Origin of the sequence: Pseudomonas sp. MF4836 (genome assembly GCF_002018875.1) — a bacterium.
In the GTDB taxonomy this organism is placed as follows: Bacteria; Pseudomonadota; Gammaproteobacteria; order Pseudomonadales; family Pseudomonadaceae; genus Aquipseudomonas.
Genome location: NZ_MVOL01000016.1, coordinates 56,024 through 151,702, shown reverse-complemented (window position 1 = coordinate 151,702; position 95,679 = coordinate 56,024). Strand labels below are relative to the sequence as shown.

General features: G+C 61.4%; 94 protein-coding genes and 6 pseudogenes. 34 read left to right on the top strand and 66 right to left on the bottom strand.

Features of this window, described 5'->3' with window-relative positions:
• Both MF4836_RS29805 and MF4836_RS29800 read right to left on the bottom strand, forming a co-directional pair.
• Positions 1 to 238: contractile injection system protein, VgrG/Pvc8 family (locus MF4836_RS29805; protein ID WP_274522651.1), on the bottom strand; the 238-nt coding region annotated here is incomplete at its 3' end.
• A 262-nt stretch (positions 239 to 500) separates the two neighbouring features.
• Positions 501 to 1,322 (bottom strand): 5'-nucleotidase, lipoprotein e(P4) family, encoded by an 822-nt coding sequence (locus MF4836_RS29800; protein WP_078473370.1) that lies wholly within the window; start codon positions 1,320 to 1,322, stop codon positions 501 to 503.
• 251 nt (positions 1,323 to 1,573) lie between these two features.
• Between MF4836_RS29800 and MF4836_RS29795 the strand changes: the two genes are divergently transcribed.
• A complete protein-coding gene (locus tag MF4836_RS29795) occupies positions 1,574 to 4,030 on the top strand; it encodes a hybrid sensor histidine kinase/response regulator (protein WP_078473369.1) in 2,457 nt (818 codons plus the stop codon).
• A 24-nt stretch (positions 4,031 to 4,054) separates the two neighbouring features.
• Here MF4836_RS29795 and MF4836_RS29790 read toward each other — a convergent pair whose 3' ends face one another.
• Together MF4836_RS29790 and MF4836_RS29785 are read right to left on the bottom strand one after the other, a co-directional pair.
• Positions 4,055 to 4,675: a LysE family translocator gene (locus MF4836_RS29790; protein WP_078473368.1), complete on the bottom strand. Its 621-nt coding sequence runs from the start codon at positions 4,673 to 4,675 to the stop codon at positions 4,055 to 4,057.
• Positions 4,672 to 5,070 (bottom strand): hypothetical protein, encoded by a 399-nt coding sequence (locus MF4836_RS29785; protein WP_078473367.1) that lies wholly within the window; start codon positions 5,068 to 5,070, stop codon positions 4,672 to 4,674. Before MF4836_RS29785 ends, MF4836_RS29790 begins: the two co-directional genes overlap by 4 nt.
• Positions 5,071 to 5,249: 179 nt before the next feature.
• On the opposite strand from MF4836_RS29785, the gene MF4836_RS29780 reads away from it, so the two are divergent.
• From MF4836_RS29780 to MF4836_RS29770, 3 genes are read left to right on the top strand one after another with little or no spacing between them, the layout of a single operon-like run.
• On the top strand, positions 5,250 to 6,806 hold the full coding sequence (locus MF4836_RS29780) for a hypothetical protein (protein WP_078473366.1): 1,557 nt from the start codon (positions 5,250 to 5,252) through the stop codon (positions 6,804 to 6,806).
• The gene (locus tag MF4836_RS29775) at positions 6,803 to 7,174 is read left to right on the top strand and encodes a DUF1801 domain-containing protein (RefSeq protein WP_078473365.1); all 372 of its coding nucleotides are present in this window, start codon (positions 6,803 to 6,805) and stop codon (positions 7,172 to 7,174) included. Before MF4836_RS29780 ends, MF4836_RS29775 begins: the two co-directional genes overlap by 4 nt.
• A 9-nt stretch (positions 7,175 to 7,183) precedes the next feature.
• Positions 7,184 to 7,924, top strand: coding sequence for a hypothetical protein (locus tag MF4836_RS29770; RefSeq protein ID WP_238596231.1), 741 nt, complete (start codon positions 7,184 to 7,186; stop codon positions 7,922 to 7,924).
• A gap of 10 nt (positions 7,925 to 7,934) precedes the next feature.
• On the opposite strand, the gene MF4836_RS29765 is transcribed toward MF4836_RS29770, so the two are convergent.
• The 23 genes from MF4836_RS29765 to MF4836_RS29650 all read right to left on the bottom strand — a co-directional run bounded on the left by MF4836_RS29765 (position 7,935) and on the right by MF4836_RS29650 (position 31,503).
• Complete coding sequence (locus MF4836_RS29765) at positions 7,935 to 8,327, bottom strand: VOC family protein (RefSeq protein ID WP_078473363.1); 393 nt, start codon at positions 8,325 to 8,327, stop codon at positions 7,935 to 7,937.
• A gap of 265 nt (positions 8,328 to 8,592) precedes the next feature.
• Positions 8,593 to 10,971, bottom strand: a complete 2,379-nt coding sequence (locus tag MF4836_RS29760) for a TonB-dependent siderophore receptor (RefSeq protein ID WP_443217480.1) — start codon at positions 10,969 to 10,971, stop codon at positions 8,593 to 8,595.
• Between the two features lie 276 nt (positions 10,972 to 11,247).
• A complete protein-coding gene (locus tag MF4836_RS29755; protein WP_078473361.1) occupies positions 11,248 to 12,201 on the bottom strand; it encodes a FecR domain-containing protein in 954 nt (317 codons plus the stop codon).
• Positions 12,202 to 12,204: 3 nt separating this feature from the next.
• A complete protein-coding gene (locus MF4836_RS29750; RefSeq protein ID WP_020296863.1) occupies positions 12,205 to 12,714 on the bottom strand; it encodes a sigma-70 family RNA polymerase sigma factor in 510 nt (169 codons plus the stop codon).
• 123 nt (positions 12,715 to 12,837) lie between these two features.
• Positions 12,838 to 13,557 carry a phosphatidylcholine synthase gene (gene pcsA / locus MF4836_RS29745; RefSeq protein ID WP_078473360.1) on the bottom strand — a complete coding sequence of 240 codons (720 nt, stop codon included), beginning with the start codon at positions 13,555 to 13,557 and terminating at the stop codon, positions 12,838 to 12,840.
• 341 nt (positions 13,558 to 13,898) lie between these two features.
• Positions 13,899 to 15,071 carry a class C beta-lactamase gene (gene ampC, locus MF4836_RS29740; protein WP_078473359.1) on the bottom strand — a complete coding sequence of 391 codons (1,173 nt, stop codon included), beginning with the start codon at positions 15,069 to 15,071 and terminating at the stop codon, positions 13,899 to 13,901.
• Positions 15,072 to 15,201: 130 nt separating this feature from the next.
• Positions 15,202 to 16,200, bottom strand: a complete 999-nt coding sequence (locus tag MF4836_RS29735) for an EamA family transporter (protein WP_078473358.1) — start codon at positions 16,198 to 16,200, stop codon at positions 15,202 to 15,204.
• A 297-nt stretch (positions 16,201 to 16,497) separates the two neighbouring features.
• Positions 16,498 to 16,980, bottom strand: coding sequence for a periplasmic heavy metal sensor (locus tag MF4836_RS29730; protein WP_078473357.1), 483 nt, complete (start codon positions 16,978 to 16,980; stop codon positions 16,498 to 16,500).
• Positions 16,977 to 17,411 carry a hypothetical protein gene (locus tag MF4836_RS29725; protein WP_078473356.1) on the bottom strand — a complete coding sequence of 145 codons (435 nt, stop codon included), beginning with the start codon at positions 17,409 to 17,411 and terminating at the stop codon, positions 16,977 to 16,979. Before MF4836_RS29725 ends, MF4836_RS29730 begins: the two co-directional genes overlap by 4 nt.
• On the bottom strand, positions 17,408 to 17,989 hold the full coding sequence (locus MF4836_RS29720; RefSeq protein WP_078473355.1) for an RNA polymerase sigma factor: 582 nt from the start codon (positions 17,987 to 17,989) through the stop codon (positions 17,408 to 17,410). Before MF4836_RS29720 ends, MF4836_RS29725 begins: the two co-directional genes overlap by 4 nt.
• 75 nt (positions 17,990 to 18,064) lie before the next feature.
• On the bottom strand, positions 18,065 to 18,382 hold the full coding sequence (locus MF4836_RS29715; RefSeq protein ID WP_078473354.1) for a YXWGXW repeat-containing protein: 318 nt from the start codon (positions 18,380 to 18,382) through the stop codon (positions 18,065 to 18,067).
• Between the two features lie 470 nt (positions 18,383 to 18,852).
• On the bottom strand, positions 18,853 to 20,433 hold the full coding sequence (locus MF4836_RS29710) for an aldehyde dehydrogenase (NADP(+)) (protein WP_078473353.1): 1,581 nt from the start codon (positions 20,431 to 20,433) through the stop codon (positions 18,853 to 18,855).
• A gap of 30 nt (positions 20,434 to 20,463) precedes the next feature.
• Positions 20,464 to 21,867: a fosfomycin efflux MFS transporter AbaF gene (gene abaF / locus MF4836_RS29705; protein WP_078473352.1), complete on the bottom strand. Its 1,404-nt coding sequence runs from the start codon at positions 21,865 to 21,867 to the stop codon at positions 20,464 to 20,466.
• Positions 21,868 to 21,939: 72 nt separating this feature from the next.
• Positions 21,940 to 22,857, bottom strand: coding sequence for a dihydrodipicolinate synthase family protein (locus MF4836_RS29700; RefSeq protein WP_020296191.1), 918 nt, complete (start codon positions 22,855 to 22,857; stop codon positions 21,940 to 21,942).
• A 123-nt stretch (positions 22,858 to 22,980) separates the two neighbouring features.
• The gene (locus MF4836_RS29695; protein ID WP_078473351.1) at positions 22,981 to 24,009 is read right to left on the bottom strand and encodes a trans-3-hydroxy-L-proline dehydratase; all 1,029 of its coding nucleotides are present in this window, start codon (positions 24,007 to 24,009) and stop codon (positions 22,981 to 22,983) included.
• Positions 24,010 to 24,018: 9 nt separating this feature from the next.
• Positions 24,019 to 24,741, bottom strand: coding sequence for an amino acid ABC transporter ATP-binding protein (locus MF4836_RS29690; RefSeq protein ID WP_078473350.1), 723 nt, complete (start codon positions 24,739 to 24,741; stop codon positions 24,019 to 24,021).
• On the bottom strand, positions 24,734 to 25,384 hold the full coding sequence (locus MF4836_RS29685) for an amino acid ABC transporter permease (protein WP_020296188.1): 651 nt from the start codon (positions 25,382 to 25,384) through the stop codon (positions 24,734 to 24,736). The genes MF4836_RS29690 and MF4836_RS29685 overlap by 8 nt, the downstream gene beginning before the upstream one ends.
• Positions 25,385 to 25,394: 10 nt before the next feature.
• Complete coding sequence (locus MF4836_RS29680; protein ID WP_020296187.1) at positions 25,395 to 26,060, bottom strand: amino acid ABC transporter permease; 666 nt, start codon at positions 26,058 to 26,060, stop codon at positions 25,395 to 25,397.
• Positions 26,053 to 27,831: a cis-3-hydroxy-L-proline dehydratase gene (gene lhpI, locus MF4836_RS29675; protein ID WP_078473349.1), complete on the bottom strand. Its 1,779-nt coding sequence runs from the start codon at positions 27,829 to 27,831 to the stop codon at positions 26,053 to 26,055. Before lhpI ends, MF4836_RS29680 begins: the two co-directional genes overlap by 8 nt.
• A gap of 10 nt (positions 27,832 to 27,841) precedes the next feature.
• Positions 27,842 to 28,660 (bottom strand): ABC transporter substrate-binding protein, encoded by an 819-nt coding sequence (locus MF4836_RS29670; protein ID WP_078473348.1) that lies wholly within the window; start codon positions 28,658 to 28,660, stop codon positions 27,842 to 27,844.
• Between the two features lie 591 nt (positions 28,661 to 29,251).
• Positions 29,252 to 29,923 (bottom strand): GntR family transcriptional regulator, encoded by a 672-nt coding sequence (locus MF4836_RS29660; RefSeq protein WP_043228938.1) that lies wholly within the window; start codon positions 29,921 to 29,923, stop codon positions 29,252 to 29,254.
• 135 nt (positions 29,924 to 30,058) lie between these two features.
• Entirely contained in the window at positions 30,059 to 30,841 is a 783-nt protein-coding gene (locus tag MF4836_RS29655) for an ATP-grasp domain-containing protein (protein ID WP_078473346.1), read from the bottom strand.
• 32 nt (positions 30,842 to 30,873) lie between these two features.
• Positions 30,874 to 31,503, bottom strand: a complete 630-nt coding sequence (locus MF4836_RS29650) for a TetR/AcrR family transcriptional regulator (protein ID WP_078473345.1) — start codon at positions 31,501 to 31,503, stop codon at positions 30,874 to 30,876.
• Between the two features lie 115 nt (positions 31,504 to 31,618).
• On the opposite strand from MF4836_RS29650, the gene MF4836_RS29645 reads away from it, so the two are divergent.
• The 3 genes from MF4836_RS29645 (at position 31,619) to MF4836_RS29635 (ending at position 33,986) form a co-directional block, all read left to right on the top strand.
• Positions 31,619 to 32,230, top strand: a complete 612-nt coding sequence (locus MF4836_RS29645) for an NAD(P)H-dependent oxidoreductase (protein ID WP_078473344.1) — start codon at positions 31,619 to 31,621, stop codon at positions 32,228 to 32,230.
• 91 nt (positions 32,231 to 32,321) lie between these two features.
• On the top strand, positions 32,322 to 33,173 hold the full coding sequence (locus MF4836_RS29640) for a CAP domain-containing protein (protein ID WP_078473343.1): 852 nt from the start codon (positions 32,322 to 32,324) through the stop codon (positions 33,171 to 33,173).
• 192 nt (positions 33,174 to 33,365) lie between these two features.
• Entirely contained in the window at positions 33,366 to 33,986 is a 621-nt protein-coding gene (locus MF4836_RS29635; RefSeq protein ID WP_078473342.1) for a cell wall hydrolase, read from the top strand.
• A gap of 12 nt (positions 33,987 to 33,998) precedes the next feature.
• On the opposite strand, the gene MF4836_RS29630 is transcribed toward MF4836_RS29635, so the two are convergent.
• From MF4836_RS29630 to MF4836_RS29605, 8 genes and pseudogenes are all read right to left on the bottom strand, one after another.
• Positions 33,999 to 34,940, bottom strand: coding sequence for a class I SAM-dependent methyltransferase (locus tag MF4836_RS29630; RefSeq protein ID WP_078473341.1), 942 nt, complete (start codon positions 34,938 to 34,940; stop codon positions 33,999 to 34,001).
• A 58-nt stretch (positions 34,941 to 34,998) separates the two neighbouring features.
• Entirely contained in the window at positions 34,999 to 35,151 is a 153-nt protein-coding gene (locus MF4836_RS35665; protein WP_178102997.1) for a hypothetical protein, read from the bottom strand.
• A 35-nt stretch (positions 35,152 to 35,186) separates the two neighbouring features.
• Positions 35,187 to 36,755 carry a hypothetical protein gene (locus MF4836_RS29625; RefSeq protein ID WP_078473340.1) on the bottom strand — a complete coding sequence of 523 codons (1,569 nt, stop codon included), beginning with the start codon at positions 36,753 to 36,755 and terminating at the stop codon, positions 35,187 to 35,189.
• 39 nt (positions 36,756 to 36,794) lie between these two features.
• The gene (locus MF4836_RS35660; RefSeq protein ID WP_178102996.1) at positions 36,795 to 36,944 is read right to left on the bottom strand and encodes a hypothetical protein; all 150 of its coding nucleotides are present in this window, start codon (positions 36,942 to 36,944) and stop codon (positions 36,795 to 36,797) included.
• 169 nt (positions 36,945 to 37,113) lie between these two features.
• Positions 37,114 to 37,992 (bottom strand): annotated as a pseudogene (locus tag MF4836_RS29620) (alpha/beta hydrolase); the annotation flags it as partial.
• A gap of 20 nt (positions 37,993 to 38,012) precedes the next feature.
• Positions 38,013 to 40,259, bottom strand: a complete 2,247-nt coding sequence (locus MF4836_RS29615) for a TonB-dependent siderophore receptor (RefSeq protein WP_078473338.1) — start codon at positions 40,257 to 40,259, stop codon at positions 38,013 to 38,015.
• Positions 40,260 to 40,333: 74 nt separating this feature from the next.
• Positions 40,334 to 41,695, bottom strand: coding sequence for a HAMP domain-containing sensor histidine kinase (locus MF4836_RS29610; RefSeq protein WP_078473337.1), 1,362 nt, complete (start codon positions 41,693 to 41,695; stop codon positions 40,334 to 40,336).
• Positions 41,695 to 42,396 carry a response regulator transcription factor gene (locus MF4836_RS29605; protein WP_078473336.1) on the bottom strand — a complete coding sequence of 234 codons (702 nt, stop codon included), beginning with the start codon at positions 42,394 to 42,396 and terminating at the stop codon, positions 41,695 to 41,697. Before MF4836_RS29605 ends, MF4836_RS29610 begins: the two co-directional genes overlap by 1 nt.
• A 317-nt stretch (positions 42,397 to 42,713) precedes the next feature.
• Here MF4836_RS29605 and MF4836_RS29600 point away from each other — a divergent pair, with 317 nt between their 5' ends.
• From MF4836_RS29600 to MF4836_RS29590, 3 genes and pseudogenes are all read left to right on the top strand, one after another.
• Positions 42,714 to 43,046: a type II toxin-antitoxin system HigB family toxin gene (locus MF4836_RS29600; RefSeq protein ID WP_078473335.1), complete on the top strand. Its 333-nt coding sequence runs from the start codon at positions 42,714 to 42,716 to the stop codon at positions 43,044 to 43,046.
• Positions 43,043 to 43,681: a helix-turn-helix domain-containing protein gene (locus MF4836_RS29595; protein ID WP_078473334.1), complete on the top strand. Its 639-nt coding sequence runs from the start codon at positions 43,043 to 43,045 to the stop codon at positions 43,679 to 43,681. The genes MF4836_RS29600 and MF4836_RS29595 overlap by 4 nt, the downstream gene beginning before the upstream one ends.
• Positions 43,682 to 43,736: 55 nt before the next feature.
• A pseudogene (locus MF4836_RS29590) lies at positions 43,737 to 43,949 on the top strand (nucleotidyltransferase family protein); the annotation flags it as partial.
• A gap of 15 nt (positions 43,950 to 43,964) precedes the next feature.
• Here the strand turns inward: MF4836_RS29590 and MF4836_RS29585 are convergent.
• A complete protein-coding gene (locus tag MF4836_RS29585) occupies positions 43,965 to 44,621 on the bottom strand; it encodes a TetR/AcrR family transcriptional regulator (RefSeq protein ID WP_078473333.1) in 657 nt (218 codons plus the stop codon).
• 97 nt (positions 44,622 to 44,718) lie between these two features.
• Here MF4836_RS29585 and MF4836_RS29580 point away from each other — a divergent pair, with 97 nt between their 5' ends.
• The 4 genes from MF4836_RS29580 (at position 44,719) to MF4836_RS29565 (ending at position 48,190) form a co-directional block, all read left to right on the top strand.
• Complete coding sequence (locus MF4836_RS29580; protein WP_020296166.1) at positions 44,719 to 45,414, top strand: DAPG hydrolase family protein; 696 nt, start codon at positions 44,719 to 44,721, stop codon at positions 45,412 to 45,414.
• Positions 45,415 to 45,669: 255 nt separating this feature from the next.
• Positions 45,670 to 46,056 carry a hypothetical protein gene (locus tag MF4836_RS29575; protein WP_078473332.1) on the top strand — a complete coding sequence of 129 codons (387 nt, stop codon included), beginning with the start codon at positions 45,670 to 45,672 and terminating at the stop codon, positions 46,054 to 46,056.
• Positions 46,057 to 46,299: 243 nt separating this feature from the next.
• Positions 46,300 to 47,274, top strand: a complete 975-nt coding sequence (locus MF4836_RS29570; protein ID WP_078473331.1) for a hypothetical protein — start codon at positions 46,300 to 46,302, stop codon at positions 47,272 to 47,274.
• Between the two features lie 427 nt (positions 47,275 to 47,701).
• The gene (locus MF4836_RS29565; RefSeq protein ID WP_201131720.1) at positions 47,702 to 48,190 is read left to right on the top strand and encodes a hypothetical protein; all 489 of its coding nucleotides are present in this window, start codon (positions 47,702 to 47,704) and stop codon (positions 48,188 to 48,190) included.
• A 231-nt stretch (positions 48,191 to 48,421) separates the two neighbouring features.
• On the opposite strand, the gene MF4836_RS29560 is transcribed toward MF4836_RS29565, so the two are convergent.
• Positions 48,422 to 49,132 (bottom strand): hypothetical protein, encoded by a 711-nt coding sequence (locus MF4836_RS29560; protein ID WP_078473330.1) that lies wholly within the window; start codon positions 49,130 to 49,132, stop codon positions 48,422 to 48,424.
• Between the two features lie 161 nt (positions 49,133 to 49,293).
• Here MF4836_RS29560 and MF4836_RS29555 point away from each other — a divergent pair, with 161 nt between their 5' ends.
• The 6 genes from MF4836_RS29555 (at position 49,294) to MF4836_RS29530 (ending at position 53,618) form a co-directional block, all read left to right on the top strand.
• Entirely contained in the window at positions 49,294 to 49,641 is a 348-nt protein-coding gene (locus tag MF4836_RS29555) for a hypothetical protein (RefSeq protein ID WP_078473329.1), read from the top strand.
• A gap of 174 nt (positions 49,642 to 49,815) precedes the next feature.
• On the top strand, positions 49,816 to 50,463 hold the full coding sequence (locus MF4836_RS29550) for a hypothetical protein (protein ID WP_078473328.1): 648 nt from the start codon (positions 49,816 to 49,818) through the stop codon (positions 50,461 to 50,463).
• The gene (locus MF4836_RS29545) at positions 50,460 to 50,948 is read left to right on the top strand and encodes a surface-adhesin E family protein (RefSeq protein ID WP_078473327.1); all 489 of its coding nucleotides are present in this window, start codon (positions 50,460 to 50,462) and stop codon (positions 50,946 to 50,948) included. Before MF4836_RS29550 ends, MF4836_RS29545 begins: the two co-directional genes overlap by 4 nt.
• A gap of 108 nt (positions 50,949 to 51,056) precedes the next feature.
• Positions 51,057 to 51,668 carry a hypothetical protein gene (locus MF4836_RS29540; RefSeq protein ID WP_078473326.1) on the top strand — a complete coding sequence of 204 codons (612 nt, stop codon included), beginning with the start codon at positions 51,057 to 51,059 and terminating at the stop codon, positions 51,666 to 51,668.
• Positions 51,669 to 51,684: 16 nt separating this feature from the next.
• Complete coding sequence (locus MF4836_RS29535; RefSeq protein WP_078473325.1) at positions 51,685 to 52,272, top strand: hypothetical protein; 588 nt, start codon at positions 51,685 to 51,687, stop codon at positions 52,270 to 52,272.
• A 176-nt stretch (positions 52,273 to 52,448) separates the two neighbouring features.
• On the top strand, positions 52,449 to 53,618 hold the full coding sequence (locus MF4836_RS29530; RefSeq protein WP_078473324.1) for an alpha/beta hydrolase: 1,170 nt from the start codon (positions 52,449 to 52,451) through the stop codon (positions 53,616 to 53,618).
• Between the two features lie 36 nt (positions 53,619 to 53,654).
• On the opposite strand, the gene MF4836_RS29525 is transcribed toward MF4836_RS29530, so the two are convergent.
• The 6 genes and pseudogenes from MF4836_RS29525 to MF4836_RS29500 form a co-directional block, all read right to left on the bottom strand.
• Complete coding sequence (locus tag MF4836_RS29525; protein WP_078473323.1) at positions 53,655 to 53,870, bottom strand: hypothetical protein; 216 nt, start codon at positions 53,868 to 53,870, stop codon at positions 53,655 to 53,657.
• A gap of 260 nt (positions 53,871 to 54,130) precedes the next feature.
• The gene (gene arsH, locus MF4836_RS29520; RefSeq protein WP_078473322.1) at positions 54,131 to 54,865 is read right to left on the bottom strand and encodes an arsenical resistance protein ArsH; all 735 of its coding nucleotides are present in this window, start codon (positions 54,863 to 54,865) and stop codon (positions 54,131 to 54,133) included.
• Complete coding sequence (locus MF4836_RS29515) at positions 54,865 to 55,335, bottom strand: arsenate reductase ArsC (protein ID WP_078473321.1); 471 nt, start codon at positions 55,333 to 55,335, stop codon at positions 54,865 to 54,867. The genes arsH and MF4836_RS29515 overlap by 1 nt, the downstream gene beginning before the upstream one ends.
• A 9-nt stretch (positions 55,336 to 55,344) precedes the next feature.
• Positions 55,345 to 55,905 (bottom strand): annotated as a pseudogene (locus MF4836_RS29510) (ArsB/NhaD family transporter); the annotation flags it as partial.
• 4 nt (positions 55,906 to 55,909) lie between these two features.
• A complete protein-coding gene (locus MF4836_RS29505) occupies positions 55,910 to 56,260 on the bottom strand; it encodes a metalloregulator ArsR/SmtB family transcription factor (protein ID WP_078473320.1) in 351 nt (116 codons plus the stop codon).
• Between the two features lie 135 nt (positions 56,261 to 56,395).
• Entirely contained in the window at positions 56,396 to 57,931 is a 1,536-nt protein-coding gene (locus MF4836_RS29500; RefSeq protein WP_078473319.1) for an FAD-dependent oxidoreductase, read from the bottom strand.
• A gap of 134 nt (positions 57,932 to 58,065) precedes the next feature.
• On the opposite strand from MF4836_RS29500, the gene MF4836_RS29495 reads away from it, so the two are divergent.
• The 3 genes from MF4836_RS29495 (at position 58,066) to MF4836_RS29485 (ending at position 59,816) form a co-directional block, all read left to right on the top strand.
• Entirely contained in the window at positions 58,066 to 58,461 is a 396-nt protein-coding gene (locus MF4836_RS29495; RefSeq protein WP_201131712.1) for a MarR family winged helix-turn-helix transcriptional regulator, read from the top strand.
• 115 nt (positions 58,462 to 58,576) lie between these two features.
• Positions 58,577 to 58,990 carry a hypothetical protein gene (locus tag MF4836_RS29490; protein WP_078473318.1) on the top strand — a complete coding sequence of 138 codons (414 nt, stop codon included), beginning with the start codon at positions 58,577 to 58,579 and terminating at the stop codon, positions 58,988 to 58,990.
• A 199-nt stretch (positions 58,991 to 59,189) separates the two neighbouring features.
• Positions 59,190 to 59,816, top strand: a complete 627-nt coding sequence (locus tag MF4836_RS29485; protein ID WP_078473317.1) for a LysE family translocator — start codon at positions 59,190 to 59,192, stop codon at positions 59,814 to 59,816.
• A 63-nt stretch (positions 59,817 to 59,879) separates the two neighbouring features.
• Here MF4836_RS29485 and MF4836_RS29480 read toward each other — a convergent pair whose 3' ends face one another.
• Both MF4836_RS29480 and MF4836_RS29475 read right to left on the bottom strand, forming a co-directional pair.
• Positions 59,880 to 60,245 carry a hypothetical protein gene (locus MF4836_RS29480; RefSeq protein ID WP_078473316.1) on the bottom strand — a complete coding sequence of 122 codons (366 nt, stop codon included), beginning with the start codon at positions 60,243 to 60,245 and terminating at the stop codon, positions 59,880 to 59,882.
• A gap of 98 nt (positions 60,246 to 60,343) precedes the next feature.
• The gene (locus MF4836_RS29475; RefSeq protein ID WP_078473315.1) at positions 60,344 to 60,799 is read right to left on the bottom strand and encodes an SMI1/KNR4 family protein; all 456 of its coding nucleotides are present in this window, start codon (positions 60,797 to 60,799) and stop codon (positions 60,344 to 60,346) included.
• A 256-nt stretch (positions 60,800 to 61,055) separates the two neighbouring features.
• On the opposite strand from MF4836_RS29475, the gene MF4836_RS29470 reads away from it, so the two are divergent.
• Complete coding sequence (locus MF4836_RS29470; RefSeq protein ID WP_078473314.1) at positions 61,056 to 61,766, top strand: phytanoyl-CoA dioxygenase family protein; 711 nt, start codon at positions 61,056 to 61,058, stop codon at positions 61,764 to 61,766.
• Between the two features lie 56 nt (positions 61,767 to 61,822).
• Entirely contained in the window at positions 61,823 to 61,993 is a 171-nt protein-coding gene (locus MF4836_RS29465) for a DUF2986 domain-containing protein (protein WP_078473313.1), read from the top strand.
• A gap of 52 nt (positions 61,994 to 62,045) precedes the next feature.
• On the opposite strand, the gene MF4836_RS29460 is transcribed toward MF4836_RS29465, so the two are convergent.
• The 3 genes and pseudogenes from MF4836_RS29460 to MF4836_RS29450 all read right to left on the bottom strand — a co-directional run bounded on the left by MF4836_RS29460 (position 62,046) and on the right by MF4836_RS29450 (position 63,968).
• Positions 62,046 to 62,741 carry a tRNA (adenine(22)-N(1))-methyltransferase gene (locus MF4836_RS29460; RefSeq protein ID WP_338013634.1) on the bottom strand — a complete coding sequence of 232 codons (696 nt, stop codon included), beginning with the start codon at positions 62,739 to 62,741 and terminating at the stop codon, positions 62,046 to 62,048.
• A gap of 155 nt (positions 62,742 to 62,896) precedes the next feature.
• Positions 62,897 to 63,061: pseudogene (locus MF4836_RS29455) on the bottom strand (oxidoreductase); the annotation flags it as partial.
• Positions 63,062 to 63,185: 124 nt separating this feature from the next.
• Positions 63,186 to 63,968, bottom strand: coding sequence for a nucleotidyltransferase domain-containing protein (locus MF4836_RS29450; RefSeq protein WP_078473311.1), 783 nt, complete (start codon positions 63,966 to 63,968; stop codon positions 63,186 to 63,188).
• Positions 63,969 to 64,196: 228 nt separating this feature from the next.
• Between MF4836_RS29450 and MF4836_RS29445 the strand changes: the two genes are divergently transcribed.
• Entirely contained in the window at positions 64,197 to 65,837 is a 1,641-nt protein-coding gene (locus MF4836_RS29445) for an alpha/beta hydrolase (RefSeq protein WP_078473310.1), read from the top strand.
• A gap of 73 nt (positions 65,838 to 65,910) precedes the next feature.
• Here MF4836_RS29445 and MF4836_RS29440 read toward each other — a convergent pair whose 3' ends face one another.
• The 9 genes from MF4836_RS29440 to MF4836_RS29400 all read right to left on the bottom strand — a co-directional run bounded on the left by MF4836_RS29440 (position 65,911) and on the right by MF4836_RS29400 (position 73,435).
• Complete coding sequence (locus MF4836_RS29440; RefSeq protein WP_020296141.1) at positions 65,911 to 67,239, bottom strand: MFS transporter; 1,329 nt, start codon at positions 67,237 to 67,239, stop codon at positions 65,911 to 65,913.
• A gap of 164 nt (positions 67,240 to 67,403) precedes the next feature.
• Positions 67,404 to 68,597, bottom strand: coding sequence for an L-2-hydroxyglutarate oxidase (gene lhgO, locus MF4836_RS29435; protein ID WP_078473309.1), 1,194 nt, complete (start codon positions 68,595 to 68,597; stop codon positions 67,404 to 67,406).
• Positions 68,598 to 68,707: 110 nt separating this feature from the next.
• Entirely contained in the window at positions 68,708 to 69,418 is a 711-nt protein-coding gene (locus tag MF4836_RS29430; RefSeq protein ID WP_020296139.1) for a FadR/GntR family transcriptional regulator, read from the bottom strand.
• A gap of 86 nt (positions 69,419 to 69,504) precedes the next feature.
• Entirely contained in the window at positions 69,505 to 70,395 is an 891-nt protein-coding gene (locus tag MF4836_RS29425) for a serine hydrolase domain-containing protein (protein ID WP_078473308.1), read from the bottom strand.
• A 108-nt stretch (positions 70,396 to 70,503) separates the two neighbouring features.
• Complete coding sequence (locus tag MF4836_RS29420) at positions 70,504 to 71,145, bottom strand: LysE family translocator (protein WP_078473307.1); 642 nt, start codon at positions 71,143 to 71,145, stop codon at positions 70,504 to 70,506.
• Between the two features lie 246 nt (positions 71,146 to 71,391).
• A complete protein-coding gene (locus MF4836_RS29415) occupies positions 71,392 to 71,946 on the bottom strand; it encodes a UPF0149 family protein (RefSeq protein ID WP_078473306.1) in 555 nt (184 codons plus the stop codon).
• A gap of 138 nt (positions 71,947 to 72,084) precedes the next feature.
• A complete protein-coding gene (locus MF4836_RS29410; protein WP_078473305.1) occupies positions 72,085 to 72,570 on the bottom strand; it encodes a hypothetical protein in 486 nt (161 codons plus the stop codon).
• Between the two features lie 39 nt (positions 72,571 to 72,609).
• Positions 72,610 to 73,053, bottom strand: a complete 444-nt coding sequence (locus MF4836_RS29405) for a hypothetical protein (RefSeq protein ID WP_078473304.1) — start codon at positions 73,051 to 73,053, stop codon at positions 72,610 to 72,612.
• Positions 73,054 to 73,138: 85 nt separating this feature from the next.
• Positions 73,139 to 73,435 (bottom strand): hypothetical protein, encoded by a 297-nt coding sequence (locus MF4836_RS29400; protein WP_078473303.1) that lies wholly within the window; start codon positions 73,433 to 73,435, stop codon positions 73,139 to 73,141.
• A 386-nt stretch (positions 73,436 to 73,821) separates the two neighbouring features.
• On the opposite strand from MF4836_RS29400, the gene MF4836_RS29395 reads away from it, so the two are divergent.
• The 4 genes and pseudogenes from MF4836_RS29395 to MF4836_RS29380 all read left to right on the top strand — a co-directional run bounded on the left by MF4836_RS29395 (position 73,822) and on the right by MF4836_RS29380 (position 77,029).
• On the top strand, positions 73,822 to 74,322 hold the full coding sequence (locus MF4836_RS29395) for a sigma-70 family RNA polymerase sigma factor (RefSeq protein ID WP_078473302.1): 501 nt from the start codon (positions 73,822 to 73,824) through the stop codon (positions 74,320 to 74,322).
• Between the two features lie 40 nt (positions 74,323 to 74,362).
• A complete protein-coding gene (locus tag MF4836_RS29390) occupies positions 74,363 to 75,346 on the top strand; it encodes a FecR family protein (RefSeq protein WP_078473301.1) in 984 nt (327 codons plus the stop codon).
• A 97-nt stretch (positions 75,347 to 75,443) separates the two neighbouring features.
• A pseudogene (locus tag MF4836_RS29385) lies at positions 75,444 to 76,139 on the top strand (secretin and TonB N-terminal domain-containing protein); the annotation flags it as partial.
• A 698-nt stretch (positions 76,140 to 76,837) separates the two neighbouring features.
• Positions 76,838 to 77,029: a hypothetical protein gene (locus tag MF4836_RS29380; RefSeq protein WP_078473300.1), complete on the top strand. Its 192-nt coding sequence runs from the start codon at positions 76,838 to 76,840 to the stop codon at positions 77,027 to 77,029.
• A 204-nt stretch (positions 77,030 to 77,233) separates the two neighbouring features.
• Here the strand turns inward: MF4836_RS29380 and MF4836_RS35235 are convergent, their stop codons facing one another.
• Together MF4836_RS35235 and MF4836_RS29375 are read right to left on the bottom strand one after the other, a co-directional pair.
• A complete protein-coding gene (locus tag MF4836_RS35235) occupies positions 77,234 to 77,620 on the bottom strand; it encodes a hypothetical protein (RefSeq protein WP_153050284.1) in 387 nt (128 codons plus the stop codon).
• Between the two features lie 914 nt (positions 77,621 to 78,534).
• Positions 78,535 to 79,449: a replication initiation protein gene (locus tag MF4836_RS29375; protein WP_078473299.1), complete on the bottom strand. Its 915-nt coding sequence runs from the start codon at positions 79,447 to 79,449 to the stop codon at positions 78,535 to 78,537.
• Positions 79,450 to 80,174: 725 nt separating this feature from the next.
• On the opposite strand from MF4836_RS29375, the gene MF4836_RS29370 reads away from it, so the two are divergent.
• Positions 80,175 to 81,818, top strand: coding sequence for a methyl-accepting chemotaxis protein (locus MF4836_RS29370; protein ID WP_443217479.1), 1,644 nt, complete (start codon positions 80,175 to 80,177; stop codon positions 81,816 to 81,818).
• A gap of 48 nt (positions 81,819 to 81,866) precedes the next feature.
• On the opposite strand, the gene MF4836_RS29365 is transcribed toward MF4836_RS29370, so the two are convergent.
• From MF4836_RS29365 to MF4836_RS29355, 3 genes are all read right to left on the bottom strand, one after another.
• On the bottom strand, positions 81,867 to 82,373 hold the full coding sequence (locus MF4836_RS29365) for a DNA-binding protein (RefSeq protein ID WP_078473297.1): 507 nt from the start codon (positions 82,371 to 82,373) through the stop codon (positions 81,867 to 81,869).
• Positions 82,374 to 82,736: 363 nt separating this feature from the next.
• A complete protein-coding gene (locus MF4836_RS29360) occupies positions 82,737 to 84,575 on the bottom strand; it encodes a hypothetical protein (RefSeq protein ID WP_078473296.1) in 1,839 nt (612 codons plus the stop codon).
• A 522-nt stretch (positions 84,576 to 85,097) separates the two neighbouring features.
• Positions 85,098 to 86,771 carry a recombinase family protein gene (locus tag MF4836_RS29355; protein ID WP_161955773.1) on the bottom strand — a complete coding sequence of 558 codons (1,674 nt, stop codon included), beginning with the start codon at positions 86,769 to 86,771 and terminating at the stop codon, positions 85,098 to 85,100.
• Between the two features lie 49 nt (positions 86,772 to 86,820).
• On the opposite strand from MF4836_RS29355, the pseudogene MF4836_RS29350 reads away from it, so the two are divergent.
• A pseudogene (locus MF4836_RS29350) lies at positions 86,821 to 88,590 on the top strand (TonB-dependent receptor family protein); the annotation flags it as partial.
• A 40-nt stretch (positions 88,591 to 88,630) separates the two neighbouring features.
• Here the strand turns inward: MF4836_RS29350 and MF4836_RS29345 are convergent.
• The 4 genes from MF4836_RS29345 to MF4836_RS29330 all read right to left on the bottom strand — a co-directional run bounded on the left by MF4836_RS29345 (position 88,631) and on the right by MF4836_RS29330 (position 93,968).
• Positions 88,631 to 89,833, bottom strand: a complete 1,203-nt coding sequence (locus MF4836_RS29345) for a benzoate/H(+) symporter BenE family transporter (RefSeq protein ID WP_078473295.1) — start codon at positions 89,831 to 89,833, stop codon at positions 88,631 to 88,633.
• Positions 89,834 to 89,982: 149 nt separating this feature from the next.
• Positions 89,983 to 91,479 carry a MocR-like pyridoxine biosynthesis transcription factor PdxR gene (pdxR, locus tag MF4836_RS29340; RefSeq protein WP_078473294.1) on the bottom strand — a complete coding sequence of 499 codons (1,497 nt, stop codon included), beginning with the start codon at positions 91,477 to 91,479 and terminating at the stop codon, positions 89,983 to 89,985.
• A 37-nt stretch (positions 91,480 to 91,516) separates the two neighbouring features.
• Positions 91,517 to 92,668: an MFS transporter gene (locus MF4836_RS29335; RefSeq protein ID WP_078473293.1), complete on the bottom strand. Its 1,152-nt coding sequence runs from the start codon at positions 92,666 to 92,668 to the stop codon at positions 91,517 to 91,519.
• 310 nt (positions 92,669 to 92,978) lie between these two features.
• Positions 92,979 to 93,968: a LysR family transcriptional regulator gene (locus tag MF4836_RS29330; protein WP_078473292.1), complete on the bottom strand. Its 990-nt coding sequence runs from the start codon at positions 93,966 to 93,968 to the stop codon at positions 92,979 to 92,981.
• Positions 93,969 to 94,120: 152 nt separating this feature from the next.
• On the opposite strand from MF4836_RS29330, the gene MF4836_RS29325 reads away from it, so the two are divergent.
• Both MF4836_RS29325 and MF4836_RS29320 read left to right on the top strand, forming a co-directional pair.
• Positions 94,121 to 94,540 (top strand): RidA family protein, encoded by a 420-nt coding sequence (locus tag MF4836_RS29325; RefSeq protein ID WP_078473291.1) that lies wholly within the window; start codon positions 94,121 to 94,123, stop codon positions 94,538 to 94,540.
• Between the two features lie 126 nt (positions 94,541 to 94,666).
• Entirely contained in the window at positions 94,667 to 95,662 is a 996-nt protein-coding gene (locus MF4836_RS29320) for a diaminopimelate epimerase (RefSeq protein WP_078473290.1), read from the top strand.
• The last annotated feature ends 17 nt before the right edge of the window (positions 95,663 to 95,679 follow it).

Below are 95,679 nucleotides of genomic sequence, written 5' to 3'. Positions count from 1 at the left end.
GCTGCACGAAGGAGGACACGGCGCCATGCACATAGCGCACTGGCGTCTCGCCGTGCCAGAGGGTCAGCAGCGCGGACCGATCCAGCACCTGCCCAAAGTCGATGGCCGGATTGGCACTGGTCAGTTCAACCGCGAGGTGGAAGGTCTCGGACAAGCCTTCGTGCAAGGTGAACTCAACAACGTCAAAGGACTCGTTGCCAACGCTGAAGGTAAAACGCAGATCGGATTGGCTTGGCATGGTGTGCTCCCGGCAACTTGTCACCCACATCAAGCGAAAGAACAATCGGTGCTTGACTGCACGTCACTCAAAGTGGACGTGCTTGGGTTTAGCGGGCAGGAGCGTGCAGGTTTTACGGGGCTCGTGGATATCAGAAGTCACTGAAAAACACAGAGAAATGTCGCTTAAATCGCGCGATATTTAGTCTGACTCTCTGCTGTTCAGCCCTTCGTCATCCTGAGCCACGCACGGGCGCATTGGCCAAGAGCCGCTGCTTAACCCCTCACGGCTTCCACGCCGTAGACGCCGCCGCGACCTTGAACTTGGCGCGGTTTTCGGCGCTGGCCGGGGGCTCGGAGTCGCCGAAGATCGCTTTCAGCCAATGGCCGTCGGTGGGGTTGGGGAACAGGATGAATTGCTGTCCGAACTGGGCCTTGTCGGCGGTCATCAGGGCGCGGCGTTGTTCGACGTCGGCCACGTAGTATTTTCGTTTGAAGTCGTTGAGGTTGTCGCCGAGCATCACCACCACTTGATGGTCCTTGGCGATTTCCTGCTGGCGCGGCTCTTTGTTCGAGCTGTCGCGGTACACCGTCAGGTGCTGCTCGTCGGCGAACGGCAGGCCGTTCTTGCGCAGGTTGGCCAGGGCGTATTCGTAGGTTTTTTCGCCCTGATCGCGGCTGGTGACGTAAAACACTTCGACGCCCTTGGACTTGGCGTAATCGAGAAACTCCACGGCGCCCGGGGTGGCCACCGGGCCGTTTTCGGCGACCCATTTATCCCAGGCCGCATCGTCGAAAAACTCCTGGTCGGCGTTGATCATGTAGCCCCAGTAGCTGTTGCTGCTGAGCACGGTGTCGTCCATGTCGCTGATGATGGCCAGGGGTTTGTCGCCGGCCTTGTGCGCTTGCAACGCCTGGTCCAGGCGCAGGCGGGCGATGTTGAAACCCTGGTAATACAGGGCCTGGAACTCGGCGGCGGTCTGCTTCCAGGCCACGGCGGCGGTCAGCAGGTTCGAGGCCGGTGCCTCGGCGGCGAATGCGGCGCCGCCTTGAAGCAGCAGGAGTGAGAGGGCCAGGGGCAGGATCTTCTTGTTATTGAGTGTCATGGGCGAACCTTCAGGGCAAATGAGCGCAGGCGCGGCGCGGGCCGCCAATGGGTTCTATAGCAAGCGGGCGGGCCACTCAATGCCCGGGTCGCCTTTGCATAACATCGCGACGCAATCTGCTGCGGGCGCTATGGCGAAGCCAATGGCCATCAGACGGCGGCATTAACTATCGTCGGCCCTACGGCTCGGGTATTCTGCGCTGCACCAGCGGTCCACAGCGTCCATACCTCCTTCTTTGCAGTGTTCCGTCCATGAATGAGTCTTCTCCCGCCATCCCCAGCAACCCAGTCCCTCGCGGCGGCAAGGCGGGCGCTGCGATCCGTGCCCATGACTGGTCGACCTCGCCCCTGGGGCCTATCGAGCAGTGGCCGAGCCTGTTGCGCAGCACCTTGAGTTTGATGCTGGAGTCGCCCGAGAGCATGTACCTGCTCTGGGGGCCGGAAAAAATGTTCCTGTTCAATGACGCCTATGAACCGGTGCTCGGCCCGCGCCTGGACACCGCGCTGGGGCAAACCATCGAGACCCTGTGGGCCGATGCCTGGCCTCAGGTCCAGCCATTGGTGGAGCAGGTTTATCGAGGCCAGTCCTGTCGCTTGCAAGACATGCCGATCCGCATGCAGCGCTTTCCCGGAGAAGATCAGACCTGGTGGTCGTTCTCCATGAGCCCGGTCTACGACGAACAGCAACACACGGTGGTCGGCCTGTTGTGCTGCACCGTGGAAACCAGCGATCAGGTGCTGCTGGCCGAGCATGCCCGGCTGACCGAGTCCTCGCTGCGCGAGACCCGTGAACTCAATACCCGCGTCCTGGCCAGCAGCAATGACTGCATCAAGGTCCTGGACCTGGACGGCAAGCTGTCCTTTATGAGCGAAGGCGGGATGCGGGTCATGGAGGTCAGTGACTTCAATGCGATCCGGGGCTGCCCGTGGCCCGATTTCTGGCAGAACCAGGGCAACACCGATGCGCGGTCAGCGATTGCGGCGGCCCAGGAAGGCCGCGCGGCGCGCTTCCAGGGCGTGGCCGAAACCCTGTTGGGCACTCGCAAGTGGTGGGACGTGCAAGTCACGCCGATGCTCGATGCCGAGGGCCGGCCGGAGAAGATCCTGTGCATCTCCCGCGACATCAGCGCCACGCGCCAGGCCGAGGAGCAGTTGCGGCAACTCAACGATTCCCTGGAGCAACGGGTGCAGCAGCGCACCCAGGAGCGCGACCGGATCTGGCGCCTGTCTGCCGACCTGATGATCGTTGCCGATTTCAACGGCACGATTGTCGCCGCCAACCCGGCCTGGACCCAGTTGTTGGGCTGGAGCGAGGCCGAGTTGCTGGGGCAAAGCGCCTACGAACTGCTGCACCCGGAGGACCGGGTGGCTGCGGCCCAGGTGGTGGCTGAGCTGGCGCGCGGGGTGAGTTTTTCCAGCTATGAGGGGCGTTACCGGCACAAGGACGGCTCCTACCGCAGCGTGTCCTGGTCGGCCGTGCCGGACCGCACCCATATTCATGCCGTGGGCCGTGACGTCCAGGGCGAGCGCGAAGCCGCCGAAGCCTTGCGCAAGACCGAAGACGTGCTGCGCCAGGCGCAGAAGATGGAAGCCATGGGGCAGCTCACCGGTGGTGTGGCCCATGACTTCAACAACCTGCTGACGGTGATCAAGTCCTCCACCGACCTGCTGCGGCGCAACCTCAGCGAGCAGCGGCGGCTGAGCTACATCGAGGCGATCTCCGACACCGTCGAGCGGGCCAGCAAGCTCACCGGGCAGTTACTGGCTTATGCCCGACAGCAGAACCTGCGACCTCACACATTTGACGTCGGCCACAGCGTGCAAGCCGTGGCCGATATGCTCAACCCGTTGCTGGGGGCCTGCATCGAGCTGCGGATCGAGCTGCCCGCCGAGCCGTGCTTCATTCATGCCGATGCCGGGCAGTTCGATACCGCGCTGATCAATATGGCGGTCAACGCCCGCGACGCGATGCAGGGCGAGGGCCTGCTGGTAATCACTGTCGAGCGGGCGCACTGCACCCCGGCCAAGGGGTTGTATGCCGGGGTGGTGGGGGAGTTTGTCGCGGTGTCCCTGGCCGACACCGGTTCGGGCATCGACCCGGCGCAGATCGAGCGTATTTTCGAGCCGTTTTTTACCACCAAGGAAGTGGGCAAGGGCACGGGGTTGGGCTTGTCCCAGGTGTTCGGTTTCGCCAAGCAGTCCGGTGGCGAGTTGCTGGTCGACAGCCAGCCGGGGCAGGGTACGCGTTTTACCCTGTACCTGCCGCGTTCGCTGCAGGCGCCGGAAGCCGCGCAACCGAGGGCAGCCAGCCCGGAGCGGATCGACGGCCAGGGCGCGACCCTGCTGATGGTCGAGGACAATACCGAGGTCGGCGGCTTGCTGGCCCAGGCGTTGGTTGAACTGGGCTATCGCGCGCAATGGGCCACCAGCGCCGCCGAGGCCCTGAAGCTGCTGGCCCAGGGCACCACGCCGTTCCAAGCGGTGTTTTCCGATGTATTGATGCCCGGCATGAGCGGCATCGAGCTGGCCGAGGAAATTCGCCGGTTGTACCCCGGGCTGCCGGTGATCCTCACCAGTGGCTACAGCCCGGCCCTGGCCCAGGGCGGGTCGCGGGAGTTCGTGTTTTTGCAGAAACCCTACTCAGTGGACGCCCTGGCCCAGGCGCTGAGCGTGGCGATCCAGTCCGGCGGGGCGCGCCAGGACGCCTGAGGCGCAGGGGCCCGTCAGGCGTTTTCAGCTCCTGCGGTAGACCGCCAGGAACGCCGCCAGCGAAAGCATGGTCGCGCCGCAGCAGCGGTTGAGCCGGCGCATGCCGGTTTGCGTGAGGATCTTCGCCGCCTGCACCCCGCCTGCGGCGTAGAGCCCCATCACCAGGATATCCACCACTGCCGAGACCAGCGCCAGCAGCGCGTACTGCACCAGGGTCGGTTGGCTGGGGTCGATGAACTGCGGCAGGAAGGCGGTGAAAAACAGCAGCACCTTGGGGTTGGTCAGGGCCACTGAAAAACTGCGCCAGAACACCTCGCCGCCGCGGCTGCCGCCGGCCATGGCCGCGGGGTCGAGGGCCCGGGGCTGGCTGCGCCACAACTGAATGCCGAGCCAGGCCAGGTACGCCACGCCAAACCATTTCAGGGCCAGGAACAGGTTCTGCGAAGCCATCAACATCGCCCCCAGGCCCAGGCCGACCGCGGCGATGATCAAGATATCCGAGAGCGCCGCACCGGCCATGCCCACCGCCACCAGCCGGCCATTGCGCGAGGTGCCGTTGGCCATGGCCAGCAAGGAAGTGGGGCCGGGAATCAGTGCGCCGATCAGGCAACTGGTGGTGTAGAGCAGCAGCGTGGCGGTGTTCATTCAGGTGTCTCGGGCACGGGGTTGGCCAACACGGCCAGGTACTGGCCGCTGTCGGGGGTGAAGGAGGCGAACTGCTGGCTGCCCGGTCGCTGGACCCACAGGCGGCCACAGTTCTGGCACTCATACAGGCTGGTCATCGAGGCGACCTGGATGCTGGTGAATTGATCCTGGAACAGCTCATCGGGTCGGGGCCTCCAGGGCGTGTTGCCGTACTGCTCGACGACCAGTTGGTCGAGTCCATTGTTGCCGACCGCCTTCAGCAAGCGCTTGACGCTGTCCTGGGTACGCTCCTGGAATATGGATTCTTCCTGGTCCCGCAGCAGGCTGGCCTTGTACGGCAGGTCGTCGGTCTGGTCGACGATCACATGTCCACAGCAGCAGGCGAGTTTGCTCATAAGGGATCAATCCAGGTGTGTGCGGCGAAAGGGCCAATACTCGCCGCTGCACCCTCGGCCCGTCTATAGCGTTGCGCTGTCGACAGTCCCGGGTTGCCTCTTGCCCCCGACTTCAGGAGAATCCCTCGGCGCGCGGATGACGGTCGTTATCGGTGCCCCCCCTCAGACAGGATGTTCAAGTGAAAGGAATCGCACCCTACCGGGCCTCGGCCAGAGCCGCCCTGCCGATGTTGCTGGGCCTGTTGAGCTGTTGTTTGCCGGCGGCGCTCCAGGCCAGTGAACAGTCGCCCCCCGCGCCGCGCCCGACCCCGGTGTCCATGCAGGCACAGACAGCCGGCCAAGGCTGGAGCGAGCAGGTCGGCCACGGCGACTATTCGCGTCAGTTCCAGTACCAGTCGCCGCTCGGTGGCGATGGCAAGGTCATGGTGGTCTGGTTCGAGTTCCCTGAAAGCGGTGCGCGTTTTCTGCTCAAGACCGCGCGCTATGAGGCCGGCAGCCGCCGCTTGAGCGATGAGCAGACCATCCTGGCCCAGGGCAACGAACGCTTCCATGTGTTCGCGCCTTCGCTGGTGGCCGACGGGCAAGGCAACCTGACCGTGGTCTGGAGCCCCGAGAGCGAGATCGGCAATACCGTGCTCAGCGTGCGCTACCAGGCCGACAGCGGGCGTTGGGGCGCGCCGTTGCGCCTGGATCGAAACTACCCGGGGGACACGACCAACAAGTCCATCGGCCCGGTGACCGGCATCGACGCCCAGGGCAATGTGTTCGTGGCCTGGGACCAGCAGCCCCGAGGCTCAGCGACCCCGGGTTCGCCCATCCCCCATGAGCTGCGCAGTACCCGCTATGACGCCCGGCAGCAGACCTGGAGCGAACCGCAAAAGGTCAATCGCGATATCGGCAGTCGCTCCTACGGCGTCGATGCGCAGCGGCTGGTGGTGGATGATTCCGGTTTCGCCACGCTCGCCTGGCGTCAGCAAAGTGTGAAGTCGTTTCTGTTTTCCCGCTCGTTCGAGGCATCGTTGCTGGTGGCGCGCTACGACCCGCAAGCCAAGCAATGGAGCCGCCCGCGATCGCTCGCGACGTCCGACTACATGGTGGGCCGACCGGTAGTGGCGGGCGCCCGGCGTGGCGATGTGGCGGTGCTGTGGTATCAGACCGACGGCCTGTTTTCTGCCCACTACACCCCGCGTACGGACAAATGGCAGCAGACCCAGCTCGATGACCCACAGCGCGAGCGCAGCAACCTCGACGGTTTTCCACCCCTGGCCATGGACCCGGCGGGCAATGCGGTGACGCTCTGGAACAGCCCGGAAGCGGGCATCCAGGTCACCCGCTATGAGGCGGCGCGCCAGGCCTGGAGCGCGCCCCTGACCCTGGCGTCTCTGCAGCGCTGGCAGACCCCGTTTTTCACCACGCCCGAGGTCGATGCAGCGGGCAATATCATGCTGGTCTGGAACCTGATCGGGTATTGGAACGCCTCGGGCTCACGGCCTGGCAGCGCACCGATGGATGAGGTGCAAGTCACCCGCTTCAGCGCCGACAAGCAGAGCTGGAGCCCGCCGCTGACGGTGGTCCGGCAGTTCGACGGCGAGCCGCTGATTGCCGAAAGAATCGCCACGCGCATGGACGCCCGGGGTGCCATGGAGCTCAGTTGGTGGCACCAGGTCGGGGAATCTTCCACGCGCTCGTTCAAGCGCTACGGCGCGCCGCTTTTTGTGGAGCCGGGGGCTCGATGAACAAGGACACAGACTTGCCCCAGGATCCGCTGCAGGCCCTGCTGCATGACTTGCGCCTGGCCCAGCCCGAGCTGCAGGCCCTGGTGGAATGCCTGCGGGAACAGGTGCTGAAGGTGTGCCCGATGGCCAGTGAAACGGTGAAGTACGGCGGCATCCTGTTCAGCCAGGCGCAGCCGTTCTGCGGCATTTATGCCTACCGCGAGCATGTGACGCTGGAGTTCAGCCAGGGCTATCTGTTGCAAGACCCGGAACAGTTGCTGGAGGGCGGCGGCAAGTTTCGCCGGCATCGCAAGGTGCGCACCCTGGATGACGCCCGGGACCCACGGCTGGCCGACTTACTGGCCCAGGCCTGGCAACTGGCGGGCTAGGGCGGGCCCATGACTGCATCCGATAACGAGGCCGACAGAGCGATGGACAGCACCCAACTCCAGGCATTGCAGCAACTGCGCCAGGCGGTGCCGGTGGGCGTGCGCCATGCACGGACCCTGCTGCAACATTGTGCCGGCGATGTGGCCTTGGCCGCCGAGCGCTTCCGGGCCGAGACCGTGCAACATCTGGTGGCTCAGTCAGGCTTGCCTGCCGCACAAGCCGAGGCGTACCTGCGTGCGGCTGGCTACGAGTTGCCGCGGGCCCTGGTGGCCCTGGAGGAAGCGCGTTTCAGCCTGACCCAGCGCATGCTGCGGACCCATCACCGCGACCCGGATCGGGCCCTGGGCCTGATCGCCGGCGCCGTCGAAACGGTGCATGGCCTCAAGCGCGAGTACTGGTTGTGCCTGGATCAGTTGCAGGCGTTGCCAGCGCCCTTGCGCAGCTTTATGACCCTGCATGAATGGCTCAGTTACGAAGAGTGGGAAGGCTTCGACTGTGCCCTGTACTTCCATCTGCCCCTGGTGCTGGCCGAGCTGCGTCGGTTGCAACTCGATGAGCTGGCGGCGGCCATGGAACAGGCCGACCTGCGCCAGCGCCAGCGACGGGAGCAGCAGTCTGATCCCGTATCAAACATCAGCCAGGACCCGCTGTTCGCCGCCTGCGAGCAGACCTACCAGCGCCTGCGGTCAAGCCTGGACGCGGCGCTGCTGGCCCTGGTCGAAGGCCATATCGAGTTGTTCCCACAGTAGCCGCCAACCCTCAGCGGTCGTGGTGGCACACCAGGCACAGCTTGTTGCCCTCGGGGTCGCGCAAATAGCTGCCGTAGTACTCGGCGTGGTAGTGCGGGCGCAGGCCCGGCGGGCCTTCGCAGTGGGCGCCGAGACTCAGGGCCAGGGCATGTGCGCGGTCGACGGTGGCGCGGTCGGCGGCCAGCAGGGCAAACATCTGGCCGTTGCCGGGAGCAGCCGGTTCACCGTCGAACGGCCGGCCGATAACGAACAGTGGCCGCTCGTGCTCGGGGTGTTTCCAGCCGGCCCAGGGGTGTTGGTGATCGAGAAACTTCACTTCCAGGCCCAGCGCCGCCATCAGTGGCTGATAAAACGCCAGGGCGCTTTCGAACTGGTTCACGCCGATAAATACATGGGACAGCATGGGGCTTCTCCTGAAATGACAGCGGCAAGGGGGCTAATGCCGATCAGTTAAGCGCTAGAGCGAACGAAACATGACCTGTGGTGAGGGAGCTTGCTCCCGTGGGGCCGGCCGGGGCTCCGGGGCGTAGCAGTCCCATTTTTGGGGCCGCTACACGGCCCAGCGGGAGCAAGCTCCCTCGCCACAATGACAGTGCTTGCCCTTAACTGACTGGCATGAGGCAAGGGGGCCATGCTGACACCCTTGCCGCGTCGTTGAAACCCGGGGTTTACCAGTCGTAGGTCATTTCCAGGGAGGCCACGCGTTCCTGGCCGTAGTAGCAGCCAAACGAGTAGTTGCAGTCCGAGATGTATTCGCGGTCGAACAGGTTCTGCACGTTAAGGCTGGTCTGCAAGCCGCGCAGGCTTGGCGTCAGCTTGCCCATGTCGTAGCTGATGGTGCTGTCGTAGACCACGAAGGACGGGGTGGTGAAGCTGTTGGCCGAGTCGGCGGGTTTCTTCCCGGTGTAGCGCGCGCCCAGGCCCACGGTCAGGCCGTTGAGCAACGCCCGGGTGAAGTGGTAGTTGCCCCACAAGGTGGCCGAGACCGGGGCCTGGGCCTCGCTGCGGTTGCCCTTGTCGGAGGGGTAATTGGTCTTGGTGTAGAACGCGTCGATGTAGGTCGCGGCGGCCAGGATGTCGATGTTGTCGATGCTGGACTTGAGCTCCAGCTCCACCCCGCGCGAGCGCACTTCGCCGTCCTGGATCTCGTACTCGGGGTAGTCCAGGTCGCCGGTCTTGACGTTTTTCTGGGTGATCTGGAACACCGAGGCGGTCATCAGGGTCTTGTCGTTCGGCTGGTATTTCACCCCGACTTCATACTGTTCGCCCTCGGTCGGTTTGAAGGGCTGGCCGCCGCGGTCCGGGGCGCTGGTGCCGATGGTCGGCAGGAACGACTGCGAGTAGCTGACGTAGGGCGCCAGGCCAAAGTCGGTGAGGTAGGTCAGGCCGACGCGGCCGGTGAGCTTTTGGTCCTTCTGCTCGACGATGGAGTGGGCCAGCAGGTCCTTGTTTTCCACTTCGGCCCAGTCCTTGCGCCCACCCACGGTGAGGATCCACTGATCGAGCTTGATCTGGTCCTGGGCGTAGAGGCCGGTCTGGCGGATGGTGTTGTCCCACTGGGTGGTCAGGCTCGGGGTCACACTGTCGGTGTTGTAGTTGTTGTTCTGTCCGTAGAGGTTGATCGGCAGCACGCCGTAGGCGTTGTAGCCGGTGTACTTGCGGTTGAAGTTGCGGTAGTCCAGGCCCACCAGCGTGGTGTGTTCCAGGGGGCCGGTATTGAAGTGGTACTCCAGGTTGTTATCGAGGGTGTAGGCACTGTTGTGCTGTTGCCAGTCGAGTTTGGTGCGGGTGGCCTGGGTGTAGTCGGTGACGCCGCCGTTGACCACGAAACGGCTGAGGTAGAAGCCCCGGTAAGCGTCGCGAGTGTCGATATAGCGCGCGGTCTGGCGGTATTTCAGGTCGTCGCTGAACGCGTGGCTGAAGTCATAGCCGAGCACGTACTGGTCGCGCTTGTAGTTGTTGTAATGGGAGTCGCCGAGAAACAGGTCACGGTCGATTTTCTTGCCGTTGGGCCCGCGCGTCAGCGAGCCAATGGCCGGTAGCGCCTGGTAGTCGGCCAGGCCGTCATCGCGCTGGGCCTGGGCATACAGCGTAAGGCTGGTGGCGTCGTTGGGGTTCCAGGTCAGGCTCGGCGCCAGCAGGCTGCGTTGGCTGTTGGTGTGGTCCAGTTGGTCGTTGCCTTTCTTGCTCAGACCGACCAGGCGATAGGAAAACTGTTTCTGTTCATCCAGCGGGCCGCTGAGGTCGAACGCACCATTGACCCGGTGGTAGCTGCCGACGCCCAGCTTGACCTGGTTGCGCTGCTCGCTGGTGGGGCGCTTGGACACCATGTTGATCAGGCCGCCGGGCTGGTTCTGCCCATAGAGCACCGATGACGGGCCCTTGAGCACTTCGATCCGTTCCAGGGTATAGGGGTCGATCTGCGGCGCACCGCCGAGGCTGCCGGCGTAGGGCAGGTAGGCGCCGTCGAGGTACAGCGGGGTCGGGGCGAAACCGCGGCTGGTGATCTCGTCGGCAATGTTGTTGCGGTCGGTAAACCCGTTCACCGCCAGGCCCGGGGTATAGCGCAGGGCCTGGCTCAGGTTGCGCGCGCCCTGGGTCTGGACCTGGTCGGCGGTGACCACGTTGATGGCCTGGGGGATTTCCAGCAGCGGGGTGTCGGTCTTGGTCCCGGTGGCGCTGCGGGTAGCAACATAACCGTCCACCGGGCCCCAGGCCGATTCGGCGGCCTTGCCGGAAATACTCGTGACGTCCAGTTGCAGAGGGCTGCCGTCCTGGCTCACCGGCAGCAAGGAGTAGCTGCCATTGGCCTGGCGCACCGCCTGCAACCGGCTGCCGGCCAGCAGCTGTTGCAGGGCCGCGTCCGAGGCGAAGCGCCCGTGCAGGCCAGCCGTCTGCCGACCCTGGGCCGAGGCCGGTTCGAAGGACACCGTCACCCCCGCCGTGGCGGCGAACTTGGCCAGGGCCACATCCAGGGCGCCGGCGGGAATATCGAACTCCAACTCGCCCGTGGTTTGCGCCCAGGCACTGGTGGTCAGCGCCAGCATCGCCAGCGGGGTGCTCAGGGCCAGGCCCAGCAGGCTGCGGCGCAGGGCGCGCGCCGGAAGATCAAGGGCAGAGCGCTGGCTGTGGGGGTGGGGGTGACACGAGGGAGTCGGCTTGCTAGGGGACATGCGGTTTCCTTTCGCCCATTGGCAGTGGATGGCGGCGTCTGTGCGCCTCTACCTAGCAAGTCGCATGAGAATAAAAATCAACAACCCCTGGGCCGAAAAAACTTTCGGCTTTTTTGTCCGGGGGTAGAGGGGCGCGGTAGACGGGCCGCTTCAGGCCGGTTCGACCTGGGTCCAGTAGCGGCTGAAGCGGCTGATGCGCACCGGCAGGGTGGTGGTCAGGTTATCGAGCACGGTGTCGAGATCGCGCAACTGGAAGGTCCCGGAAATCCGCAGTGTCGCCACGGCCGGGTCGCAGCCCAGGTGGCCCGGGCGGTAGCGTTGCAGTTCGGCAATGAATTCGCCGAGGCTGCGGTCGCTGACCAGCAGCATGTCGCGGGTCCAGGCATCGGCATAGGGCGCCGCCGGTTGCAGCGTGCCCAGGCGGTCATCGGCAAAGCTCAACTGCTGCCCGGCCTCGACCCGCAGCACGGCGCCCGGAAGGTCGGCGGGGCGTACCTCCACTGCGTGCTGCTGCACGCTCACCGAGCTGGTCCCGGCCTCGCTGCGCACGATAAAACGCGTGCCCAGGGCGCGCACGCTGCCCTGGGCGGTGTGCACCACAAACGGCCGCGCCAGTGCGTCGCGGGCGGTCTCGATGAGGATTTCCCCGCTGAGCAACTGCAGTTCCCGCAGGTTGGCGCTGTAGCGGATATTCAGTGCGGTGGCGGTGTTCAGTTGCAGTTGGCTGCCATCGTCCAGGCGTACCCGTCGGCGCTCGCCGGTGGCGGTGCGCTGGTCGGCCACCAGGGTCGGCAGGGGCGTGGTGCGCCAGGCCAGAGTGCCCACGCAACCGCTGGCCAGCAGCAGCGACAGCAGCTTGAGCACTTCGCGGCGTTTGGCCCGGGCACCGTTCAAGGCCGGGCGCGCCAGGCCCGCGGGTGCCTGGTCGAAGGTGGCCTGCAAACGGCCCATGCGCTCCCAGGCCAGTACGTGGCGCGGGTCATGTTCCAGCCAGCGCCGGTGGGCTTCGTGCAGGGCCTCGCTGCGGGCTTCGCAGCGCAGGTCGACGTACCAGCGGGCGGCGGCTTCCAGGGTGGCGTAGTCGAGTGCTTGCGGCTGCGCCATGGCTCAGTCCTCCAGTGCCAGCAGGCAGTGGGTCAGGGCGCGGACCGCGTGTTTTTTCACGGTGTTGACCGAAACCTGCAGGCGGCGGCCGATCTCCACATAGCTCAGACCGTCGAGCTGGGCCAGCAGGAAGATCTCCCGGGTGCGCCCGCCCAGGCCGTCGAGCAGGGTGTCGATGCGCACCAGGGTCTCGATGATCAAGGCCCGGGTTTCCGGCGAGATATCCACCGGCTCGGGCAGCGCCATCAACGCTTCGAGGTAAGCCTGCTCCAGGCCTCGGCGGCGGAACATGTCGATCATGAGGCTGCGTGCGACGGTGCTCAGGTAGGCCCGCGGCTCGCGCAACTCCGGCGCCTTGCGCTGGGTCATGACGCGCACGAACGTGTCCTGGGCCAGGTCGGCGGCGTTCTCCACGCAGCCAAGCTTCTTGCGCAGCCAGCCGCACAGCCATGAATGGTGCTCCTGGTAAAGCGTGTGCACGGCGTGTTGCTGCGAGAGATCGGGGGGCGACATGGGCGGGACCATTGCGGAGGCATTTGATAATGCATCTCATTTTCTTGCAGGTGCAATGGTTTGGCAAGATTCAACCGCGCCCGCTGCACGATTGCAGCGAGCGCCAGGGGGAGGCGGGAAGGTTTAGCTGCGGGAGCGGTCCAGCCATTCCACCGAGCTGCGCCACAGGCAAATACCCAGGAAGTACGCCGACATCGCCAGCCACACCACCATCACCGCCGGGCTTTCATCCGGGTGGCGCAGTACCAGCAGCAGGCTGCACAACAGCCAGATAAAGGTCACGGCGATATTGATCGGCATAAAGCGCCGCACGCGGAACGGGTGCAGGAACTTCATTCGCGACAACGTCAGCAGGGCCAGGCCGATGATGCTCAGCAGGGTCAGCCAGGCCGGTGGGGCGATGATGTAAAGGCACAGCGCGACCACGTTCCAGGCGGCTGGGAAGCCCTGGAAGTAGTTGTCCTTGCTTTTCATGTTGACGTTGCAGAAGCAGAACAGTGACGACACCAGGATCAGCGAGGTGGCCAGCAGCGGCGTGTAGTCGGGCAGGGCGATGTAGCGGTAGATAAACAGCGCGGGGATAAACACGTAGGTCAGGTAGTCGATCACCAGGTCCAGTACTGAACCGTCGATATTGGGCAGCACCGACTGGGTGTTGACCTTGCGCGCCAGCGAGCCGTCGACCCCGTCCACCAGCAGCGCCACGCCCAGCCAGATCAGGCAGGCTTTGGGCTGGTTGTCGAACAGCGCGAGGGTGGCGAGAAAGGCCGTTACCACGCCGGTCGCGGTGAACCCATGGGCGCCCCATGCTTTGAGCCTGGCGATGTGTAGAGTCGATATCACGGGAGGTTCTCCAGGAAGTAGTGCAGGCCAACGATCCTCGTCGACAAGGTCGCCACGGCCCAGGCCAGGGTGCAACTATCGACCGGACATTGGACGATAAGGTTCAGCGCAGTTTAGTGAGAAATCGCCGTGCGCGGTGAACGACTTTTGATAGGCCAAAGCCGCGCATCCCGTTCCCTCGTGGCGAGGGCCTGCCCGAATCTCCGTAGCCGCTGCCGAAGGCTAGGGCCGCGTTCGGACGCTGGCCCTCACCGACGCCCGGTACATCCGATAAAACACGGCGCCCATGCCGGCCAGCGCAGCCTTGTGCCTCGGCAGCGGCTACCGGACGTTGTGGTGGCCTAGGGCTTGGCCTGCAACGCTTGAAGAATGGTGCGCGCAGCCTTGACCCGTTCGGCGTTGGGGTAGTTTTTATTGGCCAGCATCACGATGCCAATGTGCTGCCCGGGAACGAAGGCCGCGTAGGCCCCGAAACCGTTGGTGGAACCGGTCTTGTTGAGCAGCATCTGTGCCTGGGGTGCTTGCACCGGGTTCAACCATTTGACGGCGTGGGGTTGCAGGGCCATCGCTGATGAATTGCCTTCCACCAGCTTCTGCTCGCTGATCGGGTAGGCGTACATCTCCCAGCCCAGGCCCTGGGTCATGTCAGCGACCCGGTAGTAGCCGCTGTGGGTGAGGGCGATCGCCTGCTGCAACGCCGGTTCCAGGGGTTCGGGTTGCAGGTTGCTCTGGACGAAGCTCAGCAGATCGCTGGAGCTGGTCTTCATGCCGTAGGCTTCGGCGTCCAGCGGGCCGGCGCCGACCCGGATCGGCTGGTTGGCCTGGGTGTAGCCCTGGGCGTACAGGTGCTGCTGGTCCTGCGGAACCTGGAGGTAGCTGTGCTTGAGCCCGAGCTTGGGCAGCAGGGTATTGCTCATCAGGGTCTCGAACGGCTGGCCCAGGCTGCGTGCCGCCAGGTAGCCGAACAGGCCGATGCTCGGGTTGGAATACAGGCGCTGGCTGCCGGGGGGATAGGTCGGTTTCCAGGTGTTGTAGTAGTCCAGGGTCTGCTCGGCGCTTTTGACGTCGTCCGGGAACTGCAACGGCAGGCCGCCGGCACTGTAGGTCGCCAGTTGCAACAGGCTGATGTGCTCCAGCGCGCTGCCGCGCAACGCCGGCAGGTACTGGCTGGCGGCGTCGCTCAGGGTCAGTTTGCCAGTGGCCTGGGCGTAGGCGCCGAGTGTTGCGGTGAAGGTCTTGCTCAGGGAGCCGATCTCGAACAGGGTGCTGTTGCTCACCGCCTGCCGGTTCTCCCTGGAGGCCACGCCGTAATTGAAGTAGTGGGCCTGGCCGTCGATGCTGATGGCGACTGCCATGCCAGGGATGTCCTGGGCCTGCATCACCGGTTTGATCGTGGCATCGACCAAGGCCTTGAGCTGATGCGCGTCGGGGGCGGCGGCCAGGCAGTGGCCAGTGCCCAGCAGGGCGACGCAGGTGCCGAGGGCGGCCAGGGTGATTCGGGTTTTTTCGCCCATGATTGCTGTTTTTCCGTGATGTTCGAGGGGTTGGCCGCAAAGCGCGCCAGGCCCCTGTGGCGGGTCGGGCGACGAGCATAACCTGCACCGTCCCTGGGCAACACCCTGCAGCCGCCATGCTCCGTGGCCGTCAGTCGCCCTGCGCCACCTCGTTGCGCACCGCACCGGCGCGTGGCTGAGGGGCAACGGCGGGGGCCGGCTGGGCCTTGCGCCAGGTCAGCAGCACAATGCCGCCGACCACGATGGCGCCGCCCAGGATCTGCCCGGCATTGAGCATCTGGTCCAGCACCAGCCAGCCCATCAGCAAGGTGGCCAGGGGTTCGATGTTCATCACCGGGGCATTGCGCGGCATGTCCAGGCGCGGCACCGACATGAACAGCACGATAAAACCGGTGCCATACAGCACCACCAGGGTCGCCAGGGCCAGCCAGCCGGTGCTGCTTTGCGGCAGGTCGAGGCCGCCGGGCAGGGCGCCGCTGAGGCCGGCCAGGTTGACGCTGCTGAACACCACCAGGATCGTCAGCAGGCTGCGCACCGAGCCGCGCACCTGGGACAGCCGGTGATCGGTGATCCACAGCGCGCAGGCAAAGACGCTGGCGGCGCAGAACGCCAGGCCCACCCCCAGCAGCCATTGCGGGCCGACCTCGGTGCTGGCCGCCAGGCGCCCCGGCACGTCGAGCACCAGCACCAGCCCCACCAGGATCATCGCCATCAGCGCCGCCGTGCGCGCGGTAGGGCGCGGGCCGCCGAGGGCCCAGGTGAGCAGCGCCAGCAGGATCGGGAAGACGTTGGCCACCAGCAACGCCAGGGCCACCGGCACCCGTGCCACCGCCGAATACAGGCACAGGCTCTGGGCCGCGATCAGCAGCCCCAGCAGCAATTGCCAGCGCCAGGCGCCTGGGGCCAGGCGAATGCTCTGGCGCTGCCACAGCACCAGGCCGGCCAGCACCAGCAAGGTCCCGCCCGAGCGCAGCAGAATCGCCAGCAGCACCCCGGCCCCATCGTCGAAGGCGACCCGCGCCGCCACATGGTTGCCGGCGAAGGCACAGCCCATGCACAGCAGGATCAGCACCGCGAGTGGACGGGAAAAGGCGACGGGAGCAGCAGGCGAGGCAGTGGGCAGGGACATGGCAGTGAGTCTCGAACGCGGGGAGCCGGGTCAGGGCTGAAGCCGGACGGAGTGGGTTTTTTATTATGTTGTCGTACAACTTGGCTTGGGCTTTGTACCGCAATCGTCCAGGGGAGACAACCCTGTAGTCGCCATGGAATTGCAATGCGGGGGGAGTAAGGAGATGTTCGGGAGGAAGTCTCGGGCGAGCGCTGTCGTGCAAATCAGTCATGAGGTCGTATGACTGACTCTCGACCACGGCGACCCCATAAACGGTCGGGCCTGGTTCAAACGCCGGCGCCGGGTAGCACCGGCGCCTTAGTGCTTGTTGCCTGGACGAGCCTTGCCCTGGCCGCGCATGTACAGCGAGTCGGCGAGCTTCTGCCGGTCTTCCAGGCTGAGGCTGCCGGCAAAGTCGGCGAGGGCGGTTTCGACCCGGGCCCGCAGCGCGCTGTCGGCTTCCCGAGCGCGCCCCAGGTCGGCGTCCAGGGCATTGCGGTCGAGGGTCGGTTGCTGCAGGCGCTCGACCACATCCAGCCGCGCCTGGCGCCCGGCCAGGAGCAACGGTTGGCTGTCGATGCGGGTCTGGCGCAGCAATTGGCGCAGTTGCTGGCGGCTGACATCCGGCAGTTGCACCAGGGCCTTGCGCAGGCCGTGCTGGGGCTCCGCCACGGCCAGGGGTTGCGCCCGGTTGTGCCCCAGCCATTGGTAGAGGCCACCGGCCAGGCCGCCCACCAGGAATACGTTGAGCAGCAGCGACACCACCAGCAGGGTTTTCAGGGGCTTGTTGGGCTGGGTCACTGTTCGATCTCCTCGGCTGGGGTACTCAGAATGATCTCGGCATCGCTCTGTTCGAAGATGCTCGGCAGGGCTTCGGGCGAGCTGTGCAATGGCAGGCTCAGGGACACCACCAGCATCCCGGCGCCGATCCCCGCCAGGCCGACCCCGACAAATCCCGCCGGCGACAGCCAGCCTGCATAGCGCTGCCAGAACGAGCGCGGTCGAGGCCGGGGCGCACTGGCCGCGATCTGGTGGGCCAGGCCCGCAGGGGAGGGCGCCAGTTGATGGCTGTCGAGCCACTGGTCGAGCTCGCGGGCCTGGCGCAAGGCGTCCTGCACCGGGCCCGCGCCGCTGGCAAGCAGGGCCTGGGCTGCGGCTTGTTCGGCGACGGGCCAGCGTCGCAAGTCGGCACCGTAGGCGTCGGCTAAGTGACCAAAGCGTTCGGGCGTCATGGTTTTCCCCTTCCTAGGTCGGCAGTACCGGATGGTTCGGCAAGGTAGCTGCGCAGGTTGCGCCGGGCCCGCGAGAGCAGGCTTTCCAGGGCATCGACGCTGATGTTCATCAGCGCCGCGGCCTCGATGTTCGAAAGCTCCTGGTAGTACTGCAGCACGATGGCTTCGCGCTGGCGCTCGGGCAGCGCAGCCAGGGCTGCTTCCATTTGCGCGCTGCGGGCACTGGCCTCCAGTTGCTCCTCGGGGCGCGGCGCCGGGTCGATCACTTCGGGCAGTTCGTCGGCGTCGGCCCAGGGCCGCTCCTTGCGCCGCCGCAGGTGGTCGTAGCACAGGTTCAAGGCCACCCGGTGCAGCCAGGTGTCGAAACGTGCCTGGCCGGCGCGCCAGCTGGCGGCGTGTTTCCAGATCCGTAGAAAGCTTTCCTGGGCCACGTCCCGGGCTTCATCGGCGTCACCCAGCAGGCGCCCGGCCAGGGCCAGCAGGCGCGGTAGCTTGCGCGACACCATTTCATCGACAGCCTGGGGTTCGTTGTTGCCGATGCGGGTCAACAACTCGATGTCCGGATCAGGTTCGTTCAAATCGGCGGTTCTCGGTGCGTTGGCCGGGTAGCAGGGGCTGGCGCCGGGCACGGGGGCCAGGCGCCGGTCACAGGCTCAGCGCACCCAATGGCCTTCTTTCCAGTACCAGTTCGGCCCGCGCGCCTGCCAGTGGCCGGGTATCCAGCGCGCGCCGCGCATCGGCTGCCAATAGCCGGGAGCCCAGACATAACCGCGACCGCTCCAGCGCCAATGCCCACGATCCCAGGCGTAGCCGGGGCGTGGCCCGGGCGTGCGCTCGTACTGCATGGGCGGCGGCGCCTGGCGAATGATGACCTCGGTCTGGGCATAGGACGGGGCACTCGCCAGGGCCATGAGTGCCAGCGGAATCAGCAAGGCATGGCGTAACGCAAGCAGGGGGCGGGCAAGCTTCATGGCAACTCCTTCAGGCCTGCGTTCGCCAATGAACGCAGCTGATGGGTTGAACGATAGATAGGGAAAAGATCCGTCGCGAGCCACGCTGTTTTTTTTCACCGGGCCGCCCATTGCATGGCGGGCCCTCGGCGGCATGAAAAATCTCGGCAGCGGCCGACGGATTCCGGGCACTGCCCCCGTTCAAGGGTTACCAGGGCAGAGAACGTTGTTGCCGTTCCTGGCTTGCTGCAGGGCTACCGCCATTGAACCCATGAGGAATTTTCCATGTCCCGCTGTCTTAAATTACTCGCTTGTGTCGCGGTGCTGTTGACCCTCAACGGCTGCGTCTTCTACGGCCACCCTCATCCATGCTGCTGGCGTTATGGGTATGGCTACCACCGTTGAGAGAAGGAACAGCACCTGTAGCCGAGCCTGGCGGCAGCGGCTACAGGCGGAAGCCGAACGCTGTAGCCGCTGCCGCCAGGCTGCGGTTACACGGCGCTGCGGCTGTTTTGGCCGTCGATCAGGCGGTTGAGGTGCAAGGGGTTGGCGTTTTGCAGGGCTTCGGGGAGCAGGGCGTCGGGGCAGTTCTGGTAGCACACCGGGCGCAGGAAGCGCTCGATGGCCAGGCTGCCGACCGAGGTTCCGCGGGCATCCGAGGTGGCCGGGTAAGGGCCGCCATGGACCATCGCATCGCAGACTTCGACCCCGGTCGGGTAGCCGTTGAACAGCACCCGGCCGACCTTCTGTTCCAGCAGCGCCAGCAGCTCGCCATGGCCCTGCAACTCATCGGCCTCGCCAATCAGGGTCGCCGTCAGTTGCCCGTGCAGGGCCTGCAAGGCCTGTTGCAGTTGCGCCATGTCCGCCACTTCCACCAGCACCGTGGCCGGGCCGAACACCTCTTCCTGCAACAACGGGTCACCCTCCAGCAACAGGCTGACATCGGCCTTGAACAACTGCGGCTGCGCCTGTGGCCCCTGTTGCTCACGCCCGGACAAGTGCTGGATGCGCGGATGCTCATGCAGCGCTGCCACGCCTTTGGCGTAACTGGCCAGGGTTCCGGCGTTGAGCATGGTCTGCGCCGGCTGTTCCCCCAGCAGCGCCGCGAGGCGTTCGCTGAATGCGCTGAATTGCGCGCTGCGCAGGCCCAGCACCAACCCCGGGTTGGTACAGAACTGACCACAGCCCTGGACCACTGAAGCCGTCAGTTCGGCGGCGATTTTCTCACCGCGCACCCGCAGCGCTTCCGGCAGTACCAGTACTGGGTTGATGCTGCTCATCTCGGCAAACACCGGGATCGGCTGCGGCCGGGCGGCGGCCATGTCGCACAGGGCCCTTCCACCCTTGAGCGAACCGGTAAAGCCCACGGCCTGGATCGCCGGGTGCTTGACCAGGGCCTCGCCGACCCCGGCGCCATAGATCATGTTGAACACCCCCGGCGGCATGCCGGTCTGTTCGGCGGCGCGCAGGATCGCATCGGCCACCCACTCGGCCGTGGCCATATGGCCGCTGTGGGCCTTGAACACCACCGGGCAGCCCGCGGCGAGCGCGGCAGCGGTATCGCCGCCGGCGGTGGAGAAAGCGAGGGGGAAGTTGCTGGCGCCAAACACCGCCACCGGGCCGACGCCCATGCGGCATTGGCGCAGGTCGACCCGGGGCAGCGGCTGGCGTTCGGGCAGGGCGCGGTCGATCCGCGCGGCGTAAAAATCACCCCGGCGCAGCACTTCGGCAAACAGCCGCATCTGGCCGCTGGTGCGCCCGCGCTCGCCCTGGATCCGCCCGGCCGGCAGCGCGGTTTCGCGACCCACCAGGGCCACGAAATCATCGCCAAGGGCATCCAGTTGCTCGGCGATGGCGTCCAGAAATTGCGCTCTGCGGCTGGCCGCCAGGCTGCGAAATGCCGGGTAGGCCGCCGCTGCGGCGCGAGCGGCGGCATCGACTTCGGCCTCGGTGGCCTGGGTAAAGCGGTAGGGCAGGGCTTCGCCACTGCTGGCGTCATGGCTGTGCAGGGTGCGGTTGCCGGCGGCGCTGCGGGCGCCGCCGATGTAGTTGTGGCCGATGATCTGGGTCATGCAAGGCTCCTTGAGTGGTGGGTTCATGGCTCAGGCCAGCGAATTACCCCGGCCCGGGGCGGTTTGCGCAGCATCGTGGGCGGCAACCCGCACGGCCGCTTCGGCATCCACTTGATGCAGCGACTTGCCCCGGGTCTCGCGGGTCAGGCCGACGGCGACGATGGAGATCAGCGCGGCGCCCACCAGGTACCAGGCGATGGGTGTGGAGCTGTGGTACTTGTTCAGCAGGGTGATGGCGATCAGCGGCGCCAGGGAGCCGGCGAAGATCGGCGCCACCTGGTAGCACAGCGACAACGCGGTGTAGCGCACGTGGGTCTGGAACAGCTCGGCCATCAGCGCCGAGTAGGGCGCATAGGTCATGGACTCGATGGCCAGGCCCAGGGTGATGGCGGCCATGATCAGCCAGTTGTTGCCGGTGTCCATCATCGGAAAGCCGACAAAGCCCCAGAACGCGGTGAGCACGGCACCGGTCAGGTACACCGGTTTGCGCCCCACCAGATCCGACAGGTAGCCCATCAGCGGGATCATGAAAAAGTGCAGCAGGTGCGCGCCGAACATCAGCAGCAGGATCTCGGTGGTGTCCTTGTGCACCACCAGCTTGAGGTAGGTGATGGAGAAGGTGACCACGGTGTAATACAGGATGTTTTCCGCAAAGCGCGCGCCAATCCCCACCAGCACCGACCGCCAGTGGTGGCGCAGGACTTCGACCACCCCCAGCTGCTGGACCTTGTTTTTGGCCTGGCGGGCCTGGGTTTCCTTGAAGATTGGCGCGTCATCCACACTGGTGCGGATCCAGTAGCCGATCAGCACCACCACCGCCGAGAACCAGAACGCCACGCGCCAGCCCCAGGACAGGAACTGTTCTTCGGACAGGTTCGACGACAGCAGCAACAGCGCCACGGTGGCCACCAGGTTGCCGGCCGGAACCCCGGCCTGGGGCCAACTGGCCCAGAAGCCGCGACGGTTGTCCGGACAGTGTTCGGAGACCAGCAGAATCGCGCCGCCCCATTCACCGCCAAAGGCGAAGCCCTGGATCAGCCGCAGCAGCACCAGTAACACTGGCGCGGCGTAGCCGATACTGTCGAAACCGGGCAGGCAGCCCATGAGGAAGGTGGTGATGCCGACCACCACCAAACTCAGTTGCAGCAGGCGCTTGCGTCCGAATTTGTCACCGTAGTGACCGAACACCAGGCCGCCCAGGGGGCGTGCAAGAAAGCCCACGGCGTAGAGGGCGAAGGCGGCGATGATGCCGTCGATGGGGCTGTCGGTCTGGCGGAAGAACAACTGGCCGAAGACCAGGGCCGAGGCGGTGCCATACAGGAAGAATTCATACCATTCGGCGACTGTACCGGCCATGGCGGCGGCCACGACCCGTTTCAGGCCCGATGGAGTGGTGTGGTTCGAGGAAGCGGGGGAGGCTGGAAGAGTGGACATGCTGGCGTTTCCTGTGGGGGGCGCAGTAACGGGCAAGCCGGGCCGGGCCGTATAGGCCGGCCCGGCACCCACTCAGAGACCGACGTCCGGCAGATGCGGACGGTTGGCCAGGGCCTTGGCCATGATGCGCTCGACGAACTCGCGATCGGCTTGCGGCAAGGCCAGGCGTGGCGGACGGGTCAGGGCGCTGCCGCGACCGGCGATGGCTTCACACAGTTTGATGCACTGCACCAGGTCCGGGCGGGCATCGAGGTGCAGGATCGGCATCAGCCATTCGTAGATCGGCATGGCTTCTTCGTAACGGCCGGCCTTGGCCAGGCGGAAGATGGTTTCGCCTTCCTTGGGGAACACGTTGGACATGCCCGAGACCCAGCCCTCGGCACCCACCGCCAGGCTTTCCAGGACCACGTCGTCGAGGCCGGCGAACAGCACGAAGCGGTCGCCGACTTCATTGCGCACGTCGATAAAACGCCGGGTGTCGCCGGAAGAATCCTTGAAGCAGACCACGTTGTCGCAGTCGGCCAGGGAAATCAGGATGTCCGGGGTCACGTCGTTTTTGTAGATCGGCGGGTTGTTGTAGACCATCAGTGGCACGTCGGCATTCTTGGCCACGTAGCGGTAGTGCTCGGCGGTCTCGAATGGCTTGGAGCCGTAGACCAGGGCCGGCATCAGCATCACCCCGTCCACCCCGACCTTGCGCACGGCGTTGGCCACCTTGGCCGCCTGCACGCTGGTGAATTCGGCCACGCCGCAGATCACCGGGACCCGGCCGCGGGAGGCATCCACCGCGACTTCGGTCACGGCGATTTTTTCTTCGGCGGTCAGCGAGGTGTTTTCGCCCACCGAACCACACACCACCAGGCCCGAGACGCCGTCGCGGATCACGTTGGAAATCACCTGGTGGGTTTTCTCCAGGTTGATGGAGAAGTCGTCATTGAATTGAGTGGTCACCGCGGGGAAAACGCCACTCCAGTTGATGCGCTTGCTCATAGTAGTCTCCGGTTGTTAATTGTATTTCGTATACGATATTTGAAAGACCTAAGGTCGGCCAGCAGTATTTTGCAAATGGCCCGTGGTTTCGGGCTTTCTCGCTTTAAATCAAAGGGTTGGAAATCAGGCGCCGGGCCAGGTGTCCGACAACCGGTAGCCTTCAGGCCACGGATCGCTGGGGTCGAGCAGCAATTGATGGGTGCCGGTGATCCAGGCGCGCCCGGAAATGCACGGGTAAATGGCCGGGTGCCCGGCCACTTCGGTCAGGGAATCGATGCGGCAATGGAACTCGGAACCGAGGATCGAGCGCCCGATAAAGCGCTCGCCCACCTGCATCAAGCCCTTGGCCTGGAGCACCGCCATGCGCGCCGAACACCCGGTGCCGGTGGGGGAGCGGTCGATCTTGCCGGGTTGGATCACCACCGCGTTGGCGCCGGTGGCCACGCCGTTCTCATTGACGATGGGCGCGGCGATCTGGCAGAACGAAATATGCGACCACTCAGGGTTCAGAGGGTGCACAAAACCCAGTTGTTCGTTGGCCGCGCGGGTGATTTTCAGGCCGATCTCCACCAGCTCCCGGGCCTCGTCTGGGCGGATGGCAAAGCCCAGGCGCTGGGCATCGGCGATCACAAAGCTGTCGCCGCCATAGGCCGTGTCGACCTGCAGCGAACCCAGGCCCTCGACCTCGATCCAGGCGTCCAGACGGTCGGCGAATGACGGCACGTTCTTCACCTCCACCCGCTGCACCTTGCCATCGCGGCACTCGGCCACGACTTCGATCAAGCCGCCGGGAGCTTCGAGCACCAGGTGCGTCTGCGGTTCGGTCATCGGCAGGATGCCGCTGTCGAGCAGCACCGTGGCCACGCACAGCGAGTTGGAGCCGGACATCGGCGGAGTGTCGGCCGGCTCCATGATGATCCAGCCCATCTGCGCCCGTGGGTCCTTGGCCGGCACCAGCAGGTTGACGTGGCGGAACACCCCGCCGCGCGGTTCGTTGAGCACGAAGTTGCGCAGGGTCTGGTCCTGGGCGATCCAGCGCGATTGCTCCCACACCGTGGCCCCCGGGGGCGGTGCGACGCCGCCGACGATCACATCGCCGACTTCGCCTTCGGCGTGGCAGCTGACCACATGAATGACTTTCGATGAACGCATTGCCTGCTCCTACTTGACCGATTTGAGGAAGGCCGCCGTTTCCGGCTGCTGGGGGTTGCCGATGACCTGGTCGGGGGAACCGATTTCATGCACCAGGCCATTGCGGAAGAACGCCACGCGGTCGGACACATCGCGGGCGAAGCGGATTTCGTGGGTCACCAGGACCATGGTCATGCCGTCTTCGGCGAGCATGCGCATGGTGTCCAGCACCTCGCCCACCAGTTGCGGGTCGAGGGCCGAGGTGGCTTCGTCGAACAGCATGTAGTCCGGCGACATGGCCAGGGCCCGGGCGATCGCCATGCGTTGCTGCTGGCCGCCGGACAGCTTGCCGGGGAAGGTCTTGAGCTTGTCTCCCAGGCCGACATGGGTCAGTTGCTGGACCGCCAGCGCCTCGGCTTCCTGACGGCTTTTGCCGAGCACCTTGCGCGGGGCGAGCATGACGTTCTCCAGCACCGTCAGGTGGGGGAAGGCGTTCCATTGCTGGAACACTATGCCGATGCGCTGACGCAGGCGATTGAGGTCGGTGGCACGGTTGTGCACCTCAACCCCGTCGACGCGGATGCTGCCTTTCTGGATCGGCTCCAGGCCGTTGATGCACATCAACAGGGTCGACTTGCCGGAGCCGGAGCCACCGATGATCGACACCACTTCGCCTTTTTGCACGGTCAGGCTCACGCCCTTGACCACTTCGAGGTCGCCGAAGGATTTGTATACGTTGTCGATCTCAATCATTTTCTTGCCACCTTCTTTCCAGACGAGCGCCCAGGCGAGCGACCACCAGGCTCATGACGTAGTAGATAAGGCCCGCGATGCACAGCACCAGCAGCGGTTCCTGAATGCGGGTGACGATGGTTTGCGAGGCGCGCAGCAGCTCGACGATGCCGATCCACATCACCAGCGCGGTGTCTTTCATCACGCTCAGGACCAGGTTCAGCCAGCCGGGGAAGGCCACGCGCGAGGCCATCGGCAGCACTATCCAGCGCAGGTCCTGCAAGTAACTCAGGCCGAGGGAGCGACTGGCGCGGCGCACCGTCAACGGCACCGCGAGCACGCCGCTGCGCACGATCTCGGTGAAGTACGCGGCGGCGTAGATCCCGAGCACGATGCAGCCGACGCTGAAGGCGCTGATGTTGAGGCCGACAATGCTTTTGAACGAGTTGAACAGGACGAACTGGATCAACAGCGGCACGCTGCGAAACACGTCCAGGACCCAGGCCAGGGGCAGGCTGGCGCGCGGCAGCAGGGCCCGCAGCAAACCGAAAAACAGCCCGGCGACCGAGCCGAGGATGATGGCCCAGAAGGTCAGTTGTACCGTGACCCAGGCCCCGCTGAGCAGGAACAGCACATCGTTGCTGGTAAGACTGGTGGAAAACATGGATGCGCCCTCAGTAACGGAACAGGCGCCAGGCCAACAGCCGGGCTACCGCGACGATCAGCTTGGAAATCAGGTAATAGAGCACCGCCGCGATGGCGAAGTACTCGAAGGTGCGGAACGTCTTGACGTTGTAGTCCTGGGTCACGCCGGTGAGGTCGTTGTTGAGCCCGACGATCACCCCCAGCGAGGTCATCAGTACCGCCCACACCATCTGGTTGGTCAGGGGGTAGAACACCACCCTCAGCAACTGCGGGACGATGATCATGCGGTAGGTCTGGAACGCGCTCATGCCCAGGGAGCGTGCCGCGCGGACCTGGGTCGTGGGCACGGCCTTGAGCCCGCCGCGAAAGTTCTCGGCCAGGTAGCCGGCATTGTTGAACGTGATCCCGGCCAGCAGGGCGAACCAGGAACTGACGTGCAGCCCGAGGGAGCCGAGGCCGAAATACAGGATGTAGATCTGGAACAGCGACGGCGTGTTGCGGGCGATCGACACCCAGGCGTTGCCGATGCCGCGCAGCACCGGCTGCCGGGCTTCACGCATCACCGTCAGGGCCAGGGCGATCAGCACGCCGAAGATCATCGACAGCGCGGCGGTCTCGAAGGTCACCAGGGCACCGGCCAGCATGTCGGGCAAGGCCCGTAGCGCCGAGCGCCATTGGAAGGTGTAGTCAAACATGCGCGGGGCTCTCCAGGGGGGCGACGGGTTCGAGCCAGGCCGGCAGGCGGCCGCTGGCGTTACCGGTGCAGGCGCTGTCGACACAGTCGGCCAGGCTCGCGAAATGCACCGGGCGGCCTACCAGCCCGGGGGCGTAGTGGGCGTATTTGCCGGAGTTGGTCATCAGGGTGCGGGCGCCGGGCGGGATCACCGGTTCGCCGAGCATGCACCAGCAGGTGTCGGTGATCAGGGTCGCGCCAAATGCCTCCAGCGCTGCGATGTCCCCGGCGGCGCGGGCCTGTTCCAGCACAGCCCGGCCGCAGGTGATCGCCAGCACCACCCCGGGGTGTTTATGCCGGCCTTGGCACAGCCGAGCCAGGGTGGCGAACTCGCTGGCGGAAAAGTGCGGGTTGCCCAGGGACACCACGTCCACCTGGGGATTCCTGGCGCTGTTGAGCTCGGCCCAACTGGCGCGCAGGTCGGCGAGCTGGATGCGCTCCACCGGCAGCGCCACGCCCGGTTCCAGCACCTGGGCCGGGTCCAGCGCCTCGGGGGTGACCCCGGCGATATGGAACAGCGGCGCCGCCGACGTGGTGGCAAAGGCGGCGCCGAAAGCCTTGAGGTCGTCGAGACTGGGCTGCGCCCGTTCCAGCCCCAGCACCAGGGGGATGCGGCTGCCGGCCAGGTTGCCGATGTGATAACCCAGCAGCGGGTAGAAGGCGTCGTCGAGGGCGGCCAATGGCGGCAGCTCGATCTGCAGGCGGGCCTTGCGCTGAGCGTCCAGGTGGCAGCCGACCAGGGGCGCGCGGCCGCTGAGGGCAATGCAGATGTCCAGGTAATCCGGGTATTTCAGGGTGCGTGCGCCGAGCACGCTGTTGGCGTACACCACGGCGTTGGATTCGGCCCAGACAATCTGTTCGCCGGCCTTGGGGGCGCTGTCCAGCAGGTAGGGCGCGCAGGTGAAACTCAGTTGCGCGCCCATGGCCATATAGGCATCGCCCAGGGCACTGGCGGGTTCGCCGAGGGCGGCGTCGATGCCCAGTTCGCGCCAGCGGCGCTGGTCCACGGAAATCGAATTGAGGGTGGTCGGGACCCGCACCTGTGCACCCCATTGCACCAGTTGTTCGGCGAACCGCAGGCTGGCCGGCCCGGTATAGATGCAACCGTCGATATGGGCCTGGGTCACATCCACCAGGCTGCGTGCACCTTGCAGCTCGGCCATGCGCAGCACGATCTGCATCGCCACCTGGGCGGCCTTGCCGTGGGTGCCGGCGAGCAGCGCCTGGTCATGGGCGGTGAGTGTGATCGAGGTTGGCCGGGTGTCGGGTTGCGGGCTGTCGCGGTACGGGGCCAGGGCCGGCGGTGCTTGCGCGAACAGGCTCAGCGCATCGCCTTCAACCCGGGCGAACGCGCTGCCGCGCAAGGTGGCGAAGGCCTCCCGGCCGATGCACAGCACCGGCAGGGAACGCTGGAAAATGGTCTGTGCCACCAGCACGCCCAGGGTCAGGATCTCATCGGCCTCGGCCAGCACCAGAGCGGCCGGTGCATGGCCATTGCTGATCAGCTCCATCAGCACGCTGCTGCCGGTGCACGAGCCGCGGCCGCTGGGGATGGCCAGCACCCGGCCGGCCAGGCACTCGCCGCTCAAGGGGTGATGCCGATCGATGACTTCGCCGCTGACCGGGTCGACCCCGCCCCAGAAGCTCAGCCCGACTTCGGCGAACAGCAGGGGGCCTTGGGCGGCCCCCGCTACCAGACTGCGACCGCTCAGGGCAGTGGGCGTGCTGGGCATGCCGGTCACCTTAGTAGTAGACCTTTGGCACGGTCAGGTCGGTGGGCGGGATCTCGCTGCCGACCCATTTCACGAACAGCTCCTTGTAGCGCCCGGTGCGCACCTGCTGGTTGACGAACAGGTTGAGGTAGTTGATCAGCCCGTACTCGTTGCGCTTGGCACCCAGGGACACGTAATCCACCACATAGGGTGCGTTACCGGCGATTTTCAGGTTCTTGTACTTGCCGGATTTGAGGGTGGCGGCGGCCACGGTGTTGGTGACCACGGTGGCGTCGATATGGCCTTGGGCGACGGCGAGGATGGTGTCGTTCTGCGACTGATAGGCGCGGAAACTACCGCTGCCCCATTGCTTGACGTCTTTCTCCAGGGCAATGGCTTCATAGGTGCCGCTGGTGTTGCCCAGGGCCTTGCCCTTGATGTCGTCGAAGCTGTTGATACCGGTGTTGTCCCGGGTCAGCACCACCATCTGGAAGGCGAAGTAGGGCACGGTCAGGCCGACGGTCTTGGCGCGCTCCAGCGTGTCGGAAGTCGAGGCGACAATCACATCGGCGCGGCCCGAGACCAGGGCCGGGATCCGGTCGGGGAAGGGTGTTTCCACCACCTCGGCATCCACCCCGAGGACTTTTGCCAAGTCATTGCAGTAATCGACGTCAAAGCCGGCGGGCTTGTTGCTTTCATCGCGAAAACCCATGGGCGGGAAGTCCAGGGTCACCGCGCAGCGCAGCTTGCCGGAGCCGATGATGTCATCGAGCTTGTCGGCCTGGGCGGTGGCGATAAAGGAACTGCTGAGAACGGCGGTGAGGGCTACGGCAAAAGCGGGGTTTTTCATAGGTGCCTCGTTAGCGCAAAGGTGGGGGGCAATCGTATTGTGAATTTCGTATACGATATTTTATTAGCAATGGGCGTGCCTGTTTTTCCCCGTTACCTGGAATTAATTCACCGATCCTTGCCGGAGAGCCGTTGCACCCCGCTAGACCCGCTTCAGTGGCGCCACCGGTCTAAAGTCGGTGCAGCCGTGGTGTTACATAAGGGAGCAACCACTCCCCGCGACGCCCATTAAAGGAACACCGCCCGTAGCTGCTGCCGAGCGCGCGAGGCCGGCTTGGGCGCCGTGGAGTGTCAGGGGATTTATGCGGTGGTATCGCGGGCGAGTGCAGCCTGGCGGCAGCGGCTACAGGGTGTCAGGGGCATGCGGGGGGCATCGAGCTGGAGTCGCTGCCGAGCCCGCGAGGCGGCGCTGGTCGGGGTGGACGCCGCAGAGTGTCAGGGGATTTATGCGGCGGTGTTGCGGGCCAGCGCCGTCTGGCAGCAGCGGCTACAGGGTGTCAGGGACATCGGGCTGTAGCCGCTGCCGAGCGCGCGAGGCCGGCATGGGCGCCGTGGATCTCAGGTCTTTACGCAGTGCCGCAACGGCTGGCCGTCAATGCGCACAAGGCAGGTGTTCGAACAGGGTCTTGCAGACGCCGGCGATGTGTTCGTCCAGCAGGGCCACGGCCTGTTCGACGTTGCCGTCGCGGCAGGCCTGGAGGATTTCCCGGTGTTCGTGGTCGGCGCGGTCCTTGCCGGCCGAGAGGCTCATCTGCATGCGCAGGTAGCGTTCCAGCTTGTCGTTGACCGAGCGGATCAGGCTCACCAGAAACGGCCGTTGCGCCGGTTCATACAGGCAGGCGTGCAGCTCCCAGTTGAGTTCGGCCCAGCGCCCGACGTCGTTTTCGCCGATGAACTCCTGGCAGATCCGCTCGGCCCGGGCGAAGGTCTCTTCGGTCATGTTGGGGATCGCCAAGCGCAGTGCCTTGTCTTCAAGCAGCATGCGCACCTCGAACATTTGCGCCAGTTCCGCTTCCGAGATCCGCGTGACCATGGCCCCGCGGTTGCGCTGGAACATCACCAGACCCTCGGCTTCCAGGCGCTTGAGGGCCTCGCGCACCGGGATCTTGCTGACGTTGAACTGACGGGCGATATCGTCCTGGCGAATCGGCTCGTCCTCGTCGAAATGCCCGGCGACGATGGCGTCGCGCAGATGCCGGGTGATGATCTCTGAGGTGGAGGGCGTGTTGCCCAGGTCCGGGGCGTTGAGTCGAGGTAGGTTCACAATGGCGGTCGTTCGAAAGGAGATGGGGGATATGGTATACGAATTTGCTCCAGGCGTTGTTCGCACGGGTCGCCAACGGTAGCGACCAGGTCGGTTTCGGTCTGGTCCTACCCCTTGGCGTCGCTGACCCGAGCCTCAGCCGAGCGTCTTGAGCACCTGGGCGAAACCCTCGGCGGTCCATTCCTTGCGATCCGACACCTGGCCATCGCCCAACTCGACGAGGCGCAGTACACCGTCAGCGCGCTGCACCACATCCACCGAGAAAAAGGGGCTGTCGATCAACCGCGCGCAACGTTGCACCAGCGCCGGCACCTCGCCATCGGCGCCGTAGGCCCGGCCTCTGGCGACAAAGTAGCGCCGCTCGGTGTGCTCAAGGTAATCCTCGCGCTTTCTGACGCACACGCCGCCTTCTATCTGCCCGCGGTACTGGCGCATCTGCTCCACCAGTCGGGCGATCTGCGCCACGTTCGCCACCAGCGCCCCACCAGCGGTGTTGAGGGATTTCACATAGTCCTTGATGAAATACCCCGGCCAGTCCAGCCCATGCAGGGCCTGGGTGAAGTCGGCGTCGGCGGGCAGCACCCGGGTCTCGCTGGTGTGCTCGGTCAGCAACGGGTACCACTCCGGCAGGTGGTGACAACGCCGGTATTGAGCGGGATCGGTCAACGCCGTGGCACCCAGGACGCGCAGGGCTTCGACCAAGCTGATGTACACCGGCGGCGTCAGCATCCAGCCGCGATACAGCACCGTGCTGCCCTCGGGAATGGCCGGGTGTGCCTTGAGCCGGCCGGCCTCGAAGTCTTCGAAACAGAACAGCGAAGCCTCCAGGCCCAGGGCCCGGGCGGCGGCATATTCGTCCTGATAGGTCTCGTCGACCTGCTTCGGATCAAACGGGTCGCTTGGATACAGTAAATGCATGGCGTGCTCCGCCGCTGGAAAAAGGGCGCGGGTCACTGGCTGCCAGCGGCGCTTCGCTGGACCAGGGCGCGGATGATTTCAAACAATTCGTCTTCGGCTTGCAGGGCGCTGATCTCACCGTTCGCGGCCGCGTGGGACAGGGCTTCGGCGGCGCCGAGCATGGCCCGCAGCGGGGCGTCGCCGATACCGTTGCCAGCGGCGAACGGAGCCAGGGCGCGGCGGCATTTTTCGATGAAGATCGCCTCGTATTCACCCTTGATCTGCTCCAGCTCCGGCGAACTGGCCAGGGCCGCGATCACCCCGGGGATCTCCCGCCCCTGCAGCGACACACAGGCCACATAGGACGCGGCGATCACCCGGGCGCGGCTGTCGAGGGTGGCTTCGCTGCGCTCCAGGGCGGCGTCCATCACGGCGGTCTGGCGTTGATCGAAGTCCTGGTACAGCGCCGCCAACAGCCCCGGCCGGGTGCTGAAGTGGTCATACACCACCGGCTTGGTCACCCCGGCCTGCTCGGCCAGCCGGCCCAGGGTCAGGGCTTCGGTGCCTTCCTCGCGGACCAGTTGCCAGGCGACGTCGAGCAGCTGGCGCAGGCGATCTTCCCGCGTCAGGCGGCGACGAGGCGGGGCGGTTTCGGACGGTGGCGGGTTGAGATCGCTTGACATGACTTATATACCAAAAGTAACTTATGGTGATTAACTTACTAATCGTAGCTTGCGCAGTGTATAGGGCCGACCCCGTGCCCTCAATCTGCCTTTCAACCTCTGTGGAGCCTGAACCATGCATGCCCTGATCGTTGTCGCCCATCACGACCCGATGTCCCTGACCCACAGCCTGGCGGCGCAGGTTGCCGCTGGTCTGGCCGAAGCAGGACATACCTGGGAAATCGCCGACCTGTCGGCCCAGGGTTTCGACCCCAGGTTCAACCCCGGTGACCACGCGGTGCACCGCCAGCAGGTCGCGCCGCCGGCCGATGTTGCCGCCGAGCAGGTCCGAATCGACGGCGCCGACGCGCTGGTGCTGGTCTACCCGGTGTACTGGTGGTCGATGCCGGGGCTGCTCAAGGGCTGGATCGACCGTGTGTTCGCCAACGGCTGGGCCTTTGATTACAGCCCCGAGGCCAAGCTGCTGAAAAAACTGCGCCACCTGAACGTGCACCTGCTGGCCCTGGGCGGCGCCGACGCCGGCACCTTCGAGCGCCATGGTTATGCCAAGGCGATGCAGACCCAGATCGACCACGGCATCTTTGATTACTGCGGCGCCCGCGTCGCCAGCTCGCACTTGCTGCTCGACTCGGAAAGCCGCGACCCCCGCCCGCACCTGGATCTTGCCCGCAACCTGGGGCTGGAGCTGTTCGTCCAGGCGCCAGCGTCCGCCGCCCACGCGCACTGACCCCGCGCACTGGCGCCATGGGCTGAAAAGCCCTTGCACCGCCCGGGGGGAGATCGCGCATCATGGGCGCACTCAGCCCACGGAGGTTTTCATGCACGTCATCTCATCCCTCGGGCGCCTGGCCCTGGTGTCCATCGGCCTGTTGCTGGCCGCCCCGGCCATGGCCGCCGACGAGGCGCAGTTGGTGCAGTCGATCAACAGCTACCGCGGCCAGCTCCAGCGCTGCGCTGGCCAGGTGTCCCACGAGCTGCCGCCGCTGACCAGCGACCCGCGCCTGGTACTGTCTGCCGGCAGTGTCGGTGATTTGCAGCAGGCCCTGACCCGGGCCGCGTACCCCATGGTCAATGTGCAGGCCATCAGCTTGTCCGGGCCACGGGATGCCGCCGCGGCGATGCAGGCGGTGCAGGAAAGCTTCTGCCAGGTGGTGCTCGACCCGCAGTTTGTCGACATCGGCGTCAGCCGCGAAGGCCGTGAATGGCGCATCGTCCTTGCCCGGCCATTGCTGGCGGCGCGCCTCGGAGACTGGCAGGCAGAAGGGCAACAGCTGTTGCAGTTGCTCAACGCGGCCCGCGCCCAGCCTCGCCAATGCGGGGCCCAGGCCTTTGCCGCCAGCGCGCCGCTGGCCTGGAACGCGCAACTGGGGGCTGCTGCCGAAGGTCATAGCCGGGCCATGGCCAACCAGAACTTTTTTGATCATAAGGACCGCGACGGCCGCACCCCGGGGGATCGGGCCGAGCTGGCGGGGTATGCCGGCGGGCAGATCGGCGAGAACATCGCCGCCGGCCAGGATTCGGCGCGCAAGGTGCTCGACGGCTGGCTGACCAGCCCCGGGCACTGCGCCAACCTGATGAACCCGGCCTTTCGCGAATTGGGCGCGGCCTACGCCGTGGACCCGAAAAGCGACGCGGGGATCTACTGGACCGCGCTGTTCGGCGCGCCCTGAGCCCCCGGCTCCCGGGCGTTTGCGGCACCGGATGGCCAAGGTTTTTTCGGGCAGGGTGGAATGATCGTGCGCCGCCAGTGTCGATTCTATGAGCCCGGTCGAGCACTGGGCGATTGCCCGCCCACCCACGGCCACCAGCCTGCAGACTGCGCCGCCCCGGCGGCCCTTGTGTAGCAGCCGGAAGGTTCGATCATGCAGCCCTTATTAGTCGCCACCTGCCTGGCCCTCACGCTTTGCGCGAGCCAGGTCTTTGCCGCCGATCAGGCACCCGCCGCCCAGGTCGCGGTCGACAAAGCCGAAGTCCTGGAACAGAAAGCCGCCGCCAAGGGCAGCGAACCGCCACCGGCCAAGGTCGAGGCCATCAGTCAGAGTGAGGCCCAGGCGGTGGACCCGGCCGGTGCGGCGCCGCTGGACGACGCCCTGACCTGCCTCGCCCGCAGCATCTATTGGGAAGCCAAGGGCGGCACCTCGGACGACATGGAAGCGGTGGCCAATGTGGTGGTCAATCGCCTGGGGCACAAGGGTTTTCCGGACACCGTGTGCGAGGTGGTCAAGCAGGGTTCGGAGCAGCATGCCTGCCAGTTTTCCTGGTGGTGCGACGGGCGTTCGGACCAGGTCGAAGAGGACGCGCCGTACGCCGTCGCCAAGGAAATCGCGCGCAAGGCCCTGAACCAGCAACTGCCGGATCGCACCCACGGCGCCATGTATTTCCATGACAGCAGCGCTTCGCCGGCCTGGGCCAGGGAATACGTGAAGACGGCCAAGATCGGCAAATTCAGCTTCTATAAACCCCGTGACGGCGATGCCCGCTGAAGCCGGTCGGGTTTAATCCCCGAGGGTAAAGAGCAGCGCCTTGAGGCCGGCTTCGGCCTCGATATCCGGGAACTCCGGCGGGTTGTCCAGGCGCCGTTGAAAATGCAGGCCCGGCGCCTCGCGGGTCACGCCGTCGATCAAGAACTCAGGGCCGAAGGCCGGGTCGTTCATGCACGCGAGCAGGGTGCCCTGGCTTGTCAGCAGCTCCGGCAGCCGTCGCAGCACCCTTGGGTAATCCTTGCTCAACAGAAAGCTGCCTTTTTGAAACGACGGCGGGTCGATGATCACCAGGTCATAGGGTCCGCCGTTCTTGACCTTGGCCCAGGACTTGAACAAGTCATGCCCCAGAAAGCTCACCCGGCTCAGGTCGTGGCCATTGAGCCGATGGTTGTCGCGGCCACGGCTCAGGGCCGGGCGCGACATGTCGAGGTTGACCACGTGGCTGGCACCGCCCTCGATGGCGGCCACGGAGAAACCGCAGGTGTAGGCGAACAGGTTGAGCACGCGCTTGCCCTGGGTGTTTTCCCGGACCCAGTTGCGCCCGTAGCGCATGTCCAGGAACAATCCGTTGTTCTGCTTGCGCCCCAGGTCCACCCGATAGCGCAGGCCTTCTTCTTCCAGTGTCAGCTCATCCAGCGCCTCGCCCAGCAGCCATTGCGCGCTGCTGTCCGGCAGGTAGCGATGTTGCAGCAGCAAATGGCTGGCGCCCGAGGCCTGCCACGTCGGCGAGGTGCTGATACCCAGCAGCAGCTGAATCAGCGCGTCCAGTTGCCCGGGCTCGGGCTCCTTGAACAGCGACACCAGCACCAGCCCTTGCATCCAGTCCACCGTCACCTGCTCCAGCCCTGGCCAGCAGCGCCCGCGGCCATGGAACAGGCGGCGGGTCTCGGTCGGCGGGGTGGCCAGGGCGTCGAGCAGATGGGCGTGCAGGGTAGCGAGGGCGTCTGGGGTCATCGGGTGGGGTCGGCAAAGGGCAGGGGGCGGCATTTTAAACACAAATGCCGCTCGGACCTTAGTCGTCGTCATATTCATCCTGATCCTGCTGTGCCTGGCAACTGGAGCACAGCTCGCCGTTGACGATGGAGGTATAGGCCGCGCCGGCGGGCAGGGCGTCGCCATACAGGGTGGTGTAGCACTGGGCGCATTGGTAGAGGTAATAAGCCATGGGCAAACTCCGGTTTGGTCGATACAGCGGATGGGTTACAGCTGGGCGTAGCGGGCGATCTTGTGCATGTAGCGCACGAACTCCAGCTTTTCGGGGGTCGGTTCATCGTCCCGCAGCCATCTGACCTGGAGCCCCAGGTACTGGGCCCATTCGATGCCCTGCCTGAACTTGACGGCGGCGTCCTGTTTGGCCGCGACCTCGATGTATTGATTGACCAGCGGGTACTGGTTTTTGCCGGCGCGGTACTTGGCCAGGTCGAACGCTGTCTGGTAATAGCCCAGGGCGGCGGCGTAGTCCTCTCGCCGGTAGTGGTAGGCGGCCCGCAGCCAGGGCTCCATCCAGCACAGGTGCTGGCTCAGGCCGTGGCGCTGCAGTTCGCTGGCGTAGGCGTCGATGTCGGCCCAGCAGGTGTCCGGCGCGCGCTTGAGGTCGAACCCCGCATACAGCAGGTGCGCGAAGTGTTCCGGTGCCGAGTAGTGCCGCAGGTGTTCGAGGCGATCGAGAACCATGCCGACGTTGAATTTTCCGTAATCCCGGGCCAGGGCCTGCAACTCGGCATCGGCCAGCGCACCGTGGCCGCCTTGTTCCTGGCGCTGGCCGATGGCGTGCTGGGCACCCTTGAGCCTCTGGTAGGCGTCGTGCCAATAGTTGACGCAGGCGTTGTCCCATAACTGGCGCCGGTCATAAGGCGCCGGCGCCTGCTCCAGCATGGCGTTCGCCTGGTCCTTGAAACCCTGGAGGTCTTCGGCCAGCCGCGTGATGTGGCACTGGTATTGATGACAGCTCTGCTGCACATACTCCGTGCCGTACTGCTCGACCAGGGCCTTGATCAAGAAGCTGCCGCTACGGGCGAAGACCAGGGCCGTGCGGATGCTGTCTTGTACCGCCTCGCTGATGAGGTGGCCATGGCGTGCCAGGTTGTCGAACGAGTCGCTGAAGTTCGTGTGCAGTTCCGACAGCGACGGTACGTTCTTGCCCCGTACCCAGCGGACGGCGCTTTTCAGGCGCCGCTCGGCTTTTTCATCCTCCTGCAACTGGGGCGGGTTATGAAAGCGCGTCTGGGACAGCCGACACAGGCGATAGGCCCAGCGCATGACCTTTTCCAGGGGCAGGCAGATCTGGCCCTTGGCATTCCATGACGGCAAATACCACCACTCGTCGTCCGGGGTGCACAGCCTCAGGTCACCGAGGCGGTACGTCATGCCGTGCTTGGTCAGGGACAAGGCCAGGGCCGGAATCGCCTCGACCGTGATGAAGTAGCGCAGGGTCTGGGCCTGATCGAGAAAGGTGCCCTCGTTTTTGATCAGCTCGTTATAGGTCTCATACAAGTCGCTCAAGACTTCGCCAGTACAGCCCACCACCCGGGTATCGGTGGGCAGGTAGGTGTACAGCTTGCGGCTGAACAGGTCGATGGCGCTGGCCAGGTTCGAGGTCAATGCGCCTTCTTCCCGATTCAAGCGTTGCAGCTGTTTTTGCACAGACTTTTTCCAGGTCTCATCCAGGCCCTCGCTGCGCTGCGCTGCTCTACGGGGCAGGATGCCAAAGGCGGCAAACATCAGGCTGATCAGTTCACCTTGTGCGGCAAAACGGATAGTCGTGGTCATGACAGTCCCTTGTCGTGGGAGGCTGATACGCAGTTCGCGTCAGGCCTGGTTGGGGTTCAGTTGCTTGCCGCGATTGCCGTGGGCCTTGGCGTTTTCCGGGTTGTTGCCGGAAGTCCCGCGATTGGGGTTCAGGGTATTGGCGCGGTCATTGTGCTGCTGGCGGGTTTTCGCCGGAGTGGGTTTGGACATGCTGACTTCCTCGGGGTGGGGTGTGAGAAAAGTCTAATCCTGCAGGAGGGAGGCGGTCTGCACGCAAATTGGCGACGGTTTTTTTTCGGCCTTGACGGGGGGGGCTGCGGCGCCGGCTGGCGAAAGCGAGGTCGCTGCCGGCGCGCAGTCTGAACGACCAGCGCAAGTACAACTGCTCCATCACATAGGCCAGCGACGCGCCCAGGGTTTCGCCGTGGCTCAGGCCGTCGAAGCTGTGGTAGTCCAGGCTCAGGCCCGGGATCTGGCGCAGCTCCCCGGCCAACTGCCGGGCCCGTGCATCCGCCGGTTCGGTCGACGGGCCGCGGGGGGTGGCGGGCTCGGCACTGCCGCGCATCAGCAGCAACTGCGTGGGATGGCCGTCCAGGCGTTGGGCCAGGCCCGGGAGTTGCCCGAGGATCGCGCCATCACCCCACCACAACGACGGGCTGGCGGCCGCGTAATGGGCGAATTCACCGGGGCGGGTGAACAGCGCGTGCAGCACCAGCAGCCCGCCGTAGGAGTGGCCCCACAGGGTTTGCCGATGGGTGTCGATGGGCGCCTGGGCCGCCACCGCCGGGCGCAGGCGTTGGCGCAGCAGTTCAAGAAAAGCCTCGGCGCCACCGCTGGGCTGGCCGGTCAATGGGTCTTTCTGCTCGGCTCCGGGCAACTGGGGCGTGTAGTCCCGGGTGCGTGCGGTGCGTTCGATGCGCAGCGGGGTCTGGTAACCCACGGCCACCAGCAGCGGCGCCTGGCCGGCGGCGAGCTTTTGCAGCTGCCCGGCGTCCAGCGCGCCGAGGGCGGCGTTGCCATCGAGCATCCACAGCACCGGGTAGCCATCCTTGGGCGCGGCCTGGTGCGGGCGGCCGATCCAGACCTGGTAGTGGCGCTGGCCGTCGGCGGAATCCAGCAGCAGGCTGTTGAAGCTGTAGGCCAGGCCTGGCTGCTGCAAGAGCCGGGTGTCCATCGGCTGTTCCGGCGCCGGTTGCGCCTGGGCGGTGGGGCCCGCCAGGGCCAAAGCCAGCGCGAGGCAAAGGGCAAAGTGTTTCATCAGGCGATCTCGCAAGCGGGTCAGAACGACGCGGTGAGGCTGGTGTAGAGCGTGCGCCCCGGTTCGTTGTACGTCGCGGCGCCGGCCCCGGCGATATTGGTCACGCCCTGGGCGTTGCCTTCGCGGTACAGGCGTTTGTCCAGCAGGTTGTCGACTCCGGCGGTCAGGCTCAGGTTGCGGGTCAGGGCGTAGGTGCCGCTCAGGCCGGCGATGGCATAGGGCGAGAGCTGATTGCTCGAGGTGCCGGTCACGGGGTTGCCGTGGTAGTCGTATTTTTTCGGGGTTTGCTTGCCATACCAAGCCACGCTCAATTGCAGCGACAGGTCCTGGGTCGCCTGCCAGTCGAGCATCGAATTCAGGGTGTAGCGCGGGGTCACCGAGAGGTAGTCGCCGGTCTGCTTGTTTTTCGATTGCAGCATGTAGGTGAAGTTGTTGTTCCAGGTCAGTTGCTCGGCCAGGGGCAGGGTCAGGGTGCCTTCCAGGCCTTCGACCAGGGCCTTGGGCACGTTTTCCCACTGGTAGACCGCGGCGTTGGCATAGGCCCCGGTGCCACCGCTGGCGCTGCCCACGGAACCCAGGCCCGACTCCACCTTGTTCTTGTAGTCATTGCGGAAGTAGGTCAGGCCCGCCACCACGCCGTCGGCCTTGTACTCCAGGCCCAGCTCTTTATTGACGCTGGTTTCGGCCTTGAGGTTGGTGTTGCCTTGCAGGTAGCAACTGGTGGTCTGCCCGTAGCAGCCCTGGCCGCGGCTGTAGAGCAGGTAGTCGGGGTTCAACTGGTAGAGGTTGGGCGCCTTGTAGGCGCGGGCAATGCCGGCCTTGAGGGTCACGCTGTCGCTCAGGGCGTGGGACAGGTTCAGCGACGGGCTCCAGTTGTCGCCGACCACGCTGTGGTGATCGAAGCGCAGCCCCGGGGTGAGCATGGTGCCGGGCAGCAGCTCGATATTGTCCTCGGCGAACAGCGAGAAAATCTGCGCCGAGGAGTCGGTGCTGCGGCCGCTGCTGGTCAGGCCGCTGACGCTGCCGCCTTCGCTGGTGCTCTGGGTGTTGGCGCTGGGGTCGTCGAGCTTTTGCTGGACCCACTCGCTGCCCAGGGTCAGGGTCTGGTCGACACCCGCGTGCAGCGGCAGGTTGACCTCGCCGTGGGCGGTCAGGTCACGCAGCACCGCGGTGTAGAAACCGCTGTTGCTGAAGATGCCTTCGGTGCCGCCGGCCAGGCCTTCGTTGATCCGGCTGTTGCGGGTCTTTTCGTATTGCAGGTAGGCCATGGAGCTGCCGAAATCCCACTCGCCGCGATGGGTCAGCGAGTAGTTTTCGCGGTAGCTGCGGTTGGTCTCGTGGCCCAGCAGGCTCTTCACCGTGGCGTTGCTGTTGGTGTTCTGGGTGTCGCCGGTGTAGAGGTTGCCCTGGCGGCTGAAGCCGGCTTCGAAGTCCAGGGTCTGCTCCGGAGTCAGGTGCCAGCTGAGCAGGCCGTTGAGGTCCTTGTTGCGCACCCCTTCGCGGCCGGCGGGCAGGGTGCCGGCCTGGTTGCCGGTGCGCGCCGACTCATGGCCGGCGTTGATGTCGGCGTCGTCCTCATCGGTCTTCGCCACATTGCCGTAGACCCGGTAGCTCAGGGTGTCGGTCAGCGAGCCATTGAGGCCAAAGCTCATGCGCTTGGTCGCGCCTTCGCTGCCGTGCTGGGGAAAGGAGGTGTAGACCGTGGCATTGCCGTGGGTCTGGGTACCGGCCTGCTTGGTCACGATATTGATCACCCCGCCTGCCGCGCCGTTGCCATAACGCGCCGCCGCCGGGCCACGAATCACCTCGATGCGCTCCACCTGGTCGGCCGGCACCCAGTTGGTGTCGCCCCGGCTGTCACGCTCGCCGCGCCAGCCGTAGCGCACCGAATTGCGGCTGCCCACCGGCTTGCCGTCGACCAGGATCAGGGTGTTTTCCGGGCCCATACCGCGAATGTCGATCTGTCGGTTATTGCCGCGTTGGCCGCTGGTGGAGTTACCGGTCAGATTGACCCCGGGCATGGTGCGGATGATCTGCGACAAGTCGTTGGCCGGCGGGCGCTTCTTGATGTCTTCGGCGGTAATCACCGACACCCCGGGTGCCTGCTTGGTCTCTTCCTTGGCGGTGGCGACGATGCTCTGAACCGGCAGTTCCAGCCCCAGTTGCGGGACGTTCTCGGCCTCCACCGCGGCGTGCACGGCCAAGGGCAGCAGGCAGCAACTGGACAGCAGGAAAGGGGCGATAGGACGCAGCGAAGGGAACGACATCGGTGATCTCCGGAAGTCAGCCTGAAACAGGAAGGTCACGAATGATAATGACTGCTATTTGAGAGTAAAGCGCATTAACTTTCTAAACACTTCGGCTCCGGCGCCGCCGGCAACAGCAGGTGCATGCACAATCCCGGCGTGCCATTGCTGGCCCACAAGCGCCCCTGTTGCAGCTCGATGGCGCGGCGGGCGATGGCCAGTCCCAGGCCGAAACCGTCTCCGCTGGCCGACTCCAGGCGCTGATAGGGCAGGAACATACGCTGCAGGTCGGCTTCGGCGACCCCCGGGCCCTGGTCTTCCAGGCACAGGTGCCAATACGCGCCTTCACGCCAGCCCCGCAGGGTGACCTGGCCGCCCTCGGGGGAATAGCGAATGGCGTTGCGCAGCAGGTTTTCCAGGGCCTGGGCCACGCTGTCCAGGTGCACCTGCACGCAGCAGTCGGTGCCCAGCAGGCAGCGCAGACGCTGCGGCGCCCAGCCGCTTTCAAAGCAGGCATCCTCGCGCAGGGCCTCCCACACCGAGAGCATCAGCACCGGTTCGCTGGGGCGTTGCGGGCGTTCGGTGTCGAGCCAGGCCAGGTCCAGGGTGTCTTCCAGCAGGCGCTGCATGTCGTTGATTTCCCGGTCTAGGCGCTGACGCAGGTGCTCCGGCGGCAGCGGGCTGTCATGGGCAATCCGCAGCCGCGCCAGGGGCGTGCGCAGTTCATGGGACAGGGTACGCAGCAGCAGGCGCTGCTGACCCAGGCTCTGGCGCAGGCGCTCGGCCATATGCTCCAGGGCCTGGGCCAATTCGCCCAGCTCGTCATGGCGATTGACCAGTGGCGTGCCCAAGCCCTCGCTCTCCAGGTCATCGGCGCGCAGCGCGTCGGCCCGGTCCCGCAGGCGATTCAGCGGCAGCACCAACTGCCGGTACAGCAACAGGCCGAGCAGGGCCGCGAGCAGGGTCGGCATCACCCCGTGGCTCAGCACGTGGGTCCAGGGCGTAAGGCCACGGGGCAGCAGGCGCTCCGGCAATTGCAGCACCAGTTGGCCCTGCGCCGGCTGCTCGGGGAAGGCGATGCTGACGTAGGGCAATTCATCCTGCAGGCGCCGGCTCATCGGCCAATCGAGCTTGCGCATAAAGGTCAGGTGGCGGTAATCCTCGGTGTTCAGCGGCGTGGTGCCGAGGCTTTCCAGGCGTGGGCCGAGCACCGCGACCCAGGTGTCCTCGCGGTCCGCCAACTGCTGGCGAAACGCCTCGACGCCGGCGCTGCCCTGGGCGCGCCAGATTGCCTCGGCCTGCTGCGCATACTGCGCCAGGTACAGGCGGTCTGCGGGCTCCAGGAAGTAAGTGCGACGCTCCGCCGACAGGCCCCAGATCCAGATAATCCAGGTCAGCAGCAGGCAAAAGCTGATTTGCAGCAGCGCCAGTTTCCATAACAGCGGATGACGCCGCATCAACTGCGCTCCGTGTCCACCAGGATATAACCCTGGCCGCGCACGGCCTGGATCTGCAAATGCTGGGCGCCAATCGCCGCCAACTTGCGCCGCAGGTTGCACACGTGCACGTCCAGCCCCCGGTCGAGCCGGGTATAGATGCGGTGCAGCACGCTCTGGTACAGAAAGGCCTTGCTCAGCGCCTCGCCGGGGTGCTCGTGCAAGGTAACCAGCAAGCGGTATTCGGAGTCGGTCAGCCCGGCGTATTGGCCCTGCTGGCTCACATCGCGCGCCAGTTCGTCAAAATCCAGGCTGCCCAGCGCCTGAGGCAGCGCCCGCGCCGCCTGGGGCTGGGACCGCGCGGCGCGGCGCAACAAGGCATCGGCCCGCGCATCCAGCTCGGCCAGGCTGAAGGGCTTGGGCAGGTAATCGTCGGCGCCCCGGGTAAACCCGCTGATCCGATCCTGCTCGGCCCCCAGGGCCGACATCAGCATCACCGGCAAGTCCTGGTCGCTGCGCAGGGTTTCAAGCAAGGCCAGGCCGTCCATGCCGGGCAGCATGATATCCAGCAACACCAGATCAAAATGCCCGGCACGCGCCGCCGCCAGGCCCTGGGTGCCGCTGTCGCAGGCGGTCACGGAAAAACCGCGCTGGCAAAAGTGCAGGTGCAGGTCGTTGCGCAGGCGGGCGTCGTCTTCGACCAGCAGCAGATGAGGAGTCATGGTGGGCAGATACTTAAATGAGAATGTTTAACATTTGTGAATGATGCATGAAAGGGCCCGGGGTGTGCAATTGGCTGTGGGGATGTGCCGCAGGGGGAGGGGGGAAGATAAGGAAACAAGCTGCGACGGTTTGCCGGTTGTCCGCTCCAGCCACGGCACTTACGCTGCCGCCACCGCAGCTGTTGACGCTTGTCAAAGCTGGCTACAGCCCGAGTGGCCCTCGCGCAGGGCAAGCCCTTTACGCTTCAGGCAGTCGACGAACAGCAGTTGTTAAAAAACACAACCAGTGTAGCCTGGGTTTATAGACAGGGAAGCCTATGGACGTTCTCATACCATCACGTTTCGACGATGCAGCGATTTTGTATCCGAACGACAAAGCCGGGCTTGATCGTTGCCTTCGCCTTTTACGAATGGCACGCCCGAAAGAATTCGCGGACCTGCAAGCGCTTTTCGGTCCGCAAGGGGTCGACCTGTTCAAGCCAAGAGCGGCCAAGAATTGGGTCGTGATCGACGTAGGCGGCAATAACCTCAGGGTGCTGGGCGGGGTCAACTACACCCGGCAGAAGTTCTACGTCAAACACATCTACACGCATGCCGACTACGACGTTGCCAGCGCCTGGTATGCCAGAAACAAAGGGGTAAAACGATGAGCGCAGCCCGCAATGACCTTCAAACCGTGATCGCAACCCTGGGCGAGCTGCACGCGGTGCTGGAACGCCTGCGCAGTGAGTTTGTGCACGGCATCAAGACCCCCGCTGACTATGAGCGGGCGACTCACCTGCTCGATGAACTCACCGACGGGCGTGAACTGAGCAAAGTCGAGGAAAAAATCCTGGTCGAGCTTGAGGACGAAATCCTGGCCTACCAGCGCGACGCCGAGCAGTTTCGCGAATCGAACGCCGCGTTTGCGGCGACTTGCACCCCGGTGCAGTTGATCAAGGACCTGATGGAAAGCCTCGGGCTCACCGGCTCGGACCTCCCTGAAATTGGCGATAAAACAGCGGTGTCCAAGGTGCTCGCTGGGGCGCGGCCCATCAGTCACAAGATGGCGTACGCGCTGGCAGAGCGGTTTTCGATGGAACCCGGGGCTTTCCTGTCGGCCGCCTCGGGAAAGGCCGCTCATCCCGAAAGCATTCGGCCCAAGCCCAAAAAAACGTCAGTGCATAACCGCTTTCGCGACAAGCCTGTGACCTTGCGCCCAGAGAAAACCGCCGACAGCGGCGAGTACCAACAGGTGGCTTCCAAAAGCCATAGACAGCCAAGTAAAGCCCAGCCCCGGGGCTAGGCAGGCATCTGCTCGGTATGGCCTCACTCGCCAGTAACGCTCGGCGCCTATCACCTTCTACTTCGATGACGACCTGTCATGGGAGGCCGAAAACGAAGTCACCCACTCGGCTCAACAGCTCCGCAATGATCTGGATGCCACTCTCGAGGTCAGGAATCAGGCTCGGATCCATCTGTGATTCAGCCAGCGTTTTGGCCGGCCGTATTCGCAATTGCAGTCGGCCAGTGACGGTATCGATCGTTACCTGATTGCTGGAACCTGCATCGGCCGTGGCTGAACAGCGCTAGCGGCACGCCGCTTTCAGGCTGAACGCCTGCCCCGACAGCAACTGCATGCAGCCCTCGATCTGGCTGGCCACGGTAGCCCTGTCATCCGCCAGCTCGAGGCCCAAGGCCCTTCTGCGCAAGGGTTCGGCGATCACCAGCGATAAAATCATGCGCGCCAGCACCTGGGGTTGGGCGATGGTCACCAGGCCCCTGACCGCCTGCCTGCTCAGCCAGTTGGCGAGGAGCAGGGTCGCATGCTCGATGCCATTGGCCTGGTAGGCCTCGAGGGCCAAGCTACGCTCCGCAAAGTCCTGGGTCAGCAGCTTGAACAGCCCGACCGCATCGTCGCTGAGCGCCCTGTCCGCCACCGCGCCCAGCAGTCGGCCCAACACGGCAAGCAAATCGTCCGCCGCGAGCGGGTCTTCGTCGAACAGATCGGCAAACCCCTGGGTCCAGGACCCAATCACCAAGCCCACCAGCTCACTTCGGTTGGCCGCGAAGCGGTACAGGGTTTTTTTCGCCAGGCCGCAGTGCGCCGCGACGGCTTCCATGGTGGTCGCGCTGTAACCCTGGCTCAGCAGCAGGCGCGTTGCCCCGCTCACGATTAGCTCGACTGTCTGTTCCTGTGAGCGGGCCGGCCGCCCGCGTTTTGCCGGCTGGATGTCATTGCTCATAAAGGCTCCTGAAGTGGCGGGCGGACTTTATCATCGGGTAATTGCGAAACGCTAAGCGTTTCTATAATAATGCGACCTGACCTAAAAGGAGCACGGCATGAAATCTTCCACCTTGGCGACACCCTGGAGCGACCATTCGGCCATGCTGTCGCCGACACCCCTGCACCTTGAAATGGGCATTACCCGGCTGCCCGACGGCTGCCTGATGGTCTGCGTGCACAATGAGTTGCGCGGCTGCAAAGGCAAAATGCTCGATTGGTGGTTTACCTTTTTTGAAACCACCGAGCACATCAAATGGTGGCACCCCTACGACCATATCGAGCACAAGGGCTGGGACGAGCAGTGGGTCCGAGGGGTCAATTACATCGGGGCGACCATTCGCGCCGTGGAGTCCCTGGGGGATATCCCGCCCGTGGAGGCCACCCTCAAGTTCCATGATCCCCGTGATGTCTTTGCCGACCCGGCGCTGCGCGAGGCCTTCCGGCGCGAGCATGTGTCCGCCATCATCTGCGCCAGAATCGGTTTTGGCGCGGATGTGGAGCTTGACCCGAACGGCGACCCGACCGATGGCGAGATGATCCACCTCGTCCGCGATACCGATACCGGATGTGTGCTGCGCAGCCGCTTCATCCTTGGCCGCTCCTGCCGCGATCCGCGAGCCGAAGTACCGGATGAACTGGGCCTGGGGCTGCTTCAACATTGCTACTCGGAGTTCAGCTACCTTGCGGCGTTTCTGCCAGCACTGTTCCTGGCCGAGACACGCAAGGACGCAAGCCCATCGTTGCGCTGGTAAGCCGGGTTGCGTACCCAGCCCCATCGCTCAGGCAGTGGGCGATGAGGGGGGATAAGGAAACAAGCTGCGACGGTTGGTCGGTTGTTGGGTTTGGGGCTCGACACAACCCTGGCGCCATCGCTGAACACTTGGCGCTCGGGCCGGAGACACTGAAGAGATACGGGAACACGCAGTTCCCGCTGTGCAGGCTCCTACGCTGGAGAGCCTGAGGGCTACAGGCGAATGGGCCGGTGAGAAGATCCATGAGGCGGGCAAATGAGTTTGAACGTTGTCGACAAGCTACTCCTGTCCGTTGCCCTCATTGATCTGGCAGGGATTTTTCTTTGGATTGGGGGCTGTTTGTACCTGGCTTATACGAAGATGGATTTGATGTTGGAACACCTGAAAAATTGCTCAGCCATCATGACGCGTGCTCCGCTTCGACATGCTGGGCCTTGGGGAAAGCTTCTGCTCGTAGGTGGCATTGCGGGAATAGTGACCTTCCCTGCGTTTTATTTGAAAAGGGGCGAGCTAAGTTCCGAAGATTTAGCCCACTTTCCAGCGTCCCTTAAACGCAAGCTGGCAGTGTTGCACTGGAGCGTGATTGGGCTGCTATTGGTAATGGTCAGCTTTGGTGTGGCGGTTAAATCAGGTTCTGTTTAGTGCTGCTGAACACTGAAGTGCCCTTGTTTCATAAGCGCATCTAACTGGCTTCATTCGGCCACTGGCTGACGTTCACCCTACGACAGCTGCGGCCAGGAGTGGTCCGTGGCAGCCTGGTCCGAACATGCTGACGATCACTAGGCTGAGAATTTCTTCCAGCCAAGCGATTTCCGCGCGTGGTCGCGTGTCACCGGTTGGCACGGAGTGTCACAATTGCGCCCCCTTCAATTCCGAGCGCTCTCCATGTTTCGTCCAGCCCTGCAGATCGTCGCCGTGCTTGTGTCCTGGATGACCGCCACCACGGCGCTGGCCGACCCTCAGTACTTCCACAAGACCCTCGCCGGCCGCATCGGCGATCGCCATGGGTTTACGATGAATCTCAAGAATGTCGACGGCAGGCTGACGGGAAGCTATCGCCCTGCCGGCAAGCGCAATGATCTCTACCTGAGCGGCGAGATCGACCCATCAGGGACCTTGACGATGAACGCGTTCGGGAGTGCGGGCCAACGCACCGGCATCTTCACCGGCAAGCTGGTCAGTGACACGCTCGACGGCAACTGGGCCTCGGCCGATGGCGACCGGCCCTTGCCCGTTTACGCGCATCAGACCTCGGAAATCATCATGGGCTCGAAGCGCGAGATGCTCACGCAGGCGATCGGCACTTATGTGCTCGACAGCGTCAGCGGCGCGGGCTGCCCCAGCGGCGTGTGGCAGTCGTGGCGAGACAAGGGCCGATGGAAATCGAACTTCTCGGTGGTTGAGGATGGGCACGTCGAGGTCTCAGACGTGAGCCTGACACGCGAGGACCTGCACCGGCTCAACAGCATGACGGTCAATTTGGACACCTCGCTCGCCACGCGCCTGAGCGTCGAGGGCAAGGTGCTGCTGTCGATCCCGTACCGCGACGCGGGCATGCAGTACGAGATCAGCCAGCCCCACAACGCTGGCATTGAGTACCAAATCAGCCAGCCCCCCAACAGCGTAATGGAGGATCACCTGAAGACGCTGTCGCCCGCCACAACCGTCTATAACGAGCATCTCTACCTGCTCGCCCGCGACGCGATCGATTTCGCGCCGGCGATGTCGGGCAATTATCTGTCCAATGAAGTGGGCGTCGTGACGGTCAGCTACGCCGTCGTCGGCAAGACCTTCGATGTCTACCTGCGGGACGACAACGGCTGCAGCGGTAGCGTGTTCTCCTTCCGGCGCAAGGGCTGATGAAGGCGATGCTTCACTAGGGGTTTCAGGGCCTCAATGCCGTATCGCAACAGATAAAACGGTGACTCATACTTCATGTTTTTGATTTTGTTTATGCTGATTCGATAATGCCACTGTAAACAGTGGCGCAAGTAAGTTTTTGAGTTATACAAGTCTCCATTATATGCCGCGCCATACTAGGTAGTTCGATATTGGCCGCCTATAGCACATCTGTGCTATAGCATCGATTCATCCCGCCCACATAAGCTGTATAAGCCCAACACAGTAGCCAGTACGCACGCGGAATCTACTCCAATGTCAGATTTGAAGTGCGCCTGCGTGTCTGTCTGCAGTGAAAACCATTAAGTCGATTGATTGCACTCTGCTGGTGAGCTTCCGTGAACTCGGTCGGACTTGAACAATTCTGAACACACCTCAAGGTGAGTCTATGCGCTTAAAATATATGAATAAACTCAGAGTCGGATTCGCACTCTGTTTGCTGACTGGGGTATTGGGAGGCTGTGCAAATACCGGCGACTTGATGAGTTCCTTGAACCCGGGGGCACAAAAGTACGACGCCGTTTACCTGAAGAAAACCATTGTTTCGGGTAAAACTACCAAGACTCAGGTGCAGCAATTGTTCGGGGCTCCGGCAGAAGAGCAACTTGATTCGGCGAGTCGCAGCAACGGCTCCAATTGGACCTACAATAAAAGCGAAGAAGGTCTGGATAAATATATGGCCTTGGCCAACAAATATGTCTCGAACGATGCAAGGGCGAAGTTGTACGACGCTTCGGCGCAAGTGTCTAAAGCCCAGGGTGTCGCCAATGATGTCGGCAGTGTGGCCAGCGCTCAAAACGGTCAAGGCCAGGCCAAGGGATCTAGGTTGATTATTTACTTCGTGAATGACGTGGTGGATAACTACAAACTTTATTGATGCATCCCACTTCAGATAAGACACGCGGTGTAGGTTGACGCCTGAACACGCCAACGCACACCAAGCGGTTCGCTTGTCGATATCAAGGGGGACGGCATCCAGTGATGCGTCCCCTTGCCGACATTTCCGAAACAACCAGGCACTGTAACGGTGGCAAACACAGCGTCAGTGCGTCCGTTATCCAGAAGAACTGAATTGTCCTTGTTCTCCGTGCTTCAGGACGAGAGATGTTTAGTTGGCGCGAGTCTCATAGCTCATCTTGATCACTTCAACGACCCGCTCTTGCCCATCGGTGCCAGAGCGACTGGCTGACTTGATTGACTGCCCGCGATACGGCCCCTCGGCAGCAAACCAGTTTTGGACGATGACCTTCTGTATCGGTTGATCGCCGGACATTGGTCCTGTAGAAACTTCATTGGTGAAGCGACAGGTCTCGAAGGTCCCGAGCGGCGTCTTGATCGTTTCACGCCCGTTGTATGTCAGCTTTTCTGTCACGTCGAAATCAATCGTTGCGGCGCTGCTGACGACCTGGTTCTTGTAATTGATAGTGACTGTCTGCCCAGGTTGAAAATCTACCGGGGTGGCGGCGGGAGGGTTGTAACGTGTCGTGGTCAATGAATCGCCGACGCCGTGCCGATCACCATAACGAATCAACTTGCCGTCCTTGATTTGCGAAAAAGTAGTGGTGAGAAACACCGGTGCACTGTTCATGATCGTGGTGTGTGATACCGCCACCGGATTGGTTCCTGCAAAGTCTTTTCGACCCAAGGTTTCAGACTTGTTGCGACTGGTCACCGGCGACACGTTATCGCGACTTTCATATTCCACTACGGTGCCTGTTTGGAAATCCGCTTCGTTGGTGCACGGGGCCGAGGAACCTGTCGCGCCAACCGCTGCGGCGGTCCATGTAGAGCCCGCAACAATCAACGAGCTTAAAACCATTTTTCTAGTGGTTGAACTTTTCAAAAAACAGATCCTTTTCAAGTTCCATCAAGGGGTTTAAATAACGTAGAAGCTGGGCGTCGAGGACGGGGTGACAGCTGAGCAGATGTGATCCCAATGTAAAGCACCAGGCAATAGGGCAGATGTACTAATGCGTTATCTTGAGGAACTACGCGGCGCAGGTGTTTGTACATCGCGCTGAGCGCGAAGTCCGGATTCATTTGTGCGGATACTCTGTCTGCGGCCTGCTTATTGCCGAAATCAAATCGCTTCAAATTACGACGACGCTGTTTTTGGCCAGAGAACTGAAAGCACCGATAGTTAAAACCGGTCAAGTTGAATTGCATGGATACGTTGCTACTGACCTGGCCCGCGAACTTACTGATTCACAGCCAAAGATCGAGCAGGTATTGCTGTTGCTCATGGGAAATACAGCATTGTGGCCAGGTGATCTGCTGCCGGCTTTGGTGATGCAGACCCTATGGGCGACACGCCACCGAAGCGGGTAACGCGAAAACCGCAGGGCCGAGCTGGTCAAGCAGCCCCTCGCTCGGACATCCATCGCTTGCCGTTATCAGCCTCGTAGTACAGCAAACAGCCCCCACCCCCAGACAAATTTGTCCCGCCGCCATCACCGGTTTAAAGTCGCCTATTTTTCCGCCCCATCAGGAAGCCTCCACCCAATGGATCTGCCGCGCCTTTTTCCCCGTGCCACCGCCAAGCCATTGCTGGCGCTGCTGCTCGGCCTCTGTGCCAACAGCTCAATGGCCGCCAACCTCACTGAAAGCCTGACCCAGTGCCAGCCTGCATTCTTCAAAACGCTGTACAGCCAGCGCGGCGAACTGGCGCGGATAGTGATGGTGGCCCAGGACGACAAGCGCGGCCTGGCCTGGGTGCCGGTGGCTGACCGGCGTGAGACGCAAACTGCGCTTCAGCCGTTCTCCAAGCCCTTCGACGATCAGGGCCTGCGCCTGACCGGCTATTACGACCGGGTGTTTGATCTGGGGGAGATGGGCACCTACTACTTCTGGGGTTTTGAGGTCGATGCCAGCCGTGAGGCGATCATGGCCGCGTTGCCCCAAGCGGGTTGGCAGGAGGCGGGGGAGTACTTTATTTCTCGGCCGCAGATCAAGCTCAGTGCCGATGCACCATGGCAGGACAACCCGGCAGCGGCTTCGGGCATTGCCCCGGCACCGGGTTCGTCGGAGAAGATCCTGATGCTCAGCGTTGAAGAGGGCAAGACCCGGTTGCTCTGCTCGTTGCAAGGCAATGTGGATGCACGATTGCTGCAGCAGGAGCGACCGGATATGGCGAAGGGGGCTGGCCAATGAACCGGCTTTGGTGCTTGAGCGCGGTGCTGCTGTTGGGCGGTTGCAGCCATGGCGGTGTGCAGCAGGCGCCGGTACCGCAAGCGCCGCCGGCTGCGCCTTTGGGCATGTTCAAGGTGGTGGAGAGCCCGGAGCTGGCCACTTACTTTGCGGCCAATTCCTTGGGCCTGTATCAGAACAACCCGCAGTTGCGGCAGTTCTATCTGGTCAATAATTACGCCAAGCCGGCGCAACTCAGTGGTAAACCGCCGATCAACAGTTCCCGCGCGATCCGGGTGATCAACTGTGAGCGCGACGAAACGGCGCAGTTTGGCCGGGTGTATTTTTCCGAGCCCTTTGCCCAGGGCGTCGAGGTCATGCGCAAGGAGGAGGTCCCGCAATGGGCCGGCTTCCCCCGTCAATCGCTGCTGGGCGAATTGCGCAATATGGCCTGCGGCATCGACGCGGCGCGCCTGGGTGCTCCGCCGTTCGAGGCCCCAACCCATTAACGATGCGGCCGCAGCCCGGCCGCGCCACGTTCTCCCGAGTTTTTTCCTAAAGTTCGCGGCCCCCGGGTCGAGACGTTGATGTTGTTTGCCCATTAATAAGGAAGTTTTGTGTTGAAAACCTTGCTCAAGGCCGCGGCCCTTATCGCCACGTTGTCGATGACCGGCTGTGTTTCCTACAACGTCACCGGGCCGGTTGGCGCACCGCCGCACCAGGCCCCGGTCACCAGCCCGCGCACCGCGCAACTGGCCGATGTGGTGGTGTCCGCCCCCGGTATCGATGAAGCCACCCGCACCGCCATCAGCCGCTCGCTCACCAGCCAGCTCAACCAGTACGTGAAGGCCGGCGCCTATTTCAATCAGGTCAGCGAATACCCGATGCGCCTTGGTGAAAACGACGTGGTGCTGAAATTCAACATGACTTCCCTCAAGGGCCACCGCGGGCCGCATCCGGGTTACTTCCCCGGGGCGCTGCTGACCCTGACCATCTGGATTTGGGTCAACGGGCCGATCTACGTCGACAGCTTCGACCTGGCCGGCGACCTGGTCGTGGTCGACCGCGACGGCAAGGAGCTGGCCAGCAGCAAGCAGCAGCTCAAGCTGGAGCGCAATGTCGGCCTGTACGGGCGTGAATACTGGGCCCCGACCATGGGCGCCAAGCAACTGACCGAACTGGTCTCGCAGTTGCTCGACACCGCCACCGCCCGTTTGCCGAAACAGTAAGTTCAAGGAGCAACCTATGTTGGGTTCCATCAAGCACGTCCTGGTGCTGGCCGCCGTTTTACTGAGCGGCTGCGTATCCTATTCGCAACACGAACTGACCCCGGTCAAGGCCTGGCCACCGGCCGCTGAAGCGCCGGCGCAAAAGCCCAGCGCCTTTGTTCGCACCACTGCCATGAATCAGGTCAACGGCGGACCGGCCAATGCCGCTGGCGGTACCCCGGCCGTGGCTTGGGAAGCAGCAGTGGCCGATGCGTTCCGCCAGTCCGGGCGCTTTAGCCGGGTCAGCACCGACAAGGTCGATTCGGACCTGTACGCGGAAGCCACCCTGTACAACAACGAGCAGTTCAACATGGCCTCGGCCATCATCACCGGCGCGACCTTCTTTATCATTCCGAGCACGGCGAAAAACACCTTCACCCTGGAAACCGTGTTCAAGGACAAGGACGGCAAGGAAGTGGGGCGTATCCGCAAAAGCGAATCGGTGCGCACCTGGATGCACTTGCTGCTGATCGTGACCATTCCGTTCCAGCAGGACACCCGTGAGGTGGTCCAGGAACTGGCCCGCAGCACCCTGGAAGAAGCCGTGCAACGCCGCCTGTTGTAGGCGACGCACACGCAGCATTGATGCAACTGCAAAGCCGCTGGCCGGGTCCGGGCCAGCGGCGTTTTTTATTGCCCGCGGGTCCGGCTGCCACACGATCTTGATTGGACACCCGTGGCGTATTTCTATTAAATCCGCGGGCTGTTTTTCCTCAGCCCACACCCCGGGAACCGATACGAATGGATGCGATCGTGCGCATGTTGTTGCTGGCCGCGCTGGCTGTTTTGAGTGCCTGCGGCAGCGGGGGCAGAGGCCTGCAGGACGGCGAGGGCACTTATGACCCGTACCGGCAGCCCCCTGTCGATGGGGCGGCCACTGGCACCTTGCCCAAGGATGCGGACCCGGCGCGCAATCAGTTCGTCGATAAGATGACCGGCATCGTCACCGTGTTTTTTGCCAGCAACCGCAATGTGCTGTCCGCCACCGGTTGCGTCGATGCCTTGGGCACCAAGCGCGGCAAGGCCCTGGTCTACGGCTACTGTCATGTGAAGATCCCGTTCGACCACAAGACCGGAGTGGTCGAGACCCCGTCCTGGTTCAAGCTCGAGTGGTCGGAAAATCCGGATAAGCATGTCTCGATCCTCGGCGGCGGCATTGTGCCCAAGGCCGAGTTTGAGCAACTGATCAGTCATCGCCTCAAGGAAAACGGCTCCAGCTTCATCTACGTGCACGGCTACAACGTGGCATTTGAAGACGCCGCGAAACGCACCGCGCAGATGGCCTACGACCTGGACTTCAAAGGTGTGCCGGCCTTCTACAGCTGGCCCTCGGCCGGCAGGACCGAAGAGTACGTGCCCGACGAAGCCGCGGTGGAGGCGGCCAAGACCAAGTTCTACAGCTTCCTGGTCGACTACCTGAAACAGCCCCATGTGAAAAAGGTCTACCTGATCGCCCACAGCATGGGCAATCGCGCCGTGGCCAGCAGCCTGGTGACGCTGAACCTGAAGCACCCCAAGCTGCGGAGCAAGATCAAGGAAGTGATCCTGGCGGCGCCGGATATCGATTCCGATGTGTTTGCCGATGAAATCGTCCCCGGCATCAGCCCTGCCAAATGGCCGGTAACCATGTACGTCTCGGACAAGGACCTTGCCTTGCTGGCCTCCAAGACCTTTCACAAATACCCGCGTGCGGGTTTTGTCTCGGACAACCTGCTGGTGGTGCCGGGCATCGATACGGTCGACGCCAGCCTGATCACGACCGACTTTCTCAGCCACTCGTACTACGGTGATTCGACCACGCTGATTTACGACATCTACAACATCATCAACACCGGCAAGCGCCCAGGACAGCGGCGCAAGCTGGCGCAGGTGAGTGATGCCAATGGCGTGTACTGGCGCTTTATGCCTTAGCCCGGGTGGGCTGTTGCGCAGGGAGCCGGGGACGGCTCAGACCCTGCGCAACAGCTCCAGCTCGCTCCATTTCGGGGGCAGGTGGTGCTCGCGCAGATAGTCGGCCACATCCAGCAGCGGCTCGCCGAGGGTGGTCACATCCACGGTTTTCCACAGCGAATCGCACTCGGTGCAGGCGATGACTTGGGCGCCGGTGCGTTTGACCTTGAGCAGCACCAGGTCTCCGTATTCACCGCAGGTGGGGCAATGCATTAAGGGCTCCTGAAAGAGGGGGTGCTGGCTAATGCCAGTCAGTTAAGGACGATCGCTGTACTCGTGGCGAGGGAGCTTGCTCCCGCTGGGTCGCGAAGCGGCCCAAAAAATGGGACTGCTACGCAGTCCAGCGGGAGCAAGCTCCCTCGCCACAGGTTATTTTGTGCTCGCTCTATCGCTTAACTGATCGGCATTAGGGCGCTGGCTATCTTACGCGGTGCGCGAGCGGTGAGTGCAGGGCTTGAATCGGCCCGGCAGGTTTAGAGGACGCGTTGGTTGACCCGCGTGGAGAGCGCTTCGGCGCTTTCCTTGCGTTCGGAGTAACGATCCACCAGGTACGCGGCTTTGCCACGCACCAGCCAGGTGAACTTCATCAACTCCTCCATCACGTCCACCACCCGGTCGTAGTAGGGCGATGGCTTCATCCGCCCGCTCTCGTCGAATTCCAGAAAGGCTTTGGGCACCGACGATTGGTTGGGGATGGTGACCATGCGCATCCAGCGCCCGAGCACCCGCAGCTGGTTGACCGTGTTGAAGGACTGCGAGCCACCGCACACCTGCATCACGGCCAGGGTCTTGCCCTGTGAGGGGCGAACGGCTCCCTGCGTCAGGGGAATCCAGTCGATTTGCGCCTTGAACACCGCCGATATCGAGCCGTGGCGTTCCGGAGAGCACCACACCTGGCCTTCGGACCACAGCACCAGGTCGCGCAATTCCCGGACCTTGGGGTGATCCTCGGGGGCGTCATCGGGCAGTGGCAGGCCGGAGGGGTCGAAGATCACGGTCTCTGCGCCCATCCATTGCAGAATACGCGCTGCTTCCTGGGTCAGCAGCCGACTGAAGGATCGCTCGCGAGTCGACCCGTACAGCAGAAGAATGCGCGGCTTGTGCTGGGGCTGCTCGGGCGGCACCAACTTTTCAGGGCCGGGCACGTCGAGCAGCGCGAGGTCCAGGCTGGGGCAGTCGTCTGGGGTGTCGTGGGTGAACGCTTTCATTACAGGTCTCCGATGCGGTTCAACGCCAGTTTCAGCTCCGCTGGGCCGAGGGCGTTGAGATCGAGGGCAAAAAACGCCGTCAGGCGCTGGCGAATGTGGATGACGGTGGCGTCAAAAGCGGCCTGGATTTGCTCGGGGCTACCCGTAACCTCGGACGGGTCGGCCAAGCCCCAATGGCTTTTCAGGGCGGGCCCGAAGTACACCGGGCAGGGTTCGCCGGCAGCCTGGTCGCACACGGTGATCACCACCTCGGGCGGGTGTTCGGCGAAGCTGTCGGAACCCTTGCTGAAGAGGGCCGAGGTATCTGCGCCCAGGGCCTGCAAGGTGCTCACTGCGCGCGGGTTGAGGCGCCCGCTCGGCATGCTGCCGGCGCTTGCGGCGCTCAGGCCTTGGGGGGCCATAAGGTTGAACAGGCCTTCGCACAGCACGCTGCGGCAGCTATTGGCGGTACACATGAACAGGACTTTCATCAGCGTTTCCTAGGCGTGGAGGCTCAGGCGCAAGGCCCGTGCGGCCAGGGTCACGAGCAGGATGGGAAGGGTGAGGATGCTGCCGATGGGCGTGATCTTAGGCCCCAGGTCACCGCCGATGATGTCGGCGTAGATCATGGCCTGCCGGATCAGGCCGCCGGCCTCGCTGCCCTGGATGGACAGCGCGCCGATCAGCACGCTGGGCATATTGTTCATGATGGAGGAGAGCAGCGCCGCGGTGACCCCGGCGCCCAGGGTGGCGGCCCACAGGCCGTGGGCGGCGAAGCTGTCTAGAAGCGCCGCGAACGTATGGGTCAGGCCCGCATTGCGCAGCCCGTAGACGACCAGGTACATGGCGAGGGAAACCACCACAATCTGCCAGGGCGCGAGCTTGATCACCTTGCGGATGGAGATGATCCGGCCTTGGCCCGCGATCACCAACAGGATCAGTGCACAAGCCGCCGCGACCGCGCTGATGGGGATGCCCAGGGGCTCAAGGGCAAACAGCCCGAGTAGCAGCGTGAGAGCGAAAATTGAAGCCGCGATCAACATCGGACAGTCCCGGATCGAAGGGTCAGCAGCAGGTTGCTGCGCGCACAGGGCGGCCGGGCATGGACGCCAGGCGCTCGCTGTCGCCGTCGGCCCAGGCTCGATGGGCCTCGAGGGTGAGGCTGAGCACGTCGTTGACCCACTGCGGCAACTGCGGGTGCAGACGGTAGTAAATCCACTGGCCCTGACGGCGGTCTTCCAGCAGCCCACATGTACGCAGTTGCGCGAGATGGCGGGAGACTTTCGGCTGGCTGTCATCCAGTGCCCAGATGAGTTCACAGACACAAAGCTCACCCTGGGCGCAGAGCATCAGCATGATCCGGCAGCGGGTTTCATCGCCGAGGCACTTGAAGACAGCGGGAGGCAGCAGGTTCATGGGTGTGTCACCTAATATGCGTTTTTTCGTATATACGAATATACATATGTAATAAATCAGGCGCCAGGAGCGATTCAGCGGCCTGCGTTCCTGCCTGCTCGACCTTGAGCAGCACAGGATCGCCTTGCGCGGTCCTCAGCCTGTGGCCTGGGTCTCCTCGCCATTGCCGGCCGTGGCCGCTCCGAGGCCGACCTGCTGCAGGTAGTTTTCCAGGGCCTCGACCGCGTTGTGGTTGATGATTGCACCGATGTAGCCGTCCGGACGTATCAGTAGCCAATCGCCGAGGGCCGGGGCGTAGGCCTGTTGCCAGTGCCCCTGATCGTCCAGCACGTCGCCGCGCGGACCGACGCTGTGGATACGCAACCCGGGCCGAGGTCGCACGGCGCTGCGCTCCAGGCCATGGCCAAGCAAGGTCCAGTGCGGGCCCTGGAACAGGTTAAACAGCCGCGAGCGGTGCCCGGAGGCGCTGCGTATCGGTGCATCGGGGGCGCGGTCGCCGGCTGCCACGCCCAGGGTGCGACTGGGCTGCTGCAGCGCGAGGGTGGACTGCGGGTAACCGATATCCAGCTGCTGCACGTCGCGGCCGCGCCGTATATCGCCACGCTTCTGGGCCTCCAGCAGGTGGGTCGCCAGGCCGAGCATCGAGGCGGCGATGGGGCGCCGTTCTTCCTCATAAGTATCCAGCAGCGACTGCGGCGCGCCATGGATCACCGCGGCCAGTTTCCAGCCCAGGTTGTAGGCGTCCTGCACGCTGGTATTCAGGCCCTGGCCACCGGTGGGCGGATGAATATGCGCCGCATCTCCCACCAGAAACACCCGGCCCACACGGTACTGATCGGCCAGCCGCGCATGCATGGTGTAGGCCGAGGCCCAGGACACCGCGTGCACGTGAATATCGTCGCGCCCGGTGCGCTGCGCCACCAGTGCCGTCAGGCCGTCGGCGCTGAGGTCGATCTCGCCTTCCAGGGGGATCGGGCCCTGGATTTGCAACTGATCGGTCCCGGCCAGCGGGCAGAGCGAGATCTGCCGCGTCATATCGCCATCGCCGAAACGGTGCCAGTAGTCGCGAGACAGCCCCGACACCTGCACATCGGCCACCACGGCGCGCACGCCAAGGGTCTTGCCGGGAAAGCCGATGCCCAGCTCATGGCGCACCAGACTGCGCCCGCCATCGGCGCCCACCAGCCAACCTACGCGCAAGGTCTCCTCACCGTTTTTGCCGGCCAGGCGCACGCTGACCCCGTCGGCATCCTGCTCGAAACCCAGTAACTCGCAGCCCCACTGCGGCTGTTGCCCCAGTTCAAGCAGGCGCTCGCGCAGCAGCTGTTCGGTCAGGAATTGCGGCAACATCAGCGGCTGTTGATAGGGTTCGGCAGGGGTAGGGGCCTGGTGCTGGATGACCTCGGCATCGGTATGGCGGCCATCGTCGTGATAGCGGCGCTCAGGCGGATAAGCGTCCGCGATGGCGCAAATCCGCTCGAGGATGCCGATATCCTCGAAGACCTCCAGGGTCCTGGGCTGCAACCCCTTGCCGCGTGACCCATGAAACGGCTGCGGGGCTTTTTCGATCAGGCGCAGGGAAATGCCCCTTCGCGCCAGATCAATCGCCAACGTCAAACCGGCAGCGCCCGCGCCGCAAATCAACACCTGAACAGCGAGTGGTTGTTTCATAATCCGCTCCAAAGCGTGCAAGATGCACATATTTGAGCGAGGGCAAAAGCGTGTCAACAAATAAAGTGCAAAATACACATATTAGTGCTCAGCTCCGCGAGCTTCACGGTGCGCTGGTGGAAATCGTCGGCGTCATGAACCGCCCCCAGCGCGACGAGGCCATGGTCCGCGAAGCCGGAATCTCCCTGGACCGAGCGCTGTTCCCGCTGCTGGTGCTGGTGGAGCGTCTCGGGCCGATTGGCGTGGTCGAACTGGCCGACCGCGTGGGCCGCGACTACACCACCGTCAGCCGCCAGGTCGCCAAGCTCGAAAGCCTGGGCCTGATCGACCGCCAGGCCAGCGCCGCCGACCGCCGCGTGCGCGAGTCCGTTATCACCGCCAAAGGCAAAGCCATGACCGATCGCGTCGATGAGGCACGGGAGCGGATCGGCCTGGCGATCTTCTCCACCTGGGAGGAGCAGGACGTGGAGAATCTGGTGCGGCTGATGAGCAAGTTCGCGCAGGGGATTAAAGGAGATGGGGTGGAGTAGGGGTTTTAGCGCAGAGGGGTAGCAGGCGGGCGGCAGCGGCTGTTGTCCGCCAGAGGCGACCATTGCGGCGATACCGTACGATGCATGCCTACCGGCAGATCATCAGGGTTAACCCATGCAATTCCATGGTTTCGTGTTCGGGCATATCGAGGTCGAGATTCACGGCCGTGCGTACGATTTACATAACTTCTACCAAGCCACTGCCATCCATTACGACATCGTGAATCGTTTGGCTGTACTTGGCTTTACTCGACGAGCTGAAGCCTGGGTGCCGACGGAAGAAGCGCGGAAAATCACCATCAGCTTCCATGAGGTTGACTACTTTTCAGCGAGTGGAGCAGATGAAAACCAGGTGGGCGACGACAGTCGAGTTATACAGTCGATTGGCGTGGTGGAGTCCGATGCCGAGACAAAAACCTGCTACCTCACCGATACCATTCATCCAGATCATCATCTTGTGCTGCGCTTCGAGTCTGGTCTGACCCTACGAGTACAAGCCGCTGAAGCACGGTGCGAGGTTGCCTTTTGACGGGTGGAAAATCACGCCCCGCAACTTCCGTTTTGGAACGATGGCGCGCAACAGTCTTAAACCTGCATGACCGCTTTTGTCCGCTAACGGCCTTTGACCAATGACCGCATCCGACCCACCTCTGACCTGGACACAGCGTTTGCTTTCGAACTGCACTTCAGGATAACTGTGGTCCCGCCCTGCCTTTAGGTGACTCGTGATGTTTGACCTGGCCTCTATCGTGACGTACGTAGCCGTCGTTATCGGTCTTTTCCTGATCCCCGGCCCCGCCGTGCTGTTGGTGATCACACGCACCTTGCAGGGCGGACGCAAGGTTGGTATTGCCACCGGGCTGGGCGTCGCGACGGGGGATCTGATCCATACGCTGAGCGCTGCGCTGGGGCTGTCGGCGATTCTGATGACGTCTGCGCTCGCGTTCAACGTGGTGAAAACGGCGGGGGCCTGTTACCTGATCTACCTGGGGGCGCGTGCTTTTTTTGCTCGATCGAGCACCACTGCGCGCATGCCATTGGCGGATGTGACCTCGCGCCAGGCCTTTTTCCAGGCGGTGGGCGCGGAGGTCCTGAACCCGAAAACCGCGATTTTCTTCCTCGCATTCCTGCCGCAGTTTATTCATCCGGAATCGGGCTCGTCCCTGAGTCAATTCGCGGTGCTGGGCTTGATCTTTTCGGGGCTCAGTGCGGTTTATACCAGCCTGCTTTCAATCGCCATTCGCCCCTTGAGCCAGTGCCTCAAGGGTCTTTCAAGGCTGCGTCGCTGGGAAGGCAAAATCATCGGCACGCTGTTTGTCGGGCTTGGGGTGAAAGTGGCTTTTCAGCAGCAATAAGGCGGGTTTGGCCATGAGCGGAAGCGCACCGGACCGGTCCGTCCGCTCGAGGGAACAACCACCTCAGATCCGAAAGGTTTCCGCGCGCGGGAGTTGGCTGTTGCGGCGGAACTCGTTCTCCCAGTAGGCCACCCGGTCCGCAGTCGTGTTGTGGGTGGCGAGTTGGTCTGCCAAAGCCGATTGGCAAATGACAAGCCCCTGGTCAGTGAGGCGATAGCCTTGATCCACCTCGATCAGCCAGCCTTTCTGGATCCAGTAGCCTAGCGCACGCTTTTTCAGCAAAAACTCCAAGAGGGGTTTTGACATGGCAATCAGTGAGAGCTGATCGCTTCGCTGGGCAATTCGAAAGGCGGCGACGGTGTAGGCGCGAACCTCGGCAGGGGCAGAGGGGAATACATCAGGCGCAAATAACTGAAGAGTGGGGGGCATGATCGATCCTTGAAAACGCCAAAGGCTTGGGGGCAGAGCTTTTGACTCTAGCAAGCTTGCCTCAAGCGGCAAGTTCTTCGTCAGCGTGACCCGCAGTTTCAGCGCTCCTCTTGCAGCATGCCCAGCAAGCTGCTGAATGAATCTGCCACCTCAAACAGGCCGTCCGGCAGGCCCAGTTCATGAAAATAGAACACCACCTTGGGGAGCAGCGAGTTCTCGGAATAATCAAGGCACAGGTAGTCACCGCCACCGCCCACCACGATCGGCAGGTAGTGCTCGGGAAGCTGATGATGGGTTCGCAATGCCACCAGCGCGTTGATGATGTTTTCCGAGCTCTGTAGCGGATCCAGGGTCAGCAGCATGCCGAAGCCGATGCCCCAGGGCTCGCCGTTGACGTTGATCGACAGGGTTCGGTCCTTGGGTTGCCCGCCGTGAAAGCGCTTGACGCATTCAACGTAGTCGCGGGGCAGGGTGAAGCGCAGGACTTTTTCGATGCCGTCAACCAACTCATCGGTCAAGGGTTCATGGGCTTCTGAAAATACATGCCACTCCATAGCCGGGCCTCTGGTCGATCATTGAATGTCGGGGCGCTATTCAAACATTTATCAGCGACTGCCAGTAGCCAGGGCCGTGAGCGGGGCGGCTCTTTTCTGCGTGCCGCCCCGGCGGTTGTTATTACCCCCTTCAATCGCGGTGCTTCTGTGCACGGGTAAAACCTTTGCTTTATCATCCTGCGCCTATTGCCCGCCGCGCCTGCCGTGCTCCGGGCCGTTGTGCAGGACGGGTTACGGCAAGGGAGTCGAGCACGCGATGACTGACCGCGAGCAATTGCACCGAGAAGGTTATGTGCTGCTTCGCCGAGCGATCCCGGCGCAGTGGCTGGATCAGCTGCGTGCCGTGTTCGACGCGGGCGTAAAGCCCTCGGAACAATGGCCGGTGCCCAGGGGCAGGGACTGGCGCCATTCGCAGCTGGACACCGATGCCTGCGTGCAGGCGCTGTGTCGTCTGCCGTCGATGCTGGCGGTGGCGGGGGAGTTGATTGGAGAGCGGTTTTTCCTGTCCCAGGTGGAGGGGCGAGAGCCGTTGAAAGGGGGCGGGCATCAGCTGCTGCACCGCGACCTGTCGGCGCAACGACCAGGGGACATTGCCAATGCCCTGGTGTATTTCGACGACTATGGGCCCGCCAACGGTGCAACGCGGATTGTCCCCGGCAGCCATCGGCCTGAGCCGGGAGCGCCGCCTTTTGATTTCAATGACGAGTCCCGCTCGGTGCAGCTTGCAGGTTCCGCGGGTGATGTCCTGCTGTTCGACGTCGACCTGGTGCATGCGGGCAGCCTGAACATCAGCGGCGCCCGTCGCCGTACGCTGTTGATCAGCTATTTTTCGCAGTCGCTTTACGCTTCACATCAGCAGACCGCGAGCCTGCGCAGTATCCAGATGGACACGAGTGAGCGCTTTGAGCCTGGGGATTTTCCCTGGCAGGCGCCAGCGGCTGACTGGGTGCCAGTGCCCACGGCTTGAGCGACCAGGCCGGGGCGGCCATTTCATTCAAAAATTGTAAGACCGAGTAGAAGCCTATGAATCGTCGTAAAAAAATCCAGCAGTTGTTAAAAGCTCACGCGAAAAAGGCCAGTGCCAAATTGGCGCCTGCCAGCAAGTCGAAATACATCAGCAAGGCGGACCGCCTGAAGCTGGCGGCTGAAGCCGATCAGGATGCAAACCTGGCCGCCGACAGCGAGTCTGTGTAGATGGAACAGGGCTTCACCTTGCTGACGCGCTTGCGCGCAACCCTCAAAGATTTCACGCCAGCAGTTCGGTGATCCACTGCGCCTGGCGGGCGACGTCCTGGATCTTTTCCTCGGGCACCGCTTGCTGCGCCCGGGCAAAGTCGGCCAGGGTCTTGTGCTTCTGGCGCAACCTGCGCTGCCACTTGAGCAAGAACGCCGGGCTGCGTGCCTGCATGTGCAGCGGGCCGAAGTACAGTTCCCGGGCGCTGTAGCGCACCGGCTTGTCGCGCTCGGCGACGATGATTTCGTAGTCGAAGCGGTTTTCCTGCAGCACCTCCTCAGCGAGGATGCAGTAGCCATTGTCCATCAGCCATTGGCGCAGTGGCGGCTCGCCGCCGTTGGGTTGCAGGATCAGCCGTTCCTGGCCGTTGAGGTGGGCCTTGCCGCAGTCGAGGATGTCGCGGATGGTCTCGCCGCCCATGCCACAGATGCTGATGGCGGTGATCCCGTCCCGCGCCTCGATCGCCGCCAGGCCGTTGGCCAGGCGCACAGTGATGAGCGATGTCAGATCGTTCTCGCGTACCGTACGTTCGGCAGCATGGAAGGGGGTCAATGCCACCTCGCCGGCCACCGCCGCCGAGATCGCGCCACGGCGCATCAAGGCCACCGGCAGGTAGCCGTGATCCGAGCCGATATCGGCCAGGCGCGCTCCGGCGGGCACATGCGCCGCCACGCGCTCAAGGCGCTTGGACAATGTCTGTTGGTTCAACGGCAACCCCTTTTCAGCACGAGCGTCCGGCAGCGTTGGCCAGATCGGGGCGCGATTGTGGCGGGCAATGCCGGGTATTTCAAATTCAGGCGACCGGGGTCATGGCGTTGTTCCAGGGGCACGCAGGCCCTCAGCACTCCACAATCCAGGTCCGCCAGCAACCCAGCACTGGCCCGTTGCCGGTAATAGGTGGCCATCAGCGTGTTGGGGATATTGCCCGATTGCGAGCTGCGCGAGCGAGTCAGGGGCGGCAGGGCGCTCCGGTTTTTAAGCGCCAGGCCGCCAAGGGATAGCGGTTGGAACAGGCTTGAAGCAGTCAGGGTGTCTCGGAGGAGATGAGCAAAGGCGACACATTCACCTATTCGAATGGATGAATAGGTGGCCGGCACGCGTCGAGATGGCGGCCTCCTTCGCTGGTGCAAGATCCGCCTCAACGTCCCTGGATCACTGCCCGGATGCCTGCCGACACCACTCGCAAAAATCCCGTAGCCGTGCCGTGAATTCCTCGGCCGAGGCCGTGGGCTGCTGGCTATGACGCAGGAAGAATTCGATCTGCGCCTGTTGTGCCGGATAGCGCTGGACGAACTGCGCCACGTGCTCCTCCAGGGTATGGGGCCAGCCAGGGGCCTGATCCGAGCGCAGGATATTGGTCGCGCGGATCAGCTTGCGCGAGGCCTCGCGTTGCAGGCGTTTGACCTCGCTCGGCTGCGCTGGCTGATCGATCTGATCGGCATAGCGGCTGAGCACCGGGTAGAAATCCCCATTGAGCGCCAGGGCGATCGCGCGCGATGGCCTGAACGGGGCGAAGTGTGCTGCCAGGTCAGTGCCCCATAGGCAGCGGCAGTGGTGCTTGAGCCAGTAGCCCCAGCTGTACAGGTGCTGCGGATCCAGCACCTGCTGACGGTTGCCGATATCGAAGTCGATCTTCACCACCTCCGGGTGCCGCGCGGCCAGAGCCAGGCGCAGGGCTTCAAGGGTGGCGAGGGCTGCTGCATCCTGCGGCTGGCGCAGGACCAGGGTCACGTCCAGGTCCGAAACGCCAGGTTTGGCGCTGCCCCGGGCCACGCTGCCATACAGGTAAATGCCATCGAGCAAGGCGCCGGCCTCGGCCGTCAGGGTGCGGCACAGATCATCCAGCAACGGCTGGAAAGGCGCAGGCAAAGGCTGGCTGGGAGCGGCCGGAATAAAACCGTCCGCATCGACGCCGTCCGGTTGGCGAGAGGGCATGGGGGTGGGCCTGTGGCTCTTGAGTAAGCGGGGGATCTTAACAGCGTAGGCACTGCTGCAAGGGCCGGTTTTTTAGGGTGAAAGCAGCCTTGCGTGATAGCAGTTTGGTATCTCCTGGCTATAGTGAAATTGTCGGCGCGGGAGCTGTCTGGTCTGCGCTTGTTTTTGCAATGCTGGCAGGTACGACCTAGCAATATGCAGGGCCATGAACGGCCCAGGGAGCGCGCGATGCGGGTACTTAAGGGATCAAGCACGTTGGCTTTTTGTTTGAGCCTACTCGGCTGTTCCACTCCGGATTCGGTTATGGAACCTTACGAATCAGCTTTGAATCTGGGCAGTTCCAACGCTAAAAAATTCCACTCAATGTTGTATTTCCCATCTGGTACTGCGCTGCACTATCCGGGTTATGTCGTTGCCCTGGAAAAGAGTCCGCAATCGACCGTTGGTGGTCCCAAGGCGTACCCACAAGTCAGCTTTGTAAAAAGTGGAAGTTATACCGATGCCGAAGAAGCCGGTTCATGGCGAACAGCCAATCAGATCGAGCGCTTTCAAAACAGTGATTCAAAGGCAATGTTTGTGTCGCATATCATCAAAAATACAATAGTCGGAGATGACTCAGTTCGGGACGCCCCTTATTACTCAAAAAGCCATTGCTTTGTTTATAACGCCTACGCCGCCAGACCGGTATCGCTGATTAAGCAGAACTATGATTTGGCGAAAATCAGTGATTGGCACGCCTGCAAGATATCGACCAACCTGGATAAGGTCGATGCCAAGTCATATCAGTTATATGACTACGGAAAATATGCACTTGTTTCATTGGAAGAAAATCTGACCAAAGACCTCAAGGCCGGCAGTTATACCCATGTGCTGGTTATTGTCATGGGCTGGAACACCGCTCAGGAGGAGGCAATCCGCAACTTTAATGATTTGACCGGGAGCCTGATGGCTGCATCCCTGGAGTCTGTCAAAGGCCAACAGGAGGAGCCGATCAACAGAACGGCCGCTATACAGCCATTGAGTAATCGCAGTAGCAATTTCCGACCTTTGGTCGTGGGTATTACATGGCCTTCTTATTGGTCCAACTCGTTTGGTAACGTTTTGAGTTACTCGAACAAGGCCAATGATGCTGATGAAATAGGCCTGTCCTGGCTTAACAAGATTGTCAATGAAACCATTCCCCGCAGTTTGAAGGCTTCCGGTAGCCAGGCGCGGGTGGTTGCACTTGGGCATAGTTTTGGTGCCCGGGCGATGACCCGTGCGGTGTTTAGTGCACCGGTCTTGACCCCTCTTGAAAGTCAGTTTCCAGACCAGACCATGGTGACCAGTTCGGTTGACTTGGCCGTGGGGCTTCAAGGGGCTTTCAGCATCAATCGCTTTGCGCCCGGGGTGGGCAGTGAAGGGGCGCCTTACCGCGACTATGCCAAGTTGAAAAATACCCAGTTGGTGCTGACAGCATCGTCCAATGATGAGGCGGCGGGTTCGCCGTTTATTCTCTGGACCGCACCCGCAGGTGCCATGAGTTCATACCGTAAGGCATGTGATAGTGCCAATCCGGATTACAAGGGGATCTTCGACTGTATGAAAGCTTCCGACACTTCCGCGGTTCCTTGCGGCAAGTTCGCCATTTGCAAAAACGGGCAGGAGGAGTGTACCGACCCGTTTGCTTCCCAGCCGGCAGTGAAAAAAGTTGCTTACATCAATGCCTCAGACGGGATAACGGAGTTCAATTCTCCAGGTTCGGGCGGTGGTGCCCACAGTGATATCTATCGCCTGCCCATGGGGCGCCTGCTGTGGAAATTAATCGAGCAATATGCGCCAACGAAGGGATGGGGACCCAGAGGTTCAGGGCCAATAGCTGACCGCTAGCTGTTGCAGAAGGCAGGTTCAGCAGAGACTGATGGGGGCGCATCACAACCCTCATCAGTCTCTGAGCCAGGCCTCAGTTCTTGAACGTCGAGTGCTTGCGCCCCTGGTCGAGCAGGGCGAACACCACCACCAGCAGCGAGGCGATGCCGAGGATGATCACCACGCCGTCGGTGGAGTGGGTGGCCGAGGCCGAGACCAGGGACAGGGCGCCCAGCGGGGCCAGGCCGCCGGCGATGGCGGTGCCGATTTCACGGCCGGTGCCGAAGCCCGAGGAGCGGGTCTGGGTCGGGAACTGGCGGCTGAGGAACGAACCCTGGGGGGCGAACATCATCGGCGCGAGGATCCCGGTGCCGACGCCGATGGCGATGTAGATCATCAGGCTTTCACCGGTGTTGAGCAGGGCCAGGAACGGGTAGGCGAACAGCAGCGAGAACACCCCGCCGAGCATCAGCACGGTTTTGCTGCTCCAGCGGTCGCACAGCCAGCCGAAGAACGGCACGGCGACGATGGCCACCAGGCTGGCGATGGTCACCGACAACGAGGTGACGTGTACGTCCACGCCCTTGAACTGAGTGAGGTAGGCCAGGGAAAAGGTCTTGAAGATGTAGCTCAGGGCGTTGTAGCCAACCGCGACGAAGAACACCACCGCCAGGCCTTTGAGGTCGTTTTTGAACAGGGCCTTGAGCGGCGACGCCTTGGCTTTTGCCGGCTCCTGGCTCAGTTGGTTGAATTCCGGGGTTTCCGGGATGCTGTTGCGCACCCACAGGCCGACGCCGACCAGGGCGATGCTGCAGATAAACGGGATGCGCCAGCCGCCTTGCAGCAGGAACTCGTTGCCGTTGATGGTCAGCAAGTACACGGTCAGCGACGACAGCAGCAGGCCCAGGTTCAGGCCCAGCGCCGGCCAGGCTCCCTGGCTGCCGCGCTTGCCTTCGCTGGCGTGTTCGTAGGAAGTCACGGCCGCGCCGGACAATTCGGCACCGGCACCCAGGCCCTGGATGATCCGCACCGCTACCAGCACGATGGGGGCCCAGATGCCGATCGAGGCGTAGCTGGGGATCAGGCCGATCAGCGTGGTGCACACGCCCATCATGCAGAAGGTCACCACCAGCACTTGCTTGCGGCCGAACTTGTCGCCCAGGTAACCGAACAGGATGCCGCCGAACGGGCGCGCGATAAAACCGATGGCAAAGGTCGAGAAAGCCATCAGGGTCGCGGTTTTTGGGTCGCTGTTATCGAAGAAGATTTTCGAAAACACGATCGCGGCCATGGTCGCGTACAGGTAAAAGTCGTACCACTCCAGCATCGAACCGAAGATGGTGGCAGCGGCGACTTTGCGCAGGCGCTTTTTGGTTTGTTGCGGGGTTTCCGCTGCAGGGCTTGGGGGGGTAACTGCGGTCATTCCGGACTTCCTCATGAATCATTATATTTATTTTCAAATGGACACTTATTGCGCTCCGCAGGCCCTGTTCGGGCCCGCAGGCTGGGTACATACACCTGGCCGAAGCCGTGGTGCGAGCACGACGCGGCCGCCCGGGTGGTGACTCGGGCAGTGCCGTGGGCGGATCAGGGGTGCTGGAACATGCGGTCGGCAATCATCTCGCCGATGGGAATGGCCGAAGTCGCGGCCGGTGAGGGCGCATTGCACACATGGAGCATGCGCGAGGTCTGGGCGAACAGGAAATCATGCACCAGGCTGCCGTCACGCATCACCGCCTGGGCCCGGATACCGGCTTCGTAGGGCAGCAGGTCGTCGATGTTCAGCGACGGGCAATACTTGCGGCATTGCTCCAGGTAGCCGGACTTGAACAGCGAGTTCTTCATCTCGACGCTGCCGGAACCGAGGTTTTGCCAGATGGTTTTCCAGAACCCGGGGAAGCTCGCGTACTGCGCCACATCGCGCCAGTTGATCGAGAACTTCTTGTAGTTCTCGCGCCCCAGGCCCAGTACCGCGTTGGGCCCGACCGTCACGCTGCCGTCGATCATCCGTGTCAGGTGCACCCCGAGGAACGGCAGCTCCGGGTCGGGGATGGGGTAGATCAGGTGGTTGACGATGTTGTTTTTCGACGCCGGCAGGCGGAAGTATTCGCCGCGAAACGGGATGATCTGGTGCTCGATCCTGATCCCGGACATTGTCGCCAGGCGGTCGGATTGCAGACCGGCGCAGACCACCAGTTTCTTCGCCTGCCAGGTGCCGTCATGGGTGCTGACACCGACGTGGTCGGGGCTTTCCTGGATGGCGGTCACGGTGCGGTCGAGACAGATTTCCCCGCCGCCGGCACGGATCACCCGGGCCATGGTCTGGCAGACTTCGCGGTAGTCGACGATGCCGGTGGCGTCGAGAAACAACCCGCCCAGGCCGACGATATTCGGCTCGCGCTGGCGCAGTTGATCGGCATCGAGGCGTTCGACCTTCATGCCATTGAGTTGGGAGCGGGCGTACAGCGCCTGCATGCGCTCCACCTCCAGTGGAGTGGAGGCCACCAGCAGCTTGCCGCAGACCTCGAACTTGATCCCGTGCTCGGTGCAGAACTGCTTGGTGGCCTCGGCGCCGCGCTTACACAGGTCGGCCTTGAGGCTGCCCGGTGCGTAGTAGATGCCGGCATGGATCACGCCGCTGTTGTGCCCGGTCTGGTGTTTGGCCAGGGTGCCTTCTTTTTCCAGGATCACCAGGGAGGCGCCGGGCTGGCGCTTGAGCAGTTCCATCGCGGTGGCCAGGCCGACGATGCCGCCGCCGATGATGCAAAAATCATAAATCATTGTGGGGGTTACCTTGGATCAGCAGGTCTAGTTATCAGGTTGTCAGACTAATGCATCTGGCAAAAGTCGGCGTGCCGCAGCACGCGCTCAATATTCAGGGGTTCATGGGCTCAGTCGGTGGCTGGCAACTCAAGTTGCAGGCGCTTGGCGGAGGCGCGCAAGTGCGCATCGGCGCAGGCGGCTGCGGCTTGTCGGTCGCCAGCGGCGATGGCCTGGTACATGGCCTGGTGTTCCTGGGTCGCATCGGCCGAACCGCCGACAAAGCGCGACGCCGAGTTTTCCCAGGCGGTTTTGCGTGCGGTGGCCAACTGGCTTCTGAGGAAGTCATGAAAGGCCACGAAGTATTCGTTTTTACTGGCTTCGGCAATGGCGCGGTGGAAGGCCACGTCGGCCAGGGCGGCGGCTTCGAAATCGCTGCGTTTGTCGTGCATTTCCTGCAAGGCCTGCTGCATGCGTTGCAGGTCCTGCTCGTCACGGCGCTGGGCGGCAATCGAGGCGGCCTGGGTTTCGATCCACAGGCGCATCTCGAACATCTGCGTCAGCTGTGGCCGGCGAGTGTTCTGGGTCGGGAAGCGAAACACCGTCCCGGCTGGGGTCTGGGAAATGAACGAACCGAGGCCGCGACGGGCGATCAATACCCCGTCGGCCTTGAGCTGGGCAATGGCCTCGCGAATCACCGAACGGCTGACGCTCAGCTGTTCGGCCAATTGCTGTTCGGTGGGCAAGCGCGACTCGGGAGCGAGGTTCCCGGATTCGATCTCGGCGCGGATAACGCTGACAACACGCATCACGAGAGAGTCGGGGCGCTGGAGCTCAAGCATAAGACAACCTTGGTAGTCAGGTTGTCAGACAATAGACGTTTGGAATTTCTGTTGTCAAGCAGATGAGTGTTGGTGCGTTTGCCGAATCAACCTGAAATCAGCCCCAGCTCAGCCTGCAAACGGGCGACCACTTCGGCCTCGACTGCGCCCTGATCGCCCCCGGTCTGCCATACCGCGCAACTGGCGCTGTGGCTGCCATGCACCGCGTGATACACCGCCAGCACGCTGCCGGGTCCGGAGCCGGTGTGGCCGCTCAAGCTCAAGCCGCCGGCCACCGCGCCGCACATCAGGCCCAGGCCGTAGCCCGGCGCGGTCCAGGGGCGCCCGGCAATCGGCCCGCCGAGCAGGCGTGGCGTCTGCACCGCCTGCAACAGCGCCGGGGGCAGCAGATCCCCGTTCAGCAGGCGTTCCAGGAGCAGCGCCGCCTGCGCCAAGGGACCGACCAGCAGCCCGTGATACACCCAGCCCGGGTCGTAGTCCGGGCAGTCGCCCATCGCTACTGTTGCCAGGTCGGCGCGAGTACGGGCCAGGCGCACATCCGACACCTTCAGGGGCGCCAGTACCCGCTGGCTCAGGGCCTGGTGCAATGCCAGGCCGCTGACCCGTTCGATCACCCGGGTGAGCCACAGATAACCGACGTTGGAGTACCGCCAGCCACTGCCCGGTGGATAGCGCAGGCGCCCGGCATCCAGGCGTTGCAGCATCTCCTCGGCCGACCACGGCGTGTCATGCCGGGCTACGGCGGCGTGGTAATCCGCCAGCTCGCTGTAATCGGCTAACCCGGCTTCGTGGCGGAGCAATTGGCGCAGGCTGAACGGCCCTTCGGCCAGCGGTTCGTCGAGGGTCAGCAACCCGTCACGCACCAGGGACAGGGCGGTCGCCGCGAGCACGGTCTTGGTAAAACTCCACCAGGGAATGACGGCGTCAGGTTGCGTGGGAGGGATGAGGTGGCCGTTGGCGACGAGGGAGAAAGTCATGGGCGGGGTCTACACACGGTCGGTCTGGGAGGGGGCAATGTTCGCTCAGTTGTGGCGAAGGAGCTTGGCCCCTCGCCACGAGCGCACGGCAGGCCGCCCTTGAACGGATTACGCCGTTTGCCGGCGCATGGTCAGGATGGCGCTGCCGAAGAAGATGAACGTGGAGCCCACCACGCGGTTGACCCACTTGGAAAACGCCGGCCGGGTCAGTACACCCTTGGCCCGCGAGGCCAGCAGCGCGTAGATGCTTAGGGAGATCAGCGACAAGGCCATGAAGATCAGGGTCAGGATGAAAAACTGCGGCACCAGCGCTGCGTTTTGATCGATGAATTGCGGGAACAGCGCGGTGAAGAAAATCGTCGCCTTGGGGTTGGTGGCGGCGGTCAGGAACGCCGACTTGAACAGCTTCGAGCGCGGCGGCATCTGGCCCTCGGGGCTCCCGTCGCTGCTGGCCGAAAGCACCGGTTCCTTCTTCAGCAGGTGCTTGGCGCCCAGGTAAAACAGGTAGCCGGCGCCGGCGATTTTCACCGCGTTGAAGATGATTTCGGAGCTGGCGATCAATGCCCCAAGGCCCAGCATCGCCGCCGCGGACATGCAAAACAGGCCGCTGACATTGCCCAGCGACGACCACAGGGTCGATTTGGCACCGTAGGCCACGCTGTTGTGCAAGGCCACCAGGGTGGCCGGGCCAGGGCTGGCGATGGAGATTGCCGCGACCAGGGTGTAGGTCAAAACCGAGTGAACATCCATTTCATGACTCGCTGTAAGAAGACGTCGAATTCTATAGGGAAAGTGCAGGGCAAATCACCGCACAGGTGAGCTGATTTTACCCGGCACTCATCACTGGATGCGCCTTAGCGCCTGTTCACGGTCTGCTGCGCTTAGCTCATGCCGCGTCAAAAGTGGCTTCGAAATGCTCATTTAGGGCCCTAAACTCCGCTTTCTCAGCCACTTTTGCCTTGCCTGAGCGTCGCTCGCTAGATCGTGGACAGGCTTTTAGCGCCGATCCAGCCAGTAGTTGTGCAGGCTGCGCGCCGCCGGTTCGATGGCTGCCACGCGCTGATTGTGCAGGGCCACGTTGAGGTCGGCCGGCAGTTCGAAGTTGTCCTGTTCGGCGCACTCGATGATCGATTGCAGCAGGGCGGCCTGGGGCGCCGGCATTTGCGGCCAGTTGCCCACGGCGACGCCGCGCAGGTAACCGAAGCACCATTCTTCGGCCAGGGTCAGGGGTTGGCCCTGGTGTTCGGTGGTTTCAAAACGTGCCTTGAAGGCCGAGGCGTCCAGTGCCAGCTGGCTGGCCAGGGTGTTCATGTGGCGCACGCAGAGTTCGATGAACTGCTTGCCTTGTTCCGGGCTGTCCCAGTCCGGGTTCTGCCCACCCCAGATGGCCGGGAACCACTCGGCGATGTCGACCCGAGCAGGGCTGGAAACCAGGGCGGTGAAGTAGCCGTCGAGTTCCGAAGGGTTGAGCACCGAGTGATCGTCACCGTATTGCAGCAGGGTGTTCTCGATCACGTCGAAGTCAGCGGCGTTCAAGGGTTGGTCTGGCATGGCAATGATCCTTGGCAAGTCGGGGCGCCAGGGCGACGCCGTGTTTGAAAAAGTCGCGGAGGATGGGCCTTGTGGCGGTTTTTTTCCAGCGCCGATTATCCACCGGCGCTCGCCGGTCGCAGGCAAGGGGCGTCGGGTTCAGGCCTGGCTGCAAAAATGCCCCGCTCCCAGGCGCCATACCGAAAACCACACATCATCCGCCGGGGCGTAGCGCTCCAGGGGGATCGGCCGCTCGTGCAACAGGTCGTCCGGGGCGAATACTTCAAGCTCCCAGGGGAAATCCGGGTTGTACGACAGGCTGTACTCGGGGGATGGGCTGGCGAGGGTGTAGTGGATCGAATACACCATCAGCGGTGAGCCCTGGAGTTGGTTGTGGGCATACAGCGCCCAGAACTCGCTCATCTGCGGCCGGCTGACCTGCTCGGCAAACGTCAGGGCGGCGGGCAGGTCATCCCAGGTGGCCTGGACCGTTTGCTGGGCCAGGGCGATGCGTGCGGCGGGCGACTGGCCCTTGGCGTGCTCGACGTAGATCAGGGTGGTGGCGAACTGGAACTCGCACTGGGTGATGCTCGGGCTGACGTCCCAGTGGCCGATCATGTGCTGGTCCAGCAGTTCGATTTTCATGGGGCGGGCTCGGGTTGTGGGTCAAAAAAGCGCGAGTGGCTAGCGGTCGCGATTGGCGGGCCAGGTCGCGGTCGGGAAGTAGGCCTCCAGGCCCGGTTGCTGGTGGTCCACGCCGTTGCGGGTCCAGTAGCAGCTCAGGCGGCTGTAGTTATCCAGGTCGCCGCGCACCAGGCACGTGGCGCCGTGCCCCGGCCAACTGAAGGCCAGCATATCGGCCTCGGCCATGGTCGCCCGCGCCACCTTGCCAATGGCGGTGGTGGTCTGGCCATTGATGGTTTTGACCAGGGTCAGGGCGCCGTTGCTGAAGGTGATTTCAGCGCTGCCGGAGTAGGCGGCGCCGCCGTCGGGCGCCTGGCCGATCAGCGCGTAATGGCCGGGAACCATGGAGTAATACAGGTGTTCGTCGGCGGCGTTGTCGGCCACGACGCTGGTGCTGGCCAGCAGCAGGCCGAGCAGGGCGCACAGACCAGGGATGCGCTGCATGCAGGTACGTTCCTTGTAGAAAATCGAGCTTGAACAGTCGGTGATGGGGGCAAGTCCCGGGTTGGCTGAACGCGCCTGGCAACCCTCAGACCGTTACGCCGTGGCGCATTATAAATACCGACAGTAAAAGCACCAGCAGGGTGGTGATGGCGGCGTAGCAGGCACTCAAGCCGAGCTTGACCAGCAGCATGTCATCGACCGCCCTATAGCCGATGGAGGCCCCGAACAGGGCTGCGGCTGCGGCGCCGGCGATAAGGATGCAGCCGCTCCTCATGCCTGGGGCCAACAGCGGGATCAGAACCAGGTGGGCGCTGCTGATCAGGATGACAAAGATCGCAATGATCTTGAGGGTGAGAACCATGCTGTCTCGGGTGCTGTTCATGGTGACGCGCTCCGATAGCAAAGCCTGCGGCCTTGCCGGGTTATTCCTTACTCCCTGTTCCTTGTGTACTTGAAGGGGTCGTAGCTCGGCGGTCGAGTGTCCCTGCTGCCGAGTGGAATGACTCATCCCGGAAACGAGATGCATCACGCTCTAGATTAGGCCTCGTCCCGCGATTTAGACGACTTTGCGACGGACGTGCATGGCCGGCACTCCCTGGCAGGCCGAACACCTCATCTGCTGCGGTGTGCCCGGTGATCCAGCGTCCGTCGAAATCGATGATGTTCCGAGGGCTGGCCAGTACTTCCAGCATGGGCGCCCTTCTAATCAATTGCTGGGTTTAATAAGAAGCATTACTATTCACGCCCCCAGTCCCCCAGCACACCGCGATGACTCCCCAGCCGCCCCGCAGACCAGGCTTTTTCGAGTACTACGAAGAGTTGATCGGCACCTGGACGCGTCGGCTGAAAAACCGTCAGCAGGCTGAAGACCTGGCCCACGACACCTTTGTCCGGGTGCTGGAGTCGGACCCGGACAAGGTCGAGCAGCCACGGGCCTATCTGCACCAGACCGCACGCAACATTGCGGTGGACGGCTATCGTCGCGAAGACCGGCGCGGGGCCATGGAACTGGAAGCGATTCATCACAGCACGCCGCCGACCGGCGACCCGGAGCATTTCATGCACGCGATCCAGCTTGCTGACTCCATTGAACAGGCCCTTGCCGAGTTGCCGCTGAACTGCCGCAAGGCGTTTGTCTGGCAGAAGATTGAAGGCCTGACCCAGGCGGAAATCGCCGAGCGCCTGGGCCTGTCAAAAAACATGGTGGAAAAGTATATGATCCGCACCCTGCGGCATCTGCGTGACCGCCTGGACGGGCCGATGCCATGAGCCGCCGAGACTTTTCACCCTCTGCCAAACAGGAACTTCCATGATGGATAGCCGTGATTGCGCGTGCGGACCGGCGACGGTGCGCGATGAGGCGGCGCTATGGTTCGTGCGTCTGCAAGAGCCCGCGCTGAGCGCTGAAGAGCGGCAGGGGTTCGACGCCTGGCTGGCCGAGCACCCGCAGCACCGGGATGAATTTCAACTGCTGCAGACCCTGTGGAGCGCCACCGACCTGTTGCCACGGGAACGTTTGCAGGCCTTGTGCAAGGACCCGGCGCCACCTGCCCGGCGCCGTCCGATGTTGCGTTACGCCCTGGCGGCCAGCGTGCTGGCGGTGGCCGTGGGGCTGGGGTTGTTCAGTGGCCTGAACCAGCCGGCCTCCTACAGCGCGGAGTTTGCCACCGCCCTGGGCGAGCGCCGCCATGTGGCGCTGCCGGACGGTTCGCAGATCGACCTCAACAGCCGCAGCCGGTTGCAGGTGCGCTACGAAAAAGGCCAGCGCCATATCGAATTGAGCGAAGGCGAGGCCATGTTCAGCGTCGAACACGACAGCAGCCGGCCCTTTGTGGTGGCCGCCGGGCCGGGCAAGGTCACGGTCACCGGGACCCGCTTCGATGTGCGCCGCGACGCCGGCCAGACCCGGGTTGCAGTGGAGCAGGGCACGGTCAAGGTGCAGGGCCGCGACGCTGCCGAAGGTGATTTTGTCAGCCTCACCGCCGGCCTCGGCACGCGGATCGACAGCAACGGCACGGTGGCTGCGGCCCATGCGGTCGACCCCGAGGCACTCACGGCCTGGCGCAACGGCAAGCTGGTGTTCAACAACGCGAGCCTGGCTGACGTGGCGGCTGAAGTGTCGCGTTATCGCCAGCAACCGCTGCGCGTCGACAACCCGGCGGTGGCCAATCTGCGTTTGACCAGTGTGTTCCGCTGTGACGACACCGACGCCCTGCTCAAGGCCTTGCCCAGCATCCTGCCAGTGGCGGTGCAGACCCATGCCGATGGCAGCCAGGAAATAATTGCGCGTTAGATTCAGGTTTTTTTCGAGTTCTTCGTCTTCTTGTCCAACTGCAACTGGTTTGCATTAACAGCCGCACTTCTTTGCGCTCAACAGGACAAGCTGCGACGTGAATAACCTCGATCTCAAGAACCCCAACCGTGCCCTGCCGACGTCACGCTGGCTGCCGCTGGCTCTGGCCCTGGCGGTCAGCGCCGGGCTGTCCCAGGCCCATGCCGAGCAGGCACCGAGTGCGATTCACATCCAGGCCCAGCCCCTGGCCCAGGCCCTGAGTCAGTTGGGCTTGCAGACTTCGCTGCAGGTGTTTTTCAGCCCCGAGTTGGTGGCCGGCAAACAGGCCCCGGCGGTGCAGGGCAGCCTGTCGCCGGAGCAGGCCCTGCGCCAGTTGCTCCAGGGCAGCGGCCTGGATTACCAGGTCGACGGCAGTTCGGTGACCCTGAGCCCGGCACCTGTGGCCAATGCTCCGCTGGAGCTGGGCGTCACCGACATCAAGGTGGTGGGGGACTGGCTGGGGGATGCCAACGCCGCCGTGGTGCAAAACCACCCGGGGGCGCGCACGGTGATCCGCCGCGAAGCCATGGTCGAGCAGGGGGCGATGAATGTCGGCGATGTGTTGCGCCGGGTGCCCGGGGTCCAGGTGCAGGACGCCAACGGCACCGGCGGCAGTGATATTTCCCTGAACGTCGGGGTGCGCGGCCTGACCTCGCGCCTGTCGCCGCGCTCCACGGTGCTGATCGATGGCGTGCCCGCAGCGTTCGCGCCCTATGGCCAGCCGCAGTTGTCCATGGCGCCGATTTCGAAAGGTAAACCGTTTCTAATAATATAGGTCGCCAAAGCTACGGGGACTTGTACCCGTGGCTTTGGGGGCCGGGGTTTGCTGAGGATGGCCATTCCTCGCATCATGGCGAAAAGCCTTCAAGCTGACGAACGGTCGGATCCATTCCTGTGCTTGACGACTAAACCCGTATAAAATACACGGCTATCATGTGGCTTAGGTTGAACGCCAACGCCAACGCTACGCATTTGATATGGGGCGACTGCTTAAAAAAAGAACAATGTTTGTAGTGTGCGATAAATTAATTTGTAGTAAAGCTTGGGTTTCTTTTGTGGATATAGATTTTGAAGGGCGGTCTTGGAATTACCGAAAGTGGATTTTTCAACATATTAGAAATACTCATCTTAATGAAGATGATTACCACAAAGCCACAATTGAGGCAGAGCAGCTAAAGCTAAATGGTCAAATAGGTGAAACAGAGTGGCGGAGTATGGTGCGGTTGGCCAACCAATCATTGCTGCGAAACGCCTGCTATGAATGATTGATATGTTTAGTGTGGGACCTTGAAGGCCAATGTAGTTAATATTGCTGATGCTAATTTTTTCATGGTGTTTTATATTGTTAGTTATTAGTAAATTATCATATTTTTAGAATAATTGAAGGTTAGGGTGTTCTGTGCTATAAAAGTACTGCTGAAGTCGATATTTAAGACTGGAGGTACATTAGGTATGGAAGCCGGGAAAAATTCAATAGCTTATCGCATCTGGGGCTTGGAGCATCTGCATTATGGGATTTTGTGCAAAGCAGAGTATGATTTAGCTATTCTAACTGCTGATAAGTTGTACGAGGAAGGTAAAGTAAGTCGCGATGAATATTTGGAGATGATAAGGCTTGCATGTGGGGCGTTGGCTGGTAGCTAATGGTTTGGAGATATATCTTCGAACCTATGTCTGCTTGGAGCAAGCGAAAGGTTTGGCGGAATAACTTACGCTGTGGTATTCCGTGGATTTTTTAAAAACGGATTATCTACATTTATTGTCGAGTCATGGCGGAAATTCAAGGCCATATTTAAGGCAAATAAAAAACCCTCTCGGGTTTTTTGTGTTGTTGGGCGTCACGTAGTTTCATCCCTGTTGCGTTCGCATGTCCTCAATTATTCGCTGTTTGTATTCTTCTGCATCTTCATCAATTTTCCTTTTTGCGTCTCCCCAATGCTCATTATAAGTAATTTTATGCCTTGCGACTAATGAGTGGACGATGCTGTCAAGATTTTGTAGCTTGGCTTTGTTATCTGGAGTTCCAAACTCTTTGACTAACGCATTGTTTGATATGCCTTTGTGTCCAGATAGTCCTATTATCAATTTTTTGGCGAGGCTGGATGTCAGTCTTAAGTTAGGATATTCCTCCATTTCTATGATTTTTAAGAAGTTAATCAAAAATCTTTGACGCTCTCTTCTTTTGAATCCACCAACTATTCCGCCTATCTTGCCTGCTATTTCTGCATTTTTCATACTCTCTCCTGTATTGTTATAAATACAAATAGCACGAAAAATCTATATGTCAATGCTTCGGAGATATATCTTTGAAGTTGTCATGGTGGCTATGCTCGATGTGTCAAATTGAGGCAAGGTTTTGAAATTTTCATTTTTTGGGGTGGCCTATCCCCCACATTCAATCTTGAAATTAAACTGGGAGCGATTGTTCGAAAATTCCCGATAATTTTTTGCAGGTGGTTAGTTGCAAAGCTCAACTAAGTAAAATCAATTAGGGTAGAACCATAAATGTGAATAAGGTTGAACGATAAAAATATTTTCGATTTGCTATTGACAACGTTTTGTGCCGTATTTAAGCAATAAATTGATGGTCGGAAAAATCAAGTTATCAATTTTTTGATATAAAGTTATAAAAAAATTCCGTAATTTTTTTGAAAATAGCACTTTAATGCTTGCTGTTCGGTGGTGTGGTTTTTGATCGAAAAATACCTGTTTTGGGTTTAGGACAAAAACAGCCGGTTGGTGAAAATTGATATTGTTTGTTGTGGCGGGTTGTCCTATGAAATTTGATATGTATGTATACATACATATAGGTTTGGAGATATATCCCCGAACCTCTGGAAGTATTGGGTTGAGTGGTTAACGCTGTTTTGGACTATTTTTGATATAGGCTTTTTGCACTAACCATGATGCTGCGAGGTGTAACACATTTGGCTATTTTAGGCGTGTAGTGGTGTGGTTTGGTGTCGTTGTATCAACGGAGTGGAAGAAGGTCGATTTTGACTAATTCCGTGCGTTATATCGCTATCGGTGGTGCGGTGTATGTATATGTGGGGGTAGGGGGAGGAAAGGGAGGGGGATGGGCGGAAGGAAGAAGAAACACCCTCGTCGGGTGCTATTATCTGATATAGGCTTTTAGACAGATTATAATGTCATGAATTAAATCTCCAGTTGTAGGCTGTTGCTCTGCTTACATTTAACGCCTTCATTACTTCCTTAATGGTTGCCCCTGCTTCAAGCAAGATAATCCCTCGTTCTCTCTTGGTTTTTCCCTTTTGTTTACCCCTGAAAGCCTGTATCTCGCTTGTGTGGGTTCTTGCAACATAATCGTCAAATGTGCCACGGTTAAAGTTTCTATGCGTCCACTTCGCGACGCTTTTGGCCGTGTGTTTTACTTCGGACATGTCCAGTGGTGTAGCAAAATTGACGTTGTAGCCTGTTGCACGGTCAAGGCAGGCGTTTAGCCATTGATCATAGTTCGGCCAGCCTTGGCGGATAGCTTTGTATGCCCAAGCCCTTAACTCATCAAAAAGCATACAGTTGCGACCCAATCCGTAATCCTCTACGGGGTTCTGTTTGGCCTTTTCCGGTGTTAAATCAACGTACTCAGCCAAGTCGTCCAAGGTGTATGGATCGGCCTGCCATTGGGTCACTATCCAATGGGAATTGATCGGGTTCTTGCAGATCAGGCCGGAATAGCCTCGGTCTGCTCCTAAACGATTACGCAAGCCTGCTTCAATAGCTGCTGCATAGCGTAAAGGGGCGGTTTTACCGTCGATAGCAGTTCGTACAGGGGTTTGTAGCAGATAGAGCAAATGGGCGTGCCCATTGGCCGGATTTCGAGCTACTAGGTTTGGAGCTGGTGCCCCTACGTGGTCCCAGTGCATACCTGCATCGGATCGGTCTAAGTCAAAAACCATCCAATATCTATGTGTAGGGCCGTTTGGTTGAACCAATCGAGCAAGTTTCGCTTTCTCTTTTTTGTTGATTTTTAAGCCACTGAATAAATCGTCAGTGTGATAAGGTCTTCTTGGTAAGTAGTCCTCAAATAATTTTACGCATCCCATCGTCATCCTCGTCTAATATTAAATTTAGAAAAAGAAAACCTTGGGGGAGACTTGACAATATTTTATTTGATGATTAAATGGAGGTGTTGATTAGAGTTTTATAAAATATTGTTGTATGTATGTATGTCTTGCCACCTTGCCCAAGGTGGTTTTCTTTTTCTGTTCTATTCAAATTGCCATATATTGTTGTTTTGTCAAATTTGAATAGTAAAAAGCCCGCTCTTTGGCGGGTTTTTATTGCCTGTGGTTTGGAATTAGCAAATGAATCCTAATGTGATAAAATGTTAGTAATTAACAATTACAGCTACTATGAATAGATTATTTAATACACGTTTCGCTGATGAGGTAGAAGACAAATTAATGAGGTTGGTTGACGAGTACAGTAAAAGTCTCGAAAAAGAATTTAAAGCAGAGGGTGCTTTTGTAGGGCTTAACGGGCGGATTGCTCTTCGTTAAACGAGCAAAAGACAAGATGGCATCCATAGGGCTGGATGTTGGAGGTAAAGACTTGCACTTGTTGTTGGCAAAAAAAGCCCGCACTAGGCGGGCAAATGTCGATCAAGTAGGAAAATCCATTCCTCGTAGACGGACGGATCATACCTGAGAGCAAAAGGCTCGTCAATTAGTCGAAGATTTATTGCGAAATAAAGTATGGCCTAACAAAATATCCTTAAAGAATTTTGAGTTGTTGCCGATATTGTCGTTACATACCATTGGGTTTAAAGATGAAAGGAGGGATTATGAGCTTGAGAAATATGAATATCGGGAGTCGGGCTGGCCTCGGCTTTACGATAATTGGGTTATTGGTTTTGGCGATGGGGTTGATTGCTCTGTTCCAAGCCAACGAGATGGATGACGCGACTGCTGAAATCCGTGTCGAGTGGTTGCCAGCGGTGCAGGACGTGGGACAGGTTGGTAGTGGTCTGGGGCGTACCAGAGCGTTGACGCTCAGGACGCTTACCATGAAAGAAGGCGATCAGTTAAAAGAAACGGTTGGTTTGGTAAGACGTATCAATCAAGAAATATCCGCTTTTTTAATTAATTATGAAAAAGGAATAGACTCACCTGATGATCGAAAGCTGTTTGAGGACTTCAAAAGTTCTTACGCCAAATATTTATCCTATCAAGAGCGGATACTGGATGGTGTACTTGCGTCAGTAGAACGTGGTGATGAGATTGAAGTGGCTAATGGGCCGCTTGCTAGTGCAGCGGATCAGATGATGGCTGCCTTGAATAAACTGATCAAGTTTAATGAGCAAGGTGCTGTTCACGCCGCCGATCAGACAAGCAAAGCATTCGATGCTGCAGTGTTTATGATTGTTGTAGCGTTGATCCTGATCTTGATGCTAATGGTCGTAATTGCTATCGTGTTGACTCGGAGCATTGTGTCTCCACTATCTGAGGCAGTTATAGTTGCTGATAGAGTTTCCAGTGGTGATCTTACTCAAAATATTCATGTTACTGGAAGCGATGAGCCTGCTCATCTGCTGATTGCTTTGAAGCGGATGCAAGATAGTCTGCATGAGACAATAGAGAAAATTTCTGAATCGTCCAATATGCTTGCCTCTGCCTCGGAAGAGCTACATGCTGTAACTGAGGATACGAATCGCGGACTTAATCAGCAAAGTGCTGAAATTGACCAAGCAGCTACGGCAGTTAATCAGATGACAGCAGCGGTTGAAGAGGTGGCTCGCAACGCTGTTAATACTGCTGATGACTCAAAAGCTGCTGATAAGAGCACCTATCAAGGTCGAGAAAAGGTTAGTCAGGCTTTAGAGTCTATTAACCGGCTTGTTGGTAACGTTTCTGATACTTCGGAAGAGGTTAAGTTGTTGGCACAAAATGCCAATGAGATTAGTCAGGTCTTGGTAGTGATTCGCTCAATTGCGGAACAGACCAACCTGTTAGCACTTAATGCTGCAATTGAAGCTGCTCGGGCTGGTGAAGCTGGTCGAGGGTTTGCAGTTGTAGCTGATGAAGTAAGGGCACTGGCCTATCGTACTCAACAATCGACAGGCGAAATTGAAAAAATGATTGAAGGGATTCAATCTGGTACTGATCGTGCGGTTGATGCTATGAATGAGAGCCAAGAGCGAGCTAATGGCACGTTGCAGGTGGCTCGGGAGGCTAATGATGCTCTGGACGTGATTGGTGAGGCTATTGCTTCGATAAATCAAAAGAATTTGGTTATTGCCAGTGCCTCTGAAGAGCAAGCACAGGTTGCCCGTGAGGTAGACAAAAATCTTGTGAATATCAGAGATTTGTCAATGCAAACTTCTGCTGGAGCAAATCAGACGAACGCATCCAGTCAAGAGCTATCGCGTCTTGCCGTGGATTTACATGCGATGGTTTCAAAGTTCAGGCTTTGAATGCGGCAATAGAGCGTAAAAGCGTTAAAGCCCCATCTCGGGGCTTTTTTATTTCTGGAGGTTTAAAAGCTCTGTCAGTTTCTGGTTTTTTTGCTTCTCTTCCTCTAACGCGGTTTCTGCAATTTTCCGATAGGTCATTTCATCAAGTAGTTCACCTGCTTGATCAAGATTGATTTTCTTCGCAAGGTCAAGGTCATATCGTAGTTGTTCATTTTCATTGATAAGGGTTTGAGTTTTTTCTCCAAGCTCTGACTTCTCTGTATTCCAAGCCTTTTGAGCTTTTCTGAGGTTTTCACCTGCAGCGTGTTCTGCAATGCTCCAAAGCGTTGCCGTCGCTTCACTGATGGCTTTCTGAAAGGTTTCAGAGCCGTTTGACTGGTCGGATTTCTCCGCGTCCATTTCTTTACGCCATTGCCTCATTGCTTCACTGGTCGTATTCATATCTGTCTTAGCTATGGCTCGGACTTGGTGAACTGTTGGATATGATTTTTTACCATTTGTCATATACAACTCTGTAGCTACGTTGAAAATTCTTTCTAATACTGTGTTGTTCATTTATTTCCTCCTAATAATAAGAATAATAAGTACTGAATTATTATTGCTACTGCAATAATAATAAGAATAATATCGTTATTATTTTCGTTATCAATGAGTTTTGTGGTTTGCACCAAAGGGTGGAAACCCAGCAGAATCAAGGAAAACTCAGAGGGATAGCGAGAATAATATCTTATTATCTTCCTTGTGATAATAAGAATAATTAAGCTGCTATTATTGTTATTGCAATAATAATGATAATAGTGACTTATTATTGCTATTATTAAATCATATAAAAATAGAGTTTCAAGGGGTGAGGCTAAAAATACTATTGTGCTATATGATGTATCGTATCCTCCAAGAGCAGAAAACCGCACTATGCGGTTATTGATATGGGTCGTAAGGGTCTTGAAATGGGCTTGGCGGTTTGGGTTTTAGTAGTCTTCTCTTTCTGGCCGCTTTTGCCTGCTCGGCTTCGTCTTTGTCAAATTCAACCACTTGCTTACTGGTGAACGTATCAGATGCCCAAAGCTTTACTTTGTCAGTAAATCCTAATGTTGCTTGGGTGTGGTCTAAACCTTGCTCTTTGAGTTGTTCCGTAACGTTAAATAGATAGTCCTTTCGTTTCTCTTTACCCAAACGGCTAGCCATTTCATAGGTGTTTTCTCGTAATCTCTTATAGTATTGCTCTGGATTCTCGTCGAGCCTTTTGGCTTCAAGTATGCGATCCACCAGAATATCAAAGCGTTTAATCAAAGGCTCTAGCTCTTCCTCGTATGCCTTGATTGCTTTTTCCAAGACGGTTTTTCTGTTGGTGTCCTCTTTAATTTTCTTGCGTAGTTCATTCAGTTCTTTTGTCATTCTAGATTTCATGGTTTTGAAAGTAGATGACAGCTCTGCAGTCTTTGTGGTTTTTTCCGTTATTTCGTCGTCTAATTTCTGCTTTTGACTATCTAGCTCGGCATTTTCTTTTCTCAGCTCGCTGGCCTGTATTTCTAAATTCTGTATGGTTGTTTTGTAGGTGTTAGCCGTTCCTTGTAGATCTTTTATCGTGGTGTTAAGGGTGACGATATTAGCTCTTTGCTCGATAAGTTCGACCTCGCTTGTAGTTAGCTCTTTCTGCAGCTTTTCTATATGTCTAGTATAATAGTTATGGCTTCGCTCACTTTTCGGTTTTTTGGCTTCCTGCTCAACTTTGCTCAAAAACTCTTGGTGCTCTTTTGTTTTAGGTAGGAATTTAGCTTGCAAGCCATATGCAGCGGCTAAGCTGTTAAAGTGCTCATAGAAGGCCGCTTGCATGACTTTTGACTTCCATGATTCGCGTTCTCTAATGAACCTATGGTTTTGCTTTTCTTCGCTACGGTTGGGGAGTTTGAAATCTTCTAATTTCGGTGGTTCGGATATCTTATCCAGACGAGCTTTGTTCCTCGCATAATATTGTGATGCAAACTCAAATTCTTGGGCTGAAAAATCATACTTCCCAGTCTTCTCATTTTGAAGGTCAAGGAAGGCATGAACGTGGTTTGTCGTTTCGTCCAGATGACTGAATGAGAAAAGCATCTTGTTGCTTGGGAAGTTTTTTTGATAAAACTGGTGCAAGGCTTTCTGCAGCAGGTCGGTGTAAGCCTTGGTTATCGCTAACTTGTTGGGTTCGGGAATAACAAGGATGATTTCTTTAACCCTGTTGACCGTCCTTGATACGGCTCGATTTGGTGCGTTTTGCTCGATCTCTCGCTTCTTGGTGGTGTAGTTCTCTAGAAGGTCGATACGCTGAGCTACACGGCTGATTTTGTGTTGATTGAGTAGGGCGGCGTAGTCTCCGACTACCAACGGCCTTTCTCCCTCCATTACCGATGTGACGTATTCTTTTATTTGGGTGGGTTCGGTTGCGTTGATGAATTTGACCAGCTTCGATTTTAGTTTTCGGAGCTTTTCTTTTTCTGCTGCTATCTCGTCAGTCGCTTCTGTTGCTTTGAGTTTGGTTTGTAGTTGGTCGTTGAAGTCGGCCAGCAATTGCTCTGCTAATTCCCTAGTTAATACTTGTTCAACGCCACCTACAATGGCGATATTTGGGTGGTCTGGATTGGGGTTGAATTCAAAGTCGTCATACTCGTTTTGGTCCAGCCTAAGCGAGTGTTTCAACGAGCTATCCAGCCCCTTCAGGTTGGAATAGTTTCTGTCTCTTTTAGTCAGCGTAATTATCTGCAAATTGGTATCATTCATTTTATCCTCAGTGGTGGGTTGGTTTTTGCTCTTGGCTTTTGCTTCTGTCCTGCCGACAAGGCACCTGCGTTAACCGTCACATCTTTTGCGTAGCAAAAGTGGGATGGTTAACATAGCAGGTATGCTTTAAAGGGCTTCTTTTAAAAATTGCACTATATACATATATTTAACCACATAAAGAATTTATATCAAGCATGATGATGTAGGTGGTTTTGTATGGTGGTGTTGGTTGGGTACGTGCGTGCGGTATAGTAATCTTTATTATAGTTATCTAATCTATATGGTTTCTGTATATTGATAACTGAAGAGGTGTGCGGGTGCGTGCGTACACATGAGGCGTGTGCAGGGGCGTGCATTACGCGAGACGATTTGTAAAAATATGGTGGTTTAGAAAAGGTCAAAAGCTATTCTGGTGGTTAAGAGCATAGTGCCTTTTGTTTTTGTTCGGGTTTTTAACGTGTAACGCCTTGGTTTTTTAATGTGTAACCCCTCCAATTTTCGGTTTATTAGAGGGGCTTGCGTTTATTTTATGATGTGGGAAAGGTCTGGTATTCCAAATGGTGTTAGTGGAGCTTTTTGTTTGAAGAATTGATGGGTATAAAGGTTGAAGTCTTTTTCACCTTTTATACGAATGTCCATGCCGACGAGATTTGTTTCTTTGTCAATTTTAATGTCGAAGGTGATCCCTCGTGTGATGAAAAATGTATTGAGCTTCAATCGGCCTTCTTCTGTTTCGTAAAGGGCTATTATGTCTTCGTAGGTAGTGATTTCGAGCGTTTCCGCTTCGATTGCTAATGTGCCTTCAAGTTTTTGGATCTCGCTTTCTAACGCTGTGATCCGTGCTTCGCTATCGGCCACACGCCTGATAAATGTATTTGGAATTATTCCGTCAAACTGAGCTAGCGAAGCCTCTAACATATCCAATGTGGTTTTTTCGGTTGTTAGCTTGGCTTTCTTGGCTCGTATTTCTTCTTTTGGTGCCGAAGTATCACGAACGGAAAAGAAACGGCTGAATGCGTCGTTTACGGTGTCCATTTGCTTGTATTGGTCTTGGCTGAACCAAGTGAAGTCTTTTCGCTTCTTGTCTGTCCTTTCGTCTATGTAGCGATTTTCCGACAACTGTTTCACGAAAGCGAGGAATGTGCCGAAAACAAGCTCAAATCTAATTCGATTGTTACATTCGCATACTCGCTCGGCTCTGTTGGAACAAACAAGATAGGCATAACGTTTTTTCTCTGTTCCTAATATTTGGAGATTGAAAATCATGCCGCATTTATGCTCTTCGCATTGAATGCAATGCCGGAAAATATTGTAATGGTGGGGTGTTCTGCGTCCGAATTTTCGCCCGTTTAATCGGTTTTTCATCGCGGATACGGCGGTGTCAAACTCGATTTCGTCAATGATTTTCGGAAAATAGTCGGGGATATAACGATCAAAGGCTTTGGTGCCGTTCTCGTTGCGACGTTGCAAGCGTAGGACGCCAATGGGGCTTCTGCTGTTAATAAGTTCCCGTACTGAAGTTCTGGTCCAACGACGTTTCGAGTATTTATTTACTCGTTTAATGCTTTCCAAAGCTCCAACGTGTTTAAGCAGGTCGAAAAGATGCCGAATTTCTTGGGCTTCATCTTCAACAATGACAAAAGATTGGCTTTGCTCATCAAAGCGAAAACCGTAGGGGCATCGTTTACCTATAACGCTGGTTTCGGCTGTATCTCGCTTCTTTACCCACACGGATTTCAGGCGTTTGCTCTTGGTCTCGCTTTCTTCGTGTGCCCGCTTGGCGATTACACCTACAAGGATCAAGGTTTCGAGGTCTCGGCTTGGATCGTCGTAGGAATATGTCTTGTTGTCGAAAACGGTGTGTAGTCGCACGCCTTTTTTGAGAATTGACTGGATAAGGTCAACGGAATCGGTGAGCTTCTGTCGGGTTAGTCGGTCGATTGATTCGACAATGATGTAGTCGCCATGCTCAATTTCTCCACTCTCTATCCTGTCCAATAACCCTTTTAACTGGCCGATCCGGGCGTTTGCACCACGGAATGCACTGATCCCCTTGTCGATGACGGTTTCGACCACGGGCACGCCTGTGGCTTCTGTAAATGCTTGGAGTGGGGTGGTCTGACGGTCGTGGCTGTCTCGGCCTTCCTCGCCCTGCGAGGCGGTTGACCATCTGACGTATGCGTATGCCTTGGGCATTGAATCGGCTCCGAGTAAGTTCTGGTTCATTTTATTAGAAAATAGCTTACCGTGGTCGACCGGCAACCTCGACAGCATCGACGTGGTGCGGGGCGCCGGTTCCGTGCGCTATGGGCCGCAGAACGTCGGCGGGGTGATCAACTTCGTGACCCGCGCCATTCCCGAGCACGCCACCGGAGAAATCGGCACCACCCTGGAAACCTCTCGCAGTGGTGGCTGGAAGCACATCGACAGCGCCTTCCTGGGCGGCACCGCCGACAACGGCATGGGGGTGGCGCTGCTGTATTCCGGGGTCAACGGCAATGGCTACCGGCGCAGCAATAACGATAACGACATCGACGATGTGATCCTCAAGACCCACTGGGCGCCGACCGATCAGGACGATTTCTCGCTGAATTTCCACTACTACGACGCCACCGCCGACATGCCCGGGGGCCTGACCCAGAAGCAGTACGACGCCGATCCCTACCAGTCCGACCGCGACTGGGACACCTTCAGCGGCCGGCGCAAGGATGTGTCGTTCAAGTACCTGCGCCAGATCGACGACCGCACCCAGTTCGAAGTGCTGACCTACTACTCCGACAGTTTCCGTGGCAGCAACATCGCCGCGCGCGACCAGAAGACCCTGGTGTCCTACCCGCGCACCTACTACACCTTCGGCGTCGAGCCACGGCTGTCCCATGTGTTCGACCTGGGGCCGACCACCCAGGAAGCCAGCGTCGGTTATCGCTACCTCAAGGAAGGCATGCATGAGCAGGCCAGTGCCCTGGAGCTGATCAACAACCAGCCGGTGGCCACCGCCAAGGCTGACGGCCATGTGTACCAGGACCGCACCGGCGGCACCGAGGCCAATGCGTTCTACCTCGACGACAAGATCGATGTCGGCAACTGGACCGTCACCCCGGGCATTCGCTTCGAGAGCATCCGTACCGAATGGCACGACCGCCCGGTCCTGGGCGACCAGGGCACCACGGGCACGCGAGTGCCGGAGAAGCGCCGCGAGATCAACAGCAACGAGCCGCTGCCGGCCCTGAGCGTGATGTATCACCTGTCCGATGCCTGGAAGCTGTTCGCCAACTACGAGACCTCGTTCGGCAGCCTGCAGTATTTCCAGCTGGGCCAGGGCGGCGTCGGCGACCAGACCGCCAACGGCCTGAACCCGGAGAAGGCCAAGACCTACGAAATCGGTACGCGCTACAACGATGACGTGTGGGGCGGGGAGCTGACGGCGTTCTACATCGACTTCTCCGACGAGCTGCAATACATCAGCAACGACGTGGGCTGGACCAACCTCGGGGCCACCAAGCACCAAGGCCTCGAAGCCTCGGTGCATTACGAGCTGGGGACGCTCGACCCACGGCTGGACGGCCTGACCGCGAATGCCGGCTTCACCTACACCCGGGCCACGTACCAGGGCGGCAGCGACGCCTTCAAGGACCGCGACCTGCCGTTCTATTCGCGCCAGGTGGCGACCCTGGGCCTGCGCTACGACATCAACCGCTGGACCTATAACGTCGATGCGTTCGCCCAGTCCAGGCAGCGTTCGCCGGGGAGCATGGTCAACACCAATGGCAGCTTCAACAGCAACTACATCACCGAAGGCACGGCGGACGGGCGGTACGGTGATATCCCCGGCTACGTGACCTGGAACCTGCGGGGCGGCTATGACTTCGGTTCGCAGCTGTCGAACCTCAAGCTTGGCGCCGGGGTGAAAAACATCTTCGACCGCCAGTACTACACCCGCTCCAGCGACAACAACTCCGGGCTCTATGTCGGCGCCCCACGGACCTTCTTCGTCCAGGCCAGCGTCGGCTTCTGATGCTCGTGCCCGGTACCCGGGTGGGTGCCGGGCTTTTCTGTCAGCGGGTGGCAGTGCCGGGCGTCGCTGCCTGGCGCCCACCGTGCATCAGCAGGTGCGCCACCAGGCCGGCCACCAACCCCCAGAAGGCGCCGCCGACACCGAGCAAGGTCACATTGGCCGCGGTGGCCAGGAAAGTGATCAGCGCGGTTTCCCGGGTCCGCACCTCGGCCATGGCGTTGGCCAGGCTGCCACCGATGGCGCCGAGCAATGCCAGGCCGGCCAGGGTCGTGACAAAAGTGCGTGGCAGGATCATGAACAGGCTCGCCAGGGTCACTCCGAACACCCCCACCAGCACATAGAGCAGGCCGCAGGCCAGGCCGGCGATGTAACGCTTGGCGGGTTGCGGGTGGGCGTCCGGGCCGGTGCAGATGGCAGCGGTGATGGCGGCGACGTTGAAGGCATGGGCCCCGAAAGGCGCCATCAGCAGCGACCCCAGGCCGGTGATGCCGAGGATCGGGTTGGCGCTGGTCTTGAAGCCATCGTTGCGCAGCACCAGCATGCCGGGCATGTACTGGCCGGTCAGGGTGATGACGAACAGCGGCAGGGCCACCCCGAGGAATGCGCCCATGGAGAACTGCGGCCGTTCAAACACCGGCGCTGCCAGGCTCAGGTGGACGCTGTGCAGGTCGACGCGCTCCTGAAGCAGCAACAGGGCCATGCCGATCGCCAGGATCCCGACCACCGCAAAACGTGAGGTGAAGCGCCGCAACAGCGCGTAGGCCACGACCAGCACAATCACCAGCAACGGGTCGGCGCTCGCGCCGCCAAAGGCATTGATCCCGAATTGCAGCAGAATCCCCGCCAGCAGCCCGGCGGCGATGCCCCCGGGGATCAGCCGTACCAGGCGCTCGAAGGCCCCCGACAGGCCCAGCAGAATAAAGCCGATGGCGCTGATCACGTAGGCGCCGATGACTTCGCCGTAGGGGGTAAAGGGCATGATCGTCGCCAGGAAGGCCACCCCCGGGGTCGACCAGGCGGTGATGATCGGCTCGCGGTAGCGGTAGCTCAGCCAGGCGCCGGTAAGGCCGACGCCGATGCTCACCGACCAGACCCAGGACGCGGTCTGGGCCGGGCTCAGGTGGCCCAATTGCGCGGCCTGGAACACCAGGACAAAGGTTCCGCCGTAATTGACGATGACGGAAATCAGCGCGGCAAGGATGGGGGCCAGCAAGTCGCTGGGGCGTAGGGCGGTGTGGGGCATGGGCTCGTTCCTGGCTGAGGGGGCCGCGGGCTTGCGTGAGCAGGCGGCTGCGGCCCTGGCGTTGAAGAGCGCTAGCTTAGGTGGGCAATGGTGGTTTCAATCAGTCCGGTTTCGCCAAGTGCAGCAGACCACTTTGCCGGGGCTAGGCCCTAGCGTTGCAGGGCCTTGGCCAGGCGCTGCATGGCGCTGTCGATCTCGTGGGGCGTCAGTGCGGAAAACCCCAGCAGCCAGCCGCCATTGGCCGGCGGACGGGCATACAGGCGGCTCAGCCCGGGCAGTTGGAGGCCGGCGCGGGCGGCCAGGGTGAGGGTCTCGGCCTCGTTCCAGCCTTCGGCCAGCAGGCAGGGCATCTGCAGGCCGCCGGGGGGCAACTGGGCCTGGACGATACCCGCCAGATGCCGGCCAACGGCTGCGGCCATGGCCTCGCGGCGCACGGCGTAGATCTTGCGCATGGCCCGCACATGGGCGCCGAAATGGCCGCCGTCGATAAACCGGGCCAGCGTCAACTGGGCGATCTGCGGCGTGTGGCCATCGAGGATGCTGCGGGCGTAGGTCATGGGCGCCACCAGCTCCCGGGGCAATACCACGAACCCCATGCGCAGGCCGGGGTACAGCGACTTGCTGAAAGTGCCCACGTACAGGGTGCGCTGGTGGCGGTCCAGGCCCTGGACGCAGGCCGTGGGCAGGCCTTCGTAGTGGAACTGGCTGTCGTAGTCGTCTTCGATGATCCAGCCCTGGCGCTCGGCGGCCCAGGCGGTGAGTTCCAGGCGCCGTTCCAGGGCCAGGGTGACGCCCGTGGGGTATTGGTGCGAAGGCGTCACATACAGGGTGTTGGCGCCGCTGCGATCAGCCTGCAACTGCTCGGTGTTCAGGCCGTGGCGATCCACTGCAATCGGCACCACCTTGAGCTGGGCCATCTCGAAGGCCTTGCGCGCGCCGAAATAGCCCGGGTCTTCCATCAGGATCGGTTGCCCGGCATCCACCAGCACCTGGGCGCAGAGATACAGGGCCTGGCGGGTGCTGCTCAGCACCAGCACCTGGTCGGCACTGACCCGCGCCCCGCGTTCCAGGTTCAGGTAGCCGGCGATGGCCTGGCGCAGGGGCTCGGCGCCCTGGGGGTCGCCATGCAGCATGCCGCTGTGCCGACAATCCTTCTGGGCCTGGCGTTGCAGGCGCTCCCAGAGCGCCATCGGGAAGCTGCGGGTTTCCGGCAGCCCGGTGACAAAGGCCTGGACCCTCTGCTGGTCGGTCACGCCGCCGCTGGCGAGGATCTGTGCCCCGCGCTGGCTGAGTGCCGGGGCCACCGCCGCCGGGGTCGATCGAGGCGCGCCGGCGCGGCGTTTTTTCGGTGGCTGGCCATGCAGGTCGGGGCCGATCTTGCTCGAAACGTAACTGCCCGACCCCGGACGCCGGCAGATGTAGCCGTCCAGTTGCAATTGGACGTAGGCCATTTCCACAGTATCGCGGGACAGGTTCAGTGAGCTGGACAGGCTGCGGGTGGCGGGCAGGCGGCAGCCGGGAGGCAGCACCCCGTCCAGGATCAGCTGGCGCAAGGCGCGCTGTACCCGCACGCGCAACTCCAGGGTGTGCAACGCCGGGTCGGCGATGCGCATCTTCAGGGTGTCGAGCTCGAAGTTGAGCTTCATGGTCAGCGCCACGCCGCAGGGCAAGCGGTTGGGGTGTTCACACTTTCAGCACTTTGCCGCTGGCCGCCACCCCCAGCAGCATCACCGCGATCAGGGCGAAGGCAATGCTGAGGCTGCTGCCGTGGGCGATAAAACCGATCACGGCCGGGCCGGCGAGAATCCCGGCATAACCCAGGGTGGTGATGGCCGGGACCGCGATGCTTTCGGGCATGACGGTTTGTTTGCCCACGGCGGTGTACAGCACCGGCACGATGTTCGAGCAACCGGCGCCGACCAGGGCATAGCCCACCAGCGCCGCTTCCCAGGCCGGGGCCAGGGTGGCCAGCAGCAGGCCGGCCGCGGCGGTCAGGCCGCCGAACACAATCACCCGCCTGGCCCCCAGCTTGTGCACGATAGCGTCGCCGGTCAGGCGGCCGACCGTCATGGTCAGGGCGAAGGCGGCATAACCGAGGCCGGCATAGGCGGCGTCGAGGTTGCGCTCGGCGGTGAGGAACACCGCGCTCCAGTCCAGCACCGCGCCCTCGGCGAGAAACACGATAAAGCACAGGCAACCGATAAACAGCACCACGCCATGGGGGATGGCAAAGGCCGGGCCGCTGCTCTGGCTGCCGTAGGGCAGCATGTGCGGCGCGGCCTTGAACAGTGCGACCAGCATCAACAGCACCACCACCAGGGTGGCGCCCAGCGGCGCCAGGCCCAGGCCGAGCAAGGCGCTGACCCCGGCGGCGCCGACGATCCCGCCGAGGCTGAACAGGCCGTGGAAGCCCGACATCATGGTCTTGCCGCTGGCCCGCTCGACGATCACCGCTTGCAGGTTGACCGTGGAATCGACGCAGCCCAGGCCGGCGCCAAACATAAACAACGCCCCCACCAGCAGCGGGATCGAGGTCACCGTGGCCAGCAGCGGCAGGGCCAGGCAGATCAACAGCGTGCCGCCGGCCATGACTCGGCGGCAGCCGAAGCGCGAGGCCAGGGCGCCGGCGATTGGCATCGAAATGATCGAGCCCACCCCCAGGCACAGCAGCAACAGGCCCAGCGTTCCCTCATCCAGTCCAGCGCGGGCCTTGGCGTAAGGCACCAGCGGCGCCCAGGCGGCGATGCCGAAACCGGCGATAAAAAAGGCGATGCGCGTCGACATCTGTTCGAGGCGGCCGGGAGCGGCCTGGGTATGGGGGTTGCTGGCTGTCATAAAAGTCCTTGGCGGTGACCCGGGGCAGCACCTGATGCCGTTGCTGCCGGGTTAGCCGATGCGCCGAATTCACGACCCATTGCCGATACACCTGTGATGCGGGTTAACAGAAAAAAGCGTGCGCGCAACAGGCCCACGCCGAAAAGCCGCCACATCCTTGCACATCGAACGCGCTGCCGCGAGGGCGGCGACACCGCATCCGGCAGGCGAGCACCAGGAAGGGGCATGGCAGTTGTGACCCGACAGGCCGCCGAAGGTTGCAAGCGCAGAAGCCGGCGCAGGGGCAGGCTGTTGCAATGCGGATTGAGGTTTACGGCCGCTTCGTTACCGAGTGGGAGGAGACTCCCTCGCCACCGGCAAGCAAGTCTTGAGCTTGAAGCTTGCCGCTTGCGACTTGAAGTTCCCCCTGCGTTTCCCCGCCCAGCGCCTGGGCCAGGTAGTCGACAAAGACTCGGATTTTCTGCGGCACATGGCGGTTGCTGGCAAACAGGGCGTAGATCTGGGTGCGGGCCAGTGCCTGTTCCGGCAGCACTTGCAGCAACTGCCCGCTGTGCAGCAGGGGCTTGGCCACAAACGAGGGCAGGGCGCCGATGCCCAGGCCGGCCAGCAGCATGTCGGCGAGCAGCAGGCTGTTGTCCACCGCCAGGCGTACCGGCAGTTCCAGGCGGGTGGCGCCGTCCTGGCCCTCAAGTGGCCAGATGCCTGGGTGTTCGGCCTGGCGATAGGCCAGGCAGGCGTGTTGGCGCAGGTCGTCGACGGTTTGCGGGGTGCCGTGGGCCTGGAGGTAGGCCGGGGCGGCGCAGATCACCTGCCCGACTTCCCCCAGGCGCCGGGCGATCAACGCCGAGTCGGCCCACTGGCTGCGAATGCGCAGCGACACATCGAAGCCTTCGCCCACCCCCTCCTGCACCCGGTCGCCCAGGCTCAGCTCAACCTGCAACTGCGGGTAGTGCTGCATAAAACCGGCAAGGATCGGCGACAGCACCTTGAGCCCGAACGACAGCGGCGCATTGATCCGCAGGCGGCCGCTGGGGGCGTTGGCCCCGACCTGGGTGGCGCGTTCCAGGGCGTCGAATTCATCGAGTAGGTGACAGCATTCAACAAAGTACGCCTGGCCGGCTTCCGACAGGCTCATGCTGCGGGTGGTGCGGATGATCAGCAGGTTGCCCAGGCGCTCTTCCAGTTGTCGCACCTGCTTGCTCACGGCGGCGGTGGACTGTTGCAGGTCGACTGCGGCGAGGTTGAAGCTGCCTCGCTGCACCACCCGGCGAAAGGTACGCATGGCTGCCAACACATCCATATTGTTTCTCCCTGGTTGAATATCGAGCAATCAAGGGCGCGATTATCCCTGAAAAACCACTCAATGCCATGGGCATGTCCATCGTGGCGCTGCAACTCTTCGCTGTTGTGTGCTCAACTGCTCGCCCCTTGATGGCTTGTCTGGAGCGCCCCATGTCCGCGAAACAACCCTTGCTCGAACTGTCCAACCCCGCCGGCCTGTACGACCCCACCGCCAATGGCTATTCCCACGTGGCCCGGGTCGCTGCAGGCGCGCGCTTGCTGTTCATCGCCGGGCAGGGTGGCGAAAACGCCGACAGTCAGCTCTCGAGCGACTTCGCCGAGCAGGTGAACCAGGCCCTGGAGAATCTGCAGATCGCTCTGCGCGCGGGCGGTGCCGAAGTCAGCCAGGTGGCCAAGCTCACGGTATTGATCGTCGATCACAGCCATGAGCGCCTGGAGATCTTCGGCGCGGCCTTGCATCGGCTGTGGGGCGATGCGCCGAAGCCGGCCTGCACCTTGATCCCGGTGCCGCGCCTGGCCCTGGACGGCATGTTGTTCGAGATCGAGGCGACGGCGGTCCTCGCGAACTGAAGGGCTGCGTGCATCAGTGAGCACTGGGCGTTGCCCGGCAGCACGTGAGCGACTGCCGACAGCGCTTGGCCGGGGCGCTGCATTCACAGTAATGTCAGCGCCCCGGTTTTTTCTGGAATCCCTGTGATGGCCTGTTTCTTCGATGCGCGCGGCAATATCTACGGCGTGGTGGCTCCCGCCGCCCTGGCTGAATGGGGCATTGCCTTGCCCGCCACTGCGGCCGATGCCGCCCTGGCACGCCAGGAGTGGGCGGGCGCGGCCATCGAGGCCTTGTGCAGTTGGGCGCCGGGCCAGCGTCCGACGGGGGCCAAGGAGCATCGCAGCGACGGTTTGCTGGTGGGGCCGTTTCAGGCGGCGCCGCCGTTTGATGTGCTGATCGTCAATACCGACGGCACCCTGGCCGAGCGCAGCGGCAATGGCCTGACGATTTTTTCCCAGGCCTTGAGCCAGCAAGGTCTGTTGCCTGGCGCGGGCGAGACGGTGCTGCGGGTGCATCACGATCAGGGCGGGGTGTCGCCAGTGGCGACGGCGGTGCTGCCGGCGGTGGTCGATGGGGTCCAGGGCTTTTGGCTGGACCTGGGGCAACCGGAGTTCGGGCCCCAGGTAGTGGCGGCCCAGGGGGTGGAAGGCACGCAGATCAATGGGCGGCCACTGAGCCGGGTGCCGGCGCTGGTCGGGTTGAACCCGTTGTGGGGGCATAGCCAGTTTGTGCGGATCGGCAACCCCCATTGCGTGACCCTGGTGGAGGACGCCAGCGCCTTGCCGAGCAATCGGCAGATGCTTGAGTCGCCGCTGTTCGAGGGCCTGACCCGCACCGCGTTTGCCCAACCCGTCGGCAGCGGCGAGCCGTGCCCGGCCGGGGTCAACCTGCAATGGGCCACGCGCGACGGCGAAGGGCGCATTGCGGCCCGGGTCTTCGAGCGCGGCGAAGGCCCCACCGCGTCTTCCGGCACCAGCGCCAGCGCCGTGGCCAGCGCGGCCTGGCGGGTTGGCTGGGTCCAGGCCGGGCGCGTCGAAGTCATCATGCCCGGCGGCACCGCGCCCCTGCTGCTGGAAGAAACCGCCGGCGAACTGACCCGCGTCAGCCTGTTCGGCACCGCAGTAGTGCAAGCCCCGTTGTAGCCGCTGCCGAGGCACGA

Coding starts and splice junctions, on each gene's coding strand:
- MF4836_RS29795 (WP_078473369.1), top strand. CDS start 1,574: ATGAATGAGTCTTCTCCCGCCATCCCCAGCAACCCAGTCCCTCGCGGC.
- MF4836_RS29470 (WP_078473314.1), top strand. CDS start 61,056: ATGACTGACCGCGAGCAATTGCACCGAGAAGGTTATGTGCTGCTTCGC.
- MF4836_RS29695 (WP_078473351.1), bottom strand. CDS start 24,009: ATGCGTTCATCGAAAGTCATTCATGTGGTCAGCTGCCACGCCGAAGGC.
- MF4836_RS29530 (WP_078473324.1), top strand. CDS start 52,449: ATGGATGCGATCGTGCGCATGTTGTTGCTGGCCGCGCTGGCTGTTTTG.
- MF4836_RS29410 (WP_078473305.1), bottom strand. CDS start 72,570: ATGAAAATCGAACTGCTGGACCAGCACATGATCGGCCACTGGGACGTC.
- MF4836_RS29750 (WP_020296863.1), bottom strand. CDS start 12,714: ATGTCGCCCCCCGATCTCTCGCAGCAACACGCCGTGCACACGCTTTAC.
- MF4836_RS29485 (WP_078473317.1), top strand. CDS start 59,190: ATGTTTGACCTGGCCTCTATCGTGACGTACGTAGCCGTCGTTATCGGT.
- MF4836_RS29380 (WP_078473300.1), top strand. CDS start 76,838: ATGGAAGCCGGGAAAAATTCAATAGCTTATCGCATCTGGGGCTTGGAG.
- MF4836_RS29415 (WP_078473306.1), bottom strand. CDS start 71,946: ATGCCAGACCAACCCTTGAACGCCGCTGACTTCGACGTGATCGAGAAC.
- MF4836_RS29425 (WP_078473308.1), bottom strand. CDS start 70,395: ATGACTTTCTCCCTCGTCGCCAACGGCCACCTCATCCCTCCCACGCAA.
- MF4836_RS29450 (WP_078473311.1), bottom strand. CDS start 63,968: ATGCCCTCTCGCCAACCGGACGGCGTCGATGCGGACGGTTTTATTCCG.
- MF4836_RS29480 (WP_078473316.1), bottom strand. CDS start 60,245: ATGCCCCCCACTCTTCAGTTATTTGCGCCTGATGTATTCCCCTCTGCC.
- arsH (WP_078473322.1), bottom strand. CDS start 54,865: ATGAAAGCGTTCACCCACGACACCCCAGACGACTGCCCCAGCCTGGAC.
- MF4836_RS29785 (WP_078473367.1), bottom strand. CDS start 5,070: ATGAGCAAACTCGCCTGCTGCTGTGGACATGTGATCGTCGACCAGACC.
- MF4836_RS29725 (WP_078473356.1), bottom strand. CDS start 17,411: ATGACGCCCGAACGCTTTGGTCACTTAGCCGACGCCTACGGTGCCGAC.
- MF4836_RS29345 (WP_078473295.1), bottom strand. CDS start 89,833: ATGCCCCACACCGCCCTACGCCCCAGCGACTTGCTGGCCCCCATCCTT.
- MF4836_RS29700 (WP_020296191.1), bottom strand. CDS start 22,857: ATGAGCAAGCGCATCAACTGGAGTGGCGTTTTCCCCGCGGTGACCACT.
- MF4836_RS29400 (WP_078473303.1), bottom strand. CDS start 73,435: ATGAACAGCACCCGAGACAGCATGGTTCTCACCCTCAAGATCATTGCG.
- MF4836_RS29570 (WP_078473331.1), top strand. CDS start 46,300: ATGTTTCGTCCAGCCCTGCAGATCGTCGCCGTGCTTGTGTCCTGGATG.
- MF4836_RS29430 (WP_020296139.1), bottom strand. CDS start 69,418: ATGCTTGAGCTCCAGCGCCCCGACTCTCTCGTGATGCGTGTTGTCAGC.
- lhpI (WP_078473349.1), bottom strand. CDS start 27,831: ATGCCCAGCACGCCCACTGCCCTGAGCGGTCGCAGTCTGGTAGCGGGG.
- MF4836_RS29445 (WP_078473310.1), top strand. CDS start 64,197: ATGCGGGTACTTAAGGGATCAAGCACGTTGGCTTTTTGTTTGAGCCTA.
- MF4836_RS29610 (WP_078473337.1), bottom strand. CDS start 41,695: ATGCGGCGTCATCCGCTGTTATGGAAACTGGCGCTGCTGCAAATCAGC.
- MF4836_RS29575 (WP_078473332.1), top strand. CDS start 45,670: ATGAGTTTGAACGTTGTCGACAAGCTACTCCTGTCCGTTGCCCTCATT.
- MF4836_RS29680 (WP_020296187.1), bottom strand. CDS start 26,060: ATGTTTGACTACACCTTCCAATGGCGCTCGGCGCTACGGGCCTTGCCC.
- MF4836_RS29645 (WP_078473344.1), top strand. CDS start 31,619: ATGCATGCCCTGATCGTTGTCGCCCATCACGACCCGATGTCCCTGACC.
- MF4836_RS29560 (WP_078473330.1), bottom strand. CDS start 49,132: ATGGTTTTAAGCTCGTTGATTGTTGCGGGCTCTACATGGACCGCCGCA.
- MF4836_RS29655 (WP_078473346.1), bottom strand. CDS start 30,841: ATGCATTTACTGTATCCAAGCGACCCGTTTGATCCGAAGCAGGTCGAC.
- MF4836_RS29580 (WP_020296166.1), top strand. CDS start 44,719: ATGAAATCTTCCACCTTGGCGACACCCTGGAGCGACCATTCGGCCATG.
- MF4836_RS29600 (WP_078473335.1), top strand. CDS start 42,714: ATGGACGTTCTCATACCATCACGTTTCGACGATGCAGCGATTTTGTAT.
- MF4836_RS29440 (WP_020296141.1), bottom strand. CDS start 67,239: ATGACCGCAGTTACCCCCCCAAGCCCTGCAGCGGAAACCCCGCAACAA.
- MF4836_RS29670 (WP_078473348.1), bottom strand. CDS start 28,660: ATGAAAAACCCCGCTTTTGCCGTAGCCCTCACCGCCGTTCTCAGCAGT.
- MF4836_RS29800 (WP_078473370.1), bottom strand. CDS start 1,322: ATGACACTCAATAACAAGAAGATCCTGCCCCTGGCCCTCTCACTCCTG.
- MF4836_RS29775 (WP_078473365.1), top strand. CDS start 6,803: ATGAACAAGGACACAGACTTGCCCCAGGATCCGCTGCAGGCCCTGCTG.
- MF4836_RS29605 (WP_078473336.1), bottom strand. CDS start 42,396: ATGACTCCTCATCTGCTGCTGGTCGAAGACGACGCCCGCCTGCGCAAC.
- MF4836_RS29685 (WP_020296188.1), bottom strand. CDS start 25,384: ATGTTTTCCACCAGTCTTACCAGCAACGATGTGCTGTTCCTGCTCAGC.
- MF4836_RS29790 (WP_078473368.1), bottom strand. CDS start 4,675: ATGAACACCGCCACGCTGCTGCTCTACACCACCAGTTGCCTGATCGGC.
- MF4836_RS29475 (WP_078473315.1), bottom strand. CDS start 60,799: ATGGAGTGGCATGTATTTTCAGAAGCCCATGAACCCTTGACCGATGAG.
- MF4836_RS35660 (WP_178102996.1), bottom strand. CDS start 36,944: ATGTCCAAACCCACTCCGGCGAAAACCCGCCAGCAGCACAATGACCGC.
- MF4836_RS29365 (WP_078473297.1), bottom strand. CDS start 82,373: ATGAACAACACAGTATTAGAAAGAATTTTCAACGTAGCTACAGAGTTG.
- MF4836_RS29535 (WP_078473325.1), top strand. CDS start 51,685: ATGTTGGGTTCCATCAAGCACGTCCTGGTGCTGGCCGCCGTTTTACTG.
- MF4836_RS29370 (WP_443217479.1), top strand. CDS start 80,175: ATGAAAGGAGGGATTATGAGCTTGAGAAATATGAATATCGGGAGTCGG.
- MF4836_RS29625 (WP_078473340.1), bottom strand. CDS start 36,755: ATGACCACGACTATCCGTTTTGCCGCACAAGGTGAACTGATCAGCCTG.
- MF4836_RS29595 (WP_078473334.1), top strand. CDS start 43,043: ATGAGCGCAGCCCGCAATGACCTTCAAACCGTGATCGCAACCCTGGGC.
- MF4836_RS29690 (WP_078473350.1), bottom strand. CDS start 24,741: ATGATTGAGATCGACAACGTATACAAATCCTTCGGCGACCTCGAAGTG.
- MF4836_RS29735 (WP_078473358.1), bottom strand. CDS start 16,200: ATGTCCCTGCCCACTGCCTCGCCTGCTGCTCCCGTCGCCTTTTCCCGT.
- MF4836_RS35235 (WP_153050284.1), bottom strand. CDS start 77,620: ATGAAAAATGCAGAAATAGCAGGCAAGATAGGCGGAATAGTTGGTGGA.
- MF4836_RS29710 (WP_078473353.1), bottom strand. CDS start 20,433: ATGACCCAGATCATCGGCCACAACTACATCGGCGGCGCCCGCAGCGCC.
- MF4836_RS29360 (WP_078473296.1), bottom strand. CDS start 84,575: ATGAATGATACCAATTTGCAGATAATTACGCTGACTAAAAGAGACAGA.
- MF4836_RS29320 (WP_078473290.1), top strand. CDS start 94,667: ATGGCCTGTTTCTTCGATGCGCGCGGCAATATCTACGGCGTGGTGGCT.
- MF4836_RS29330 (WP_078473292.1), bottom strand. CDS start 93,968: ATGGATGTGTTGGCAGCCATGCGTACCTTTCGCCGGGTGGTGCAGCGA.
- MF4836_RS29770 (WP_238596231.1), top strand. CDS start 7,184: ATGACTGCATCCGATAACGAGGCCGACAGAGCGATGGACAGCACCCAA.
- abaF (WP_078473352.1), bottom strand. CDS start 21,867: ATGTCCACTCTTCCAGCCTCCCCCGCTTCCTCGAACCACACCACTCCA.
- MF4836_RS29585 (WP_078473333.1), bottom strand. CDS start 44,621: ATGAGCAATGACATCCAGCCGGCAAAACGCGGGCGGCCGGCCCGCTCA.
- lhgO (WP_078473309.1), bottom strand. CDS start 68,597: ATGATTTATGATTTTTGCATCATCGGCGGCGGCATCGTCGGCCTGGCC.
- MF4836_RS29760 (WP_443217480.1), bottom strand. CDS start 10,971: ATGCTGGCGCTGACCACCAGTGCCTGGGCGCAAACCACGGGCGAGTTG.
- MF4836_RS29630 (WP_078473341.1), bottom strand. CDS start 34,940: ATGACCCCAGACGCCCTCGCTACCCTGCACGCCCATCTGCTCGACGCC.
- MF4836_RS29545 (WP_078473327.1), top strand. CDS start 50,460: ATGAACCGGCTTTGGTGCTTGAGCGCGGTGCTGCTGTTGGGCGGTTGC.
- MF4836_RS29635 (WP_078473342.1), top strand. CDS start 33,366: ATGCAGCCCTTATTAGTCGCCACCTGCCTGGCCCTCACGCTTTGCGCG.
- MF4836_RS29395 (WP_078473302.1), top strand. CDS start 73,822: ATGACTCCCCAGCCGCCCCGCAGACCAGGCTTTTTCGAGTACTACGAA.
- MF4836_RS29465 (WP_078473313.1), top strand. CDS start 61,823: ATGAATCGTCGTAAAAAAATCCAGCAGTTGTTAAAAGCTCACGCGAAA.
- MF4836_RS29650 (WP_078473345.1), bottom strand. CDS start 31,503: ATGTCAAGCGATCTCAACCCGCCACCGTCCGAAACCGCCCCGCCTCGT.
- MF4836_RS29505 (WP_078473320.1), bottom strand. CDS start 56,260: ATGAACCTGCTGCCTCCCGCTGTCTTCAAGTGCCTCGGCGATGAAACC.
- MF4836_RS29495 (WP_201131712.1), top strand. CDS start 58,066: ATGAACCGCCCCCAGCGCGACGAGGCCATGGTCCGCGAAGCCGGAATC.
- MF4836_RS29525 (WP_078473323.1), bottom strand. CDS start 53,870: ATGCATTGCCCCACCTGCGGTGAATACGGAGACCTGGTGCTGCTCAAG.
- MF4836_RS29405 (WP_078473304.1), bottom strand. CDS start 73,053: ATGCAGCGCATCCCTGGTCTGTGCGCCCTGCTCGGCCTGCTGCTGGCC.
- MF4836_RS29715 (WP_078473354.1), bottom strand. CDS start 18,382: ATGAAGCTTGCCCGCCCCCTGCTTGCGTTACGCCATGCCTTGCTGATT.
- MF4836_RS29755 (WP_078473361.1), bottom strand. CDS start 12,201: ATGGCGCAGCCGCAAGCACTCGACTACGCCACCCTGGAAGCCGCCGCC.
- MF4836_RS29490 (WP_078473318.1), top strand. CDS start 58,577: ATGCAATTCCATGGTTTCGTGTTCGGGCATATCGAGGTCGAGATTCAC.
- MF4836_RS29565 (WP_201131720.1), top strand. CDS start 47,702: ATGCGCTTAAAATATATGAATAAACTCAGAGTCGGATTCGCACTCTGT.
- MF4836_RS29500 (WP_078473319.1), bottom strand. CDS start 57,931: ATGAAACAACCACTCGCTGTTCAGGTGTTGATTTGCGGCGCGGGCGCT.
- MF4836_RS29615 (WP_078473338.1), bottom strand. CDS start 40,259: ATGTCGTTCCCTTCGCTGCGTCCTATCGCCCCTTTCCTGCTGTCCAGT.
- MF4836_RS29640 (WP_078473343.1), top strand. CDS start 32,322: ATGCACGTCATCTCATCCCTCGGGCGCCTGGCCCTGGTGTCCATCGGC.
- MF4836_RS29515 (WP_078473321.1), bottom strand. CDS start 55,335: ATGAAAGTCCTGTTCATGTGTACCGCCAATAGCTGCCGCAGCGTGCTG.
- MF4836_RS29420 (WP_078473307.1), bottom strand. CDS start 71,145: ATGGATGTTCACTCGGTTTTGACCTACACCCTGGTCGCGGCAATCTCC.
- MF4836_RS35665 (WP_178102997.1), bottom strand. CDS start 35,151: ATGGCTTATTACCTCTACCAATGCGCCCAGTGCTACACCACCCTGTAT.
- MF4836_RS29325 (WP_078473291.1), top strand. CDS start 94,121: ATGTCCGCGAAACAACCCTTGCTCGAACTGTCCAACCCCGCCGGCCTG.
- MF4836_RS29390 (WP_078473301.1), top strand. CDS start 74,363: ATGATGGATAGCCGTGATTGCGCGTGCGGACCGGCGACGGTGCGCGAT.
- MF4836_RS29355 (WP_161955773.1), bottom strand. CDS start 86,771: ATGCCCAAGGCATACGCATACGTCAGATGGTCAACCGCCTCGCAGGGC.
- MF4836_RS29375 (WP_078473299.1), bottom strand. CDS start 79,449: ATGGGATGCGTAAAATTATTTGAGGACTACTTACCAAGAAGACCTTAT.
- ampC (WP_078473359.1), bottom strand. CDS start 15,071: ATGGGCGAAAAAACCCGAATCACCCTGGCCGCCCTCGGCACCTGCGTC.
- MF4836_RS29335 (WP_078473293.1), bottom strand. CDS start 92,668: ATGACAGCCAGCAACCCCCATACCCAGGCCGCTCCCGGCCGCCTCGAA.
- MF4836_RS29765 (WP_078473363.1), bottom strand. CDS start 8,327: ATGCTGTCCCATGTATTTATCGGCGTGAACCAGTTCGAAAGCGCCCTG.
- pdxR (WP_078473294.1), bottom strand. CDS start 91,479: ATGAAGCTCAACTTCGAGCTCGACACCCTGAAGATGCGCATCGCCGAC.
- MF4836_RS29550 (WP_078473328.1), top strand. CDS start 49,816: ATGGATCTGCCGCGCCTTTTTCCCCGTGCCACCGCCAAGCCATTGCTG.